The sequence below is a fragment of the Knoellia koreensis genome (genome assembly GCF_013041615.1).
GTDB classification, from domain to species: Bacteria; Actinomycetota; Actinomycetes; order Actinomycetales; family Dermatophilaceae; genus Pedococcus; species Pedococcus koreensis.
Genome location: NZ_JABEPQ010000001.1, coordinates 1,335,361 through 1,450,295, shown reverse-complemented (window position 1 = coordinate 1,450,295; position 114,935 = coordinate 1,335,361). Strand labels below are relative to the sequence as shown.

The window sequence follows — 114,935 nt, the reverse complement described above, 5'->3', positions numbered from 1 at the left end:
TGACGGCTTCGTCGCGCGCGCCATCACCCCGGAGATCGTCGCCCAGTCGGACCTCGTGCTCACCGCGACCCGCGCCCATCGCGGCCGGGTCGTGACGCTGACGCCGCGGGCGCTGCGCTCGACCTTCACCTTCCTCGAGTTCGCCGACCTCGTGAGCGGGCTGCAGGCCGACGGCCCGGAGGCCCTGACTCCCGATGCCGACCCGGCCGACCGGGTGCGGGCGGTCATCGCGGCCATCCCCGCGTTGCGCGCGCAACGGCACCCGCTGACCGACGAGGAGGCCGACATCGTCGACCCCTTCCGGCGCGACGACGCCGTGTTCGTCAGGATGCGCGAACAGATCGTGAGCGGGCTGCCGGCCGCACTGCGCGCCCTGGGGCCGTCGTGAGCGGCAACGGGTTCCCCGGCCGGCTGTCCGGGCGGGCGGCGACGGTGGGACTGGCCGCCTTCATCCTCGTCGACGTGCTGCTCGTCGCGGCCGCCGTCAACCACGTGCGTGGCGGGGCATCAGCGGGGGCAGCCACGGCCGGTTCCTCGACCATCAGCAGCTCGTCCTCGACGTCGTCGGGCGACCCGAGCACCGACGGCACCCCGACGACCAAGGCGCCCGAACCGGCGGTGGCCCTCGAGCAGTTCGTCATCGCCGAGGACGCGCGGACCGGCTGGCGGATCACCGTCGGGTCCTGCGCCGACGGCGGGGCGGCGGTGGCCGTGACGACCAGCGGCGGCGCCAGCTGGACGCCCCGCCAGTCACCGTTCGACACAGTCACCCGGCTGCGGGTGCGGGCCGACGGGACGGCCTTCGCCGTGGGCGGGGACAAGGGGCAGTGCGGTCCGGAGCTGAGCAACACCAGCGACCAGGGCCGGTCGTGGGGAGCGCAGAGTGCCACCGGCGACGCGTGGTTCCGCGACCCGCGGGACGTGCGCAGCATAGGCACCACCACGGGCACCGTGGCCAAGCCGTGCGGCAGCTCCAAGGGCGACCTCGTCGTCGACCTCGCCGTCGGCGACAGCAGCACGGCAGCCTTGTGCGGCAACGGGAAGGTCCTGCGCACCACCGACGGCGGGTCGTGGAAGGCCGCCGGCACGGTCGACGGTGCACGTGCGCTGTCCTTCGGCGGCGACCGGCTCCTCGTGGTGAGCACGATCGACGGGTGCGACGGCCTTGCGGTCGGCCCTGTCGGCGGCGACAAGCCGGCCTGTGTGCCTACGGGTGACGTCGACCCCGGTCAGGCGGCCCTGTCGTGGGCCGACGGCACCTGGTGGCTGCTCGTGGGCGACACGACGTGGCAGTCCACCGACGCGACGGCGTGGCGCAAGTCCTGATCATCCGCTGACCGGCTGGCGGGTGAGGCCGAGCCGCGCGCAGGGGCGGGGCCGTGCGCAGGCGCGAAGCCGGCGACGCGGCATACCTCGCCGTGGTGGTGGTGCGGACCGCTCAGCTGCGCCCGACGCCAGCGAGGCCACGCGACTCGCGGTCGGCCTTGGCCTTGGCCCCGCGGCGGGTGCGCGGCGGGGTCTCCGGTGCGTAACCGTCGCGGTAGTAGTAGGACTCGGCGTCCGCGCCCTTGGTCGGTGCGCGGTTGACCACGAGCCCGAGGACCGAGCCCTTGACCGCGGCGAGCGACTCCAGTGCCCGGGTGACGTGCTCGGTGCGCACGATGCCGCACCCGATCACCACGACGACGCCACCGGTCACGGTGCTGAGGACCGCCGCATCAGTCACCGGCAGGAGCGGCGGGGCGTCGATGATGACGTAGTCGAAGCGGGACTCCAGCTTCTTCAGCGTCGCGGCCATGGCGGTGGAGCCGAGCAGCTCGGACGGGTTCGGCGGCAGCTGACCAGCGCCAAGGACCGTGATGCCCGAGACGCCGAACGGCTGGAGCACGTCATCGAGGTCAGCGCGCCCGATGAGCACGTCGGTGAGGCCGACCGAGCCCTCCATGCCGAGGTAGCGCAGCAGGCGCGGGCGACGCAGGTCGCCCTCGACGATGCAGACGCTGGACCCCGCGTCGGCGAGGCTGATCGCGAGGTTGGCGGTCGTGGTGGTCTTGCCCTCACCCGGCAGGCTTGAGGTGAACGTGATCGAGCGCGGGTGGTTGGCGGCGTCGACGAACTGCAGGTTGGTGCGCAGCGCGCGGAACGTCTCGGCGCGCGGGCTGAGCGGGTCGGCCTTGACGATCAGGGGCGTGCGGGCGCTGTCGGAGTCGTAGCCGATGGTGCCGATCACCGTCTCGTCGGTGACGTCCTTGAGGTCACGCGGCGCCTTGATCGAGGTGTCGAGCTGGTCACGCAGCAGCGCCAGACCGAGCCCGACGAGCAGGCCCAGCACCAGGCCCAGGGCGACGTTGCGCATGGCGTTGGGGCTGACCGGCGACGTGGGGGTCGCAGCGGGTCGCACGATCGAGACCTTCACCGGGCTCTTGGTGTCGGAGGAGACGCGTTCGAGGTCCGTGACGGTGCTGCTGAACTGCTTGCCGAGCGCGTTGGCGATGCTGGCGGCCTGCGCCGGGTCCTGGTTGCGCACGAGCACGTCGATGAGCACCGTGTCGAGCGGCGCACTGGCCGTGATCTGGCCGGCGAGCGCGTCCGGTGTCGTCTTGAGCCCGAGGTCCTTGATGACCGGCTCGAGAACCGTCGGCGTGGTGACGAGGTCGGCGTAGGACTTCACCCGCTGCTGGGTGAAGGTGCCGCCCTGCAGCAGCTGGGTCGTGTCGGATCCACCGGAGGTGGAGACGAACAGCTGCGTGCGGGCCTGGTAGACCTTGGGGCTCCACAACGTGAAGAGTGCGGCCACGGCCACGAGCGCCAACGTGGAGACCAGGATCGTCCGCCACCGTTTGCGCGCGATCCTGAGATAGTCGTGAAGTTCCACCCGTACTCGTTCTCTCGAGCCATCCCGGCTGCGACCGCCGCACGGCGGCTCAATCGGGGTGCCGGTCCGGTCGCGCGACGCTGACGGGGCTCAGTGTGGCACATGTGACTGCTGAGCGCGGAGCCGTGCAGGCCAGCGCGGGTGTCCGGGGTGTGGCGGGTGCGCCGGCCCGGGTCGGCTGGCCGGGTTCAGCTGGCCGGGATCTGCAGCCAGTCGTACCAGCCGTTGTGCAGGACCAGCCACGCGATGAGGCCGTAGCCGGCCTGCCCGGGGTGGTGCGCGACCCGGCTCGCGGCGAGGTCGGCCTGCCACTGCTCGTGCCCGAGCAGCGGGCTGAAGCAGTCGACGAACGGCACCCCGCGGCGCGAGCACACGTCGGCCTGCGCCTCCACCAGGACGTCGAGCTTGCCGTTGAGCTCCTCATCGTCGGTGGGCGGCGGGCTGACGACGAACGTGCCGATGCCGCTGCTGGCCGCCTCGTCGAGGATGTTCGCGAGGTTGAGCCGGTGCCGGGCCAAGGTGATGCCCTTGGCCGCGTCGTTGGCGCCGATCGAGACGACGAGCCGCTTCTCGGAGCGGCCGCGCCAGCGCGGGCCGCACTCGGCCTGCCAGCGGGCGAGCAGGTCGGCGGTCGTGTCACCGCGCACCCCGAGGTTGTATGCCGTGAGCTCCAGGTCAGGGTGCTGGGTGCGCCCGACGACGCGGGAGACCCAGCCCTGCCCCTTGGGGTCGCCGACACCAGCCACCATGGACGCACCCAGGAAGACCAGCGCGACGTCGCGAGGACCCTCGGCGGCCACGTGGAACTCGGCGCTCGGGGTGAAGGTGGGTTCGGTCACGAGAGGTCTCGCTGTTCGGTCGTCATCGGCTCAGTCGTCGTCATCGTCGTCGAGGCGGGCCAGCCAGGTGGCCAGCCGCTCGACCGGGGTCTCGAACTCGGGGTTGAGGTCGACGAACGTGCGCAGCTGGTCGGCCAGCCACTCGAACGTCACCTCTTCCTCACCACGGCGTGCGGCCAGCTCCTCGATGCCGCGGTCGGTGAAGTACACGCCAGCCACCATACAAACTCAGCTGCCGGCACTCGGCGAGGCACGCGGCATACCTGCAGGTCGGGCAGGCCCCGACCCCACGATCAGGTGGCGTCGACGCCGATCCGGCCCTCGCGGAAGGCCTCGACGAACAACGCGTGGTCGTCGCGGACGGTGCGCGCATACTCCATGCCGAAGTCGACGATCCAGTCGGTGAACTCGCGCCGCCGGCCCTGCAGCGTCGCGGCGATCGCCTCCTCGACCTGGAAGTCGACGAGGTCCTGCTCGCTGTCCTCGTCGGAGGCGCAGTGGATCTTCGCGGTCGCCCGGCCGAGGAGGTCGACGACCAGGGCCATCTCGCCGGGCTCGGGTGAGGTTGTCCCAGTCGAGGTCGACCTCGTAGGGGGACACCTCGGCCACGACGTAGCCGACGCCGCCAAGGGTCGTGTGGCCGAGCAGGGGGTCGGTGTGCACCTGGAGCGCGCGCTGGCTGATGACGGTGCGGTGCGCCTCGTGGTCGAAGTAGGCGTCGATGGCCTCGGTGTCGACGAACCGGCTGAGGGCGGGGATGTTGGCCTGCTTCATCGACAGCACCACGTCGTTGTCGAGGGCCTGGCTCGTGCCCTCGACGAGGATGCTGTAGGCCGGCAGGCCCGCGCTGCCGATGCCGAACCCGGACGAGCCGACCACGTCGACGACCTCGTAGAACAGCTTGCGGTCGAACCGCTTGGACTCGGGGATCGAGTCGAGGTAGCCGTCGAACGCCTCGAGCACCTTGCGCCGCTCGGCCTTGCCCAGCTGCCGCGTGCCGGTGCCCTCGGCGAACCGCCGGACCGCGCCGTCGCGCACCGTGAGCTCACCCAGCAGGTCCGCGCGCCGGACACGGCGGGCGTGCTGGAGGGCGTCGTGCACCGGGCCGGTCGTGTTGTCGAGCCGCAGCGCGAAGTCGGAGTCGTCGGTGGCCTTGACGTAGCTGTTGAGCTGGGCGAGGTAGGCCTTGACGTAGCGGGCGATGAGGCGGCGCACCTCGGCCTCGGGGAGCGCCTTCTGCCAGCCGAGCAGGGCCAGGCTCGCCGCGAACCGCATGAGGTCCCACGTGTAGTGGCCGATGTAGGCCTCGTCGAAGTCGTTGATGTCGAAGACGAGACGGCCGTCGGAGTTGAGGTAGGTGCCGAAGTTTTCGGCGTGCAGGTCGCCGTGGATCCAGATCCGCTCGGTGCGCTCGTCGACCCACGGGTCCTCGAGGTGGGTGACGTCCGCATAGAACAGGACGGCGCTGCCCCGGTAGAACGCGAACGGGTCGGCCGCCATCTTGCGGTACTTGGTGCGGAAGGCGTGCGGTGCAGCCTTCATCAGCGGCGCGAACGCCTCGGTCAGCGTCTCGATGATGAGCGTGCTGCGGTCACCCTTGGCCATGCCGTGACCCTATGTCAGCCGGTATGCCGCGTGGCCGACTCGCGCGCGGACCCCCTGGCGGGCGGGCGGACGACCATGGTCAGGCCGGGCGGGTGGGGCTCGTGCGTGGTGACCGGTGCTGGGAGGTGACCGTGGTCGTCGGCCGGCACCTCAGGCTGCTGCCGCGCGCGATCCGAGCCGGATCGCGACCACCGCCTCGATGATCTCGCGCACCCAGGCCTGCTTCCACATCACCTGCGTCCAGGGGAACCGGATCACCAGCCAGCCGTCGGCCACCAGCTCGTCGTAGCGCACGCAGTCCTTCTCGAACATCTCCCGCTCGCCGTGGAACTCGTGGCTGTCGGCCTCGATCACGATCTTGAGCCGCTCGTCGGCGAGGTCGACCCGGCCGACCCACTTGTCGCCTCGGTGGATGACCACCTGCGGCTCGACGGACAGCCCCTCGACGTCGAGCGCGATGGCCCGCAGCACCGACTCGAACGGGTTTGCCGCCCGTCCATCCGCGGCCTCGATGACCCGGAGTACTCGCGCACGTCCGCCGCGAACCGGCAGTTTCAGGGCAGCCAAGCGCAGCCCGTTCTTGGTCACCCTGCGGGTGCGCAGCGCGGAGTCCGCGACAGCAAGCGCCTCGTCGAACGGCAGCCGAGCGGCACAGTCGAGCACGGTGCGAACGGGTGTGGTGACCCACCCGTCCACATCCGTCCGCGGCAGCTTGACCCACGTGATGCGCGCGACCTTGCGCTGTTCCGGCGTGAGCCGGCGCCCGCGGACTACCGCGATGTGCGGCCGGTCGGGGGAGTGCTTCATCGACCAGCCCCAGTGCGCGGCCGCGCTCAGCAGAACTGCGGTTCCCTTCAGCTCGTGGGCGGCGCGATGCGCCTCGTCGGCGGTCGGCAGTGCGTAACGGCCCCGGGCGACCTTCACGATGAGGTCTCGTCGAAGCGCGGACTCGAGCTGGCCGCGGCTGGAGGCGGCGACGATCTGGGCCCGGGTCCCCAACCCGCCCAACCGCTCCAGCGCCTCGACTGCGTCCATCCGCAAGAGTCTGGTCGATCAGCCACCGGCGTTGTGAGTTGTCCACAGGCGGGCGGGCGACCGTGGTCTGGCGGGATGGGTGGGGTTCGTGCGTAGCGGGTGGTGCTGGGAGGCGACCGTGGTCGTCGGCCGGCTCACCTGCCCCAGACATGGGTATGCCGCCCGCTCGAGGTGAGCGGGGCTCACCTGCCCCAGGCATGGGTGTGCCGCCCGCTCGAGGTGAGCGGGCGGCATACCGGGCGTGGTGTCAGCGCTGGAAGGCCTGCTGAACCAGCTCTGCCTGCTGCTCCGCGTGCCGCTTGCTCGACCCGGTCGCGGGCGAGGCCGAGGCCTTGCGGGAGACGACCTTGAGCGCACGGTTCTGGCCGTGCTGGGCCAGCGCCTCGGGCAGGTTGAGCGCCATGAACGGCCAGGCGCCCTGGTTGCGCGGCTCGTCCTGCACCCAGACGACGTCGGCGTTCGGGTACTTCGCGAGCTCGGCCGCGATCTCCGCGCCGGGGATCGGCGCCAGCTGCTCGACGCGCACGATCGCGGTTGCGGTGTCGCCGGCCTTCTCGCGGGCGGCCTCGAGGTCGTAGACGACCTTGCCGCTGGCGAGCAGGACGCGAGTGACGCCGTCACCGGCGAGGTTCGCCGGGTCGGGGATCACCGGCTGGTAGCGACCCTGGGTGAAGTCCTCCGGGCTGCTGGCCGCCGCCTTGAGCCGCAGCATCGACTTCGGGGTGAAGACGATGAGCGGGCGACGCGGGCGGGCGTAGGCCTGCCGGCGCAACAGGTGGAAGTAGTTAGCCGGGGTCGACGGGTAGGCGACCGTCATGTTGTCCTCGGCGAACATCGTGAGGAACCGCTCGATGCGCGCCGAGGAGTGGTCGGGGCCCTGGCCCTCGTAGCCGTGGGGGAGCAGCAGCACGACCGAGGAGCGCTGGCCCCACTTCTGCTCACCCGAGGACACGAACTCGTCGATGATCGTCTGGGCGCCGTTGAAGAAGTCGCCGAACTGCGCCTCCCACAGCACCAGCGCGTCGGGGCGCTCGACCGAGTAGCCGTACTCGAAGCCCATCGCCGCGAACTCCGACAGCAGCGAGTCGTAGACCCAGAACCGGGCCTGACCCTCACCGAGGTAGAGCAGCGGGGTCCACTCCTCGGCGGTGTTCTTGTCGATGAGCACCGCGTGCCGCTGGACGAACGTGCCACGGCGGCTGTCCTGGCCGGCGAGCCGGACCGGGGTGCCGTCCATGAGCAGCGACCCGAACGCCAGCAGCTCGCCCGTCGCCCAGTCGATCCCGCCATTGCGCACCGAGTCGGCCCGCTTCTCCATGGCCTGCTTCAGCTTCGGGTGGACGGTGAAGCCCGCGGGCGGGTTCACGAACGCGTCGCCGATGTGCTGCAGCGTCTGCGCGGAGATGGCGGTCTCGGTGGCCGACTTCGTGGTCTGGTCGGTGGTCTGCGCCTTGGGCGGCTCGAGACCGGTGTGGCCCTCGGCGTCGGTGCCGGCCTTGGTGTCGTCACCCTGCGCCTCGGCCGGAGCCTTGAGCGCCTCCTTGGTCTCGACGAACACGCGCTCCAGCTGCTGCTGGTAGTCGCGCAGGGCCGCCTCGGCCTCGTCCTGGCTGATGTCGCCGCGACCGATGAGCGACTCGGTGTAGAGCTTGCGCACCGACCGCTTCGCCTCGATGAGGTTGTACATCAGCGGCTGGGTCATCGACGGGTCGTCACCCTCGTTGTGACCGCGGCGGCGGTAGCACACCATGTCGATGACGACGTCCTTGTTGAACTCCTGCCGGAACTCGTACGCCAGCTCGGCCACCCGGACGCATGCCTCGGGGTCGTCGCCGTTGACGTGGAACACCGGCGCCTGGATCATCCGCGCCACGTCCGTCGAGTAGGTCGACGAGCGCGAGGCGCTCGGCGAGGTGGTGAACCCGACCTGGTTGTTGATGACGACGTGGATCGTGCCGCCGGTGCGGTAGCCGCGCAGCTGGGACAGGTTCAGCGTCTCGGCGACGATGCCCTGACCGGCGAACGCGGCGTCACCGTGCAGCAGGATCGGCAGCACCGTGAAGTCCTCACCGGCGAGGTTGAGCCGGTCCTGCTTGGCGCGGGCGATGCCCTCGAGCACGGGGTCGACCGCTTCGAGGTGCGAGGGGTTGGCAGCGAGGTAGACCTTGGTCTTGTTGCCGTCCTCGTCGACGAACTCGCCCTCGGTGCCGAGGTGGTACTTCACGTCGCCGGAGCCCTGGACCGACTTGGGGTCCTGCTTGCCCTCGAACTCGCGGAAGATCTGGCCGTAGGACTTGCCCGCGATGTTGGCGAGCACGTTCAGGCGGCCACGGTGCGGCATACCGATCGCGACCTCGTCCATCTGGTCGGCGGCGGCGCGCACGAGGATGCGGTCGAGCAACGCGATGACCGACTCGCCACCCTCGAGGCTGAACCGCTTCTGCCCGACGAACTTGGTCTGCAGGAACGTCTCGAACGCCTCGGCCGCGTTGAGCCGGCGCAGGATGCGCAGCTGCTCGTCGGCACTGGGCTTGGCGTACCCGACCTCGATCTTGGACTGGAGCCAGCGCCGCTGCTCGGGGTCCTGGATGTGCATGTACTCGGTGCCGATGGTGCGGCAGTACGAGTCGCGCAGGATGCCGAGGATCTTGCGCAGCTTGAGCATCGGCGCCCCGCCGAACCCGCCCGTCGCGAAGTCGCGCTCGAGGTCCCACAGGGTGAGGCCGTGCGACGTCACGTCGAGGTCGGGGTGGCGGCGCTGGCGGTACTCCAGCGGGTCGATGTCGGCCATGAGGTGGCCGCGCACGCGGTAGGCGTGGATGAGCTCCTGGACGCGCGCCGTCTTGTTGACGTCGTCGTCGTGGTGGGCCGAGATGTCCTGCACCCAGCGCACCGGCTCGTAGGGGAGGCGCAGCGACTCGAAGATCTCGTCGTAGAAGCCGTTCTCACCGAGCAGCAGCTGGTGCACGATCCGCAGGAAGTCACCGGACTGGGCGCCCTGGATGATGCGGTGGTCGTAGGTGCTGGTGAGGGTGAGGATCTTGCTGACCGCGTTGCGGTTGAGCGTCTCCTGGCTCGCGCCCTGCCACTCGGCGGGGTACTCCAGCGCGCCCACGCCGATGATCGCGCCCTGCCCCGACATCAGGCGCGGCACCGAGTGGTTGGTGCCGATGGTGCCCGGGTTGGTGAGCGTGAGGGTGGTGCCCTGGAAGTCCTCGACGGTCAGCTTGCCGTCGCGGGCCTTCTTGACCATGTCCTCATAGGCCGACCAGAAGTGGCTGAAGTCCATCGTCTCGGCGGCCTTGATGCTCGGCACGAGCAGCTGGCGGGTGCCGTCGGACTTGGCCAGGTCGATCGCGAGGCCGAGGTTGACGTGGCCGGGCACGACGAGGGACGGCTTGCCCTTCTCGTCGACCGCGAAGCCGTTGTTCATCTCGGGCATCTGGCCGAGCGCCTTGACGAGCGCGTAGCCGATGAGGTGGGTGAACGACACCTTGCCGCCGCGCGAGCGCGCGAGGTGGTTGTTGATGACGACGCGGTTGTCGATGAGCAGCTTGGCCGGGACCGCGCGCACGCTGGTCGCGGTCGGGACGGTCAACGACGTCTCCATGTTGCTGACGGTGCGCGCGCTCGCCCCGCGCAGCGGCTTGACCTCGTCCTCGTGGACCTGGCTGGCCTCCTTGGGCTTCTCCGGGTCGCGCGGCTTGGGGGCGGCGGCCTCCTTGGCCTGCGCTTCCTTGGTCGCCGGGGCCGACGACTTCGCCGCGGCCTCCTTGTCCTCGGGCTTGTCGGCGACGGCCTGGTCGGTCTTGGCGTCCGGCTTGTCGGTCGACTGCGCCGAGGTGGTCGACGGCGCCTGCTGCGCGGGCGCGGCCTGCTGGGCAGGCGCGACCTGCTGGGCCTGCTGCGCCGACTGGGTCGGGGCCGACTGGCTCACCGGTGCGGTGGACGCCGGCGCGCTGGCCGTGCCGTTCCCCCCGCCCCCCGTGGTGCCGTTCGCCGTCCCGTTCGCACCGGCACCCTGGCCGGGCTGGTAGTCCTCGAAGAAGGGCCACCACGCCTTGTCGACGGAGTTCTTGTCGTTCTTGTACTGCTCATACAGCTCGTCCACGAGCCACTCGTTCGGCCCGAAGGCCGCCAGGGGGTCGCTGGTCGATGACTGGTCCGGCACGGCGGATACGCCTCTTTCATAGGGTCGGCATTGGCCTCACATGGCTGTGACCAGCCTAGCCCCGCAGCGTGCTCAGCGCTGCGGGGGGAGGGCACCCAATCGTGCGGCGTGTGACACGTTCGTGACCAGAGGACGACAGGTATGCCGCGGGGCCGGCTTCCGCGCTGGAAGCCGGCCCCACGGTGGGTCGCCGAAGGTCGACCGTCAGCTGATGTCCGCGCGCATCGTTCGCCACGCGCCCAACCCGGCCAGCACCGCGGCATACGCGGCAAGGACCAACGCACCCGCCCACCAACTGAGCGGCTGCGCGGCGTCCGGGCCACCCTGCTGGACGCCGTTGACCATCGCCTGGGTGGCGGCGGACGGCAGGTAGGGGACGATGTGGTCGCGGCCGAAGTCCCACAGCGACAGCAGCACGCCGCCGATGGGCTCGACGATCCACGCCACGGCCACCGCGATGAGCAGGGCCGCCACCTGGTTCGGGATGAGGATGCCGACCCCGAGCCCGATCAGCGCCCACAGGCCGAGGACCAGCAGGCTCAGCGCGAGCGTGCGGAACACGCCCCCGGACGGGAACGGCGAGTAGCCCTGGGCGTTGAGCACCAGTGCACCGGCCGCCACCGAGCCCACCAGGAAGATGAGCCCGTAGATCGCGCCGATGACGAGCAGGGCGACCACCTTGGCGACCATCATCTGGCCGCGGCGCGGCACGGCGAGCAGGGTGCTCGTGATCGTCTTGTGCCGGTACTCCGACCCGATCTGCATGATGCCGATGACGAGGGTCAGCAGGTAGCCGAACGACAGGCCACCGGTGTAGACGCTGTTGGCGACCTGCTCGGCCGTGCCCGTGGGGACGCCCTCGGCTCCACTCTCGGCGCCAGCCGTGACGAAGTAGCCGAACGCCACGGCCAGGCCGGCGCCGATGACGAGCATCGCGATGGCCATGCCCCACCACAGCCGGGTGGTGAAGAACTTGCGGAGCTCCGCCTTGATCGCGGGGATCATCCGTTCGCTCCTTCCTGGCCGGTGATGGCATCTCGTTCGGGTGCCGCACTCTCGTCGCCGAGGTTGCGGTTGGTGCCCTCGGTCAGCTGGAAGAACAGGGCCTCCAGGTCGGTCGTGGCGGCGCGCAGCTCATAGACCGGCAGGCCGGCCCGCAGCGCCACGTCACCGATGAGCCGCAGGTCGTCGGTGGCCGCGACCAGCGCGTCGTCCTGGGTCTCGCTGGTGACGTCGGCGACCCGCAGGGCACCGGCCAGCGCGTCGAGGTCGGTGGTGCGCACGATGGTCTTGGCGTCGCCGTGCAGCTCGGACATCCGCCCCTGCTTGACGAGTCGGCCGTTGTTGATGATGACCACGTCGTCGACGGTCTGCTCGACCTCCTGGAGCATGTGGCTCGAGACGAGGATGGTCTTGCCCTGGCGCGACAGGTGGCGCAGGAAGCCGCGCAGCCAGCGGATGCCCTCGGGGTCGAGGCCGTTGGCGGGCTCGTCGAGGATGAGGACCTTGGGGTCGCCGAGCAGCGCGGCCGCGAGGCCGAGCCGCTGCCGCATGCCCATCGAGTAACCACCCGCCCGCTTGCGCGCCGCCGCGGGGATGCCGACCAGCTCGAGCATCTCGTCGACGCGCGCGTCGCCGATGCCGGTCGCCGCCGCGAGCACGCGCAGGTGGTCCCGGCCGGTGCGGCCGGGGTGGAAGTTGGTCGCCTCGAGCGCCGAACCCACCATGCGCATCGGCGAGGCGATGTCCTGGTAGCGCTGGCCCTCGATCGTGGCTGAGCCCCCCGTCGGGCGGATCAGCCCGAGCAGCATGCGCAGCGTGGTCGTCTTGCCCGCACCGTTCGGGCCGAGGAAGCCGGTGATGCGGCCCGGCTCGACGGAGAAGGAGAGCTGGTCGACGGCGGTGAAGCTGCCGAACCTCTTGGTCAGGTCACGGACCTCGATGCGCGCGCCGGCGCCGGTCCTGTCGGTCGTGGTCGTGGTGGCGGTCATGGAGCCCCCGGATTCATGTCCATGCCGGGCATCCTCCCAACTGACGTGGGGTGAGGGTCAACTGGGTATGCCGCCTGCTCGCCCGGGCGGGCGAGGCGCAGGCGACGTGCGTGACGGCGCCGCGACCCTAGGATGGTCCGCACTATGAGCGAGTGGTTGGGCGTCCTTGCCGGCATCGCGTTGACGGTCGGGACGGCTGTCTTCGTCGCGACCGAGTTCAGCCTCGTGGCGCTCGACCGGCCCACCGTGCAGAAGGCCGTCGACGCCGGTGACACCCGCGCCGGGGTCGTGCTCGGGTCGCTGCGGCGGCTCTCGACCCAGCTGTCCGCGGCGCAGGTCGGCATCACCCTGACGACACTCGTGCTGGGATTCATCGCGACGCCGTCGCTCGGCGCCCTGCTCGAGGGGCCGCTGGCCTCGGTCGGGCTGTCCGACACCGCGGCCGAGTCGGTGTCGGCGGTGCTGGCGCTGGTGATCGCCACGTTGTTCTCCATGGTGTTCGGTGAGCTGCTGCCGCAGTTCCTCGGGATCTCGGCACCGCTGCCGACAGCCAAGGTCGTCGCGATGCCCGTGCGGGTCTTCGCGCTCGTCGCCCGGCCCCTCATCGCGGTGCTCAACGGCTCGGCGAACGCGTTCCTGCGCGCGGTCGGCATCACGCCCCAGGAGGAGCTGTCCGGCGCGCGCACCCCGCAGGAGCTCGCGTCGCTCGTGCGCCACTCCGCCGAGGCCGGCACCCTCGACGAGGGCACCGCCCGGCTGGTGACGAAATCGCTGGACTTCGGGGTGCAGACCGCCGCAGACGTCATGAGCCCCCGCGCGCGGTCGACCGCGATCGACCGCACCGCCACCGCCGAGGACGTCGTGCAGCTGGCCCGGCGCACGGGGCACTCGCGTTTCCCGGTGCTCGGCGAGGACTGGGACGACATCGACGGTGTCGTCCACGTCAAGAAGGCCATCGCGGTGCCGCACGAGCGGCGCCCGGACGTGCCGGTGTCGGCGCTCATGGTGCCGCCGCTGCTCGTGCCCGAGACCATCCGGCTCGACCCGCTGCTGCTGATGCTGCGCGAGCACGGGCTCCAGCTGGCCATCGTCGTCGACGAGTACGGCGGCACCGCCGGCATCGTCACCCTCGAGGACGTGGTCGAGGAGATCGTCGGCGAGGTCTCCGACGAGCACGACGTCTTCCGGACCACGGGGCGGCAGTTCACCGACGGGTCGTGGACGGTGCCGGGCCTGTGGCGTCCGGACGAGGTGCGCGAACGGATCGGCGCCGACGTGCCCGACGGGCCGGCCTACGAGACCACTGGCGGCTTCGTCATGGCCGCGCTCGGTCGCATCCCGCGTGTCGGCGACGTCGTCGGCATCCCCGGCTGGGAGGTCAGCGTCCTGCTGATGGACGGCATGCGCGCCGACCGGCTGCGCTTCCGCCCGGTGCCACCCGACGAGGAGGGCGACCACGACCAGGTTGCCGGCGACCACGACGGCAGGGGAACCGGGCACGCGACCGGCGCACGCGGCATACCCGACTCGACGACGGGAGGAGCGGCATGAGCGGTTGGGCCATCACCGTCACCGTCGTCCTCCTCCTGCTCAACGCGTTCTTCGTCGGGGCGGAGTTCGCGGCCATGGCCGCACGCCGCTCCCAGCTGGAGCCCCTCGCGGCGGCCGGGTCGCGCCGGGCGCAGTCCAGCCTCGACGCCCTGGAGCAGATGGGGTCGCTGCTCGCCTGCGCCCAGCTCGGCATCACCGTCTGCTCCGTGTTGCTCGGTGCCATCAGCGAGGTCGCGCTGCACCACGCGCTCGAGCCCGTCGTCCACGCGCTCGGCCTGCCCGAAGGCGCCGTCAGCCCCATCGCACTGGCGCTCGCGCTGCTCGTCGTGGTCTACCTGCACGTCGTCGTCGGCGAGATGATCCCCAAGAACATCGCCATCGCCGGCCCCGAGCGCGCCGCCCTCATCCTCGTGCCGCCGCTCATGGCGCTGACCCGGGTGCTGCGGCCCGTCATCACCGTGATGGAGCGGATCGCCAAGGCGCTCGTGCGGCTGTTCCGCGTCGAGCCCAAGGACGAGATCGCCTCGACGTTCACCGTCGAGGAGGTCGAGAGCATCCTCGCCGAGTCGCACCACGAGGGACTCATCGAGGAGCGCCAGCAGTCGCTCGTCGGGGCGGCGCTGGAGTTCAGCGACAAGGACGCCGTCGACGTGGCGGTGCCGCTGGCCGAGCTCGTGACCCTGCCTCTGACCGCCACCCCGGACGACGTGGAGCGGCTCGTGGCCAAGCGCGGGTTCTCCCGTTATCCGTTGGTGGACAAGGCCGGTGGGCTCGCGGGGTACCTCCACCTCAAGGACGTGTTGTATGCCGACGACGCCGAACGCGACCTGCCCGTGCCGGTCAAGCGCGTGCGCAAGCTCGCGACCGTGCAGGCGGCCGACGAGGTGGAGGAGGTGCTGACCACGATGCAGCGCACCGGGTCGCACCTCGCGCGGGTGGTGGACGACGCGGGGGAGGACATCGGGGTGGTGTTCCTCGAGGACGTCATCGAGGAGCTGGTCGGCGAGGTGACCGACGCGTCACAGCGCTGAGGTCGCCGTGCGGCATCAACGGTTCGGTCCCGTAGAGCCGTGCCGCACACTCGGGGTCCGGGTTCGGCGGTGCGGCTGGCCCCCGGCAGGAGCCGTCGTCGCGACCCGCGCTCGTTCCTCGCGCGGTGCGCTCCTCCTCCCGTCATCATGCCGGGGCACCAAAAAGCCGACCGCTTCGCGGCCGGCGTTTGGTGCCCCCGGCAGGATTCGAACCTGCGCTCCCGCCTCCGGAGGGCGGTGCTCTATCCCCTGAGCTACGGGGGCGTGCCTCGGTAGGAGGCGCCCGCAGAGGTTAGCAGCCTAGGCTTCGCATCATGGAATCCGGGCCCGTGGTCTACGTCTGCGACGACACCGCCCAGATCCGCCAGCTGATCCGGCTCAACCTCGAGCTCGACGGGTTCGAGGTCCACGAGTACTCCGACGGCCAGGCGCTGCTCGAGGGACTGCACGCCACCGACCGGCTGCCCGACGCCATCACCCTCGACGCGCAGATGGAGCCGCGCGACGGCTGGTGGGCCATCGCCCGCATCCGCGAGGATGCCCGGCTGGCCGGCATACCCGTCGTCATGGTGACCGCGTCGGTGCACGAGCACGACCGCGCCCAGGCGCAGGGTTCGGGGCTGGACGCGTTCGTGGCCAAGCCGTTCGAGCCCGAGGAGCTCGTCGAGCTCGTCCAGGGGCTGACGGCCGACGGCAGGGGCACCGCGGGCGCGCCCTAGAATTCCCCGGTGACCCCCGAAGAGCTCTCCACCGCGATCCGCACTGCCCTCGAGCAGGCCGTCGCCGCCGGCGACCTGGCCGTCGACGTCCCGGCCCAGGTGCGGGTGGAGCGTCCGAAGAACCGTGACCACGGCGACTGGTCGACCAACATCGCGATGCAACTCGCCAAGGGCGCCGGTATGCCGCCGCGAGACCTCGCGACCGCGCTCGCCGAGCGCCTGGCCCAGGCACCTGGCGTGAAGGCGGTCGACATCGCCGGGCCCGGGTTCCTCAACATCACGCTGGACGCCGCCTCCGCCGGAGAGCTCGCCCGGACCATCGTCGAGGCGGGAAACTCCTACGGCCGCAACGAGTCCGAGGCCGGACACGTCATCAACCTCGAGTACATCTCGGCCAACCCGACCGGCCCGCTCCACCTCGGCCACACCCGGTGGGCCGCGCTCGGCGACGCCATGGGCAGGCTGCTGCGCGCATCCGGCGCCGAGCTCACGACCGAGTACTACCTCAACGACGCCGGCACGCAGATGGACAACTTCGCCCGCAGCGTCCTGGCCCGCGCCAAGGGCGAGCCGACGCCCGAGGGCGGCTACCCCGGCGAGTACGTCGACACCCTGGCTGCCTCCGTCCTCGAGCAGCACCCCGACCTCCTCGCCCTCCCGGAAGGTGAGGCCCTCGCGGTCGCCCGCGACGCGGCATACGTGTTGCAGCTGAAGGACATCCGCGACACGCTCGCCGACTTCGGGGTGACCTTCGACGTGTGGTTCTCCGAGAAGACGCTGCACGACTCCGGCGCCGTCGAGCAGGCCGTGGCCCGGCTGCGCGAGCAGGGTCACGTCTACGACGACGGTGGCGCGGTCTGGCTGCGCACCACCGACTTCAGCGACGACAAGGACCGCGTCCTCATCCGCAAGGACGGCGAGCCGACCTATTTCGCCGCCGACGCCGCGTACTACCTGTCGAAGAAGGACCGCGGGTTCGACGAGAAGATCTACCTGCTGGGTGCCGACCACCACGGCTACATCAACCGGCTCAAGGCGATTGCGGCCGCGGCCGGTGACGACCCCGAGCAGAACATCGAGGTCAAGATCGGCCAGCTGGTCAACCTCGGCGGCGCCAAGCTGTCCAAGCGAGCCGGCAACATCATCGAGCTGCGCGACCTCATCAACTGGATCGGCACCGACGCGATCCGCTACTCCCTGGCGCGCTACCCGGCCGACAGCCCGCTGTCGCTCGACGGCGAGGAGCTGCGCAAGCAGACCAACGACAACCCGGTCTTCTACGTGCAGTACGCGCACGCCCGCACCGCGAACGTCGCGCGGCTCGCGGGGGAGGACGGTGTGCGCCGCGAGGACGGCTTCGACCCGTCGCTGCTCGCCGACCCCACCGAGGCGGCACTGCTGGCGGTGCTCGGCGACTTCCCGCGCGTCGTCGCCCAGGCCGCGCACCTGCGCGAGCCGCACCGGGTCGCGCGCTACCTCGAGGACCTCGCCGGGCACTTCCACAAGTGGTACGACACCTGCCGGGTGCGGCCGATGAGCGCCGACGAGGAGATCACCGACGTCCACCGGACGCGGCTGTGGCTGAACGACGCGACCCGCCAGGTCTTGGTCAACGGACTCGACCTCCTCGGGGTGTCGGCCCCCGACAGGATGTAGCCCATGCGCGCGCACGAGGCCGGAGCCCTCCATGCCGACGGGTACGGCGGCCCTCCCCACTGGCTGCCGTGGCCGACCGACGTCATGGAGCTGCTCCCGCAGTTGTGGCCGCAGACGATCGGGCGCGACGACGAGGGCCGGCTCACGGTCGGCGGCGTCGACGTGGTGAGCATCGCGCGCGAGTTCGGCACGCCGGCATACGTCATCGACGAGGAGGACTTCCGCGCACGGGCGCGCGGCTTCCGCGACGACTTCGCCGCCCCCTTCGCCGACCTCGGCGGCGTCGACGTCTTCTACGCGGGCAAGGCGTTCCTGTGCACCGAGGTTGCGCGCTGGGTGGCCGACGAGGGGCTCAGCCTCGACGTCTGCTCGGGCGGCGAGCTGGCCGTCGCGCAGCGCGCCGGCTTCCCCGCCGAGCGAATCGGCTTGCACGGCAACAACAAGAGCGTCGCCGAGCTGCGGCAGGCGCTCGACTACGGCGTCGGTCGCATCGTCGTCGACTCGTTCGAGGAGATCGACCGGGTGGCCGACGTCGCGGCCGAGCTCGGTGTCCGCGCACCCGTCATGGTGCGCGTCACCGTCGGCGTCGAGGCACACACGCACGAGTTCATCGCCACCGCCCACGAGGACCAGAAGTTCGGTTTCTCCCTCGCCGGCGGGCAGGCGGCCGAGGCGGTGCGCCGCATCCTCGCGCGCAGCGACGTCCTCGACCTGCTCGGCCTGCACTCCCACATCGGGTCGCAGATCTTCGACACCTCCGGCTTCGAGGTGTCCGCGCGGCGACTGCTCGGCCTCCACGCCGAGATCGCGCGCGAGCACGGCATCCACCTGCCCGAGCTCGACCTCGGCGGCGGGTACGGCATCGCCTACACCTCCGAGCACACGCCGTTGTCGCCCGCGGCCCTCGGCGAGCAGATGGCCGACCTCGTGCGCCGCGAGCTCAAGGCGGTCGGCGACGGCAGCCCGGACACGCCCGCACCGCGCATCTCGATCGAGCCCGGTCGCGCCATCGTGGGTCCGTCCACCTTCACGCTCTACGAGGTCGGAACGGTCAAGGACGTCGACCTCGGCGGGGGAGCGAAGCGCACCTACGTCAGCGTCGACGGCGGCATGAGCGACAACATCCGCACGGCCCTCTACGACGCCGACTACTCGTGCACCCTGGCCGGCCGCAGCTCCGACGCCGACCCGCGCCTCGCGCGCGTCGTCGGCAAGCACTGCGAGTCCGGCGACATCGTCGTCATGGACGAGTACCTGCCCGCGGACATCACCGCGGGCGACCTCATCGCGGTTCCCGGCACCGGCGCCTACTGCCGCAGCATGGCCAGCCAGTACAACCACACGCCCCGCCCGCCGGTCCTCGCTGTCCGCGACGGCAAGGCGCGGGTCCTCGTGCGGCGCGAGACAGTCGACGACCTCCTCGCCCTCGACGTCGGCTGACGGTCGGCGGGGTGGGCCGGATAGGGTCCGGATCGCGGACCCCCGGGTTCCAACAGGTGGACACGCGGCACGATGGGGCGGTGAGTGAGTTGCAGCAGGAGCAGGCGTCGGGCGCGCCGTTGCGCGTCGCGTTGCTCGGGTGCGGTGTCGTCGGCTCGTCCGTCGCGCGGATGCTCGTCGAGCACCGAGATGACCTCGCCGCACGCGTCGGTCGGCCCCTCGAGCTCGTCGGCATCGCCGTGCGCCGCGCCGGTCGAGACCGGTCCGACCTGCCCGTCGACCCCTCGCTCTTCACGACCGACGCCGCCGAGCTCGTCACCCGCGCCGACGTCGTCGTCGAGGTGATCGGCGGCATCGAGCCCGCCCGGTCGCTCATCGAGAGCGCCATGAAGCACGGCGCCTCCGTCGTCTCCGCCAACAAGGCGCTGCTCGCCGAGGCGGGACCGGCCCTGTATGCCGCGGCCGCCGAGCACGGTGTCGACCTCTACTACGAGGCCGCCGTCGCCGGTGCCATCCCGATCCTGCGCCCCATCCGCGAGTCGCTCGCCGGCGACGAGGTCCGCAAGGTCATCGGCATCGTCAACGGCACCACCAACTACGTCCTCGACAAGATGGACACCACCGGTCAGGGCTTCGCCGAGGCCGTCGAGCAGGCACAGGCGCTCGGGTATGCCGAGGCCGACCCGACCGCCGACGTCGAGGGCTTCGACGCGGCCGCCAAGGCCGCGATCCTCGCCTCGCTGGCCTTCCACACCCGCGTCTCAGGCGACCAGGTCTACCGCGAGGGCATCACCGAGGTGTCCGCCGCCGACGTGCAGGCTGCGCGCGAAATGGACTGTGTCGTCAAGCTCTTGGCGATCTGCGAGCGCACCGACACCACCGGCCCGGACGGCCAGCCGACGGCCGGTGTCTCCGTGCGGGTGCACCCCGCGATGATCCCGAGGTCACACCCGCTCGGCGGCGTGCGCGACGCGTTCAACGCGGTCTTCGTCGAGGCCGACGCAGCGGGCCAGCTCATGTTCTACGGCAAGGGCGCCGGCGGCGACCCCACCGCCAGCGCCGTCCTCGGTGACGTCGTGGCGGTGGCTCGGCACCGCGTCGGCGGCGGTCACGGACCCGGCGAGTCGGCATACGCAGACCTGCCCGTCCTCGCCATGGGACAGGCGCTCACGCGCTACCACATCAGCCTCGACGTGGCCGACCGTCCGGGCGTACTCGCCCAGGTGGCAACGGCTTTCGCGCAGAACCACGTCTCGATCGAGACCGTGCGCCAGCAGATCGTCGACGGCGACGACGCGGGTGACGCGGGTGGCGCGACCCGGGCGCACCTGGTCGTCGTGACCCACAGCGCGCCCGACGCCGCGCTGGCCGCGACGGTGGAGGCGCTCGCCGAGCTCGACACGGTCCGCGAGGTCACCTCGGTCATGCGGGTGGAGGGCGACTGATGGCGCACCTGTGGCGCGGAGTGATCCGTGAGTATGCCGCGCGGCTGCCGATGCTCGAGGGTGCGCCGGTCGTGACCCTCCAGGAGGGCGGAACCCCGCTCATCCCGGCCGAGAAGCTGAGCGAGCGCGTCGGCGCCGAGGTCTTCGTGAAGTACGAGGGCCTCAACCCGACCGGCTCCTTCAAGGACCGCGGCATGACGACCGCGATGTCGATGGCGGCCAAGCACGGCGCCAAGGCCGTGATCTGCGCGTCCACCGGCAACACCAGCGCCAGCGCCGCGGCATACGCCACCAAGGCCGGCATGACCTGTGCGGTGCTCGTGCCGGAGGGCAAGATCGCCATGGGCAAGCTGAGCCAGGCAATCGCGCACGGCGCGACCCTGCTCCAGGTCGAGGGCAACTTCGACGACTGCCTCACGGTGTCGCGCAAGCTGGCCGAGGCCTACCCGGTCGACCTGGTCAACTCGGTCAACCCGGCCCGCATCGAGGGGCAGAAGACCGCGTCGTTCGAGGTCGTCGACGCGCTCGGCGACGCCCCCGACATCCACTGCCTGCCCGTCGGCAACGCCGGCAACATCACGGCCTACTGGAAGGGCTACCGCGAGTACCACCAGGGCTCGGAGTCGCCCGGCCCGGCGACCCGGCTGCCGCAGATGTGGGGCTTCCAGGCGGCCGGTGCGGCGCCGATCGTCCTCGGCCACCCGGTCGACGAACCCGACACCATCGCCACCGCGATCCGCATCGGCAACCCCGCCTCGTGGAAGCAGGCCGAGGCCGCGCGCGACGAGTCGGGTGGTCGCATCGAGTCGGTGACCGACGAGCAGATCCTCGAGGCGCACCGGTTCCTGTCGTCGCAGGAGGGCATCTTCGTCGAACCGGCCTCGGCCGCGTCGGTGGCGGGGCTCTTCCAGGTGCACGCAGCCGGTCAGGTGCCGCCCGGTGCCCGCATCGTCTGCACCGTCACCGGTCATGGCCTCAAGGACCCGCAGTGGGCGCTGCGCGAGGCCGACGGCACCGAGATCGTGCCGGTCAAGATCCCTGTCGACGCCTACTCCGCCGCCGTCGCGCTCGGCTTCGACAGCTGATGTCGCGCGTGCTCGACCCCGGCGCCTCGGTGACGGTGCGGGTGCCGGCGAGCAGCGCCAACCTCGGACCGGGCTTCGACTCCATCGGCCTTGCGCTGGGGCTGTGGGACACCTGCACCGCCACGGTCACCGACACCCCCGGCATCGTCGTGGACGTCGAGGGGGAGGGGGCGCAGGACGTGCCCCGCGACGGCAGCCACCTCGTGGTGCGGACCATGCTGCGCGCCTGGGAGGCGCTCGGAGTCGAGCCGCCTCCGGGGCTCCACCTCCAGTGCGCCAACACCGTGCCGCACGGTCGCGGGTTGGGTTCGTCGGCAACCGCAATTGTCACGGGAATTCTTGCGGCACAAGGGATTGACGATGTATGCCGCGGCGCCGGCGGCGATGGCGCGTCGCCTGACCTGGGCTTTGTCAACGACCTCGCCGCCGAGCTCGAGGGGCACCCGGACAACTCATCGGCGTCGGTCTTCGGCGGACTGACCCTGTCGTGGTCGGACGAGCCGGGCCGCACGTCGACGGTGCGGCTCGAACCGCACCCGGACGTGCGTGCCCTGGTCTTCGTGCCTGCCACCCAGCTGTCCACGGCCAAGGCGAGGTCTGTCCTGCCGACCCATGTCCGCCATGGCGACGCGGCGAGCAACTCGGCCCGGGCCGCCCTGCTCGTCCACGCCGTCACCAGCCAGCCGGCATACCTGCTCGCGGCCACGCGCGAGTGGCTGCACCAGGAGGCGCGCCGCGAGTCGTTCTCCTCCTCGATGGCGCTGGTCGACCGGTTGCGCGCGGCGGGGCACGCGGCCGTCATCTCCGGGGCGGGGCCTTCGGTCCTCGTGCTCACCACGGCGGACCGTGCGGGCGAGGTCACCGCGTTCGGCGACCCGGCGTGGTCGGTCCTGGCGCCCGGCATCCCCACCATCGGGGCCCACATCACCGATCGGACACGCGCGGGTCTCGATCCGCAGAGCCGGGACTTCGGGTGAGGGCGTCGGTGTTACATTGATGTCGCACTCCCCGAGATGCCCCGACGCGCATCCACCGGTGAGATGCACCCACCACACGAATCAGCCCCGTTGCTGTGCCGGCTGTCATGCCGCGTGTGGCTCCCATCGGCCAGCACCCTGGCCGCAAGCACCGGACCGAATCTGACCAGGTCCATTTGACGAGGGGGAAGGATCCTTCGTGACAGACACCACCACTGTCGACACTGCTTCCGGGCAGGACGACAAGCCCCGCCGTTCCGGCGCGCTCAGCACCATGAAGGTCGCCGAGCTGCAGGGCCTCGCGGCGAGCATGGGCATCACCGGCACCGCGAAGATGCGCAAGAGTGACCTCGTCACCGCCATCAAGGACCGGCAGTCCGGGGGCGGGTCCGCCCCGCGCAACGACGCGCCGGCGCGCGAGGAGGCTGCGCGTGAGGCGGCAGCCGCCCGTCGGGCCGAGCGCCAGGAGCGAGCCGACCGGCAGTCCGACCAGCCGCAGTCCGACCGGTCGCGGGGCGAGCGGGCGGACGCACAGGAACGGTCGGCCACGCAGCAGGAGAGCCGCGAGCAGGGCGGCCAGCGCCCCCAGCGTGCAGACCGCGAGGACCGCGACCGTCAGGACCGCGGCGACCGCCAGGCTCGCGGTGACCGGCAGGACCGCGACCGCCCGGATCGCGGTGACCAGCAGGACGACAACCGTCAGCGCAACCAGGGCCAGGGCGGCCAGGGTGGCCAGAGCCAGGGCCAGAGCCAGCGGCAGGCTGACCAGAACCAGGGCGACGACGACGGCGATGGCCGGGGTGGCCGGCGCCGCAACCGCAACCGGAACCGCAACCGCGACAAGCGCCGCGGCCGTGACTTCGGCAGCGACTACGACGGCGAGCCGCAGCTGACCGAGGACGACGTGCTCGTCCCCGTCGCGGGCATCCTCGACGTGCTCGACAACTACGCGTTCGTGCGCACCTCCGGCTACCTCGCCGGCCCCGGCGACGTCTACGTCCCGCTGGGCATGGTCAAGAAGAACGGCATGCGCAAGGGCGACGCCATCACCGGTGCCGTCAAGGCCCAGCGCGAGGACCAGCCGCAGAACCAGCGCCAGAAGTTCAACGCCCTCGTGCGGCTCGACACCGTCAACGGCATGTCGCCCGACGACGCCCGCAAGCGGGTCGAGTTCGGCAAGCTGACCCCGCTGTACCCGCAGGACCGGCTGCGCCTCGAGACCGACCCGGCCCAGCTCACCACGCGGGTCATCGACCTCGTCGCCCCGATCGGCAAGGGTCAGCGCGGCCTCATCGTCGCCCCGGCCAAGGCCGGCAAGACGATGGTGATGCAGTCGATCGCCAACGCCATCACCACCAACAACCCCGAGTGCCACCTCATGGTCGTCCTCGTCGACGAGCGGCCCGAAGAGGTCACCGACATGCAGCGTGCGGTCAAGGGCGAGGTCATCTCCTCGACCTTCGACCGGCCGGCCGAGGACCACACCACGGTGGCCGAGCTGGCCATCGAGCGGGCCAAGCGGCTCGTCGAGATGGGCCACGACGTCGTCGTGCTGCTCGACTCGATCACCAAGCTGGGTCGCGCCTACAACCTCGCCGCCCCGGCGAGTGGTCGCATCCTGTCCGGTGGTGTGGACAGCGCCGCGCTCTACCCGCCCAAGAAGTTCTTCGGCGCCGCCCGCAACATCGAGAACGGCGGCTCGCTGACCATCCTCGCGACCGCGCTCGTCGAGACCGGTTCGCGCATGGACGAGGTGATCTTCGAGGAGTTCAAGGGCACCGGGAACATGGAGCTCAAGCTCGACCGCGGCCTGGCCAACCGCCGCATCTTCCCCGCGGTCGACGTCAACAACTCGGGCACCCGCAAGGAGGAGATCCTCCTGTCGCCCGACGAGCTCAAGATCATGTGGAAGCTGCGCCGGGTGCTCGCCGCACTCGACCAGCAGCAGGGCATCGAGCTGCTCATCGACCGGCTGCGCAAGACCCGCAGCAACGCCGAGTTCCTCATGCAGGTGCAGCACACGTCCTCGATGCGGCTCGAGGACGAGGACGACGACTGATCCACGAGTGACCCGAGCCGGCTGACCGGCCCGAGCCGGATCGAACACGCTGCCCCCGGGATCCATTCCCGGGGGCAGCGCCGCGTGCGCAACCGTGCACGCAGGTGCGGTGCCGCCTCATCCGATCGGTCGACACTTGCGTCACTGCAACTCGTTTTGACCGCAATCGCCTACATTTGGTTGCGGCCCAGTCGCGCACCCGTGCGCACCGGGCCGCAACCGAGCAGCCGGGTTGGCAGGGAAGAGGACGGACCCATGGACGCATCGCAGTCGGTGCGGGTGCTGGTCGCTGACGACGACCCGGACATTCGTGACCTCGTCGACTTCAAGCTGAGCCAGGCGGGGTATGCCGTGGAGGCCGTTCCCGACGGCCTGTCGGCCTGGGAGTCGTTCCAGCAGGAGACGCCTGCCCTGGTGATCCTCGACGTGATGATGCCGGGTCTGTCGGGCATCGACGTGCTGCGCAAGATCCGAGACAGCGGCTCGCCCAAGACGCCCGTCCTGCTGCTCTCGGCCAAGTCGCGTGACAGCGACGTCGACACCGGCTTCGCGGTGGGTGCCGACGACTACGTGGTCAAGCCGTTCAGCCCGCGCGAGCTGCTGCACCGCGTCAACCGTATGGTTCCGCGCTCCTCGTGAGCCTGCTCCAGCTCCTCTGGCTCACCTTCGGAGCCGTGTTCCTCACCTGTCTCGGGCTCGTCGCGCTCGTGGTCGCCACGAAGGTCCTGCGCACCCGGCACGAGCGGCGCGCCGCCGAGCTGGTGCAGCCCCACCGACTGCACCTCGTGGCAGTCGCCGCGGGCGAGGACGATGACGGCAGCCACCTGCGCGCGCTCGAGGTCGTCGACGGTGAGGCGCGCGAGCCGCTCGACGACGTCGTCCTCGACCTGCTCACCAAGGTGCGGGGTGCGCCCGCCGAGGCCCTCGCCTCGCTGCTGCTGGCGCACGGTGTCGCGGACCGCGCCCCGCACGACCTGCGCCACCGCAACCCGGTGCGCCGCGCCAGGGCGGCGAGCGCCCTGGGCCTGTGCAACGTCGGCAGTGCCATGCCGCTGCTGGTCGAGGCGCTCAAGGACCACAGCCCGCAGGTGCGGGTGGCCGCGACGTCGGCGCTCGGGCGGATCGGTCAGCCGTCGGCGGCGCGGCCCATCCTGGCCGCGGTCGGTGCCGAGCACGCAGTCCCCGCTGGCCCCGCCGCCGACGCCCTCGAACGCATGGGGGTGGGCGTCTCGCCGGCCCTGGCCGAAGGCCTCGGTGCCGACAGCGCCACGACGCGCACCGTCGCGGCATACGTGAGTGGTGAAGGCGCGTTCTCACGGTCGGTTCCGGGGCTGCGCGAGGCGCTCGCCGCCGACCCCGACCTCACCGTCCGGGAGACCGCCGCGACCGCGCTCGGCAAGGTCGGTCGCTCCGACGACGTCCTTTTCCTGCTGCGGTATGCCGCGGCCGACCAGCCGCTGTCCCTGCGCCGCTCGGCCGTGGCGGCGCTGGCCGAGCTCGGCGACGCGAGCTCGATCGACGCCATGGCGGGGCTGGCCGCCGACGACGACCCGCGGGTGGCCGAGACGGCGGCCGAGGCGTTGCTGCGCCTCGGGGCGCCCGGCCGGGCCGCCCTGGACCAGGTGCCGGCCAGCCCGGCGGTCGAGACGGCGCGGCTCGTCGCCGCCATGCGACGCGGATCTCCGACATGAGCTGGGACGCGACGGTCGAGGGGCTGCGTACCGCGGTGCTGTGGGTCATGGCCGCGACGTCGGCGCCGATCCTCATCTACTTCCTGCTCATCAACGCGTCCTACCTCGTGCTGATCGTGTTGGCAGCCATCGACTTCCGCGCCCAGCACCGGCAGCGGGAGGCCGAGGTCGAGGACTTCGGTGGCGCGCTGACGCCGGGGGTCTCGCTGCTCGTGCCGGCCTACAACGAGGAGGCCGGCATCGTCACGTCGGTGCAGGCCCTGCTGTCGCTGCGTTACCCGCGGCACGAGGTCGTGGTCGTCGACGACGGCAGCAGCGACGGCACCTTCGAGAAGCTGCGCGAGGCGTTCGACCTCGTCGAGGTGCCGCGTCAGCTGCCGCAGGACGTGCCGATCCGGGTGGCGGTCCTCGGCGTCCACGTCCCGCGTGACGGCCGCACCCCGCTCGTGGTGGTGCGCAAGGAGAACTCGGGCCGGTCGGAGGCACTCAACGTCGCCCTCAACGCGGCATCCGAGCCGCTCGTCGCCATGATCGACGCCGACTCGATCCTCGAGCCGGACGCGCTCGTGCGGGTCACCCAGCCGTTCGTCGACGACCCGGCCCGCATGGTCGCGGCCGGGGGAGCGATCCGCCCCGTCAACGGCAGCCGCGTCGTCTCGGGACGCATCGTGCGGGTGCAGATGCCGAAGCAGTGGCTGGCCCGCATCCAGGTCGTGGAGTACCTGCGGGCCTTCCTCCTCGGCCGCACCGGGTGGTCGCGGTTCGGGGCGCTCATCCTCATCAGTGGCGCCTTCGGTGTCTTCCGCCGCGACGTCATCGTCGAGGTCGGCGGCCTCGACCCGGACAGCATCGGCGAGGACTTCGAGCTGGTCCTGCGGATCCACAAGAAGCTGCACGACGAGGAGCGTGACTACCGCGTCGGGTTCGTGCCGGAGCCGGTGCTGTGGACCGAGGTGCCGTCGACGACGGCGGTCCTGCGCAGGCAGCGCAAGCGGTGGCACCGCGGGCTGTGGGAGACGCTGTGGGCCTACCGTGGCATGGTGTTCCGCCCGAAGTACGGGAAGGTCGGCATGATTGCGCTGCCGTACTACTGGGTGTTCGAGCTGTTCGCCCCGCTGCTGGAGTTCTTCGGCATCATCATCGTGCCGCTCGCGTTGCTGCTGGGTGTCGTCAACCTCCCGTATGCCGCGTTGTTCCTCCTCGTGGCGTACGGCCTGGCGATCCTCGTGACGCTGTCGGCGATGGCGGCCGAGGAGTGGTCCTTCCACCGGCACGAGCGGTGGCGCGACCTCGGCACGACCCTGGTGGCGTCGCTGCTGGAGAACATCGGCTACCGCCAGATGACGGTGTGGTGGCGGCTCGAGGGGTGGTGGGCGTCGTTGCGGCGCAAGGAGCAGGTGTGGGGCGTGATGACCCGCACCGGGTTCGAGAGCGAGCCAGAGTGAGCCGGCTGTCCGAGCGGTCCATCAACTACCAGGTGCGGGCCCTGGTCGTGAGCGTCCTGCTGGTCTTCCCGCTGCTGACCGGCCTCGTGGTCGTCCAGCTCGCCAAGCAGAACCGTGCGGCCTCGTTGCTGACCCTGGCGCTCGGGCCGGCGTTCGACGCCAACAACGCGGCGATGATCGACATGACCGAGGCCAACGCCGGCTGGAGCCAGCTGATGGGCGGCGAGACGCCGGTGATCCGGTACCGCCTGAAGCAGGAGCTGGTGAAGGGCGACTTCGACACGGTCGGTCGGGCACTGTCGTCGACCACGATCGACGCCGACCAGCGACGCACCTACGAGGCCCTGCTCGACAAGGAGCGCGCCACGGCGACGGCGTGGTTCGCCGCCGCGAGCCGGGCCGAGGCGGAGCTGGGCACGAGCCTGGGCACGTCGAGCACGGCCGAGGCCGACGCCGTCCGGGCGTTCCGCGACTTCCGCGACGCCAACCGGTCCCTCTTCGCAGCGCTCAAGGTCGAGCGCGACCACGCCCGGTCCGACGCGCGGGCCCGGATCACGTTGACGATGGCGCTGGTCGGTGGCACCGCCCTGCTGACCCTGGCGCTCCTCGCCGCCTGGGGCCGCATCTTCCGGGGCTCGGTGGTGCGCCCGCTCGAGCGGCTCCGCGAGGTCGTCGACCGGCAGCGCGACGGAGACCGGCAGGCGACGGCCGATCCGTCGGGTGCCACCGAGGTGCGCGCGCTCGCAACGGACTTCAACGGCCTCACCCGGGCGAACACCATCCTCGAGGAGCAGCAGCGCGCCGTGCTCGCCTCGCACGAGCTCGTCATCGAGGTCGGCCGGCTGGTGCACGCCGCGCCCGACGTGGAGGAGGCCCTGGACTCGGTGTGCGCTCTGCTGGGTGAGGGGCTCGCCGCCGACCGGGTCCTGCTCTACACCCACGACGACGACGGCGAGATCAGCGAGCACACGCAGTGGCACAGCCCCGACCTGCCCGACCTGCCGCGCCTGCCGCCGTCGCTCGGGCCGGAGGTCCAGCGCGTCACCGACGAGCTGCGCAGCCGGGGGACGTTCTTCGGGGTCCCCGACTTCCTCGACCCGCAGGTCCAGGCGCAGGAGCGCGCCGCTGGCTTCTACCGGGCCACCGGGGCACGCAGCCTGCTGATGGTGCCGGTGGGTTCCGGCGAGCGCGGACTGGGCGTGCTTGCGCTGATGATGGTCGACGGGCCGCGGCGCTGGCGTCGGCACGAGATCCAGGCCGTGCAGCAGTGCGCCGGGTACGTCGCGCAGTCCGTCATCGCCCTCGAGCTGAGCGAGCTCCAGGCCGAGCAGGTGCGCCGACTGACCGAGCTCGACTCGCAGAAGACTGACTTCATGGCGACGGTGTCGCACGAGCTGCGCACCCCCCTCACGTCGATCGTGGGGTACCTCGAGATGCTCGAGGACGGCGACTACGGCGAGCTCAACCAGCGGCAGATCGAGGCGCTCGGCACGGTGGAGCGCAACGCGGTCCGTCTGCGCGGCATGATCGAGGACCTGCTGGTGCTCAACAAGATCGAGGCGTCCGGCGTGCAGCCCAGCCTCGCGACGGTCTCGGTGGCCAGCCTGGTGGCGGCCACGGTCGAGGTGCTCGGTCCCCAGGCGGCCGTCGCGGAGGTGAGCCTGCAGACGGCTCCGGTGGACCCGAACCTCATGGTGTCGGTCGAGCCACGCCACCTCGAGCGGGCCCTGCTCAACCTGGGCTCCAACGCGGTCAAGTTCACCCCCGCTGGCGGGCGCGTCGAGCTGACGGCGGTCAGGGACGGCAACGACGTCGTGGTCACGGTCGCCGACTCGGGCATCGGCATCCCCGCGGCCGACCTCGACCAGCTCTTCGGCCGGTTCTTCCGCGCCAGCAACGCCACCGCGGCCGCGATCCCGGGCACCGGTCTCGGGTTGGCCATCGTGCGCCAGATCGTCGAGGGGCACGACGGCCAGCTGACGCTGGAGTCGACCGAGGGCGAGGGGACCACCGTGCGCATCCGGCTACCGCTGGTCACGCCCGATGCCGCGGATCCGGCGGGGAATGACGAGCACGTCCCTGCCGTTTAGGAGGACGTGCCACCTTTCTGGCACACTTCCCTAGTTGGACCGGTTCACGGCTGGCATGCCTGACATGCGGGGTCTGCATCGAGACGCGATGGGCCCGCCGACCCGGACGAATCCCAAGGAGCACGCAGTGAAGAAGGACATCCACCCCGAGTACGTCGCCACCACGGTGACCTGTACCTGTGGCAACACGTTCGAGACCCGCAGCACCGCTGCCGACGGCGCCATCCGCGCCGAGGTCTGCTCGAACTGCCACCCGTTCTACACCGGCAAGCAGAAGATCCTCGACACCGGTGGTCGCGTGGCCCGCTTCCAGGCCCGCTACGGCAAGAAGGCCGACGCGAAGAACGCCTAGCTTTTCCGATGCGCCGGTCCTGACCCTTGTGGTCGGGGCCGGCGCATTCGTTTCCCCGTACGACCCATCCACCGGGAGCTTTCGATGCTGGAGTCCGCCGCCGCCCTCGTCGAGGAGCACGCCGCCCTCGAGCGGCAGCTGGCCGACCCTGCCGTCGCCTCCGACCCCGACGCCGTGCGCACCATCAACAAGAGGTATGCCGCGCTGGCACCGACCGTCGCGGCATACCACGCGTGGGTCGGGGCCAAGGACGACCTCGCCGCCGCGCGCGAGCTCGCCGCCGAGGACGAGGGGTTCGCGGCCGAGGTGCCCGGGCTGGAGGCGGACCTCGCCGCGGCCGAGGACAAGCTGCGCCGCCTGCTCGTGCCGCGCGACCCCGACGACGACCGCGACGTCATCCTCGAGGTCAAGGCGGGGGAGGGTGGCGAGGAGTCCGCGCTGTTCGCCGGCGACCTGCTGCGGATGTACCTGCGGCACGCGGAGCGGCGGGGCTGGAAGACCGAGGTCATCGACGCGACCGAGTCCGACCTCGGCGGGTACAAGGACGTCCAGGTCGCGATCAAGGCCAAGGGCACGCCCGAGCCGGGGGAGGCCCCGTGGGCCCGGCTCAAGTTCGAGGGTGGTGTGCACCGGGTGCAGCGCGTCCCTGTCACCGAGAGCCAGGGCCGCATCCACACCTCCGCCGCGGGGGTCTGGGTGATGCCGGAGGCCGAGGACGTGGAGGTCGAGATCGACCCGAACGACCTCAAGATCGACGTCTACCGCAGCTCCGGCCCAGGCGGGCAGAGCGTCAACACCACGGACTCGGCCGTGCGGATCACGCACCTGCCGACCGGTGTGGTCGTCAGCTGCCAGAACGAGAAGAGCCAGCTCCAGAACAAGGAGTCGGCGCTGCGGGTGCTCCGGGCCCGGCTGCACCAGATCGCGATGGACGAGGCGGCCGCAGCGTCGGCCGAGGCCCGCAAGAGCCAGGTGCGCACCGTCGACCGCAGCGAGCGGATCCGCACCTACAACTTCCCCGAGAACCGCATCAGCGACCACCGCACGGGCTACAAGGCCTACAACCTCGACGCGGTGCTCGACGGTGACCTCGAGCCGGTGATCCAGTCGGCGGTCGACGCCGACGAGGCCGCCCGGCTCGCGGCCGTGGCCGAGACCGCGTGACCTCCCTCAAGCAGGGGGTCGCGTCGGCGACCCTCACGCTCCGGGACGCCGGGGTGCCGTCGCCCGAGGCGGACGCCCTGGCCCTCGCCGCCCACGTGCTGGGGGTCGACGCATCCGAGGTGCGACGCCGGGTGGTGATGGGTGACGAGCTCGATGCCGTTGTCTCCCAGCGGTATGCCGCGTTGCTCAGCGAGCGCGCAGCGCGGGTTCCGTTGCAGCACCTCACCGGTCGCGCCCACTTCCGCCACCTGACCCTGGAGGTCGGACCGGGCGTCTTCGTGCCGCGTCCGGAGACCGAGCTCGCCGCGGGTCTGGCCATCACTGCCGGCGCGACGGCGGGGGAGTCGCCGATCGTCGTCGACCTGTGCACCGGCTCGGGCGCCATCGCCCTGTCTGTGGCGAAGGAGGCGCCGACCTCGACCGTGTATGCCGTGGAGCTGTCGCCCGAGGCGCACGCCTGGGCGCAGCGCAACGTCGAGGCGACCGGGCTGGCGGTGGAGCTGTCGCTGGGAGATGCCACGACGGCATACCCGGAGCTCGAAGGGCGGGTCGACGTCGTGGTGAGCAACCCGCCCTACATCCCCGTCGGGATGGTGCCGCTCGACCCCGAGGTGCGCGACCACGACCCGCAGGTCGCGCTCTACGGCGGCAGCGACGACGGCCTGGCGATTCCGCTCGCGGTCGCGGCCCGGGCGGCGGCGCTGCTGCGCCCGGGCGGCGTCCTCGTCATGGAGCACGCCGACACCCAGGGGGCGACACTGCCGGAGTCGCTGCGCCGCAACGGAAACTGGACCGACGTCGTCGACCACGTCGATCTCAACGGCCGCCCGCGCGCGACTGTCGCCACCCGCGCCTGACGCGGGTCCTAGCATTGGGCGCATGAGCCCGGTCTACGACTGCACCACCCCCGAGGGTCTCGCCGAAGGGGTCGCCAAGGCCTCGGCCGCCGTCCGTGACGGCGAGGTCGTCGTACTGCCGACCGACACCGTCTACGGCGTGGGCGCGGACGCGTTCTCCGCTGAGGCGGTCGCCTCCGTGCTGGCCGCCAAGGGGCGCGGGCGCGAGATGCCACCGCCGGTCCTGGTGCCGAGCGTGCGCACCGTCGACGGGCTCGCGACCTCGGTGCCGCCGTGGGCGCGCGCCCTCATCGCGAAGTTCTGGCCCGGGCCGCTGACGCTGATCTTCGAGGCGCAGCCCTCGCTCATGTGGGACCTCGGCGACACCAACGGCACCGTCGCGCTGCGCATGCCGCAGGACGACGTCGCCATCGCGCTGCTCAGCGAGGTGGGGCCGATGGCCGTCACCAGCGCCAACCTCACCGGTCAGCCCCCGGCCACCACCGTGACCGACGCGGCCGCGCAGCTGGGTGCGGCCGTGACCGTCTACCTCGACGGCGGGCCGACGACCAGCAACGAGGTGTCGACCATTGTCGACTGCACCGGCGACGAGCCGGTGGTGCTGCGCGCCGGTGCGATCTCGTGGGACGACATCGAGGACGTCGTCATTGCCGCGCGCCAGCCGCAGGAGGACGCCGCCCCCGTGAGCGACGCGGACGCGCCGGAAGCCGCCGACGACGACGCAATAGAGTTGCCGGCGGACCCCGCCGCCCGACCCGGCACCGCTGCCCGACCCGAGGGAGACACCCATGAGCGCTGACACCTTCTACGGCTCCGACTACGGCGCGCTGGAGTCCTTCGACCCCGACATCGCCGGCATCCTCGTCGACGAGCTCGAGCGGATCCGCGGTGGCCTGCAGCTCATCGCCTCCGAGAACATGTCCAGCCCCGAGGTCCTCACGGCGCTCGGCTCGACCCTGTCGAACAAGTACGCCGAGGGCTACCCGGGCCGCCGCTACTACGGTGGCTGCGAGGTCGTGGACCGGGCCGAGAACCTCGCGATCGAGCGGGCCAAGGCGTTGTTCGGCGCCGACCACGCCAACGTCCAGCCGCACTCCGGCGCCAGCGCCAACCAGGCGGTCTACGGCGCGTTCATGCAGCCCGGCGACACCATCCTGGCGATGGCGCTGCCGATGGGTGGCCACCTCACCCACGGCACCAAGGTGTCCTTCTCGGGCAAGTGGTTCAACGCCGTCCACTACGGCGTCGACAAGCAGACCGAGGACATCGACTACGCAGAGGTCGAGCGGCTCGCCAAGGAACACCGGCCCAAGGTGATCCTCGCCGGCGGCTCCGCCATCCCGCGCCTGATCGACTTCGAGTTCTTCCGCCGGGTCGCCGACGAGGTCGGCGCGATCTTCTGGGTCGACGCGGCCCACTTCATCGGTCTCGTTGCGGGACAGGCGATCCCGAGCCCCGTGCCGCACGCCGACGTCGTCACCTTCACGACGCACAAGGTGCTGCGCGGCCCGCGCTCTGGTGCCCTGGTGTGCAAGGAGGAGCACGCCGCCAAGCTCGACAAGGCCGTCTTCCCGATGATGCAGGGCGGCCCCCAGATGCACACCATCGCGGCCAAGGCCGTGAACTTCAAGGAGTGTGCGACGCCCGAGTACCAGACCTACGCCAAGCGGGTCATCGAGAACGCTGCGGTGCTCGCGGAAGCGTTGGGGGAGAAGGGGATCCGGCCCACGACCGGTGGCACCGACACCCACCTGTCGCTGCACGACCTCCAGGGCATCGAGGTCACCGGCGCCGACGCCGAGGCCCGCGCCGACGCCGCGGGCATCGTGCTCAACAAGAACGCCATCCCGTTCGACCCGCAGAAGCCCAACATCGCCAGCGGCATCCGCGTGGGCACCCCGTGCGTCACCACCCAGGGCATGGGCACCGAGGAGATGCGCGAGATCGCCGACCTCATCGCGACCGCGGTCACCAAGGGTGACGCCGACCCCGACCACGCGGTCTCCAAGGAGGTGCGCGCGGGCGTGACGGACCTCGTCACCCGCTTCCCGGCATACCCTCGAGGCTGACACCACCTCGGAAGGCGCCGCGTAAGTGCGCGAGTATCTGCTCGTCCTGTTGGTCGCCGCGGTCATCACGTATGCCGCGACGCCGCTGCTGCGCGCCGTCGCCGTGCGCACCAGGGCGTTCACACCGGTCCGGGACCGCGACGTGCACTCGGTGCCGATCCCGCGCCTCGGTGGGGTGGCGATCTTCCTGGGGTTCGCCGCGTCGATGCTGGTGGCCAGCCAGCTGCCGCGGCTCGGTCAGGTCTTCCAGCTCGGCCCGGAGCTCCAGGGCATCCTCTGGGGTGCGGCGATCGTGTGCCTGCTCGGCGCGATCGACGACATCCGCGAGCTCGACTGGCTGACCAAGATGGGCGGCCAGATGATCGCGGCCGGGATCATGGCCTTCAGCGGGGTGCAGCTGCTCCAGCTGCCCATCGGTGGTGGCGTGACGGTCCTGCCGACGCCGATCATCGTGGCGCTCACCGTCTTCGCGGTGGTCCTGTGCACCAACGCCGTCAACTTCATCGACGGGCTCGACGGTCTCGCGGCCGGGGTGGTCGCCATCGCCGCGCTGTCGTTCTTCGTCTACAGCTACTTCATCTCGCGCACCTTCGACCCACCCAACGTGTTCTCCTCGGCCACCTTCATCTCGGCCGCGCTCATCGGGTGCTGCCTGGGGTTCCTGCCGCACAACTTCTACCCGGCGCGGCTGTTCATGGGTGACTCCGGCGCACTCCTGCTGGGCCTGCTGCTCGCGGCCGCGATCATCTCGACCACCGGCAACGTCACGCCGACCCAGGTGAGCGCCAACCCGCTCGCGGCGACGCTGCTGCCGCTCGTCATCCCTGCGGCGATCATCCTGCTGCCGCTCGTCGACATCCTGCTGGCGGTGGTGCGTCGCACCCGGCGGGGGGAGCGGCCGTGGCAGCCGGACAAGCAGCACCTGCACCACCGGATGCTCCAGATCGGCCACGGCCACCGGCGGGCCGTCCTGCTGCTGTGGCTCTGGGCTGCGGTCGCCTCGCTCGGTTCGGTGAGCTTCATCTTCGTCGGCGACCCCCGCCTCGCCGTCGGGGGAGTGGTGCTCGCCATCGCGGTCGTCTGGGTCCTCACCCTCTGGCTGCCGCGCTTCTCCGCGCCCGGCCACCGCCCCCGCAAGGTCCGCTGACGGGGGTTGCCACGCGGCATACGCTGCTGTCGAAGTGCGCGATTGGCGGCCCCGGGAGAGCTTGTGATAGCTTTCACAAGCGCCGAGGACGGCGCCCAGACCACCTCTCGCCGAGCACTCCAGCCGCGACGACCAGGCAGGCCAGACCGATGACGCAGCAGACCGCGCCCCAGGGAGACAACCTCTTCCACGTGGTGCTGCGCGGGGCCCTTCTGCCGACCGCGGTGGCAGGCGTCCTGACCTCGATCGTCCTCGCCTTCTTCCGCGGCGTCGACGGCGGGGTGGCCGGCCTCATCGGCGTCGCGATCGGTCTCGCGTTCTTCGCCTCCGGCCTGTTCATCGTCGGCCGGTTCGTCAAGGACACCACCGAGCCGATGCTGTTCATGGCGGTCGGCATGGCGGTCTACTTCGCCCAGGTGCTGCTCCTGCTCGGCGTCCTGGTCATCGCCCGCCGCATCGAGGTGTTCGACTCGTATGCCGCGGGCATCGCGTTGCTCGTGTCTGTCCTCGTGTGGCAGGGCGCCCAGATGCGCGCCTGGCGGCGCGCCCGGGTTCCGGTCTACCGGGAGCGCGCGGACGGGGCCGACTCGACCTTGGACAGGAGCGCCTCGTGAGCTTCCGATCCCGCGTCGCGGCCCCGGCAAACCGTCCGGTAGCGTACGGGCTGTCGTCCCCCGCGACTCCGGCTCTCGTCCGTCCGCGCAACTTCTGCCGCACTGACATCCGCCCCGGATCGGCGGTGCGATCGCTCGACATGTCACTGGAGGAGAGGCTGTGAGCCTGAACGTGGTGCCCCTGCACATGCTGCCTGCCGTGGTCCCCGCGGCCGAGGGCGGTGGCGAGGGTTTCGAGACCCCCGGCGTCGCGAACTTCTGGTGGCCCCTGTTCGGTGGTGACGGCGCGTTCGCCTTCACCCGGCCGGCCCTCGTGCTGCTCATCTCGGTGGCCCTCATCGCCTGGTTCTTCGTCGGGGCGACAGGCAAGCTCAGCCTCGTCCCGAGCAAGCGCCAGTTCCTCGTCGAGGGCACCTACAACTTCGTGCGCAACACCCTGGGCCGCGACATCATCGGCAGCAAGGACTTCCTGCAGTTCCTGCCACTGCTGTTCACGCTGTTCACGCTGATCCTCGTCAACAACGTCTTCGGCATCGTCCCGTTCGTGCAGTACCCGACCTTCAGCCGCCTCGGCTTCCCACTGGTGCTCACGGTCATCGTCTACCTGACCTACCACGCGGTCGGGATCAAGCGGAAGCACGGCGTCCTCAACTACCTGAAGTCGCTCGTGCCCCCGGGCCTGCCGACCTGGCTCAAGCCGATCCTGTTCGTGCTCGAGTTCCTCACCTACTTCGTGATCCGGCCGCTCACCCTCGCCCTGCGACTCATGGGCAACATGCTCGCCGGTCACCTCATGCTGCTGGTGTTCATCCTCGGTGGTGAGTACCTGCTGCTGCACGGCGACAACATCGGCCTCAAGGGCGCCGGCATCCTGTCGATGGCCTTCTCGGTCGGCATGACCTTCTTCGAGCTGCTCATCGAGTTCCTGCAGGCCTTCATCTTCACCCTGCTCGCAGCGCTCTACATCGCCGACGCGGTGAGCGAGCACCACTGACCACCGGGCCCGCCCGGCTTGCACGACCCCAACTGAATACACCGCACACGACACCGGGAACCGCTCCCGGTGCCACCCGAAAGGAACGAACATGCAAGGCAACATCGCCTTCCTCGGCTACGGCCTCGCCGCGATCGGCCCCGGCATCGGTGTCGGTCTGATCTTCGCCGCCTACATCAACGGCGTTGCCCGCCAGCCCGAGGCTCGCGGCATGCTGCAGACCATCGCCTTCACCGGCATGGCCATCACCGAGGCGCTGGCCATCCTCGGTCTGGTGTTCGCGTTCGTCTTCCAGGGCTGACGCTCACCGCTTTCGAGCCCAGGCTCACCAAGCTGTTCCGTTTCAACAGATAAGGAAGCGACGTGCATCCCGCATCCGTAGTCGCCGCCGAGGGGTTCCCCTCGGGTTTCCCGCTGCTGCCGCAGCCGGCCGAGATGATCGTCGGGCTGATCGCCTTCGCCATCCTGTACTGGCTGGTGAAGAGCAAGGTCGTCCCCAACATGGAGAAGCTGTACGCCGAGCGCACGGCAGCCATCGAGGGCGGCATGCAGCAGGCGGAGGAGGCCCAGCAGCAGGCCCAGGCGGCGCTCGAGCAGTACAACGCCCAGCTCGCCGAGGCCCGGGCCGAGGCCGCGCGCATCCGTGAGGAGGCGCGCGAGCAGGGCGCGGCGATCATCGCCGAGCTCCGCGGGCAGGCCCAGACCGAGGCGAACCGCATCACCGAGGCGGCGCACAAGCAGATCGAGGCCGAGCGTCAGCAGGCCGTGGTCCAGCTGCGCTCCGAGGTGGGTCGCCTCTCGACCGACCTCGCCAGCCGCATCGTCGGTGAGTCGCTCGAGGACGAGACCCGTCAGCGCGGCATCGTCGACCGCTTCCTGGCCGACCTCGAGTCCGGCTCGATCAAGCCGGAGAAGGTCGGAGAGGGCGCCTGATGCGTGGGTCGTCGCGGGCCGCAGCCGTGGCCTCGGGCAAGGCGCTCGACGCCGCCCTCTCGGGCGATGCCGACCGGCGCGCGCTCGGGGACGAGCTGCTCGCCGTCGTCGGCGCGTTCGACGGCTCGGCCACCTTGCGCCGTGCGGTGGCCGACCCCTCGCGGGAACCGGCCGACCGCAAGGCGCTCGCCGAGCGGCTGCTCGGCGGCAAGGTGTCGGCACCGACCCTCGCGGTCGTGCAGGACGTCGTCGGGCAGCGGTGGGCCACCGAGCGCGACCTCACCGACACCCTCGAGGACCTCGGGGTCTCGGCCCTGCTGGCCGGCGCCGAGCAGGACGGCCAGATCGACCGGGTCGAGGACGAGCTCTTCCGGTTCGAGCGGACCGTCGCGGCCAGCCCCGAGCTGCGCGACGCCCTCACCAATCGGCAGGGCGACGCCCGGGCCAAGGGCCAGCTGGTCGACCGTCTCCTCGACGGCAAGGCCGCACCGGACACCCAGCGCCTGGTCCGCCAGGCGGTGCTGTCCGGTCGTGGCCGCAAGTTCGAGCGCACCATGGAGCACTACCTCGACCTGGCCGCGCAGCGTCGCGACCAGGTCACCGCCGTGGTGACGGTCGCGACCGACCTGACCGAGCAGCAGCGCGAGCGGCTCGCCAGCGCCCTGCAGGGCATCTACGGCAAGCCGGTCCTGCTCCAGCAGGTCCTCGACCCGCAGGTCGTCGGCGGCATCCGCGTCCAGGTCGGCGACGAGGTCGTCGACGGCACGGTCGTGCGGCGCCTCGATGAGGTCCGACGCCGGATCAGCGGCTGACAGCGTCCCCCTGACGCAACCACGCGGCATACCCACAACGCAGCGGCACTCACACACCAAGAGCCACACCAGACTTCGGCCCCACCCGGGGCCGGCAACCGAGGAGAAGAGATCAGATGACGGAGCTTTCGATCCGTCCGGAGGAGATCCGGGACGCTCTGGACAACTTCGTCCAGTCCTACGAGCCCGGCGCGGCGTCCCGCGAAGAGGTCGGCCGCGTCACCGACGCCGGTGACGGCATCGCCCACGTCGAGGGCCTGCCCTCGGCCATGACCAACGAGCTGCTCGAGTTCGAGGACGGCACCCTGGGCCTCGCGCTCAACCTCGACGTCCACGAGATCGGCGTCGTCATCCTCGGTGACTTCTCCAAGATCGAGGAGGGCCAGCAGGTCAAGCGCACCGGCGAGATCCTCTCGGTCCCCGTCGGTGACGCGTTCCTCGGCCGCGTGGTCAACCCGCTCGGCCAGCCGATCGACGGCCTCGGCGAGATCGAGTCGACCGAGAGCCGCGCGCTGGAGCTCCAGGCCCCCAACGTGGTCCAGCGCCAGTCGGTGCACCAGCCGCTGCAGACGGGCATCAAGGCCGTCGACGCCATGACCCCGATCGGTCGCGGCCAGCGCCAGCTCATCATCGGCGACCGCCAGACCGGCAAGACCACGGTCGCGATCGACACGATCCTCAACCAGAAGGCCAACTGGGAGAGCGGCGACCCGGAGAAGCAGGTCCGCTGCATCTACGTCGCCGTCGGCCAGAAGGGCTCGACCATCGCCTCGGTGCGCGGCACCCTGGAGGAGGCCGGCGCCCTCGAGTACACGACGATCGTCGCGGCCCCCGCCTCCGACGCCGCGGGCTTCAAGTACCTCGCGCCGTTCACCGGCTCGGCCATCGGCCAGCACTGGATGTACGACGCCAAGCACGTCCTCATCGTGTTCGACGACCTGTCGAAGCAGGCCGAGGCCTACCGCGCGATGTCGCTGCTGCTGCGTCGCCCGCCGGGCCGCGAGGCCTACCCCGGCGACGTGTTCTACCTGCACAGCCGGCTGCTCGAGCGCTGCGCCAAGCTCTCCGACGAGCTCGGTGCCGGATCGATGACGGGTCTGCCGATCATCGAGACCAAGGCCGGTGACGTCTCGGCGTACATCCCGACCAACGTCATCTCCATCACCGACGGCCAGATCTACCTGCAGGCCGACCTGTTCAACGCCAACGTCCGCCCGGCGATCGATGTGGGTGTCTCGGTCTCCCGCGTCGGTGGTGCCGCGCAGATCAAGGCCATGAAGGACGTGTCCGGCCGACTCAAGCTCGACCTGGCCCAGTTCCGTGCGCTCGAGGCGTTCGCCATGTTCGCCTCGGACCTCGACCCGGCCTCGCGTGCCCAGCTGGCCCGCGGTGGTCGCCTCGTCGAGGTGCTCAAGCAGCCGCAGTCCGACCCGTTCCCGGTCGAGGAGGAGGTCGTGTCCATCTGGGCCGGTACCTCCGGTGAGCTGGACTCGGTCGCCGTCGAGGACGTGCGCAAGTTCGAGGCCGAGTTCCTCGACTACCTGCGCCGCGAGAACAAGGGCCTGCTCGACGCGATCCGCGAGACCGGCAAGTTCGCCGACGAGACCCGCGCGGGCCTCGAGGAGGCGATCGGCAAGTTCAAGCAGCAGTTCCAGGGCTCGGGCACCGAGAACACCCCGGTCGGCCACGAGGCCGACCCGGAGGAGCTCGGGCACGACGTCGCCCAGGAGCAGATCGTCAAGCAGAAGCGCTGAGGTATGCCGGGTGCGCCCGCAAGGCGCACCCGGCACCTTGGCCGCCACGCGGCATACCGACGAAGCAGCAACACTCAAAACGTCAGTCACGCAAGAGATTTCAGGAGAGGCGGAAACGTATGGGAGCGCAGACGCGGGTCTACCGCCAGCGCATCCGCGCCGTCAATTCGACCAAGAAGATCACCCGCGCGATGGAGCTCATCGCCGCATCCCGGGTGGTCAAGGCGCAGCAGCGGGTGCGTGAGTCCTCGCCGTACGCCCGGGCGCTGACCCGCGCGGTGTCGGCGGTGGCGACGTTCTCCAACGTCGACCACCCCCTGACGACCGAGAAGGACGACGTCAAGCGCGCGGCCGTCCTGGTCATCTCCTCCGACCGTGGCCTCGCCGGTGCCTACAGCTCCAGCGTGATCCGCGAGAGCGAGAAGCTCATCGGGGAGCTGCGTGAGCAGGGCAAGGAGGTCGTGCCCTACCTCGTCGGTCGCAAGGCGGTGAGCTACTACAAGTTCCGCAAGCGCGAGTACGCGCAGGAGTGGACCGGCTTCACCGACCAGCCGACCTTCGAGATCGCCCGCGAGATCGGCGAGACGCTGGTGGCCCGGTTCGTCCAGCCCGAGGACGAGGGCGGCGTCGACGAGGTGCACGTGGTCTTCACGCGCTTCGTCAACATGGTGACCCAGGAGCCCGACGTCATCCGCATGCTGCCGCTGGAGGTCGTCGAGGGCGAGGAGGCCCCCGAGCCCGACGACGTGCTGCCGCTGTACGAGTTCGAGCCGAGCGCCGAGCAGGTCCTCGACGCGCTGCTGCCGAAGTACGTCAGCGCCCGCATCTTCAACTGCCTCCTGCAGGCCGCTGCCTCCGAGCTCGCCTCGCGCCAGCGCGCGATGAAGTCGGCGACGGACAACGCCGAGGAGCTCGTCAAGAAGTACACCCGGCTGGCCAACCAGGCCCGCCAGGCCGAGATCACCCAAGAGATCAGCGAGATCGTGGGCGGCGCCAGCGCCCTCGCCGACGCCAGCTAGTAGTAGAGAGAGACGGTAGGAAAAGACATGACTGCCACTGTCAGTGAGAACACGACCGAGACCACCCCGGGTGGCGTCGGCCGGATCTCCCGCGTCATCGGCCCCGTCGTCGACGTGGAGTTCCCCGTCGACGCGATGCCGGACCAGTACAACCTGCTGACCACCGAGGTCGAGCTGCCGGCGGGCGAGGGCGAGCCGGAGAAGCGCAACGTCAACCTCGAGGTCGCCCAGCACATCGGCGACAACATGGTCCGCGCGATCTCCCTGCAGCCGACCGACGGCCTCGTCCGCGGCACCCAGGTGCAGGACACCGGCGGCCCCATCACCGTCCCGGTCGGCGACGCCACCCTCGGTCACGTGTTCAACGCGACCGGCGCGTGCCTCGACCTCAAGCCGGGCGAGACCCTCGACGTCAAGGAGCGCTGGGGCATCCACCGTCCCGCGCCCGCGTTCGACCAGCTCGAGTCCAAGACCGAGATGTTCGAGACCGGCATCAAGGTCATCGACCTGCTCACCCCCTACGTGCAGGGTGGAAAGATCGGCCTGTTCGGTGGCGCCGGCGTCGGCAAGACGGTGCTCATCCAGGAGATGATCGCCCGTGTCGCCCGTGACCACGGTGGTGTGTCGGTGTTCGCCGGTGTCGGTGAGCGCACCCGTGAGGGCAACGACCTCATGGTCGAGATGGACGAGGCCGGCGTGCTCCCGCAGACCGCCCTCGTGTTCGGCCAGATGGACGAGCCGCCGGGCACGCGTCTGCGCGTGGCCCTGTCCGCCCTGACGATGGCGGAGTACTTCCGCGACGTGCAGAACCAGGACGTGCTGCTGTTCATCGACAACATCTTCCGGTTCACCCAGGCGGGTTCGGAGGTGTCGACCCTGCTCGGTCGTATGCCGTCCGCCGTGGGTTACCAGCCCACCCTCGCCGACGAGATGGGTGTGCTCCAGGAGCGCATCACCTCCACGCGTGGTCACTCGATCACCTCGATGCAGGCGATCTACGTGCCGGCTGACGACTACACCGACCCGGCGCCGGCGACGACGTTCGCCCACCTGGACGCGACCACCGAGCTCTCGCGTGAGATCGCCTCGCTCGGCATCTACCCGGCCGTGGACCCGCTGACCTCGACGTCGCGGATCCTCGACCCGCGGTACATCTCCCAGGAGCACTACGACGTCGCGGTGCGGGTCAAGCAGATCCTGCAGCGCAACAAGGAGCTCCAGGACATCATCGCGATCCTCGGCATCGACGAGCTCTCCGAAGAGGACAAGATCCTCGTCAACCGGGCCCGTCGCATCCAGCGCTTCCTGTCGCAGAACACCTACGTCGCCAAGCAGTTCACCGGCATCGAGGGTTCGACGGTTCCGCTGGCCGACACGATCGACGCGTTCAAGCGGATCGCCGACGGCGAGTACGACCACGTCGGTGAGCAGGCGTTCTTCATGTGCGGTGGCCTCGACGACGTCGAGCGCCAGTGGGCCGAGATCCAGAAGAACCTCTGACCTCGTCCCGAGCGAAGACCAAGCACCAACCGTGGGGCCGGCCGGTATCGGCTGGCCCCACGGCATACCGGCCGGGCGCAAGCACCACGCACGGCCCGATAGACTGAAATCTCAAGCACCACCCGGAGGACACCGTGAGCTCTCTGCAGGTTGAACTCGTCGCTGCCGACCGCAAGGTCTGGGAGGGCGAGGCCGACATGGTCCAGGCCCGCACCATCGAGGGCGAGCTGGGCATCCTGCCCGGCCACACGCCGCTGCTCGGCGTGCTGGTCGAGGGTGACGTGCGGATCAGCACCGGTGGCTCCACCAACGTCGCGACGATCGACAACGGCTTCCTGTCGGTCGACCGCGACAAGGTCATCATCGTCGCCGAGGCGGTCGACGCCTCCCAGATCGGCTAGCCAGGTCAGGAGGGCAGCGCGCCATGTCGATCGTCACGTCCGCGGAGATCGTCGCCGGCGTGCTCGTGCTGCTCCTGGTCCTGGCCCTGGTCTACATCTTCGTGCGGCGCCGGATCCTGTCCGCTGGCGCCCCACTCATGCTCTGCGCCCTGCAGCCCCGTGACCGGAACGTCTTCCGGCTGGGGCTGCTGCGTTTCTCAGGCAGCACGCTCGAGTGGTTCACCCTCGTCGGACCGTCACCACGCCCGGCACGCGTGTGGGAGCGGCCGCGACTCGAGCTCGGCCCGCCGACGCGTCCAGAGGTGGCCATCCCGGGTCTGCCCGACGCCGTGGCGGTGCAGTGCCAGCACGGCGACGACACCTTCGCCCTCGCCCTCGCGCCAGCGGCATACACCGCCATGCGCACCTGGCTGGAGAGCTCGCCCCCGGGCTTCAACGTCAACGTCGCCTGAGGGTTTCGCGCTGCGGGCTGCCAGAGGCGCAGTGTGCCGCGCCCTTGGCACCCCGCTGGCCGGTTCTGCTCAGTCGGTGGCCGGCTTCTGGCGGCGCTGCGGTGCCTCGGCGCGGCCGCCGCCGGGCTGCCACATCACGTCGCCGCCGATCGGCAGGTTCGCGACCCGGGCGAGGATGAACAGCAGGTCCGAGAGCCGGTTGAGGTACTTCGCGGTCAGCACGTTGACGCCGCCGACGCCCTTGGTGCCGTCGCCCGGCTGGTCGCCGCAGGCCTCGATCGCCGCCCAGGCCTGGCGCTCGGCGCGGCGCACGACCGTGGTCGCGACGTGCAGGTGGGCCGAGGTGAGGGTGCCGCCGGGGAGGATGAACGAGCGCAGCTTCTCGACCCGCTCGAGATAGGTGTCGCAGTCCGCCTCGAGCTCGTCGATCCACTCCTGCTGCACCCGCAGCGGCGGGAACTCGTAGGTCTGCTGTAGCGGCGTGCACAGGTCGGCGCCGACGTCGAACAGGTCGTTCTGCACCCGCGTCAAGGTGGTGCGGACGTCCTCGGGGAGGTCGCTGCTGGCGGCGAGCGCGACGCCGATCTGGGCGTTGGCCTCGTTGGTGTCGGCGTAGGCGAGCAGCCGCAGGTCGTTCTTGCTGGTGCGGCTCATGTCGCCGAGGTGGGTCTGCCCGTCGTCACCGGTGCGCGTGTAGATGCGGGTGAGGTTGACCATGACGCGACTCTATGCCGCGGCGAGGTGGCCTCGGGCGCCAGCCCCGCGGCATACCGGTCGGCGTTGGTATGCCGCGGGCTCACGTAGGGTGGGCCGGTGGCTGAGAGGTTTCGGGTCGTCGGTGGCAGTGCCCTGCGCGGCGAGGTGCAGGTCTGGGGTGCGAAGAACAGCGCGCTCAAGCTCATGGCGGCTGCCCTGCTGGCGGTCGGACGCACCCGGCTGACCAATGTCCCGGCCATTCTCGACGTGACGATCATGGCCGAGCTGCTGCGCCGGCTCGGTTGCACCGTCGACTACGACGCGGCCGCCGGTGTCGTCGAGATCGACGTCCCCGAGCAGATCGGCCACCGGGCCGACTACGACCTCGTGCGGGCGCTGCGCGCCTCGACCGCCGTGCTGGGGCCGCTCGTCGCGCGCACCGGCTCGGCCGACGTGGCGATCCCGGGCGGCGACGCCATCGGGTCGCGCGGCCTCGACCTGCACGCCGCCGGGCTGGAGGCGCTCGGCGCGCAGGTGCACGTCACCCACGGCTTCCTCGTGGCCGAGGCGCCGTCGGGGCTCGACGGGGCCGACATCCGCCTGGAGTTCCCCAGTGTCGGTGCCACCGAGAACGTCCTCACGGCGGCTGTCCTCGCGCGCGGCACCACCCGGCTGGAGAACGCCGCCCGCGAGCCCGAGATCGTCGACATCGCCGCGATGCTCTCCTCGATGGGCGCCAGGATCACCGGCGCGGGCACGTCGGTCATCGAGATCGAGGGTGTCGAGGCCCTCGCGCCCACGGAGCACGCCGTCGTGGCCGACCGCATCGCGGCCGGCACGTGGGCTTTCGCCGCCGTGGCTACCCGCGGCGACGTCGAGGTCGTCGGGGGAGTGCCCGAGCACCTCGCCGCGGCGCTCGAGCTCGTGCGGGCCAGCGGCGCCGAGGTCGTGACGACCGCTCGCGGTTTCCGCGTGGACAGCGGTGGCCGTCGCCCGCTCGCCTTCGACGTGGCAACGCTGCCGTACCCGGGCTTCCCGACCGACCTGCAGCCGTTCGCGCTCGCCGCCAACGCCGTGGCCGACGGCTCGGCGATGATCACCGAGAACCTCTTCGAGGCGCGCTTCCGCACGGTCCAGGAGCTCAACCGGCTCGGCGCCGAGACCCGCATCGACGGCCACCACGTCATGGTCCACGGCGTCGAGCGGCTCTCCGGCGCCCCCGTCGAGGCCAGCGACATCCGGGCCGGGGCGGCGCTGGTCATCGCGGGACTGGTGGCCGACGGGGTCACCACGGTGAGCGGGGCGCAGCACATCGACCGCGGGTATGCCGGGTTCGCCGAGGCCATGCAGGGGCTCGGCGCCGACGTCACGCGCGAGCCGGACGACGTCCCCTTCGTCTGAGCCGCCCCGGCGACCAGAGGCCGGTGCAGGCTCGGGTCCGCGACCTTTATCAGATCTTGACCTGATCGCCCACAACCGTAGACCCATTCTCGGCCGTCGGTATGAGTGAATGTCGGCACGCAAGGCGAGGGGGTTCGCAATGTCGGTCAGCACCGTCGGTGTCCTGCCGGTCGTGGTCCGCACCATGGGCACGGCGCAGGAAGTCGAGATCACCGGCCGGATCGACGTGCACACCGTGCCCGACGTGCGCCTGCTCCTGCACGAGATCATCGACACCGGCTGCGGTGACGTCCTCATGCGGCTGGCCGACGCCGAGATCGGCGACGCCACCGGGCTCGGCGTCCTCGTCGAGGCCTACAACCGGGCCCGCCGGGCGGGTCGTCGCCTCGCCGTCGTCGACATGTCGGACCGCACCGGACGCCTGTTGCGTGCGTCACGGCTGCACCGCTCGCTGGTGCTGCGCGAGGCCGTCGACGAGCCCACTGTGGTGGCTGTCACCGCCTGAGCACCTCCCTGCACGGCCCTACCCGCAGGTACCTTCGGCCCCATGGCCGAGCACACAGACGACGCGGCAGGCGACGCGGGCAGCGACGACGTGAGTGGCGCGCCCGCGCCGGCCCCGCGGCATACCGAGGGGTCTGCGACCGAGGCCGCGCAGCCGGCCCGACCCGAGCGCGACCGCCCCTGGGTGATGCGCACGTATGCCGGTCACTCCAGTGCCGCGGCGAGCAACGCCCTCTACCGGCGCAACCTCGCCAAGGGGCAGACCGGTCTGTCCGTCGCCTTCGACCTGCCCACGCAGACCGGTTACGACCCGGACCACCCGCTGGCCCGCGGTGAGGTCGGCAAGGTGGGCGTCCCGATCTCGCACATCGGCGACATGCGGGCGCTGTTCGACCAGATCCCGCTCGCGTCGATGAACACCTCGATGACCATCAACGCGACGGCGATGTGGCTGCTCGCGATGTACCAGGTCGCGGCGCAGGAGCAGGCCGAGGCCGCGGGCGAGGACCCGGCCGCCGCGGTGCGTGCCCTCGCGGGCACCACCCAGAACGACATCATCAAGGAGTACCTCTCGCGCGGGACCTACGTCTTCGCGCCCGAGCCGTCGCTGCGGCTGATCACCGACATGATCGCCTACACCGTGGCCGAGATCCCCAAGTGGAACCCGATCAACATCTGCAGCTACCACCTGCAAGAGGCCGGTGCGACGCCGGTGCAGGAGATCGCCTACTCGATGTCGACCGCGATCGCGGTGCTCGATGCGGTGCGCGACTCGGGGCAGGTGCCGCAGGAGCGCTTCGGCGAGGTGGTCGCGCGGATCTCGTTCTTCGTCAACGCCGGCGTGCGGTTCGTCGAGGAGATGTGCAAGATGCGCGCCTTCGTCCAGCTGTGGGACGAGGTGACGCGCGAGCGGTACGGCGTACAGGACGCCAAGCAGCGGCGGTTCCGGTACGGCGTGCAGGTCAACAGCCTCGGGCTCACCGAGGCACAGCCGGAGAACAACATCCAGCGCATCGTGCTCGAGATGCTCGCGGTGACGCTGTCGAAGGACGCCCGCGCCCGCGCGGTGCAGCTGCCGGCGTGGAACGAGGCGCTCGGGCTGCCGCGGCCGTGGGACCAGCAGTGGTCGCTGCGGATGCAGCAGGTGCTGGCGTTCGAGTCCGACCTGCTCGAGTACGACGACCTGTTCGCCGGCTCGACCGTCGTGGAGGCCAAGGTCGCCGAGCTCGTCGAGGGCGCGCGGGCCGAGATGGCGCGGGTGGCCGAGCTTGGTGGCGCGGTGCCGGCCGTCGAAAGCGGCTACATGAAGTCGGCCCTGGTTGCCTCGCACGCCCTGCGGCGGGCGCGCATCGAGGCCGGCGAGGACATCGTCGTGGGCGTCAACAGGTTCGAGACCACCGAGCCGAACCCGCTCACCGCTGACCTCGACACCGCGATCCAGACCGTCGACCACGACGTCGAGGTCAAGGCGGCCGAGGCGGTGCGGCGGTGGCGCGACGAGCGCGACGCCGATCCCGCCCGTCGCGACCGCGCGCAGGCCGCCATCGCGCGGCTGCAGGACGACGCCCGCTCGGGCACCAACCTCATGGCGGCCTCGATCGAGGCCGCCCGCGCCGAGGTGACCACCGGCGAGTGGGCGCAGGCGCTGCGTGACGTCTTCGGCGAGTTCCGGGCGCCCACCGGGGTCAGCGGCTCGGTGTCGGGTGGTGGACCGGGCAGCGCGGAGCTGCGCGAGGTGCGCGAGCAGGTCCGGCTCACCGGCGAGGAGCTGGGGGAGAAGCTGCGCGTGCTCGTGGCCAAGCCCGGTCTCGACGGCCACAGCAACGGCGCCGAGCAGGTGGCGGTGCGGGCGCGCGACGCCGGCTTCGAGGTCGTCTACCAGGGCATCCGCCTCACGCCCGAGCAGATCGTCGCGGCCGCCGTTGCCGAGGACGTGCACCTCGTCGGCATCTCGATCCTGTCGGGGTCGCACATGGCGCTCGTGCCGGAGATCCTCGAAGGGTTGCGGGCGGCTGGCGCGGGCGACGTGCCGGTCATCGTCGGCGGCATCATCCCCGACTCCGACGCCCGCGCCCTCAAGGCGCTCGGGGTCGCGGAAGTGTTCACCCCCAAGGACTTTGGCCTCACCGACATCATGGGGCGGTTCGTGCAGATCATCCGTGAGGCGCGAGACCTGCCGGTGGCGACACCCGCGCCCGTGTGAGACTGGCGCGCGTGAGCGCGCAACCGTGGCAGTGGCCTTCGTCGTCGTTGGGCGTCTCCAGCCTGGGTATGCCGCGTGCCTCGCTGGGTGAGTTCGTCGCCGTCGCGTCGGCTCACCGTTGCTCGGGGGTGGAGCTGCGCGTGGGGCCGGACGAGCCGGTGCGGCGCGACCTGTCGGCTGCGGATGCTGCTGCCGTCGGCGAGACGTTTCGCGCCGCCGGGCTGGAGGTGCTGGCGCTCGCGAGCTACGTGCAGGTGTGTGCTCCCGGCGAGGATGGGCCGGTGGTGGAGGCACTGCGTCGGCACCTCGAGCTGGCGCAGCAGGTCGGTGCCGGTGGCGTGCGGGTGTTTCCCGGTGGGGTCGGCGGCGAGCAGGTCGGCGACGACGACGCGCGGGCGGTGCGGCGCCTGGCCGCGGTGGCGGACGAGGCCGAGGCGCGGGGTGTCCGGCTGCTGCTGGAGACCCACGACAGCCATCCGCGGGGTGTCGACGTGGCGCGGGTCCTGGGCTCGTCCGAGCTGCACGGTGCGTCGGTCGGGGCCATCTGGGACGCCGCCCACCCGTGGACCGCGGGGGAGGAGCCGGTCCAGACGGTGGCAGCGCTCGAGCCCTGGCTGGCACACACCCAGGTCAAGGACGTGGTGGCGCGCCAACGAGGCGCCACACCCGCCCTGACCGGTCAGGGGGTGCTGCCGCTCGACGAGGTGCTGCAGGCCCTCGACGCACGCGGGATCCACGGACCGCTCATGCTCGAGTGGGAGAAGGCTTGGTTCGACGGCATACCCGACCTCGATGCCGCGCTCGCGGCCACTGCCACCTGGCTGGGGGAATGGCATGGCTGAGGGAAGCGCACGTCGGCCGCGAGTTGCCTTCGCGATGCGGGAAGGCTTGCGGGACACGGTGTTCAGCGCCACGGCGCTCGAACGGCTGGCTGCGGTGGCGGAGGTCGAGCCGGGCCCGGTGTTGACCGAGCTCGAGTCCGACGCAGCACGAAAGGTGTTGGCGCGCAGCGAGATCCTGCTGACGTCGTGGGGCGCGCCCCTGCTCGACGCCGGACAGCTGGAGCGGGCGCCACACTTGCGGGCGGTCGTCCATGCGGCCGGGTCGGTGAAGCACCACCTGACGCCCGACGTGTGGACGCGAGGGGTCGTGGTGACCTCGGCGGCCGACGTCAACGCGGTCCCGGTGGCCGAGTACACGTTGGCGACGATCCTGTTGGCGGGCAAGGGAATCCTCGCCGCCGCCGCGGCATACCGCGCGGATCCGGAAGGCATCCACGTCACCGACTGGCCGACCATCGGCAACTATGCCAAACGGGTCGGCGTCATCGGCGCATCTCGCATCGGCCGCCTGGTCTGTGACCTGTTGCGGCCGTTCGGCTTCGAGGTCGTGATCGCCGATCCCTACCTCGACGACGGCGGTGCGTGCGCACTGGGCGCCCGGCTGGTGACGCTCGAGGAGCTGTTCGCGACCAGTGACATCGTCACGCTGCACGCGCCCGACCTCCCCGAGACGCGGCACCTCGTGAATGCCGAACGGCTCGCGGCGATGAAGGACGGCGCGACGTTCATCAACACCGCGCGCGGCGCGCTGGTCGACCACGACGCGCTGACCCGCGAGCTGCGCAGCGGACGGGTCAATGCTGTCCTCGACGTGACCACGCCGGAGCCGCTGCCGGCCGACTCGGCGCTGCTGGCGCTGCCCAACGCGCTGGTCACTCCGCACGTCGCGGGATCGCTCGGCACGGAGCTGTTCCGTCTCGGCGACGCGGCGGTCGAGGAGGTCGAGCGGCTGGCGGCCGGTGCGCCGCCGCTACGCCCGGTCACCCTGGAGGACCTCGCCCGCCAGGCGTGAGGAAAACCGGTCAGGAACTGTCCGCAGGTGCTCCTACGGTGAGGGGTGGGCGATGAGTTCCGGTCCGCACACCGGTCAACCCTCACGACCGCACCACGCCGAAGGAGTTCGCGATGTCCATGGCACCGATGGAGGAGCCGAGCCAAGGGGCCAGTCCCGACGTCGAGCTGCCGCCCGGAGTGACGCACGAGGCGCACCTGCCCGACGGCGTGACGCAGGGACCACAGACCCTGCGTGCCTTCCGCAAGGTGCTGGCGAACACCCTCGTCGCCAACGTCACCAGCAGCTACCTGTGGTTCGCCCTGACCTTCTGGGCCTACCTCGAGACCAAGTCGGTGCTGGCGACGTCGATCATCGGCGGCTCGTTCATGCTGCTCATCGCCGTGTGCGGCACGCTGTTCGGCACGATCGTCGACCGGCACCGCAAGAAGCAGGTGATGGCCGCCTCGTCGACGGTCACCTTCGTCACATACCTGGTCGCGGGCGCGATGTTCCTCGCCTTCCCGGCCAGTACGCTGGTGGACTGGAACGGCCCGCTGTTCTGGGTGTTTGCGGGCGTGATCCTCATCGGCAGCGTCGTCGAGAGCATGCGCAACATCGCCCTGTCGACAACGGTCACACTGCTGGTGCCGGGTGACGAGCGGGCCAAGGCCAACGGCCTCGTCGGCACCGTGCAGGGCGTCGCCTTCATGGTCACCAGCGTCTTCAGCGGGCTGTCGGTCGGTTTGGTGGGCATGGGCTGGACCGTGGCGATCGCGATCGCCCTCACCGGGCTGGCGCTCGCGCACATCCTCACCATCGAGATCCCCGAGCGTGAGCCCGAGGTGGAGGAGGGCCCGCGCCGCGCGGTCGACTTCGCCAGCGCCTGGTCCGCCATCCGTGCGGTGCCGGGGCTGCTCGCGCTCATCATCTTCTCGACCTTCAACAACCTGGTCGGTGGCGTCTACATGGCGCTCATGGACCCCTACGGCCTCACCCTGTTCAGCGTCGAGGTGTGGGGCATCGTCCTCGGCGTCACGAGCGTGGGCTTCATCGTCGGTGGCGGTCTGGTGGCGAAGTTCGGCCTCGGCTCCTCGCCCCTGCGCACGCTCCTGCTCGTCAATGTCGGGGTCGCGATCCTCGGCATGACCTTCACGATCCGGGAGTGGTGGTGGCTGTACGCCGCGGGCATGCTCGTGTTCATGTCGCTGATCCCGATGGCGGAGGCGGCGGAGCAGACGATCTTCCAGCGGGTCGTGCCGTTCGCGAAGCAGGGGCGGGTCTTCGGCTTCGCGCAGAGCGTGGAGGTCGCGGCGAGCCCGATCTCGGCCTTCCTCATCGGGCCGATCGCGCAGTATGGCCTCATCCCGTACATGCGCAGCGAGGCCGGACAGGACCGGTTCGGCTGGCTGCTCGGCGCCGGTGAGGCGCGTGGCATCGCCCTCGTGTTCGTGATCGCAGGGCTCATCGCCCTCATCGCGGTGCTCATCGCTTTCGCCTCCCGGCCCTACCGCACGCTGTCCGCGGCGTACGCCCGGGAGCCGGCGTCAGGTGCCGTCGCCGGCGTCGCCTGACATCCGGAAGTCCAGCCGGTTGGGCACCGGCTCGTCGGGGCGCAGCCGTTCCCACACCTCGGCGAGCGCGCGGTCGCCCTCAGCGAGGTCGGGCACCTCGAGGTCGGCGAGGATCACGAGGGCCTCGTCGGCGCGGCCGAGGGCCGCCAGCGACTCGGCGAGCATCATGCGGGTACGGCCGTGCTCGCGGATCGCTCGGGGGAGCTCGGCCACCAGGTGGACGACGTCCTCATGGCGACCGGCCGCCTGCAGGTCGGCCAGGGCCTCCACCGCCAGCCGCCGGTCGTCGGGCGCGAGCTCGCGAGCCCGCGCATAGAGGTCGGCGCGCTGCGCCGCATCGTCGGTGAGGACGGCGAGCCCGCGCAGGGCGACCGCGCTCGGCTGCAGGTCGACACTGCGGGTGTATGCCGCGTGCGCGGCCGGGCGGTCGTCGCGGAGGTGGTGGTTGGTCGCCAGCGCGTACTCGACCCACCAGGCGCCGTCGCCGTTGGTGGTGGTGTCGGCCAGCCGGGCGAACCAGCGGTCGGAGACCACGGGCAGGACGGGGCGTTCGGGCGAGATCGCTTGCAGGCCAGTGGGATCCGTGGTCTCGGCGAGTGGCGCGAGGAGACGACTGTCGTCGTCCACCTCCGGGAAGACCAGGCCGTGGGGTGCGTCGATGCCGCGCAGGGCGAGCTCGACGCGGCCCCAGCCGGAGCCGGTGTGGGTTGGCGTGCCGGGGTCGGTGTGGGCGACCGAGGCGAGCCACCGGGCGTGCTGCTCCTCGAGCCAGTCAGGCGGCGTCGTCGCGTGGACGGCGTCGCGAGCGGCAGCCGACGCCGCGGCATACTCGTCCGTCACGACAGCCGGGTCGAGGTCGAGTGCGGCGAAAGCCTCTGTCCACGAACGGGTTTCGTGCCCCTTGATGACGTCGTGCTCGAGCTGGGTGGTGCAGACGCCGGCTTGGATCTCGAGGTAACGGGTGCCGGGAACGCCCAGCCAGTCCTGCCACCGCTGGCCGCCCGGGCCGTGGCCCCACAGGAAGAGCTTGCGTCCCCGCAGGGCGTCGGTCGAGGTCTGGGCAAAGCCGTGGCCGTCGGGCTCGACAGCGGTGACCACGCGCCCACGCTGGCCGCCGACCTCGAAGAAGTAGTCCGCGGCATACCGGCTCGCGCGAGGGATGCTCACGTCGACGTCACCGTCGGGGAAGGGGATGGCCACCCGCTCGAGCACGCCCTTGTAGTCCGTGCGCCACGCCGTGTCCGCCGGGACGAGGACCCGGGAGCCGGCGGTCTCGGGGACCGCGATGTTGGTCCAGTAGTAGAGCGGCTTGGGCTCCGGGTCGGGGTTGATGACCCGGGTGGAGGCCAGGAGGCGCGGGCCGCTCAGCCAGAGGTCGACCTGAAGGACGAGGTCACGGGTGCGCTCCCACTCCCAGAGCCGGACGACCGGCCCCAGCTCGGTGTCGAGGACGGCCGCGTGCATGGGCAGGTTCGAGGTGGTGGCGTGGCCGGTGGAGCCGAGGTTCCACTCGATGCCGCCGGCGAACCACGCATCGGTGAGCCCGAAGTTGGCCCAGCGCAGTCGCGGGTTGCGGTGGAGCAGCTCGCGACCGGTGGCCAGGTCGACCATCGACCAGACCCGGCCCCCGAGCGAGGGGAGGACCTGGACGCGCACGTGCCCGTTGTCGAGCTCGACCATGGGCAGCTCGAGCTCGTGATCCCCGCGGTCGTAGTCGCTCAACACGCCGTAGGGCAGTGGTGACGACAGGCGTCCGCGGGCTACGCGCTCTAGCATGTCCGGCGGCGCCCCGTCGCTCACCCGGGTGGTCCCGGCGGCACGCACCGGACGGAGCTGGGGCAGCGTGCTCGGGGTCCCGGGAGGGGACCCGATGACGGGGAGGGAGCCGAGACGGACCGACGTCGGGCGGGGTTCTCGCACGTCACGAACTGTGATCGATCGTGATTGCTTCGGTCAAGTTCCTTGACACAATCGATCACGCCGCAGCACGATGTGCTGATTGCGGCACCGTTTTGCGTGTCGTCCACGCACGGGCGGTAATGAGGCCGCCCGGGACCCGGGAAGAAGGACTTGATGGACCCTCGAGGCAAGCAGGTGGATCGGCGCACGATTCTGCAGCTGACGGTCGCGGGAGGTGTCGCCATCCCCGCTCTCTCGCTGGCCGGGTGCGCCACCGGTGGCGGCGGCTCGAGCTCGAGCTCGAGCAGCGCAGGCGGCACCAAGAGCGACAAGAACCCGTTCGGCATGGCCGACAAGAGCACGGCCGAGGCGGTCATCTTCAACGGCGGTTACGGCTACGACTACGTCACCTTCGCCGCGCAGCTCGTCGAGAAGAACCACGCCGGCAGCAAGGTCACGGTCAAGCCCTCGACCCAGATCGCCCAGGAGCTGCAGCCGCGGTTCGTCGGTGGCAACCCGCCGGACCTCATCGACAACTCCGGCGCCAACTCGATCGGCCTCAACACCATCGCCGACCAGCTGTCCGAGCTGACCGACGTCTTCGAGGCCAAGAACCTCGAGGGCACCACGATCAAGGACACCTTGTACCCCGGTGTCGAGGCGCCGGGCACGATCAACGGCAAGATGATCGCGATCAACTACGTCCAGACGATCTACGCGGTCTGGTACTCCGCGTCGCTGTTCGAGGCGAACGGCTGGACCCCGCCGAAGACGTGGGACGAGGCGATCGCCCTCGGCGCCGAGGCCAAGAAGAAGAACAAGTTCCTCTTCCTGTGGGGCAAGGAGGCGGCGACCTACTACCAGACGCTCGCCATCGGCTCGGCCATCAAGGAGGGCGGCGACGAGGTGCGCCTTGCGCTGGAGAACCTCAAGCCGGACTGCTGGTCGAACGCCTCGATCCAGGGCGTGTTCAAGGCGCTCGAGACGATCATCAAGAACGGCTACATGAAGCCCGGTGGTGGTGGCACCCAGTTCACCGCGGCGCAGGCCCAGTGGAGCAACGACCAGGCCGCACTGCTCTACCCCTCGGGTTCGTGGATCGAGAACGAGATGAAGAAGCAGACCAAGGCCGACTTCAAGATGACGGGCATCCCGGAGATGACCCTGACGTCCGGGTCGAAGATGCCGTACACGGCGCTGCACTCGGCTGCTGGTGAGCCGTTCATCGTGCCCGCCAAGGCCAAGAACGTGGCTGCGGGCAAGGAGATCCTGCGCACGATGCTCTCGAAGGAGGCGGCCACCAACTTCGCCAAGACGAAGCTGGCGCCGACCATCGTCAAGGACACCGTGCCCGAGGACGGCTTCGGCTCCACGGCGCTGCAGTCGCAGGGCAAGATGCTCAAGGACGCCGGCACCGACGTCTTCACCTGGAACTTCGTCGACAACTACGGCATGAACCAGGACATGCTCGTGCCGTGGAACGCGTTCCTGGCCGGGCAGATCGACGCCAAGGCGCTGACGACCCAGCTGCAGAAGATCACCGACAAGGTCGCCAACGACCCGTCGGTCAAGAAGGTCGAGGTCAAGTGACCCTCGTGCCCGGCCCGGCTCTCGCAGCCGGGCCGGGCACGTCCTTGTCCAACCCCCTGCGGAATCGGAGAATCCGTCCATGAGCGCTGTCGTTGCGACCGCCCCTCCCCAAGCCGCCGGCAAGGTGGCCCGTCGCAGGCGTCGTCGTATGCCGTGGAGTCGTCGGGTTTTCGTCCTCGTCACCCTCGGCCTGCCGTTCGCCTTCTACGCGGTGTTCGTGCTGTGGCCGTTCGTCCAGGCGTTCATCTACTCGCTCACCAACTGGAGCGGGTTCTCCGACACATTCGAGTTCGTCGGTCTGGCCAACTACAAGGCACTGCTCCAGGACGACATCTTCCTCAAGGCTGTCCGCAACAACCTGCTGCTCGCCCTGGTCGTCCCGTTCGTGACGATCGCGCTGTCGCTGGCCCTCGCCACGATGGTGACGGTTGGCGGCTCGAGCACCGGTGCCGTGCGCGGCCTTTCGAGGTCCTCGTTCTACCGGATCGTGTCCTTCTTTCCCTACACGATCCCCGCGATCGTGATCGGCCTCATCTGGTCGCAGATGTTCGACCCGTCCAGCGGCCTGGTCAACGCGCTGCTCACCGGGATCGGGCTCGACCAGTTCAAGTCCTTCGCCTGGCTGGGTGAGGTCACGACCGCCATGCCGGTGACGATGTTCGTCATCATCTGGGGCTTCGTCGGGTTCTACATGGTGCTGTTCATCGCGGCGATCAAGGGAATCCCCGCCGAGCTCTACGACGCCGCGCGCGTCGACGGCGCGGGCCGACTGCGGATGACGTTCATGGTCACGCTGCCGATGGTGCGCGAGACGATCCAGACCGCCTACGTCTACCTCGGCATCCTCGCCCTCGACGCGTTCGTCTACATGGCCGCCCTCAACGCCAGCGGCGGCCCGCAGAACTCCACCCTGACGATGACCCAGGACCTGTTCAACACAGCCTTCAAGAAGGGCCAGTTCGGCATGGCCAGCGCGATGGGCGTCTTCCTCGCCGTCGTGACGCTGCTCTTCGCTGCGGTCGTCTTCCTCGTCAACCGCCTCACCAAGGGGAAGGACCGCTGATGGCCGTCGCCAACCCGCCCCGCACCGCGGGCGACACCAAGGTCGTCGCGCCCAACGAGAGTCCCGCCTCCAAGGGGGACCGCACGGTCACGGTCGTGTCGCACATCGTGCTGACCCTCTGGTCGATCATCGTGATCCTGCCGCTTGTCTGGGTCTTCCTGTCCTCGTGGAAGACCACGGGCGAGATCTTCTCCTCGCCGCTGGCCCTGCCACAGCACTGGAGCTTCGACAACTACGTCAAGGCGTGGAACGACTCCAACATCGGCCGCTACCTGCTCAACTCGGTGATCGTCGTGACGTGCTCACTGGTCCTCGTGATGATCCTGGGCGCCGCGGCGGCATACTCCCTCGCGCGTTATCCCTTCCCGGGCAGCGGGATCGTCTACTACCTCATCCTCGCCGGCCTGACCTTCCCGATCTTCCTCGCGATCGTGCCGTTGTTCTTCGTCCTGAAGAACGCCGGCCTGCTCAACACACTGCCGGGCCTCATCGCGACCTACGTGGCGTTCGCGTTCCCGTTCACGGTGTTCTTCCTCTACCCGTTCTTCCGGGCGCTGCCGCAGGAGATCGCGGAGGCGGCCGAGCTCGACGGAGCGGGGGAGTGGCGGACGTTCGCGCAGGTCATGCTGCCGATGGCGCGGCCGGGCATCGTGGCGATCGCGATCTTCAACTTCCTGGGCCTGTGGAACCAGTTCCTCCTTCCCGTCGCCCTCAACACGAACGAGAGCAACTACGTTCTCTCCCAAGGGATGGCGCGCTTTGCCTCACAGGCCGGGTATGCCGTGGACTTCGGTCAGCTGTTCGCTGCGGTCGTCATCACAATCGTGCCGGTGCTCGTCGTCTACATCTTCTCCCAGCGCCAGCTCCAGGGTTCGCTCTCGCAGGGCACGCTCAAGTAGGTCTACTGCCGACTCGGCGTCACGTCAGAACGGCGGTGGCGGGTAGTCGTCTGGGCGGCGCTGGGCGCGCGTGCTGGTCCTGGTGTCGGGTGCGTGGCGCAGGGCGCCGTGCACTTGTGCCGTGAGCTGGATGCCGTTGGGGTGGAAGTCGCAGCGGTGTGCGCGTCGGGCGCGTGGGGTTGGCCCTTCGGCGAGGCGTTCGGCTGGGGTTCCGGTGTCGGCGTAGAACCGGTCGATCGTGTACTCGAGGGTTTCCTCGAGCAGTGAGGGCAGCTCGACCCGGCGGCTGGGTCCGTCGGAAGCGGTGCTGTCGGTGCTGTCGGTGCCGTCCGTGTGGTCGGTGGTGGCGTTGGTGTGGTTGAGGTGGGCGTCGGTGATGGGTCGGCCGGTGGGGTCGAGCCAGGGTTCGGGGTCGGGGTCCAGGTGGTTGACCGGGTGGGTGGTTCGGGTGCGGCCGGTGGGGTCGGTCCATTCGATGACGGCGCCGGGGAGCATGCGTACGGACCAGCGGCGGAGTTGTTTGGTGCGGTGGTGTCGTCGGCACAGGCAGATCAGGTTGCTCACCCGGGTCAGGGTGGCCCCTTCACGCCAGGGGCTGACGTGGTCGAGGTCGCAGAACGTGGCGGCGACGGTGCAGCCGGGGAACCGGCAGTGCCCGTCCCTGGCTTTGACGGTGCGGATCATGGCTTCAGTGGGTCGGTACCCGATCACGACCGGTTCCGGGACCGCGCACCGCCGCACGACCGCGTCGGCGAAGGCTGCCTCAATCGACGCCACGCCGGACGAGCCGGTCAGGCCCGCGTTTCCAGTCGAGCCCGAGTTGCCTCCCGAGCCATCACTTCCGCTCCGGCTGGTGGCTGCCATCGCGGTGACGTGGTCGCTGCCACGACCGGCCTGGTCCTGACGGGTGGGGGTGATGGTCCAGCTGCTGACCGGGGTGGAGGTGTAGGCGCCGGTCGAATCGTCGCAGGGCAGGATGTCGATGCGCACCCGCCGAGGAGCCAGCGCCGGCAAGGCCACCGGTCGACCATCTGCGGTCGCGGCGGCACGCAGCTTCTTCCTCTTGCGGCCCTTGCCCTTGCCTTCGCCGTCGACGCCCCAGTCCTCAGGGATGGTTCGGGTGGGGGGTCCTGTGAGTGCGGGTGGCCCGGTGGCGGTGCAATGTTTACCGATTCCGTTGTCGCGTAGCACTTGCCGCACCCACGCGTCGAGGTCGGCCGTCTCGACCAAGTCAGCAGCATTCTCGGCAGGGGCCGCCGCTGCCTCAACGAACCGTTCCGTGGCTGCACCTGTCATGCGGGCAGCGGTCGCGGGCTGGCCTGTGGCGTGCGGTGATGTTTGGGTTTCGGTGACGTTTGCCAGCGCACCATTGAGGCGGGACTCGGGCACGGCGACTTGGATGACGTACTCGGCGCGGGTGTTGCCGTCGATGAACGCCAGCATCGCGTCCGCCCGCGCCTGCTCAATGCACGTGTTGTGTCCGGCGCGCACGTATTCGCGGGCGAGGGTGTCGATCGCGGACCACGCCTTCTGCGACTGCTCCACCGGCAACGACGCGACCCAGGTGTCGACCCCGGGCCCGTCACCGGGCCAGCGCTGCAGCGACCGCTCCTTACGCGCTTGGGCGGCTTTCTGCCGCAGGAACTCGGCCGCGACCTGTCCCAGGACGCGGCGCACGCGTTGCCGCAACCGCCCACCGGTCTCCTTGCCGAGGTGGGGTTCGATCTTGGCCAGCACCGCCTCAACGGCGTCGTCGGGGGCATCGGCCAGTTCGTGTTCGATGATGCTGGCCCGGTACGGGTCGATCCGTCCCTGACCCATCGCTTCGAGCACGCACGGGTACCGCCCCGCCAGCTGGGCTGCGACCCCGACCCTGGTCTCCGCACCACGGGCGGTCACGCCCAGCTCGTCGCTGACGAGGGCGGCGGCGTCCATGCGGTGGTGGCCGTACCCGCGGAACTGCTCGACGACCTCACCGGTGCCCGGGTCGACGACGTCCTCGATCGCGGACACGTTCGCGATCGCCACCGTCTGCACGGCCTGCACCATGCTGACCAGGCGCTGGGTGTCACCGACGAGCTGGACGAAGTCGTCGATCGACTCACGTCGTGGGGCATCCGCCAGACGGGCAGCGTCAGCGCTCACCGTCCGCAACAGCCCCACGATATCGATCATGTGTTCGATTGTACTCGGATTCACCGACAGCGACAAGAACTTGTCCACACCGAATCCTGTGTGTTTCCAAGAGAATTCGTTCACAAGTGTCGATCTGACCCGAGACGGAACGGCCCAGCACAGGTGCTGCCCGTTCAGGGCGGCTGAGCCGAGTCAGGAGGCGACGGGTTCACGAGCGAGATGTCGATCAGTGCGACACCTGGTGAGGCAAGACGGACGCGCCCCCGGCACCCCCACCCGTCCAAAGCGGTTGTGCCCCAACCGTTCACAGGAGCGGGTCACCTCTCGCCCCAGCTGCGGTGGTGCCCTGCGAGAGAGCTCAGGCGATCCGGGCACCCCGGCGCAGCACACGCTGCAGCTCGAGCGAGTCGTCGACCACGACCACGTCGGCGAGTTTGCCGGCCGCCAGCGAACCGACGTCGTCGAGAGCCAAAGCCGTTGCGGGAGTAAGCGATGCAGCAGCCACGGCATCCTCGAGCGAGATCCCCAGGTCGCGCACCAACCAGCGCACCTGCTCCAGCAGGGTCGACACGCCGCCCGCCAACGAGCCGCCTGGCTCGAGCCGGGCCTCACGGCCGCTCACGCGAACGTTGAAGCGCCCCAGCGTGTAGTCGCCCTCCGGCAGGCCCGCAGCCGCCATGGCGTCGCTGACGAGTGCGATGTTGGCCGGCCCGACGGTGTCGAACACCATCCGCACCGTCCCATCGGCCAGGTGCACACCGTCGGCGATGACCTCGACGACCGCCTCACCGCGCGCCGCCGCCGAGAGGGCGGCCGCGACGGGGCCGGGGGCGCGGTGGTGCATGGGCGGCATACCGTTGAAGAGGTGGGTCACCAGCGGGCGGCCACCGCGCACGCCCTCGCTCGCACCGGCCAGCGCTGCGGCCGCGACCGCCCACTCGGCGTCCGTGTGGCCGACCGCACCGAGCGCCCCCCACCGAGCCAGCCTCGCCGGCACCGCGTCGGCGCCGGCCAGCTCGGGCGCGAACGTCATCTGCGCGAGCCATCCCCGCGCCGCCTCGCCGGCCGCATCGATGAAGGCCGGGTCCGGGTCACCGAGGGCTTCCGGGTCCTGGGCGCCGCATCGAGCGTGCGAGAGGAACGGCCCTTCGAGGTGTATGCCGGCGAGGTCGCCGGCCGTGGCGCGCGGCACCAAGGCGTCGATCCCGGCGAGCATCGCCTCGCGCGGGGCCGAGACGAGCGACGCGACGAGGCTCGTGGTGCCGCTGCGGTGGTGGTGGTCGATCGCCGGAGTCGCGGCCGACGCATCAGGCCCGAACTCGCCGCCACCGCCGCCGTGGCAGTGGATGTCGACCAGCCCGGGCAGGAGGGTGAGGTCGTCCCGCCAGCCCCGGGGTGTTGCCGCTGAACGGAATTCGGCCGGCAGCTCGCCCTTGGCACCGCTCCAGGCGATGCGGTCGCCCACGACGATGACGGCCCCGTCGGGCACGATGCCGCCGTCGGTGACGAGCCGCCCGGTCAGCAGAGTGGGGGCGGACTCGCTCGGCGTCGTCGTGTCAGTGGTCACGACAGAATGATGGACCGCGCGAGGTGGCGCGGCTGGTCGGGGTCGAGCCCGGCCTGCGCCGACTTGGCGAGGCAGAGGCGATGCACGCGCACGAGGTCGGCCATGGGGTCGATCGCGCGGTCCTCGAACCACGCACCGGTCGCGGCGACGTCGGCGGCCAGCCCTTCGGGCGCCGGACCGAAGGACCACACGGCTCGACCGGGTGCGGCGATGCTGATCGGGCCGTGGCGGTAGTCCATGGCGGGGTAGCTCTCGGTCCAGAACTGCGCCGACTCGCGCAGCTTGAGCGAGGCCTCCTGAGCTATGCCGATGCTCCAGCCACGACCGACGAAGGTGACCTGTTCGGCGTCGACGACGCCCTCGAGCACGGACTTCTCGTCCTCGGTGAGCACGGCGCGGGCCTGGCTCACGACCTCGGTGAGGTCCTCGCCCAGGGAGGCGCGCAGCAGCGCCAGCGTGGTGGTGGCGAACCGTGTCTGGACAACCGACTGCTCGTCGACCTCCGGCAGCAGGAACGACTGGTCGGCGATCTGCGGGATCGGTGTCCCGGCGGTCGCGACGAGGGCGGTGGTGCGCTGGTCGCGCTCCTTGAGGGCGGTGAGCAGGTCGATGACCTCGGTCGTGGTGCCGGAACGGGAGATGGCGACGACGCGGTCGTACTCGCGGGTGTGGGGGAACTCGCTGGCCACGTGCGCGTCGGTGCGTCCCGCACCCGAGGCCTCGCGCAGCGCGGCATACGCCTGCGCCATGAACGCGGAGGTGCCGCACCCGACGACGGCGACGGTCTCGCCGGGCTGGGGGAGGACGCCGCGCGCCTCGTCGAGCCGGCCCTGCACGGCCTCCCAGTCGTCGGGCTGGGTCGCGATCTCCGCGGCGAGGTGGCTCGAGTACTCGGTCATGACCACAGGGACCTCTCTGACGGGCACGTGGATGGCGGCAATCACTGACGGAATGTGATTAGATTCGACTGGTTCGAATCATGTTCGATCGGATTCGATCAGTCAAGCCATCGGTCCCGCGATCGGCTCAGCCGGCCCTGCATGATCACTCCCGCGCTCGGTCGCTGCCCGATCCATCCCGCATATTGATCGGATGGCGCCGAAAGCGATTAGATTCGATCACGACAGCCACGGCCAGGGAGCGGGCATGAGCGCCAGACAGATCAAGACCGCGGACCGCGGCGCCCGGTGGAGCACGCTGCTCGCGCTGCTGGCCGAGCGGGGCCGCCTCAGCGTCGGCGAGGTCGTCGACACCCTCGGCGTCTCCGAGGCCACCGTGCGCCGCGACTTCTCCGACCTCGCGGCCCAACAGCTCGTGACGCGCACCCACGGCGGGATCGTGGCGACCGCGGTGGCCTACGACCTGCCCGCCCGCTACAAGCAGGCCGGCAACGACACCGCCAAGGAGCGCATCGCCGCCCACGCCGCCGACCTGCCGCAGGAGGGCACGGTCGTGGGCTTCAACGGCGGCACCACGACCAGCGCCGTCGCCCGTCGGCTGGCAGCCCGCTCCGACCTCGCCATGGCGACCACGCGCCCGGCCATCACCGTGGTCACCAACGCCCTCAACATCGCGACCGAGATGGTGCTGCGCCCGTTCGTGCGGTGCGTCTCCCTGGGTGGTGTCGCGCGCCCGGAGTCCTACGAGCTCTCGGGTCCGCTGGCCACGATGGTGCTCGGTGAGCTCTGGCTCGACACGCTGGTCCTGGGCGTCGACGCCGTCTCCGGCAGTGAGGGCGCCATGTGCTTCCACGAGGGGGAGGCGGGGATCAACTCGATCATGGTCCAGCGCGCCGACCGCGTCGTGGTCGTCGCGACCGGCGCCAAGGTCGGCGCCCGGGCGTTCGCGCGGATCTGCCCGGTCACCGAGATCGACCTGCTGGTCACCGACGACTCTGCGGACCCGGGTGCCGTCGCCGACCTGCGCGCGGCAGGCGTCACGGTCGAGGTGGTCTGAGGGTGCCCGCACCCGTCGTCGCGGGCATCGACCTCGGTGGCACGCGCATCAAGGCGGCCCTGGTCGACCGCGACGGCACCCAGGTCGCGACCACGCTGACCCCGACCCCGGGCGACCTCGACCGACCCGGCGCGCTCGTCGACGCCCTCGCGGCGACGTTCGACCGGCTGCGGGCCGAGGCGCCGGAGGCCGAGGTGGTCGCCTGCGGGGCCGTCGTCCCCGGCATCGTCGACGACGCCCGCGGGGTGGCCGTCTACGCGAGCAACCTGCGGTGGCGCGACGTCCCGGTCGCAAAGCCGCTGGCTGAGCGGCTCGGCGTGCCGGTGGCACTGGGTCACGACGTCCGCGCCGGTTTGCGTGCCGAGGTGGAGTGGGGCGCCGCCCGCGGGAGCCGGAACGTCCTCTTCCTGCCGCTCGGCACCGGTATCGCGGGCGCACTCATGCTCGACGGCCACCTCGTCGTGGCCGACGGGTGGAGCGGCGAGGTCGGGCACGTCATCGTCGAGCCGGGTGGACCCCAGTGCCCGTGCGGGGCCCGTGGGTGCCTCGAGACGCTCGCCTCCGCGGCCGCCGTGGCGCGTGGGTATGCCGCGCATGTGCCCGCGGGCGCCCCGCCCGTCGACGCCAAGGGCGTCGCCGCGCTGGTCGCCGAGGGCGAGCCCGCCGCGGTGGCCGTGTGGGACCGTGCCGTGGACGCCCTGTCACGCGCCGTCGCCATGCTGGTCAGCGCCACCGGTGTCGACCACGTGCTCGTCGGCGGCGGGCTGTCCCAGAGCGGCGAGCTGTTGCTCGAGCCGCTGCGCGCGCAGGTGAAGGCCACCTTGACCTTCCAGCGCATGCCGCGCATCGAACGCGCGACCCTCGGCGATCGTGCCGGCAGCCTCGGATCCGCTTGTCTGGCATGGGATCTCGTGTGATCGTCACAGTCACCCCCAACCCGGCGCTCGACCTCACCTACGACCTCGAGCGGCTCGTGCCGCACGCGAGCCACCGCGTCCTGCGCGTCCGCGAGCTGGCCGGTGGCAAGGGGCTCAACGTCGCCTCAGTGCTCACCGGCCTCGGCCACGACGTCGTGGCCGTCGGACTGGTGGGCGGCGGTCCAGGGGCGCGCATCCGCGCCGACCTGGACGCACGCGGCATACGCCACGACCTGCGCGAGTGCGACGTGCCCAGCCGGCGCACGGTCACCATCGTCTCCGAGGCCGACGGGGAGGCCACGGCGTTCAACGAACCGGGACGCCCATGGTCTGACGCCGAGTGCGAGGCGCTCGTGCAGCACGTCACCGAGGTGGTGACCAGCATGCGCCCCGCCGTCGTGGTCGCGTCGGGCAGCGTCCCGCCTGGATTTCGGCCCGACGGGTATGCCGCGCTCGTCGCCGCCGCCCGCGAAGCCGGTGCACTCGTCGTCCTCGACGCATCGTTGGAGGCGTTCGTCGGCGGCCTCGCCGCGCAACCCGACGTCGTCAAGCCCAACCAGCACGAGCTGCGCGAGGTGACCGGTCTCGACGACCCGACCGCTGGCGCAAAGGCGTTGCAGGACAAAGGCGCTCGCCATGTCGTCGCATCCATGGGGTCGGAGGGGATGGTGCACGTCGCCCCGGACGGCACGGTGCACCGGGCTCGCCTCGGACGCATCCTGCGCGGCAACGCCACCGGTGCGGGGGACGCCGGTGTGGCCGCGATCGCGCACGGCCTCGCCACCGGCCGTGCCTGGCCGGAGGTGCTGGCCGATGCAGTGGCCTGGTCGGCCGCCGCCGTGTTGCAGCCCGTGGCGGGCGAAGTGTCCGCGAGCGACATCGCAGAGCTGCGCGAGTCCGTGACCGTTGACGTCGAAGAGGTGAGCTGAGTGCTGGTGCCCCTTGTTCCCGTGCTGGAGGAGGCGCGCTCGGCCGGGCGCGGGGTGGGTGCGTTCAACGTGATCCACCTCGAGCACGCCGAGGCGCTGGTGGGCGCCGCCGAGGACGCCGACCTGCCCGTCGTGCTGCAGATCAGCGAGAACACCGTGAAGTGGCACGGGCAGCTCGCGCCCCTCGCGGCAGCGACCAGGGTGTTGGCGGAGCAGGCGGAGGTGCCCGTCGTCCTGCACCTCGACCACGCCGTCTCACGAGACCTCGTCAGCGAAGCCGTCGACCTCGGCTTCACCTCGGTGATGTTCGACGGCTCGACGCTGCCCGACGCGCACAACCGCGAGGAGACGCGCGCCGTCGTGGCCGAGTGCCACGCGATGGGGGTGAGCGTGGAGGCGGAGCTGGGTGAGATCGGTGGCAAGGACGGCGTCCACGCGCCCGGCGCGCGTACCGACCCAGGTGACGCCGCGGCATTCGTCCGCGACACCGGTGTCGACGCGCTCGCCGTCGCGGTGGGCTCGTCGCACGCCATGACGACCCGCGACGCCGCCCTCGACCTCGACCTCATCGCGGCGATCCGCGGCGCGGTGCCCGTGCCCCTCGTGCTGCACGGTTCGTCCGGTGTGCCCGACGAGGGGCTTGCGGCGGCCGTGCGGTCGGGCATGACCAAGGTCAACATCGCCACCCACCTCCAGTCGGTGTTCACCGGGGTCGCCCGCGAGCGGCTCGACGCCGACCCCGGGCTGGTCGACACCCGCAAGTACCTCGGCCCCGGTCGCGAGGCGATGCGCGAGGAGGCCGGCCGCCTCCTGCGTCTGCTTGCGTCTGCGTGAACGGTGGCTCGGACAACCGGTGACCGGGACGCAAGCAGCTAGGGTCACGAGGGTGAGCGACCTGCACTGCCCCGCGACGCTGCTCGTCACGCGCCACGGCGACGCGGAGTACGGCAACCCGTCGGTGCTCTCCGACGACGGCGGCTGGCTGACGCCGCTCGGCGAGCAGCAGGTGCGCGACCTCGCCGAGTCGCTGCGCGGTCGCAACGTCGTACGAGTGTTCAACAGCACGATGCACCGGGCGCAGCAGTCGGGCGAGCTGGCGGCCCAGCTCCTCGGCACCGACGCGGTGACGGTCGAGGGCCTGCAGGAGTATGCCGTCGGCACACTCGCCGGCCGCCCCCACGACGACCCCGAGCTGGCGTCGATCTTCAAGTCGTGGGTGCATGGCGACCTCGAACGCCGCATCCCCGGCGCTGAGTCCGGCGCCGAGGTCATCACCCGCTACCGCGACGCGCTCCAGTCGATCGCCGACCTGCACCGCGGTGAGACCGTCCTGGTGTTCACGCACGGCGGGGTCATGTCGTTCGTCCTGCCGCGCATCAACGGCATGGTTCGCGCCGACCTGGCCGCCGCGAAGTACCTGCCCAACTGCGTGCCGGCCGAGGTTTCGGTCGACGCCGACGGGTTCGACGTGCGCACCTGGCCGGGAAAGACCGACCGAGCGGTCGTCTGACCCCCCGCGGTTCGAGGTAAAAACGCCGGTGATCCCCGGCGTTTTTACCTCGAACCGGCGTTAGAAGAGGCGGTGCTCGCTGTTGTCGATGCCGCGCAGCTCGTCGTAGTCGAGGGTGACGCAGCGGATGCCGCGGTCGGTGGCCAGCGTGCGCGCCTGCGGCTTGATCTCCTGCGCGGCGAAGACCCCCGACACCGGCGCGAGGTGCGGGTCGCGGTTCATCAGCTCGAGGTAGCGGGTCAGCTGCTCGACGCCGTCGATGTCGCCGCGCCGCTTGATCTCGATGGCCACGCTCGCCCCTCCGGGGTCCTTGGCCAGGATGTCGACCGGCCCGATCGCCGTCATGTACTCGCGGCGCACCAGCGTGAACCCGTCACCGAGGGTGTGGATGTGCTCGGCGAGCAGCTTCTGCAGGTGGGCCTCGACGCCGTCCTTGACCAGGCCCGGGTCGACACCGAGCTCGTGGCTCGAGTCGTGGAGCACCTCGTGGATGAGCACCCGCAGCCGGTCGTCGGACTTGGCGTGCTGGACCTGCCAGACGGCGGTCACCCCGTCGGCGGCCTCGTGCTCCTCGGGTGACACCTCCGCCATCGCGCACGGCGGCGACATCCAGTTCAGCGGCTTGTAGGAGCCGCCGTCGCTGTGGACCAGCACCGACCCGTCGGCCTTGACCAGCAGCAGCCGCGTCGCCAGGGGCAGGTGGGCGGAGAGCCGCCCGTCGTAGTCCACCGAGCACTTCGCAATCACCAGCCGCACGAGGCGCAACTCTACGCAGGGCGTTGCGTGGCGGTGTGCGTGGGCGCACACTCGATCTCACAGAGGTGAGTCGGTATGCCGTACATGCTCGTCAACCTGACGGCGCTCGCCCTGGTCTTCGGCTCACTGGCGAGTGCGGTGCGCTGGCTGACCGGCGGCAGGCCGCCGCTGGTCCTGCGCCCGCTGGTCCGCCGGGCGCAGGCGTGGCGTGCTGCGCGCAGACCGGTGCCCGAGCCGATCCCGCCGGTGCTGCTCGCGCTCGAGCTGAGTCGGCTCGCCTCCCACGTGCGCTACGTCGAGCAGTCCAACCACCCGAACAAGGCCGAGCGACTCATGGCCGCGCGGCTGGCCTACGACCACGCGCTGCGCGACTACTGCCGCGCCGTCGACATCCCGGTGCCCACGGCGATCCGGGGCCTGTCCCGCGAGCAGCGGTTCCACATGGAGTCCGCCCTCATCGGCGCCGGCCACGACTGGTGAACCACCCCTGACCCCCGAGTCTTCGGAAGAATCCCGACGCTGGAACGTACGAATTCTTCCGAAGACTCGCAAGCGCGCCGGGGGGCTGCGCGTGGTGAGGCTCACGCCGCCCGCCTGACCACACGGCATACGAGGTCTGGGAGGATCGCCGGCATGGCTCGGGAGTTCAACACGGTCGGAGTGGTCGGTCTCGGCACCATGGGTGCCGGCATCGTCGAGGTGTTCGCGCGCAACGGCATCGACGTCGTCGCCGTGGAGGTCGACGAGGGTGCGGTCGAGAAGGGGCGCGGCGTGCTGCAGCACTCCACCGACCGGGCCGTCAGCCGCGGCAAGCTGAGCGAGGAAGACCAGGCGGCGCTGCACGGCCGCGTGCGGTTCTCGGCCGCCATGGACGACCTGGCCGACTGCCAGCTGGTCGTCGAGGCGGTGCCGGAGCACCTCGACCTCAAGAAGGAGATCTTCGGCAAGCTCGACACCATCGTCGGGCCCGACGCCATCCTCGCGACGAACACCTCGAGCCTGTCGGTCACCGAGATCGCCGTCGCCACGAGCAACCCCAAGCGGGTCGTCGGCATGCACTTCTTCAACCCGGCGCCGGTGCTGCAGTTCGTCGAGGTCATCAGCACCGTCGTGACCGAGGACGAGGTGTTCGAGGACGTCAAGGCGCTCGCCCAGCGGCTCGGCAAGCAGCCCGTCGTCGTGGGCGACAAGGCCGGGTTCATCGCCAACGCCTTGCTCTTCGGCTACCTCAACCACGCGGTGTCGATGTACGAAAGCCGTTACGCGACAAGGGAAGACATCGACGCAGCCATGAAGCTGGGCTGCGGCTACCCGATGGGTCCGCTTGCGCTCATGGACCTCATCGGCCTGGACACGGCCTACGAGATCCTCGACACGATGTACAAGCAGGGGCGCGACCGCCTGCACGCGCCGAGCCCGATCATCAAGCAGATGGTCAGCGCCGGCCTCAAGGGTCGCAAGAGCGGCCGCGGGTTCTACACCTACGCCGAGCCCGGCTCCTCGACCGTCGTCGACGACGCCCTGACGCCCGGTGCGCGCGAGGGCGCGGCCGCGGAGGTGCGCCCCATCCGCACGGTCGGCGTGGTCGGCTCGGGCACGATGGCCACGGGCATCGTCGAGGTCTTCGCCAAGGCCGGTTACGACGTCACCTACGTCACGCGCAGCCAGGCCAAGGTCGATGCCGTCACGGCCGCGATCACCAAGTCGCTCGAGAAGGCCGTCCAGCGCGGCAAGCTCGAGGAGTCGGCCCGCGACGAGGCCCTTGGCCACCTCACCGGCACCACCTCGCTCGAGGCGCTCGCTGGCGTGGACATCGTGGTCGAGGCCGTCGTCGAGGACCTCGCGGTCAAGCAGGCGCTGTTCGAGAACCTCGACGAGATCGCGAGGCCCGGCGCGATCCTGGCGACCACCACCTCGAGCCTGCCCGTCGTCGAGCTCGCCGCGGTCACCTCCCGGCCGCAGGACGTCATCGGCATGCACTTCTTCAACCCGGCGCAGATCATGAAGCTGGTCGAGGTCGTGCACACCGTCTCGACCGCGCCCGACGTGGTCGCCACCGTCCAGGACCTGTGCGCCAAGGTCGGCAAGCACGCCGTCACCTGTGGGGACCGCAGCGGCTTCATCGTCAACGCGCTGCTGTTCCCCTACCTCAACGACGCGGTCAAGATGCTCGAGGCCAACTACGCCACCGCCGACGACATCGACACCGCGATGAAGACCGGCTGTGGCCTCCCGATGGGCCCGTTCGAGCTGCTCGACGTGGTCGGGCTCGACGTGTCCCTCGCGATCCAGCGCGAGCTCTACCTCGAGTTCCGTGAGCGCGGGTTCGCCCCGGCACCGCTGCTCGAGCACCTCGTGACCGCCGGCTACCTCGGTCGCAAGACCGGACGCGGGTTCCGCACCTACGCGTGAGGTGACGTTACCCCGGTATGCCGCGTGGGCGGCATACCGGGGTAACGTCACGGGCAGGTCGGGCCGTCTGGAGGGTGAGGGGACGCGAACCGTGTCCCACCGACCGAGGGGGCACCCATGCTGCGAGGCGACGAGGGCGTCGAGGACCTGCTGCGCGACACGTTCGCCGCGGCCCGGCCGGGACCGGCCGACGACCTGACCGGCCTGCGCGACGCGAGCTGGGCGCGCGCCGACCGGTTGCGGCGGCGCCGAGCTCTCGTCGGCGGGGCCACGGTCAGCGGTGCTGTGGCCGCCACTGCCGTCGCCGTGCTCCTCGGGAGCAGCATGTGGGGTGGTGCGCCGCGGACCGCGCCGGCTCCGGCGGCCTCCACCGCAACCCGCTCTGCGACCGTGACGGCCGCGACGGCGACCTCCGCGACGGGGACCGACCCGGACTGGAGCAGGTACGCGCTGCAGTCCGGGACCGCGGCCTACCGCTTTCCGGACCTGACGCCCGACCCGTTGCCGAGCGGGGTGCGCGAGATGTCGGGGCCGATCTCCCAGGCGGACCTGGCTGGAGTCGCGGGTGGCTGCGACTGGGCCGAGCTGAAGGACCGGCGCCAGGCCGTCGCCGGGTGGTCCAACCAGTTCGAGGTGCCCGACGCCGGTCCGGGATGGCTGGCCAACCTTGGGGTCGCCGGCTTCACAACCGGCACCGGGGCGGAGGCGATGGCGGACCTGCGCAACGGCGCGTTGCCGTGCACCACGCCCGCGATGAAGACGGCCGCGTGGGAAGGGCCGGGCGACGACTCGGTCCTGTGGACCGACACGGCCACGACCAACGACATCACGCAGACGACCGCTCTGGCAGTGGTGCGGGTGGGTGACGTGCTGGTCGCGGGCTCGGCCCGGTCGGACGCCTCCGCGGCTGAGGCCCGACGGATCGCGACCGAGCTGGCCGGCGGGGCCGCCACGACGCTGCTGGACGAGAAGTTCCCGCCGGCGTTGGGGCAGCCACTGGGCAGGAGTGCCACCGCACCCAACGCCGCGTCGAAACCCGGTGCGGCACAAGGGAAACCGGTGCGTCCCCAGGCACAGTACGACTTCGGCGACGTTTTCCCGGCTGCGAGCCAGCTGCGGTTCGACATGAAGTACCACGGCACTCCCGTCCCCAGCCCGCTCACGCCGGCCGCCCCCGGTGCGCAGATGTGCGACAACACGGGGCAGCCGGACCAGGCGGCTCGTGATGCGAAGCCCGACCCGGTGTCGGGTGTGCAGCAGATGGCCTGGGCCGCCAAGGGCACGCTGGGCGACGCAAGCGTCACCATCGGGGTGACGGGTTGGGCCACGGGCACCGGGCCGGACCGGTTCGCCGACCTGCGGCGCAACGAGGGCAGCTGCCGCTGGAGCCCGCCGCAGCAGCAGGAGGCGTGGCCGGGTGAGGACCCTGCGACCACGTGGTTGTCGTCCGGGGAGCAGCTGGGCGTCAACGGGTACCTCGCGGCACGTCGCGTCGGTGACGTCATCGTCTCGGTGGTCGTGAACGACCTGCCGCCCGCCGAGGCGCGCGCCGAGGCGATCCGCATCAACAAGATCGTCACGGCCAAGGTGACGGCCAGCGGCATACCGGCTGCGACGGGGCGCTGAGGCATGGGGCTGTTCGGGGGCGGGCGCGGGCGGCCGGACGCCGCGACGCGGTACGTCGAAGCTGCCCTGCCGCGCCTCATGGGTGCTGCGATGTCGCTCACCGGGAACCGGCACGACGCCGAGGACCTCGTCCAGGACACGTTGGCCAAGGTGCTGCTCCACTGGCGGCGGGTGGAGCAGGCCGACAGCGTCGACGCCTACGTGCGCAAGGTCATGGTCAACACGTTCGTGTCGGGGAAGCGGCGCCGCTCGAGCCGCGAGGTGGTCTCCCACGACCTCGTCACGAGTGACGCGGCCGGGTCGGTCGCCTCGCCGGCCGGTGCCACCGAGGACCGTGACCAGGTGTGGCAGCTGCTGGCCACGTTGCCGCCGCGACAGCGCGCGGTGCTGGTCCTGCGCTACTACGACGACCTGCCGGACGCAGCGATCGCCGAGGTGCTCGGCTGCTCGGCGGTGTCGGTCCGGGTCGCCGCCCACAAGGCCATGGGCAGGCTGCGGGAGCGGCTGCCGGCTCTGGGAGAATCGCAGCCGTGCCCCGTGCCAACCGACGCCGCCGCGACGAGGTCCCGCTGAACCTCGACCGTGCGGTCGGGGGCGCACCCAGGCGTGAGCGGTATGCCGGTGGGGAGTGGTTCGTGCGCCGCGTCACCGGGGCGTCGTCGCAGCGTTCCTACCTGTGCCCCGGGTGCCAGCAGCAGATCCCGCCGGGGGTCCCGCACGTCGTCGCGTGGCCCGCGGACGGACTCGGCGGCATCGACGACCGCCGCCACTGGCACGGCACGTGCTGGTCGGCCCGCGAGCGGCGACAGCCCGGCGGCTCCTACCGCTGACTCGCGCCGGGGCAGTCCCGGCCGGCTAGTGCCTGGCCTGCCGGGGGAGTAGGACCTCTTCGTAGAGGAGCAGCAGGCCGGCCGCGACGGGGATGGCCAGGAGCGCGCCCAGGACGCCCAGCAGGGTGCCGCCGGCCAGGGCCGCCACGACCGTCACCGCACCCGGCACCGAGACCGTCCGCTGCATGACCCGCGGCGCGACGATGTAGTTCTCGACCTGCTGGTAGATGACGAAGTAGACGGCGGCGATGATCGCCTTGCGCGGCTCGTCGAAGACGGCGACGACGCAGACGACGACGGCGCCGATGGTGGCACCCACCATCGGGATCAGGCCCAGGAAGCCGACCGCGACGGCGAGCACCGCGGCATACGGGATGTGGACGATCGTCATCATGACGTAGGAGCACACGGCGTTGATCGAGGCGACCGCGACCTGCCCGATCGCGTAGGAGCCGGTGCGGCGCATGATCTCCTCGGACAGCGAGGTGACGCGCGGGCGGCGCGAGGCCGGGACCATCGCGTATGCCGCCTGCTTGACCCGCGGGAACGACGCGAGCAGGAAGAGGGTCAGCACCAGGACGGTGAAGGCCTGGAAGATGCCACCGATCACGGCCGCGCCGACGCCGAGCACCCCGCCGAAGACCTGGCTGAGGAAGTTGCCGTCGGTGATGCGCTTGTTGAACTCCTCCTGCACCTTGTCGACCACGTGGTAGCTGGCGTCGAGGTCCTGCACCCACTTGCTGGCGAGCACCTCGTTGAGCCAGCCGGGGGCGGCCTGCACGAGCTCGCTGCCCTGGGAGACCACCGGGGGGACGACGACGTAGCCGAGCAGTGCGAACACCCCGACGAGGCCGGCGAAGACGATCGTGACCGCCAGCCCGCGGTTGACGCGGCGCTTGGTGAGGGCCTCGACGAGCGGGTTGAGCGCGAGGGTGAGGAAGAACGCCACGACGAGCAGGGTGATCGTCGTCGTCAGGCGTCCGATGGTGTGCCAGAGCAGGAGCGCCGCGAGGACGCCGATGCCGCCGAAGAACCCCATGTAGAACGGCGACTGCCGGTTGAGGGGACGCCCCAGGCGGCCGTAGCGCTCCGGGTGCGGGGTGAAGAAGCCCTCCTTGGCGTCGCCGTCCGTGGCACCGTCGTCCGAGCCCTTCTCGCCGTCGCCGGTGGTGACGGGTGCGCCTGTCGACTGTGCCGAGGTCGGCAGCACATCGGCGAGGATGTCGTCGGGTACGGGCGTGGGGTCGCCCTGCTCCCGCTCGTGCGGGTGGTTGCTCGCACGCAGCGACTCGCGCTGCGTGCGGCCGAACTCGCGCCAGCGTCGAAGGAGTGACATGGGCGGAAGACTATGACACCCGCGCGACCCTCACCGCCCGGGGGCAGGTCGGGTCGCGCGGGTGTTTGCGCAGGTCAGGGGCTTGGGCGTGGTTCAGGCGTTGCGGAAGCGGTTGATCTGCGGCAGCAGCGCCTCGCGCTTGTCGGGGTCGGTGACACCGAGCCCCTCCTGCGGCGCGAGGGTGAGGACGCCGACCTTGCCCTGGTGGGCGTTGCGGTGCACGTCGAGCGCGGCCTGCCCGACCTCCTCCATCGAGTAGGTCTTGGACAGGGTCGGGTTGATGAGGCCCCGGTTGATGAGCTCGTTGGCCTCCCATGCCTCGCGGTAGTTGGCGAAGTGGCTCGACACGATCCGCTTGAGGTTCATCCACAGGTAGCGGTTGTCGTACTCGTGCAGGTAGCCGCTCGTCGAGGCGCAGGTGACGATGGTGCCGCCCTTGCGCGCCACGTAGACACTGGCGCCGAAGGTCTCGCGGCCGGGGTGCTCGAAGACGACGTCGACGTCGTAGCCACCGGTGAGCTCGCGGATCTTCTTGCCGAGCCGCTGCCACTCGCGGGGGTTCTGCTCGGTGCCGTCCTCGTTCCAGAACTGGTAGCCCTCGGCGCTGCGGTCGATGATCAGCTCGGCTCCCATGTCGCGGCAGATCTGCGCCTTCTCCGGCGACGAGACGACACAGATCGGGGTCGCACCGCCGGCGAGCGCCATCTGGGTGGCGTACGACCCGAGGCCACCGGAGGCGCCCCAGATGAGGACGCGGTCGCCGAGCTTCATGGCGGCGCCGTTCTTGGAGATGAGCTGGCGGTATGCCGTGGAGTTCACCAGACCGGGCGAGGCCGCCTCCTCCCACGACAGGTGGGCGGGCTTGGGCATGAGCTGGTTGGACTTGACGATGGCCAGCTCGGCGAGGCCGCCGAAGTTGGTCTCGAAGCCCCAGATCCGCTGCTGCGGGTCGAGCATCGTGTCGTTGTGGCCGTCGGCGTCCTCGAGCTCGACCGACAGGCAGTGGGCGACGACCTCCTGGCCGGGCTTCCACTTGGTGACGCCGGGGGCGGTGCGCAGGACGACGCCGGCGAGGTCGGAGCCGACCACGTGGTAGGGCAGGTCGTGCCGCTTGGCGTACTCGGAGGTGCGGCCGTAGCGCTCCAGGAAGCCGAAGGTCGACACCGGCTCGAAGATCGAGGTCCACACGGTGTTGTAGTTGATCGCGCTCGCCATGACCGCGACCAGGGCCTCACCGGGCGCGAGCTCGGGCAGCGGCACGTCATCGAGGTGGAGGGACTTGCGCGGGTCCTTCTCCTTGGTGGCCATGCCCTCGAACATGTCGACCTCGTCCTTGTGCACCGTCACGGCGCGATAGGACTCGGGAATGGTGAGGCCGGCATACGTCTGCTCGGTCCGGTCACCGGAAAGGATGGCGTCGCGGATCTCCTGCACTGGAACTGCTCCTCGGCGTCGTCGTGGGCCCAGCGGGCTCGGGGCACGGTGCGTGCCTGCGAACCTACTGGCGCGTATGCCGCGTGGCCGGGGCGTGAGACGCCGGTCACCCGTGACGTGGCTCACGGGTGACCGGGCGGTTCAGATGCGGATGTCGGCGAGGACGAGGTTGTGGTCCGTCGGGCGCGCACAGTCGGTGCGCACCAGGGCGTTCTCCCAGCGACGGCGCTGCCCAGGCCCTTGACCATGACGACGTCGATGCGCGAGCCCCAGCCCGGGAACTTGCCGACCATCGGCACGGCCACGGTGCAGGCGAACTTGTTCACCGTGGAGTACCGCAGGTTGACCTGGGTGAGCGCGGCGGACGTGTCGTAGTAGCCGCCGCGGACCAGGGCGTCGTGCGCGAGGTAGCCGCCGACGTTGCTCTGGTAGGTGTTGATGTCGCCGGTGAAGACCACCGGCAGGCCGGCGGTGTTGAGCTGGTTCACGCGGTTCATGACGGTGGCGACCTGGTCGGCACGCAGCTGCTCGTAGATGCGGTCGGTGCTGGCGGTGGTCGAGTGGCGCTGGTCGAGGTGGGCGGAGACGACCATGAACTGCCGGCCGGTGCGCAGGTCCTGCAGGGTCGCGTATGCCGCGTGGCGCCGCACCCACTCGCTGTCACCGGGCCGCATCGGCATGGGGATGATGCACGCGGACGACCAGGGGGACCCGTCGGTGGTCTCGGGGCAGGATGTCACCAGGCGGTAGCGCGAGGAGTCGTAGAGGATGCGCGCGCCCTGGATGGCGGAGGCCGTGCCGGGCTTCACATAGCGCGTGGTGCGCACGAGCCGGTACTTGCCAACGCCCCTGGACGCGAGCGTGTTGACCAGGCTCTGGGCCTGGGTGGTGGCCGTGAGGCTGCCCTGGGACGACCCGTTGGCGGGCGTGATGCCGAGCTCCTGGAGACCGACCACGCCGGGGTTGGTGCGCTTGATCTCGTCGACGATGCCACCGACCCGCGTCGACCACGCGCGCACGCCCGGCTGCGTGTTGGCCGTGTGCACGTTGTAGGTGCCGACGCGCACCAGGGTGCTACCGGCCGTGGCGGTGGTGGGCCGCACGCCGACGCTCTGGAGGTACGGCCACCACCGGGTGGTCGACCCGGACCGCGTCACGTTGACAGCCTTGACCCGGTAGAAGAGGTGGTTGCCCGAACCCAGGGCGGCGCCGGCGGACGCGACCTGGCTGGCGGTGAGGGTCACCGACCTGCTGGTCCGGCCCACCGCGAAGGTCTTGGAGCCGCGGCCGTGCAGCGGCTGGGAGCTGTCGACCGGGCTGAACGTGGTCAGGCCGGTCTCGATCACGAAGCCGGTGGTGTTCCGGCCGTCCTGCTTCCACGTGAAGGTGATCTCACCGGCGCGTGGACCCGGAGTGGCGGTGACGGCGGTGAAGGCGCTCGGGGTGGGCACGGCCGCGTCGGCGGCCGGTGCGCCCAGGGCCGCGGTGGTGGCGAGTCCGAGCACGGCGGCAAGGAGCACACGAAGTCTCATGCGAGGTCCTACGGGGAGGGGGGCGAAAGCGGTGGCCTGCTGCATTCTGCTGTGGGCAGGCGGCATATGCCCGAGTTTGCATCACATCTCGGCCGTTCGGCCGACCCGTGGTCAGTTCTCGCGAGGTCTGCGCAGGACCTCGCGCCAGATGCTGACGCCGGGGGCGCTGGCCGAGGGAAGGCGCTCGCGGGTGACCGTGGTCAGCCCACCGGCACCGAAGCCGTCGAGCTGGCCCGCGGTGAACGGCCACGGTGGTCCGTCGACGACCACGCCCTCGTCGCGGGCAACCATGATGACCACGAGCGTCCCGCCCGGTGCCACCAGCGAGGCGACACCCTGGGTGGCTTGGGGGCGAACCGACTCAGGGAGGGCCTGGACGTTCATGTCCTCGACGACCAGGTCGAAGGCGCCGCGCCACTGCTCGGGCAGGTCGAACAGGTCGGCCACGACGTAGTCGACCCGGCTGTCGGGAAAGCGCGCCTTCGTGTCCCTGACGGCGGTCGGGGCGATGTCGGAGGCCGTGGTGCGAAAGCCCAGGCTGGCGACGTACTCCGAGTCGCGGCCGTAGCCGGCACCCACGACCATCGCCGTCCTGGTCTGGCCATCCGCGGTCACGCCGCTCAGGCCCTCGCGTTCGGCCCACTCCACCAGTGGCACGGCCGGGGTGCCCCGATCCCAGGGCACCTGCATCTCACCGGCCGCGGCCGCGGCATACAGCTGCTCGAACCAGGCGGTCGAGTCGTTGGTCTCGGTCATTCGCCCAGTCTCGCCGACGCACAGGTCGCCTCGGGAGGGGCCCCGCGCGTCAGTGGGTCTCGTGCGCGGGCTGGACCAGCTCGACGAGTATGCCGCCGGCGTCCTTGGGGTGGATGAAGTTGACCCGCGAGTTGGAGGTGCCGCGGCGGGGCTCGTCGTAGAGCATCCGCAGGCCGCGCTCGCGCAGGGTCTGGCTGACCGCCTCGACGTCCTCGACGCGGTAGGCGACCTGCTGCACGCCGGGGCCGGACCGGTCGAGGAACTTGGCGATGGTCGACTCGGGGGACAGCGGTGCCAGCAGCTGGATGTGCGAGCCGCTGCCGCCGACGGCCATCATCGCCTCGCGGACCCCCTGCTCCTCGTTGACCTCCTGGTGGGCCAGCTCCATGCCGAAGGTGTCGCGGTAGAACGCGATCGCTTCGTCGAGGTCGGTCACGGCGACGCCCACGTGGTCGATCGCGGTGAACAGGTTGATGGGCAGGCTGCTGCTCATGCGTTCACTGTAGGGCGGGTCCGGCGGGCCCGACACCGCGTCGGGATGAGGGCTTGCTCACCCCTAGACTGACGGGCATGTCCGCACTGTCCAGGGATGACGTCGCGCACCTCGCCGGCCTCGCCCGCATCGACCTCTCCGACGCCGAGCTCGACCGCATGGTCGGCGAGCTCGGGGTCATCCTCGAGTCCGTGGCCAAGGTGCAGGAGGTCGCGGCGGACGACATCGAGCCGATGTCGCACCCGCTGCCCATCACCAACGTGACCCGCCCCGACGAGGTGCGCCCGTCGCTCGGCGCCGAGGTCGCGCTCGCGATGGCGCCGGCGCAGGAGCAGGAGCGTTTCTCCGTGCCGCGCATCCTCGCCGAAGACTGAGCCGGACCCGATCCAAGGACCACCGTGAACACTGACATCACCCGCGCCAGCGCTGCCTCGCTGGCCGACCTCCTCGCCCGCGGCGAGGTCAGCTCGACCGAGGTCGTGCAGGCCCACCTCGACCGCATCGGTGCCGTCGACGGCGACGTGCACGCCTTCCTCCACGTCGACGGCGAGGGTGCCCTCGCCGCTGCCGCGGACGTCGACCGCCGTCGTGCGGCCGGTGAGGACCTGCACGTCCTGGCCGGTGTGCCGATCGCGGTCAAGGACGTCATGGCCACCAAGGGGATGCCGACGACCTGTGGGTCGCGCATCCTCCAGGGCTGGGTGCCGCCGTACGACGCGACCCTCGTGACCAAGCTGCGCGAGGCCGGCCTGCCCATCCTCGGCAAGACCAACATGGACGAGTTCGCCATGGGGTCCTCCACCGAGCACTCCGCCTACGGCCCCACGCACAACCCGTGGGACCTCGACCGCATCCCCGGCGGGTCGGGAGGCGGCAGCTCGGCCGCCGTCGCGGCATACGAGGCGCCCTTGGCGATCGGCACCGACACCGGCGGCTCCATTCGCCAGCCCGGCGCGGTCACGGGCACGGTGGGCGTCAAGCCCACCTACGGCGGCGTCTCGCGCTACGGCCTGGTGGCGCTCGCGTCCAGCCTCGACCAGGCCGGGCCGGTCACGCGCACCGTCCTCGACGCCGCGCTGCTGCACTCGGTCATCGGCGGGCACGACCCGATGGACTCCACCTCGATCGACGCACCGGTGCCACCGGTCGTCGAGGCCGCGCGCCGCGCGGACGTCAAGGGTCTCAAGGTCGGCGTCATCAAGGAGCTCGGCGGCGAGGGCTACCAGGCCGGCGTGCGGGCGCGCTTCGACGAGGCCGTCGCGCTGCTCGAGGGTGCCGGTGCCGAGGTCGTCGAGGTGTCGGCACCGAGCTTCGACTACGCGCTCGCGGCCTACTACCTGATCCTGCCCAGCGAGGCGTCGTCGAACCTCGCGAAGTTCGACGCCATGCGCTACGGCCTGCGGGTGCTGCCCGAGGGCGTCAGCGACCCGAGCGCCGAGCAGGTCATGGCCGCGACCCGCGACGCCGGGTTCGGCGACGAGGTCAAGCGCCGCATCATCCTCGGCACCTACGCGCTGTCCAGCGGCTACTACGACGCCTACTACGGGCAGGCGCAGAAGGTGCGTCGCCTCATCGCGAACGACTTCGCCAAGGCCTTCGAGCAGGTCGACGTGCTCGTGAGCCCGACCTCGCCGACGACGGCGTTCAAGCTGGGCGACAAGCTCCAGGACCCGATGTCGATGTACCTCCAGGACGTCGCGACCATCCCGGCCAACCTCGCCGGCGTGCCGGGCATGTCGCTGCCGAGCGGCCTCGCCGACGAGGACGGGCTGCCGACCGGCATCCAGGTCCTCGCACCGGCGACCAAGGACGAGCGGCTCTACGGCGTCGGTGCGGCGCTGGAGGCCATGCTGCTGGAGAAGTGGGGCGGGCCGCTGCTCGCAAAGGCGCCGGAGCTCGGCGTGAAGGGAGCCTGACCAGATGACCACCACCGTCACCGACGAGGTCGTGGACTACGACGAGGCGATCAAGCGCTACGACCCCGTGATGGGGCTCGAGGTGCACGTCGAGCTCGGCACGGCCTCGAAGATGTTCTGCGGCTGCGCGACCGGGTTCGGGGCCGAGCCCAACAGCCAGGTCTGCCCGGTGTGCCTCGGGCTGCCGGGCGCGCTGCCCGTCGTCAACGAGAAGGCCGTCGAGTCGGCCATCCGGATCGGGCTCGCCCTGAACTGCTCGATCGCGCCGTGGAGCCGGTTCGCGCGGAAGAACTACTTCTACCCGGACATGCCGAAGAACTTCCAGACGAGCCAGTACGACGAGCCGATCGCGGCGGGCGGGTACCTCGACGTGCAGGTGCCGGCCGAGTCGGGCCCGGGGACCGAGACGTTCCGGGTCGAGATCGAGCGCGCCCACATGGAGGAGGACACCGGCAAGTCGCTGCACGTCGGTGGCGCGACGGGCCGCATCCACGGCGCCGACCACTCCCTCGTCGACTACAACCGCGCCGGCATCCCACTCATCGAGATCGTCACCAAGCCGATCACCGGTGCGGGGAAGCGCGCCCCCGAGGTCGCGCGAGCCTACGTCGCCGCGCTGCGCGACCTGCTGCGCGCGCTCGACGTCTCGGACGTGAAGATGGAGCAGGGGTCGCTGCGCTGCGACGCCAACGTGTCGCTGCGTCCGCGCGTCGGCGACCCGACCAGTGCCGAGCAGGCAGAGGTGCCGCTCGGCACCCGCACCGAGACCAAGAACGTCAACTCGTTGCGCTCGGTCGAGCGTGCTGTGCGTTACGAGATCTCGCGGCACGCCGCGGTGCTCGACGCGGGCCACAAGATCACCCAGGAGACGCGCCACTGGCACGAGGACACCGGGGTCACCACCGCCGGTCGCGAGAAGTCCGACGCCGAGGACTACCGCTACTTCCCCGAGCCCGACCTCGTGCCGGTCGCGCCGAGCGCCGAGACGGTCGAGGCGCTGCGGGCGACCCTGCCCGAGCCCCCGGCCGAACGACGGGCACGGCTCCAGTCCGACTGGGGCTACAGCGATCTCGAGATGCGCGACGTCGTCAACGCGGGCGCGCTCGAGCTCATCGAGGAGACCGTGACGGCCGGGGCCACTCCGGCGGCCGCCCGCAAGTGGTGGCTCGGTGAGCTGGCCCGTCGCGCCAACGCCCAGGGCAAGGGCGTCGAGGACTTCGGCGTCACCCCGGCCCACGTGGCCGAGCTCGACGGGCTGGTCAAGGCCGGCCGGCTCAACGACAACCTCGCCCGCCAGGTGCTCGACGGTGTCATCGCCGGCGAGGGCACGCCGACGCAAGTGGCTGACGCGCGTGGGCTCGAGCTGGTGCAGGACGACGGCGCACTCGAGGCGGCCGTCGACAAGGTCATCGACGCGAATCCCGATGTGGCACAGAAGATCCGCGACGGCAAGGTGCAGGCCGCGGGGGCGCTCATCGGCCAGGTCATGAAGGAGATGAAGGGTCAGGCCGACGCCGGCAAGGCGCGCGAGCTGATCCTCGCCAAGCTCACCTGACCACGCGACATACCGACGTCATGCCGGTATGCCGCGTGGCCGGCGGGCGCTGCTAGCGGCGCCCACCGCCGAGGAGGCCGCCCAGGACGTCGCTGATGATGTTGCCCGCGCCGCCGCCACTGCCCTGCTGGGCACCCTGCGTGGCGCCACCGAGCACCTGGCCGAGGATGTCGCCGAGCCCGCCCGAGCCGGCCTGACCGCCCTGGGCAGACGGCGTCGCGCCGCCGGTCTTGCCCGTGACCTGCTTGACCAGCCAGGAGAGCACGATCGGCGCGAGGATCGGGATCAGCTTGCTGATGAGGCCCTTCGATGCGCCGCCCCCGACGCCGCCGAGCTGGTTGACGACCTGCTCCTCGTTGGAGCCGAAGATGTTCGACGCGATCTTGGCGCCGTCGGCCGTGTCGACCTGCGACAGGTCGACACCGCCGTCGATGAGCGAGGAGCTGTGCTGGCCCAGTGCCTGCTGGAGGGAGGCGTTGCCGGCCGGGTCGGCAGCGTTCGCCTCGAGCCCGCCGAGCAGCGCGGGCAGCGCGGTGCGGGCGGCCTGCTCCACCTCCTGCGGCTGTGCGTCCACCTGCTGTGCGAGCTGGTTGATGTCGACCTGCGACAGGATCTCGTCCACTGCTGACATGGGTCGTCCCTTTCTGGGCGCGTGAGGTTTCCCCGGTGCGGTCAACCTAGCGAGGGTTTGGGGCAGGTCGGCATGGCCAGCGCCTGGTCGGTTCCGTAGCGGTGGCCGTGTCCCTCGGGCACGGCCAGCGAACCGACGAAGTCGAAGGCCGCCTGCGCGTAGCTGACACCGGGCAGCCACGGAGCGTCCGCCTCGGCCGGGCGAACGGCCAGCCATGGCGTCGCGAGCACCACCGGGTCGTCGGCGTTGCTGACCAGCACCTCGCGGTCGACACCGGCCCGGCCGCCGCCGGGGGAGCCCACCCAGAGGGCCGAGCAGAGCCGGTCGGTCCGTCCGGGGGCGCTGACCGCCGCCTGCCCGGCGAGGGCGCCGAGGCTCTCGCCGTAGAGGTGGACCTGCGGGCGTTCGGCCTCGGGGAGTGTGTCGACGCGGGCCAGGACCGCGTCGAGCAGGGCGCGCGCACCGGTGTTCGCCGAGTCGCGCTGGAAGAGGAACGCAACCCAGCTGGGTGTGGTGGCGTACTGGAGCGACACGGTGGCCACGTCGCCCCGGAACCTCTTCTCGAAGCCCGTGACCGCCGCCGGGTCGACCCACCCCGAGCCCGTCGGCACGGCGACGACGACGTGCTCCTTGGCGAGGCCGCCACGCGACACGAGCAGGTCGGCGGCGCGCTCCGCCCGCTGGCCCAGCGACTCGTCGGCCCGCTCCGCGGCATACGCCCGCACGGCACCCACGGGTGAGCCCTGCTGGAGGACCTGGCCGGACGAGCCGGCGGCCTGGACGGGGACGGCTGGGGCGAGGAAGGCGACCGCGACGGCCGCACCGAGGACCGGTCGCCAGGTCCGGCGCCAGTGGCGTGCGAGCCACCCGATGCCGCGCAGGAGCGTGGCGGTCGCGACCGCCACGCAGGCAGCCGCCGCCCAGTGGACGGGGCCCGCCGGCGGCATGCCCGCGGCCGCCCGCTGCGCTGCCTCCACGCCGATGGCCCACCACGCGAATGCGGGCAGCACGACCGCCGTGGCGGCGAGGGTGAGCCGTCGTGTGGGCGGCCTGAGTCGCGGGGCGGCGGGTCGGAGACGACGGGTGAGGGCGGTGGTCGCCAAGACGAACAAGCCGACCGAGACGCCGCGCAGGATCGGTCCATGGGGGATGAGCGACGGGAACAGCCCGGCGACGACACCCAAGAGGACGGCGATGCTGGCGGACACCCGCGGCGGCGCGGGAAGCTCGACTGCCCTGGGGTGCAACGCAGTTCGCGTCGCGACGGCGACGCTCATGCCGACACCGCCGAGGTGGTCGCGATGGCGGCGACCGGGCGGCGGAGCCTGCGGGGGCGCAGCCGGCCCAGGCCCACGCCGGCCAGGCCGAGCGCGGAGAGCAGGACCGTGATCCCGCTGGCGGCCTGGACGATGCTCGCGGGTGTCTCGTGCCAAGGGGCCGCCCAGTGCTGGCGCCAGGAGTTGACCCGCACGGCCGCTGAGGCCGTGTCGGCGAGGGCCACGCAACTCCAGTCACCGCTGGTACAGGCCGCGTGCAGGCCCGCGTCGAACTGGTCGTCGATGGCGCGCCTGGCCGACGTGGGCAGCGGCTGACCGGACTCGTCGGCGTAGCGCAGGAGGTCGTAGCCGAGGTCGTGCCGGCGGCAGACGGCGTCGAAGCTGGCCGGCAGCGGAAGCGGCCCGGAGCACTCGCCGGTCGGGTCGACGAGCAGCCCCTGCTGGAGCCGTGGCGCATAGCCCATGGCCCGGCCGAAGCCACGGGGGATGGTCACCTCGGCGCGCTCGCCCGGTTCGTGCACGAGGGCGTCGACGGCCACCGCGCTGGCGGTCTCGGTGCCGTCGCGACCGCCCAGGGCCTGGGGCGACTCGAGCATGGCCCACAGGCACGTGCCGATGACGAGGCAGATGGTGAGGTACTTGGTTGCGGTCTTCATGACCGCGAAGCTAGGAACGCCTGACGCAACGGATCGTCATGCGCGAGAGGGGAGTTCGCCTACTGTTCTGGTCTCTCGCGGGCCCCGACCGTCTACTCGTGGGGTAGGCGGATGTCACTCCTGGGAGTGACGCGCCCCGGCCCCGGCGGCCCGTAGGCTCGCCGCGTGTTCATGAAGTCGACCAAGCAGCCCCGTCCGCGCCGGCAGCGCCTGCGCGGTCTCGCCCGCGGTGCCGGTCGGGCTCTGGCGCTGCCCGGCCGGCTGGCAGGCCGCAACGTCGACATCACCCTCGCGCTGGTCGCCGCCCTGCTGTTCTCCATCGCCTGGCCGACCCTGCCGCTGACCAATGCCGTGACCCCCAGCCTGCTGCCGGTGGTGGCCCTCTGGGAGGTGGGGCCGTTGTTGCTGGCGCGCGCCCGGCCCCTGCTCGCCTGGGGGCTGGCGCTCGCCGTCGGGGTCGGTTTCTGGGCCTCGCGGTCGGCGCTGCCCGACTGGCCGATGCCGTGGCCGGTCGTGTACTTCCTCGTGTTGCTCGCGCTGCTCGTGGGGGTCTGCCTGCGCGCACCGTGGCCCGAGGTGCTCATCGCCATCGGTGGCACCGGCGCGGTCTTCGGGGTGGTGCTGGACGGCGACCTCAAGAACTGGGCGTGGGGGCAGGCGGTGCTCGCCATCGTCGCGCTGCTGGTGCGCTGGCTGATCCTGTCGCGCCGCCAGCTCGCCCGTGAGGCCGAGCTCGGCGAGGTGGAACGCGCCCGCCGTGCGGTGCTGGAGGAGCGCAGCATGATCGCCCGCGAGCTGCACGACGTCGTCGCGCACCACATGTCGCTCATCGTGGTGCAGGCGCAGTCGGCGCCCTACCGGCTCGCGGACGTCGACGCGGCAACGCGAGAGGAGTTCACCTCGATCGAGCGGTCGGCCCGCGCCGCGCTCACCGAGGTGCGTGGCGTGCTCGGCGTGCTGCGGTCCGACGAGGGCGAACGGCTCGTCGCGCCGGTGCCCGGCGGCGGCGACGTGGCGTCACTGCTCGCTTCCGCACAGGCGGCGGGTATGCCGCTCACGTGGGATGCGCTGCCGCCCACCCTCGGTGACGTGCCCGCGGCCGTCGGCCTCGCGGCATACCGGATCGTCCAGGAGTCGCTGTCCAACGCCTCGCGCCACGCCCCAGGCGAGGCCTGCCATGTGCGCATTGACGCGGACGAGGAGGCCCTGCACCTGTTCGTGGCCAACGCAATCGGGGCAGACTCGTTGCCTGCTGAGGGCGGGGGTGGCAGTGGGCTGCTCGGGATGCGCACGCGCGCCGAAGCCGTCGGCGGCGACCTGACCGCGGGTCGTGAGGCGGACCGCTGGCAGGTGTCCGCGCGCCTACCCCTGGCCGGCGGGCGCCCGGCCGGGGCATAAGGTCGCGCCATGTCGATCTCCGTGGTCATCGTCGATGACCAGGCGATGGTGCGACAGGGGTTCGGGGCCCTGCTCGGGGCGCAGCCGGACATCAGCGTGATCGGTGAGGCGGCCGACGGGGCGCAGGGGGTGCGCGAGGTCGCGCGGCTGCAACCGGACGTGGTCCTCATGGACGTGCGCATGCCCGAGATGGACGGGCTCGAGGCGGCCCGCGCGATCCTCGGCACACCCAGCCCGAGCCGCTCGCACGTCCTGATGCTCACGACGTTCGACATCGACGACTACGTCTACGAGGCGCTGCGGATCGGGGCGAGCGGGTTCCTGCTCAAGGACGCTCCGGCCGACGAGCTCGCGCACGCGGTGCGCGTGGTGGCTCGCGGTGATGCCCTGCTGGCACCCGCGATCACGCGCCGGTTCATCGCCCAGGTGACGTCGCGTCGCGGGGTCGTGCCACGACAGTCGCCGCGGCTGGCCGAGCTGACGCCCCGCGAGCTCGAGGTGCTCGAGCTCGTCGCCGGCGGCCTGTCCAACCTTGAGATCGCCAGCCGGCTCGTCGTCTCGGAGCAGACGGTCAAGACCCACGTGAGCCGGATGCTCACCAAGCTGGGCGTGCGTGACCGGGCGCAGGCCGTGGTGTTCGCCTACGAGAACGGTGTCGTGACGCCGGGTGCCTGACCGGTTCAGGCGAGGGCCCCCGGCGGGATCGCCAGCACCTTGTCGTCGCCCTCGCGCGGGTCGCCGCGGAAGGTGTTGCTCGTGAGCACCCAGAGCCGTCCGTCGGGTCCGAGCACGGCGTCACGCAGCCGGCCGTACTCACCCTCGAGCAGTCGCTGCGGTGTGCCGACACCGTTGCTGGTCAACGGGATCCGCCACAACGACTCGCCGCGCAGCGCCGTCATCCACACGGCGCCGTCGGCCACGGCGATACCGCTGGGTGACGCCTCCGAGGTGGGCCACTGGACGAGCGGGTCGGTGAGCCCCGAGCGGCCCGCCCGTCCCTCGACGGTCGGCCACCCGTAGTTCCTGCCGGGCTCGATGAGGTTGAGCTCGTCCCACGTGTTCTGGCCGAACTCGCTGGCGTACATGCGCCCGTCCGGTGCCCACGCGATGCCCTGCACGTTGCGATGGCCCCAGGTCCAGACGCGGTTGCCGAACGGGTTGCCGGGCGCCGCCGCACCGTCCTGGGTGATGCGCAGGATCTTGCCGCCGAGGTTGTCGCGGTCCTGGGCGCGGGCCGAATCGCTCGCGTCGCCGGTGGTGACGTAGAGGTAGCCGTCGGGACCGAACGCGAGCCGCCCTCCGTTGTGGTTGCCGGCCTTGGGTATGCCGGTGAGGATCGCCTCGGGTCGGCTCGCCCGGGTGCCGTCGAAGGCGAGCCGCACGACTCGGTTGTCCTCGGCGGCGGTGTAGGAGAGGAAGACCCGGCGGTCGCGGGCGTAGTCCGGGGAGACCGCGACGCCGAGGAGGCCGCCCTCGCCGTCCGGCTGCACGCCGGGGATGGTGCCGAGGGTGACCGGTTCGGCGCCGTCGCGGACGTGCACGAGGCGGGCCTGGTCGCGCAGTGTGACGAGCGCCGACCCGTCGGGCAGGAAGGCGATGCCCCATGGCACGTCCAGGCCGCTCGCCACCGTGGACCTGCGGGTGTTCGTTGTCGCTCTCGAGCCGTTGGAGCTCGTCGGCGACGAGCTGGTGGGGTCCGACGACGTCGACATCGACGGCGAGGTCACGCCGTTCCCGGCCCGCGACGTCTCGCCACTGCAGGCGGCGAGGGCGAGGGCGCCAGCGGTGGCGACCACGGTGGTGACGGACCTGCGGCGTCGGCTCGGCGGCATACCCCATTGTGCGTGATGGCGGCCGCGACGTGGACTCGGGCGACGCCGGGCGGAGGCCCCGGACTAGCGTGAAACCCATGCCACTCGTGACGCTGCCGGGACAGGACTGGGTCGAGGCGGTGGGCCCGGTGCCGGGACTCGAGATCGAGGTCTGGGACCTCGACGGCCCACCGAGCCGGCCCGAGGAAGTGCGGGTCGTGGTGCCGCCCTACATCGGGGCCGGACCACGGCTCCGGGCGCTGGAGCAGCTGCCCAACCTCGAGCTCGTGCAGCTGCTCACGGCCGGTTACGACGGTGTGCCGGAGCACCTGCCGGCCGGCGCCCGACTCGCCAATGCCGCAGGGGTGCACGACGCGTCGACGGCCGAGCTTGCCTTGACGCTGACGCTGTCGGCGTTGCGTGGCATCCCGGAGTTCGTTGCTGCACAACAGGATCGGCGCTGGCTGCCCTATCAGGGCTTTTGGCCGGCACTCGCCGACAAGCGGGTGCTGGTCGTGGGTTATGGCTCGATCGGTCGGGCGATCGCCGCACGGCTCCTGCCGTTCGAGGTGACCGTCACCGCGGTGGCCTCCCGGGCACGCGGGGGTGACGAGCTGGTGCCGTCGGTGCACGGTGTCGACGAGCTGCCCGAGCTGCTGCCCCGCCACGACGTCGTCATCCTCATCCTGCCGCTGGGGCCGCAGACGGCCGGCCTCGTCGACGACGCGTTCCTCACCGCCATGCCCGATGGTGCGCTGCTCGTGAACGTGGCCCGGGGCGGCATCGTCGACACGGACGCGCTCGTCCGCCACCTGCAGACGGGCCGGATCCGTGCCGCGGTGGACGTCACCGACCCCGAGCCGCTCCCGGCCGACCACCCGCTCTGGTCCGCACCCGGCATACTCATCAGCCCGCACGTGGGCGGCGCATCCACGGCGTTCACGCCGCGCGCGACCCGGCTCCTCCAGGAGCAGCTGGGGGCGTATGCCGCGGGGCGGCCGCTGCGCAACCTCGTGGACCTGTAGGCGCGCTCGCCGTCGGTGCGCCGATGAGTTTCACGACGTGCCCAAGTCGACCCCTCTGACCGGTGTCCACCGACCACGAGGAGTGCCAGCATGAGCCCCATGAGCGAGACCATCGTCGGGATCGGCACACGCAAGGGGCTGTGGCTGGCACGCAGCAAGGACCGGCAGGAGTGGTCGCTCGACGGCCCGCACTTCCTCATGAGCGAGGTGCTGTCGCTGCTGTTCGACACGCGCACCGACCCGACCCGGTTGCTCGTGGGATTCCGGTCCTCGCACTGGGGACCGTCGTTGCAGCACACCGACGACCTCGGAGCGACGTGGGTCGAGCACCCGGAGGGCTCGATCCAGTTCCCGGCCGACACCGACACCGCGCTCAAGGCGACGTGGCAGCTCGTCGCCGACCCGCACGACCCGAACGTGGTGTGGGCGGGCACCGAGCCCCAGGGCTTGTGGCGCAGCGCCGACCGTGGTGAGACGTTCGAGCTCAACCGTGGCCTCTGGGACCACCCGCACCGGCCCGAGTGGGGCGAGGGGTTCGGGGGCGGCGCGATCCACACGGTGCTGCCCAGCCCGGCCGACCCCGACTCGATGCTGGTCGCGATGAGCACCGGCGGTGTCTACAACACGACCGACGGCGGGCAGTCGTGGTCGCCGGGGAACACCGGCATCCACGCCTACTTCATGCCGCACGACGAGTGGCCGGAGTTCGGGCAGTGCGTGCACAAGGTCGCGCGCGACAGCGCCACCCCGACGCGGCTCTACGCGCAGAACCACAAGGGCGTCTACCGCTCCGACGACAACGGCGTGACCTGGACCTCGATCGAGGCCGGGCTGCCGACGAACTTCGGCATGACGGCGGTCGCCCACCCGCGGCGCGGCGACTCCGTGTGGCTCGTGCCCATCGCCTCGGACGGAGAGCGCATCCCGCCGGACGCCCAGCTCCAGCTGGCCCGGTCCGACGACGCCGGTGCCACCTGGCGGGCGCTCACCACGGGCTTGCCCCACAGCTGGACCAACGTGCTGCGTGACGCCGCAGGCACCGACACCCACGACCAGCCGGGGCTCTACGTCGGCACGCGCAACGGCGAGGTCTACGCCTCCACAGACGACGGCGAGTCGTTCTCGCTCGTCGCGAGCCAGCTGCCCGACGTGCTCGTCGTGCGGGCGGGCACGCTGCCATGACGGTGCGCGTGGTGCTGCCGGGACTGTTGCGCGACCTCGCCGACGGTGCGGCCGAGCTGCCGGTGGAGCTGGACGGCGGTGCGGCGCCGCTGTCCACGGTGCTCGACCGGGCGTTCGAGCCGTGGCCGGTCCTCGCTCGTCGGGTCCGGGACGAGCGCGGCGAGATCCGCCGGCACGTCAACGTCTTCGTCGATGGCGAGGACGCCAAGCGGGCCGAGGGCGTCGACACCGAGGTGGGTGCGACCTCGACCGTGCACGTCATCAACGCGGTCTCCGGCGGCTGAAGGCGGGGCGCGCCGTCAGGCGTCCGCCCAGATGCCCTCGTCCCAGGCGTGCGCGAGGGTCGCGGTGTGTCCCGTGAGGTCCCAACCGCACTCGGTGACCCAGGCATCGGAACGGTACGTCCCGGCATACCTGTCGGCGCCGTCGCACAGCAGCGAGACGATGCTCCCGCTCTCGCCACGCGCCTTCATCTCACACGCAAGGCGAAGTGCCCCAACGAGATTCGTGCCGGTCGAGGCGCCGGCGCGCAGCCCGGTGCGGTCTGCGAGGAAGCGCATCGCGGCCACGGACGCGGGGTCGGGGACGAGCATCATGCGGTCGACCACGGCGGGGATGAAGCTCGGCTCCACGCGCGGACGCCCGATGCCCTCGATGCGCGACCCGCAGGCGTTGGCGACACCCTCGGGGTCCTCGGCGAACGCCGGCAGGAACGCGGAGTGCTCCGGGTCGACCACGCACACCTGGCTTGCGAGCCCCCGGTAGCGCACGAACCGGCCGATGGTCGCGCTCGTGCCGCCGGTGCCGGCGCCCACGACGACCCACCGGGGGACGGGGTGCCGCTCGCGCCCCATCTGCTCGAAGATCGACTCGGCGATGTTGTTGTTGCCGCGCCAGTCGGTCGCGCGCTCGGCGTAGGTGAACTGGTCGAGGTAGTGGCCGCCGAGCTCGTCCTCCAGCTGTCGCGCCACCTCGTAGACCTCGCCGGCGTCGTCGACGAGGTGGCAGCGGCCGCCCTCGCGTTCGATGAGGGCGATCTTCTCGACACTGGTGCTGCGCGCCATCACCGCGATGAAGGGCAGGCCCAGCATCCGGGCGAAGTAGGCCTCGGACACCGCGGTCGAGCCGCTCGACGCCTCGATGACGGTGGTGCCCTCGCGCAGCTCACCGTTGCACAGGGCGTAGAGGAACAGGGACCGCGCGAGCCGGTGCTTGAGGCTGCCGGTCGGGTGGGTCGACTCGTCCTTGAGGTAGAGGTCGATGTCGGGGAGGCCGGGGACGGGCACCTGCACGAGGTGGGTGTCGGCGCTGCGGTTGGCATCGGCGTGGATGCGCCGCACCGCCTCGTCGAGCCAGGCGCGGTCGGCGGGTCGGCTGGGGGTCACGTCGACGAGTGCGGGCGCCTTCGGCATGGGCTCGAGACTATCGGTGGCGTATGCCGCGTGGTCGCGGCCGGGGGCGGCTGTCGGTCAGCGCGTGGTGGCCTCGACGAGCAGCGGCAGGAACTCCCGCTCCAGTGCCCCGGCGCGCACGGCTCGTGGCTCGAGCAGGTGCTGGCCGAGGCCGCCCTGCAGGACGATCGTGAGCAGCCGGACGAGGTCGCTCGTCGGGACGGCGAGCTCGAGGTCGTGCCGCGCGGCGATCGACTCGATGAGCGCGCCGAGCTCCTTGCGGATCTGCGACTGGAGCCGCTGCCAGGCGCGTCGGGCGTCGTCGTCCCGGACGGCGTGGAGGGCGAACTCGGTGGTGAGGAGGTACCAGCGACGTCGTTCGTCCGGGTCGCGGGTCCAGATGTCGACGACGCGTTCGAGCAGGTCGGGGAGGGTGAGGCCGGGTTGGGCGGCTACCTCGGCGATGGCCTGGCGGAGCGAGGCCGCGTGCTCGGCGTAGAGCTCGATGACCAGCTCGTCCTTGCTGGCGAAGTTGGAGTAGAAGGCCCCCCGTGTGAAGCCGGCCGGTTCACAGATGTCCTCGACGCTGGCACCGTGGAAGCCACGCTCGGCGAACACCTCGGCGGCGGCTGTGAGCAGACGCGCCCGGGTGGCTTGGCGGCGGGGAGTGAGCTGGCTGGCGGTGGTCACGGCCTAAGGATACACTCCTGTATCGAATACAGATATGTATCGAAAGTTCTGAGGACGGAAACCATGGAGCTCATCGCCGATCGGGTCGAGGTCGCAGGGGTGAGGGGGCTGCTGCTCCTGCCGACGAGCCTGCGGGCCGAGCCGCGTCACCCGGTGCTCGTGGCGGCCGACCCCGGCTACCCCTCGGTGGCGCTGGCCCTCGCGATCGGCGGCCGTGTGCCACTGGCCGGGGGATCAGTGACCCTCGACGGAGACCCCGACCCGATGCGGCGCCGTCGTCACGTGTCCCTGGTCGATGTGCCCGACGTGACCTCCCCGGAGGACGCCGTGAGCGTGCACTCCGCGGTCGCCGAACAGCTCGCGCTTGCGGGGCGTCCATCGGACCGTGCCGCGACGCGGGCCGTCCTTGCCGCTCACGGGCTCGAGGACTACGCCCACGAGCGGTTCGAGGCGCTGGACGCCACCGACCGCACCCTGCTGCTCATGGACATCGCCGCCAGCCGCGCCACCACGCGGGTCCTCGTCGTGGCGGCCCCGGACCGCCACGGCGGCAGCCCGGAGGCGTGGTGGCGCGCGGCCCACCGGCTCGCGTCGACCGGCCTCACCGTCGTCGTCGGGTGCAGCCACGCAACCGTACGCGCACTCGGCGACCCGCCGCACTTCGCCGTCGGCGAGACCACCGAGCTCGAGGTGTCCGCATGAGTACCCCACGAAGTTCTTCCCCTGCTGCGCTCCTCCAGATACTTCGAGGGGACCTCTCATGACCGCAATTCGCTTGGCGCTCACCGAGCTGCGTCGCGTCACCGCCGGGCGCCTCCCGCGGCTCGCGGTGATCGCGATGGTCCTCGTCCCGACGCTCTACGGCGGCCTCTACCTCTACGCCAACAAGGACCCGTATGCCGGGCTGTCGCGCGTGCCGGCCGCCCTCGTCGTCGAGGACAAGGGGACGACGCTCGCCAACGGCGACCGTCTCGACGTCGGGGACCAGGTGGCCGACGAGCTCGTGAAGTCCCGCAGCTTCGGGTGGAAACAGGTGTCCCGCGAGGAGGCGAACCGCGGCGTCCGGGAGGGCGACTACGACTTCGCCCTGGTCGTCCCCGCGGACTTCTCCGCCGCGCTCGCCTCCAGCGCGGAGGACAAGCCGCGCCAGGCCAAGCTCCAGCTCGAGACCAACGACGCGAACGGCTACCTGGCCCGCACCATCGCCAACCAGGTCGTGGCCGAGGTCTCCAAGTCCGTTGCGTCCCAGGTGAGCTCGACAGCGGCGAGCCAGCTGCTGGCCGGGTTCACGACGATCCACGACAAGGTCTCGCAGGCGGCGGACGGAGCCAAGAAGCTGAGCGACGGCATCGCCAAGGCGGACACGGGCGCGCACCAGCTGGCCAAGGGTTCGACCGACCTCGTCGCGGGGGAGCGGCAGCTCGTGGCGGGCACCAAGGAGCTCTCCACCGGAGCGAACGCCGCCGCGTCGGGTGCCGACCAGCTCGCCTCGGGAGCCGGGAGCCTGAGGTCGGGCCTGGCCACGCTGGACCAGCGCACGGCCAGCCTGCCCACCGACACCCGACGGCTGGCCGACGGCGCCAGCCAGGTGGCTGCGGGCAACGCGAAGGTGGCGGCGGCCGGCCAACGGGTGGCCAAGGCCAGCAGCACCATCACCGGTGACCTCACCTCGGCGCGCGGCCGGCTCGCGGAGCAGCTGCGCAGCGCCGGGTTCACCGACGACGAGGTGCAGCGGGTGCTGGCGGCCGCGGACCGGGTGGCGACCCCGTTGCGCGATGCCAACACCCAGGTGCAGGCCGCGTCGGACGACCTCACCAAGCTCTCCGCGGGCGCCCAGCAGGTGGCCAGCGGCGCCGACCGGCTGGCCGACGCCGCGGGACCACTCCACGACGGCATCAGCCAGGCCCATGCGGGATCCGCGAAGCTCGCTTCCGGCGCCACGGACCTCGCGGCAGGCAACCGCAAGCTCGCCACGGGCGCCGACGCGCTGTCGGCAGGTCAGGAGACTGCGCTGGACGGCGCCACCCAGCTGAGCAAGGGTGCCGGCGATCTCGCGTCCGGCCTCGACCAGCTCAAGACCGGTTCGGCCCAGCTGAGCAAGGGCCTGCAGGACGGCCTCACGTCGATCCCGAACCCGAGCGCCGAGTCGCGCAAGGCCATCGCGCAGACGCTCGGCAATCCCGTTGGGGTGCAGTCGAACTCGCTCGCCTCGGCTGCGAGCTATGGTGCCGGGTTGGCTCCGTTCTTCCTCAGCCTGGCCCTGTGGATCGGTGCCTACGTCCTCTTCCTGCTCGTGAAGCCGCTGTCGTCGCGGGCCCTCGCCGCGGGCCAGCCGAGCTGGCGCACGGCCCTCGGCGGGTGGCTGGCGCCTGCGGTCCTCGGGTTGGTCCAGGCGGTGCTCGTGTATGCCGTGGTGCTGCGCTTCGTGGGCATCGACGCCGCCCACCCGTGGCTCCTCATCGCCTTCATGGCCGCGGTGTCGATGACCTTCGTGATGATCCTGCACGCGCTGGCGGCCGGGCTCGGGGCGCCGGGCAAGTTCCTCGGCCTCGTCTTCATGGTGCTCCAGCTGGTGAGTGCTGGCGGGACCTTCCCGTGGCAGACGCTGCCGGAACCGTTGCACCCACTGCACCATGTGCTGCCCATGTCGTACGCGGTCGACGGCATCCGTCGCCTCATGTATGGCGGCTCGCTGGAAGGCATCTGGCTCGACCTCGCCGTCCTCGCGGCATACCTCGTCGGCGCCTTTGTCCTGTCCTCGCTCGCGGCTCGTCGAGCAGGCACGTGGAACGCCTTGCGCATCAAGCCCGAACTGGCCATCTGACGCGGGGTGGCGGTGAGCCGTTCACCGGGCCATGCTCAGGGTATGACCCTCGCCGGCGACGACAAGGTGCTCATCCTGTTCCGCCACGCCAAGGCCGAGCAGGTGCCGGGCAAGGACGACCACGCGCGCGAGCTCACGGGCCGCGGCCGCAAGGACGCGCGCGCCGCGGGGCAGTGGCTGCACGAGCACGGGATCGGCCCCGAGCTGGTGCTGTGCTCGAGCTCGGTCCGCACCCGCCAGACCTGGGACGCGGCGGTCGAGGGTGGGGCGTGCGGCGAGACCGTGGAGTTCGACCGCGCCATCTACAACGGGAGCCCTGACGCCGTCCTGCAGGAGCTGCGCGAGCGCGCGGGTGAGGCGCAGGTCGTCCTCGTCGTCGGCCACAACCCCACGATGGCTGCGCTGGCGAGCGGGCTCACCGAGGGAGACGGCTCGTCGCAGGCGCACGAGTGCCTGGCCGAGGGCTTCCCGACGTCGACCGTCGCGATGCTGCGGTATGCCGGTCCGTGGTCCGACCTGGGCATTGGAACCGCGGTGCTCGACCGGTGCCACACGGCGCGCGGCTGACGGTGGCCGGGCACCGCCTCTTGCAGGCTGAGACCGGCGTCCCACGTGCTGGACGGCGGTCCTAGACTCCGACCATGACGACCACCGAGCCCAGCACTGACGGCGTCGACATCAAGCCACGCAGCCGCGACGTGACCGACGGCCTCGAGAAGACGGCCGCTCGCGGCATGCTCCGCGCGGTGGGTCTGGGCGACGAGGACTTCGCCAAGCCGCAGATCGGCGTCGCGTCGTCGTGGAACGAGATCACGCCCTGCAACCTGTCGCTCGACCGGCTCGCCAAGGCCGTCAAGGACGGTGTGCACGCGGCCGGCGGGTACCCGCTGGAGTTCGGCACCATCTCGGTGTCGGACGGCATCTCGATGGGTCACGAGGGCATGCACTTCTCGCTGGTGTCGCGTGAGATCATCGCGGATTCCGTTGAGACAGTGATGAATGCGGAGCGGCTCGACGGGTCGGTGCTGCTCGCCGGGTGTGACAAGTCACTGCCCGGGATGCTCATGGCCGCTGCGCGCCTCGATCTCTCGTCGGTCTTCCTGTATGCCGGGTCGATCCTTCCCGGGATCGCGAAGCTCTCGGACGGCACCGAGAAGACGGTGACGATCATCGACGCCTTCGAGGCGGTTGGTGCGTGTGCGCGCGGGCTCATGTCGCGCGAGGACGTCGACGCCATCGAGCGCGCGATCTGTCCCGGCGAGGGTGCCTGTGGCGGCATGTACACGGCCAACACCATGGCGTCGGTGGCCGAGGCGATCGGCATGTCCCTGCCGGGCTCGGCTGCACCACCGGCCACCGACCGTCGTCGGGACGGCTTTGCCCGCCGGTCGGGCGAGGCTGTCGTCGGCCTGTTGCGTCGCGGCATCACGGCGCGGGACATCATGACCAAGGAGGCGTTCGAGAACGCCATCGCCGTCGTCATGGCCTTCGGGGGGTCCACCAACGCTGTGCTGCACCTGCTGGCGATCGCCCACGAGGCCGACGTCGACCTGACCCTCGACGACTTCGTCCGGATCGGGGCGAAGGTGCCGCACCTGGCCGACGTGAAGCCGTTCGGGCAGTACGTCATGACCGACATCGACCGGGTCGGGGGAGTGCCGGTCGTCATGCGCGCCCTGCTCGATGCCGGGCTGCTCAACGGCGACTGTCTCACCGTGACCGGCAAGACCATGGCCGAGAACCTCGCCGACATCGCCCCGCCCGACGTCGACGGCAAGGTGGTCCGCGCCATGCAGGAGCCGATCCACCGCACCGGCGGGCTCACCATCCTCAAGGGGACCTTGGCGCCGGAGGGCGCGGTCGTGAAGTCGGCCGGGTTCGACTCCGACGTCTTCGAGGGCACCGCACGGGTCTTCGACGGCGAGCGCGCGGCGATGGACGCGGTCGAGGACGGCTCGCTGAAGGCCGGCGACGTCGTGGTCATCCGCTACGAGGGACCCAAGGGCGGCCCCGGGATGCGCGAGATGCTCGCGGTGACGGGGGCCATCAAGGGCGCGGGTCTCGGCAAGGACGTCCTGCTCCTCACCGACGGCCGCTTCTCCGGTGGCACGACCGGCCTCTGCGTCGGCCACGTCGCTCCCGAGGCGGTCGACGAGGGGCCGATCGCCTACGTCAAGGACGGTGACGGCATACGCCTCGACGTCGCTCAGGGGACGCTCGACCTCCTCGTCGACGACGCGGAGCTCGCCTCGCGGCGGGCGCACGGGGTCGAACACCCCGCGCCCAAGTACGAGCGCGGTGTCCTGGCGAAGTATCGCAAGCTCGTGCAGAGCGCCAGCAAGGGCGCCGTCTGCGGCTGAACTTTGGCTCAAAGTTCGCTGGTGCTTGGAACCTTCCGGTCACTGGCGAACTTTGGCCCAAAGTTCATGGGGAGAGTGCCGGGCGGGGCGGGCTGTGACTGAGACGACAGGTCCGCATGTCGGGACCGGCCGTCTCGCCCGTTGACACACTGCTCGTGGCGCGGGAGAGTGCACGTGTGGCACGAATTCTCGTACTTCCTTAGCGCGCAGGCCCTTCCGAGAGCCGGCGCGCTGCCCTCCGTCGTTCCCACCCGGGAGCTGGAGGGTTTTTTTGTGGGCAGATCCAGCAGCAGCAACGAGATCCGAAAGCAGTGAGAGACGTGAGCGACGCGAAACCGGCACCACCGCCGGCGCCCAGTCCCAGCCAGATCGCCGAGCAGGCCCGCGCCAAGGGACCCGTGCAGGTCACCGGAGCACAGAGCCTCGTCCTCTCGCTCGAGGCCGTCGGCGTGGACACCGTCTTCGGCATCCCGGGCGGTGCCATCCTCCCGGCCTACGACCCGCTGCTCGACTCCACCAAGGTGCGACACATCCTCGTCCGGCACGAGCAGGGCGCCGGTCACGCCGCCGAGGGATATGCCGCAGCCACCGGCAAGGTGGGCGTCTGCATGGCGACGTCCGGGCCGGGTGCGACGAACCTCGTCACCGCCATCGCCGATGCCTACATGGACTCGGTGCCGATCGTCGCCATCACGGGCCAGGTCAGCTCGACCGCGATCGGCACGGATGCCTTCCAGGAGGCCGACATCCGCGGCATCACGATGCCGATCACCAAGCACAACTACCTCGTCACCAACCCACTCGACATCCCGCGCGTCGTGGCCGAGGCGTTCCACATCGCCTCGACCGGGCGGCCCGGCCCGGTGCTGGTCGACATCTCCAAGGACGCGCTCCAGGCCAAGACCGAGTTCTCGTGGCCGCCGAAGTTCGACCTGCCCGGCTACCGGCCGGTGGCCAAGCCGCACACCAAGCAGATCCGCGAGGCGGCCCGGCTCATCGCCGAGGCGCGCAAGCCGGTCCTCTACGTCGGTGGTGGCGTGGTGCGGGGCAACGCCTCGCAGGCGCTGCGCGAGTTCGTCGAGCTGACCCAGATCCCTGTCGTGACAACGCTGATGGCGCGCGGGGCGGTCCCCGACAGCCACCCGCTGCACCTGGGTATGCCGGGCATGCACGGCTCGGTCGCGGCCGTCACCGCGCTGCAGAAGTCCGACCTGCTCATCACCCTCGGCGCGCGCTTCGACGACCGGGTCACCGGCCAGCTGTCGACCTTCGCACCTGAGGCCAAGGTCATCCACGCCGACATCGACCCGGCCGAGATCTCCAAGAACCGCGTCGCCGACGTCCCGATCGTCGGTGACGTGCTCGAGGTCCTCGAGGAGCTCACCAAGGCCGTGGCGGCCGACCACGCCGAGGGGCGCACGGGGGACTACGACGCGTGGCGTGAGCGTGCGGCCGGCTGGAAGGCCACCTTCCCGCTCGGCTACACCACGCCCGATGGCGAGGAAACCGTTGCGCCGCAACAGGTCATCGAGCGCATCGGGGCCATCGCCGGCCCGGAGTCGACGTACGTCGCCGGGGTCGGGCAGCACCAGATGTGGGCCGCCCAGTTCGTGCAGTACGAGCGCCCCAACGCCTGGCTCAACAGTGGCGGCCTCGGCACGATGGGGTATGCCGTCCCGGCCGCCATGGGCGCCAAGGTCGCCGAACCGGAGCGCACCGTCTGGGCGATCGACGGCGACGGGTGCTTCCAGATGACCAACCAGGAGCTCGCGACCTGTGTCATCAACAACATCCCGATCAAGGTCGCGGTCATCAACAACAGCAGCCTCGGCATGGTCCGCCAGTGGCAGTCGTTGTTCTACAACCAGCGCTACTCCAACACCGACCTGCACACCTCGGTCGGCCGCCGTGTCCCCGACTTCGTCAAGCTCGCCGAGGCCTACGGCTGCGTCGGCCTGCGCTGCGAACGGCCCGAGGACATCGACGCGACGATCCAGAAGGCCATGGAGATCAACGACGTCCCCGTCGTCGTCGACTTCGTCGTCCACCGCGACGCGATGGTGTGGCCGATGGTGCCGGCCGGCGTGAGCAACGACGCGATCCAGGTCGCGAAGGACACTGCGCCGCAATGGGATCGCGAGGAGGAGCAGGAGGAGCAGGCTGTGATCGACCAGCTCGAGGAGGAAGGTGCGCAGCGATGAGCAAACACACCCTGTCGGTGCTGGTCGAGAACAAGCCTGGCGTCCTGGCCCGCATCGCGGCACTGTTCTCCCGGCGCGGCTTCAACATCGACAGCCTCGCAGTCGGCCCGACCGAGCACCCCGAGATCTCGCGGATGACCGTGGTGGTCGACGTGGAGGCGCTTCCGTTGGAGCAGGTCACCAAGCAGCTCAACAAGCTCGTCGAGGTGCTCAAGGTCGTCGAGCTCGAGCCGAACGCCTCGGTGCAGCGCGAGATCCTGCTCGTCAAGGTGCGCGCCGACGTCAACAGCCGCAGCCACGTGCTCGAGACGGTGCAGCTCTTCCGCGCCAAGGTGGTCGACGTCGCCAGTGACACGCTGACCATCGAGGTGACGGGAAACCGCGACAAGCTCAGTGCGTTCCTCGAGGTGCTCGAACCCTTCGGGGTCAAGGAGCTCGTGCAGTCGGGCATGGTGGCGATCGGGCGTGGCTCGCGCTCGATCACCGACCGCGCACTGCGAAGCGCCTGAGGCGCGAGGCCGGCGGGAGCCGGCCACGCGGCATACCGAGACAGTCTGAAAACCCAAGAACCGCAACACAACCCGCAACCTAAGGAGTTGGCCACCGTGGCCGAGATGTTCTACGACGACGACGCTGACCTGAGCGTGATCCAGGGCAAGAAGGTGGCCGTCATCGGCTATGGCAGCCAGGGCCACGCCCACGCGCTGAGCCTGCGTGACTCGGGCGTCGACGTCACCGTCGGGCTCGCCGAGGGCAGCAAGAGCAAGGCCAAGGCCGAGAACGAGGGGCTGACCGTGAAGTCGGTCGGCGACGCGGTCAAGGACGCCGACCTCGTCGTCATCCTCACGCCCGACCAGGTGCAGCGGAACGTCTACGCCAATGACATCCAGCCGAACCTCAAGGAGGGTGCGGCGCTGCTGTTCGGCCACGGCTTCAACATCCGGTTCGGCTACATCAAGCCCGAGGCGGGTTCGGACGTCGTCATGGTCGCCCCCAAGGGCCCTGGCCACCTCGTGCGGCGCGAGTTCGTCGACGGCCGTGGCGTGCCGGTGCTGCTGGCCGTCGAGCAGGACGCGTCCGGCAAGGCGTGGGACCTCGCCAAGTCCTACGCGAAGGCGATCGGTGGCCTGCGCGCCGGCGGCATCAAGACGACGTTCACCGAGGAGACCGAGACGGACCTGTTCGGTGAGCAGTCGGTGCTGTGCGGCGGTGCGAGCCAGCTGATCATGTACGGCTTCGAGACGCTCGTCGAGGCGGGTTACCAGCCCGAGGTCGCCTACTTCGAGTGCCTGCACGAGCTCAAGCTCATCGTGGACCTGATGGTCGAGGGCGGCATCGCCAAGCAGCGCTGGTCGGTGTCCGACACGGCCGAGTACGGCGACTACGTGTCGGGTCCGCGCGTCATCGACCCGCACGTCAAGGAGAACATGAAGGCCGTCCTGGAGGACATCAAGAACGGCACGTTCGCCCAGCGGTTCATCGACGACCAGGACGCGGGTGCGCCGGAGTTCAAGGCGTTGCGCGAGAAGGGCGCCCAGCACCCCATCGAGGCGACCGGCCGCGACCTGCGCAAGCTGATGGCCTGGGTGAAGGACACGGACAGCGACTACACCGAGGGGTCCGCCGCCCGCTGACGGACACGGGACGCTTCCACGAAACGGCGGTTGCGCGGTATACCCACGAGCAGTTGCTCGCCGGGAAACCGCGCAACCGCCGTTTGGTGTGCCCGGGGCGTTTGCGATGCTTGCGGCGTGGACGATCTCGTCGAGGGCTGGCCGTTCTGGGCGGTCTACGCGTTCTTCCTCGTCGTCGTCCTCGCGCGCTCCAACGCGACGTACTGGGCCGGCCGCGGTCTGCGGGCCGGGAGTGCCCGCAGCAGCCGACTCGCCGGACACCTCGACCGCCCGGCCGTGGTGCGCACCGAGGCGGTCGTCCGCCGTTGGGGAGCGGTGGCGGTGACATTGTCCTTCCTCACCATCGGTGCACAGACGCTCGTCAACGCGGCCGCGGGTGCGCTTCGTATGCCGCTGCGCCGCTACCTGCCAGCCAACGTCCTGGGGTCGCTGGCGTGGGCCGGTATCTACACGACCGTGGGCTTCGCGGTGGTCGAGGCGTGGCTGGGCGGGTCGTGGCTGTGGCTCGCGCTGGCGGTGGTGCTCGTCCTGGTCGTGGTCGTGGTGAGCCGGGTCGTCCGCGCACGGGTCGCGAGGGACTGACCCGCCCCTCAGTGTCGGCCGCGGGGGAGCGGCACCGGCTGCGCGGCGAGCCACTCCCGGAACGACCGTCCGCCGGTCTCGACGTCACCGGTCGGCACGAGGTCACCTTCCGCGAACGACCGCATGGCACCGCCGATGGCGGGTACCCGCACGACCTTCGGTGGGGTGCGGCCGTCGTGCTCGGCGATGAGTCGTGACAGCTGGTCGGTCGTGAAGACCTCCGGGCCGGCCAGGTCGGCGTGGTGTTGGTATGCCGCGGGCCTGGGACCCGTGGCGACCTGCGCCAAGCGCGTGGCGACCCAGTCGATGTCGACGGGCTGGATGGTCATGTCGCCGATGCTGAGGGCGATCGGGCCGGCGCCCATGCGCGCGAAGTAGGCGGCCAGCACGTGGAACTGGGTGGCCCGCACGATGGTGGCCGGGGTGTTGCCGAGTCCGATGACCCGTTCGGCCATCTCCTTGGCGCGGTAGTAGGGGTAGGGGTTGCGGTCGACCCCGACGATCGACACGTAGACCACGTGCGGGGGCGCCGGCTGACGGCGCACGGCGTCCATGAGGTGCACCGTGCCGCCGACATCGACGGCCTGCGCCTTGGTCGGGTTGCTGGCGGCGTGGATGACGGCGTCGGCGCCTGCGATGGCCTCTGCCACCCCTTCGCCGCTGGCGAGGTCCATGCCGGTGCGACGGCTCGCGACCACCGCCTCGTGCCCCATGCCCTGGAGCTCGCGGACCACCCGGGCGCCCAGGTCGCCCGCTCCTCCCGTCACGACAACACGCATGGCACTCATCGTGCACCCGCGGCATACCCGGCCCCACGGCGCCCCACGCCACGGCGCCCCGCGGTGTGACCTTCGTGTCACATGGCGAGCGGGCGAGTCCACATGGTGAGCCGCGCTCTATGCTGGCCGCGGCACAGCGTGGTGCCCATCCCTACCATCCGAGCCATCAAAGGACTGCCACGTGACCAAGCCGATCGTGCTCATCGCCGAAGAGCTCTCGCCCGCCACCATCGACGCCCTCGGGCCCGACTTCGAGATCCGCCACGTCGATGGTGCTTCCCGCGAGGCGCTGCTGCCGGCACTGGCCGACGTCGACGCCGTGCTGATCCGGTCGGCCACCAAGATGGACGCCGAGGCGATCGCGGCAGCCAAGAACCTCAAGGTCATCGCGCGGGCCGGCGTCGGCCTCGACAACGTCGACGTGCCCGCCGCCACCCAGGCCGGCGTCATGGTCGTCAACGCCCCGACCTCGAACATCACCTCCGCCGCCGAGCTCGCCGTCGGCCTCCTCCTGGCCACCGCGCGCAACATCGCGCCAGCCAACGAGGCGCTCAAGGGCGGCGCGTGGAAGCGCAGCAAGTACTCCGGCGTGGAGCTGCTGGACAAGAAGGTCGGCGTCGTCGGGTTCGGGCGCATCGGCCAGCTCGTCGCGGAGCGCCTCAAGGGCTTCGGCGTCGAGATCCTCGCCTACGACCCCTACGTCTCGGCGCAGCGCGCGGGCCAGCTCGGTGCCCAGCTCGTCACGCTGGACGAGCTGCTCGAGCAGTCCGACTTCATCACGATCCACCTGCCCAAGAGCCCCGAGACCCTCGGCCTCATCGGCAAGGAGGCGCTGACCAAGGTCAAGCCGACCGTGCGCATCATCAACGCCGCCCGCGGTGGCATCGTCGACGAGGAGGCCCTCGCCGAGGCGCTGCGCGAGGGACGCGTCGCCGGCGCCGGCATCGACGTCTTCGCCAGCGAGCCCACGACCGAGAGCCCGCTGTTCGAGCACGAGTCCGTCGTCGTCACGCCCCACCTCGGTGCCTCCACCGACGAGGCCCAGGAGAAGGCCGGCGTCGCCGTCGCCAAGTCGGTGCGGCTCGCCCTCGGTGGCGACCTCGTCCCCGACGCGGTCAACGTCGACGGTGGCAACGTGCCCGAGGAGGTCCGCCCGGGAATTGCCTTGGTGGAGAAGCTCGGTCGCATCTTCACCGCCCTCGCCGGCTCGGTGCCGGTGCAGCTCGACGTCGACGTCCAGGGCGAGATCACCGAGCACGACGTGTCGGTGTGGAAGCTGTCGGCGCTCAAGGGCCTGTTCACCGATGTGACCGAGGACCCGGTGACCTACGTCAACGCCCCGCTGCTCGCCGAGCAGCGCGGCTGCGAGGTGCGGCTGCTCACCGACCCCGCCACCCAGGACTTCCGCAACGTCACGACCCTGCGCGGCACCCTCGCCGACGGCTCGGTCGTGTCTGTGGCGGGCACGCTGACCGGCCCGCGGATGGTCGAGAAGATCGTGGGTGTCAACGGTTTCGACCTCGAGGTGCCGCTGGCCGACCACCTCGCGTTCTTCACCTACGCCGACCGTCCCGGTGTCGTCGGCACCGTCGGCCGCCTGCTCGGTGACGCCCAGATCAACATCGCCGGCATGCAGGTCGCCCGTAAGGAGCAGGGCGGTGAGGCACTCGTGGCGCTCACCGTCGACACGCGCATCCCGGCCGACGTCCTCACGGCCGTCGTGGCCGAGGTCGGCGCCGAGGTCAGCGTGGTCGACCTCGCCGACTGAGGCGCGGCGCAACCGACCTGGACCACCACGTATGCCGCGTGGCCCCCTTCGTGGGCCGCGCGGCATACGTGCGTCTGGGCGTTGGAGGGGAGTGCTCCCCATTGTCGGAAGGGCGAGGCGCGGGGAGTGTGGTGGCATCCGCACACCCACTGGAGGGGAAATCTCATGCGTACCAAGCTCATTGCCACCGCGGTGGCAGGAACCGCACTGGCCGCCTCGGTCGCCACGGGGGTCGGGCTCTCGGGGGCCAACGCCGGGACCGGCACCCAGGCCGCGCAGGCCACCACGACGTCGTGCAAGCGCACGGTCGACCCGATGCGGGTCGTCAGCCTCAACGTCAAGTCCAACCCGAAGATGAGCGCCGCCAAGGTGCGCGCCGACGTCGACAAGGCCGCCAAGCTCGGCGCCGACGTGATCATGTGGCAGGAGATCCAGCCGGACTACTACAAGAACATCGTCCGGGCCGAGAACAGCACGGGTGGCAACGGCCAGTGGAAGCACTACCAGACCGGCTACGCCATCCCGATCTCGATCCGCGTGGGCGGTGACTCGCCGTGGGTCGTGCGCGACACCGGCGTCAAGAAGATGCACAGCGGGATGGCCACGGTCTCGCCGCACCGCTACGTCACGTGGGTCAAGGCCTACAACAAGCAGTCCCGCCAGACCACGATCTTCATGAACACCCACATGGTCTCCGGCGCCTGGAACGGCCGCTACAACAAGGCCGACGAGTGGCGCAAGAAGATGTGGAACATCCACTTCGCGAAGCAGTCCGAGCTCATCAAGGACTTCAGCAACCGCGGCTACACCGTCGTCTACGGCGGCGACTTCAACCGCCAGGAGATGGCGAAGTTCACGGCGCGCGACAGCCGGATCACCCTGCACGGCATCGACAAGATCGGCGTCGTGCGGACCGCGAACGACCGCATCGAGAAGGTGACCGTGCGCAAGACCGTCGGCGGCTTCAACTCCGACCACGACGCCAAGCGGGTCTCGGTGCGCGTGTCCGGGTGCGCCGCCTCCTGAGGTTTCTCTCGTCTCGCGACTGGACGTGACGGCCACCCGTGTGGTGGCCGTCACGTCCAGAGGCGTCTCACACCGTGGGAACCGGGTATCGAATAGTTGGACGTCCTTCTAATCTCGAAGGCATGCAGCGGCAGGTCGTAATTCTTATCAGCCGCGGCGAGTTCCGGTAGTCAGCCACCTCGCCGCGGAGATCCCGCGTTGCGTGGCTGACAGTGGCCCCCAGATCCACAGCATGGTCTCTGGGTGTGGCCCTGAGGAACCCAATCGAACTCGAACCCTGTTGTGACACAGGGAGATCCACGAAGGACTGAGAAGACATGAGCGAAGAGGCCAAGAAGGCACGTCAGGCACTGCAGGAGTCGATGGACCTGCGCGAGCAGGGTCACTCCGACGACTGAGTGCACCGACCCGGCGACCGCCACCATGGTCGCCACGACGAACGGCCCCAGGCGAGTCATCGCCGGGGCCGTTCGTCATTCGAGACATCGGTCCCAGATCGCAAGACTGTCCCTAGGCTGAAACCATGACCGCAGACCCCGCCACGACCGCACCCGAGACCACCGCGGCGCAGACCGCGGACACCGTCAACCTCGCCGTCATCGGCGGCGACGGCATCGGTCCGGAGGTCGTCGCTGAGGGTCTGAAGGTGCTCGAGGCGGCGACGGCCGGCAGCGGCCCGAAGGTCAACACCACCGAGTACGACCTCGGCGCCAAGCGCTGGCACGCCACCGGCGAGACCCTGCCCGACTCGGTCCTGTCGGAGCTGCGCGACCAGGACGTCATCCTGCTCGGCGCCATCGGCGACCCGACGGTGCCGAGCGGCGTCCTCGAGCGCGGGGTCCTGCTGCCGCTGCGGTTCGCGCTCGACCACTACGTCAACCTGCGCCCGGCCAAGCTCTTTCCGGGTGTCGCCAGCCCGCTGGCCGTCGACCGCGTGGCCCCCGACGGCATCGACTTCGTCGTCGTCCGTGAGGGCACCGAGGGTCCCTATGTCGGCAACGGCGGCTCGCTGCGCACCGGCACCCCGAACGAGATCGCCACCGAGGTCAGCGTCAACACCCGGTTCGGTGTCGAGCGCGTCGTGCGCGACGCCTTCGAGCGCGCACAGGCGCGGCCAAGCAAGCACCTCACCCTCGTGCACAAGCACAACGTCCTCACGCACGCCGGCCACCTCTGGCGGCGTACCGTCGAGGAGGTGGGCCAGGAGTTCCCGGACGTCGAGACGGCGTACCAGCACGTCGACGCGGCCACGATCTTCCTCGCCACCGACCCGGGACGCTTCGACGTCATCGTCACCGACAACCTCTTCGGCGACATCATCACCGACATCGCCGCCGCCATCGCCGGCGGTATCGGGCTCGCGGCCAGCGGCAACATCAACCCCGCCCGCACGACCCCGAGCATGTTCGAGCCCGTGCACGGTTCCGCGCCCGACATCGCCGGCCAGGGCAAGGCCGACCCCACCGCCACCGTCCTGTCAGTCGCCATGCTGCTCGCCCACCTGGGGCGCGACGAGGATGCCGCGCGGGTCGAGGCGGCCGTCGCCGCCGACCTCGCAGAGCGCGGCGACGCGGTACGCACCACGGCCGCGATCGGTGACGCGATCGCGAGCCGGCTCTAATCCCCGGCGGCGCTCGCCACTCCTGCCCGACGCGCCTGGTCGGGCAGGTAACCTCGGCAGGAGAACTCGCACCGTCGCGTGCTCCACTGCCAGGAGGATCCATGAGCCAGACCACCGCCCCGCTGACCTTCGAGGTCGACCGCCGCGCCGACGTGCGGCCGGACGCGGAGCGCGAGGCGGTACTGGCCAACCCGGGCTTCGGCACCCACTTCACCGACCACATGGTCACGGCGACGTGGCGCAAAGGTGAGGGGTGGACCGAGGGCAAGGTCACGGCATACGGGCCCATCACGCTGATGCCGTCGGCGGCGGTGCTGCACTATGCCCAGGAGATCTTCGAGGGCATGAAGGCGTATCGGCACGAGGACGGGTCGATCTGGACGTTCCGCCCCGAGGCGAACGCCGCGCGGATGGCGCGCTCGGCCCGTCGGATGACGCTGCCCGAGCTGCCCGAGGAGGACTTCCTCGGGTCGCTGCGCGCGCTGCTCGAGGTCGACCACGCCTGGGTGCCGCCCTACGACGGCAGCGAGAAGAGCCTCTACCTGCGACCGTTCATGTACGCGTCCGAGGCCTTCCTCGGGGTGCGGCCCGCGGCGGAGGTGACCTACTCGGTCATCGCGTCGCCCGCGGGGGCGTACTTCACCGGTGGGCTCAAGCCGATCCGGCTGTGGCTCAGCAAGGACGTGTCGCGCGCGGGTCGCCACGGGACCGGTGCGGCCAAGTGCGGCGGCAACTACGCGTCGTCGCTCGCCGGGCAGCTCGAGGGCATCGAGCAGGGCTGCGACCAGGCCGTCTTCCTCGACGCCGAGACCGAGACCAACATCGAGGAGCTCGGCGGCATGAACCTGTTCTTCGTCACGCGCGACGACAAGCTGGTGACGCCCGCACTGACCGGCTCGATCCTCGAGGGCGTCACGCGCGACTCGGTGCTCGAGCTGGCCAAGGACTTCGGGCTGACGCCGGAGGAGCGCGCGATCCCGGTGGCCGAGTGGATCGACGGGGTGTCGTCGGGTGAGGTGCGCGAGGTCTTCGCGTGCGGGACGGCCGCGGTGATCACGCCGGTCGGCGAGCTCGTGTGGGCCGGTGGGTCCGCGCCGTCGACCGCCGGTGAGGGCGGCGGCGAGGTGACGCGGGCGATCCGCCAGCGGCTGCTCGACCTCCAGTACGGCCGCGCCGACGACACCCGCGGCTGGCTCACCCGCCTCGTCTGACGCGCTCGTCCGGCCTGAGCGCTGATGTTGGCCGGTGGCTGGCGAACTTTGGGCCAAAATTCGCCAGTGCTCGGAACGTTCCGAGCCTGAGGTGACTTTGGGCCAAAGTTCGCGGGTGGCGTCGTCCACAGGCGAGTTCGCCCGAGTGAGTTGTCCACAGCCGGTATGCCGCGTGCTTCCGCGGGAGCCCGCGCTCCGGTCACGCTCGGGCCATGGTGGTTCTCGACGTGGCTTTGATTCTGCTCGCCAGCGCGCAGTGCGGTGTGTTCAGCTCGACACAGGCGCACCAGTTCGGGCTGAGCAACCAGGACCTTCATCGGCTGGCCAGGAAAGGCCATCTGGTGCGTCTGTGCCATGGGGGCTATGCGCTGCCACAGGCGCTTGAGTGCGCCACCGCGGATCTGCGCTATCTCCTGACTGTTCGAGCGGCAGTCCTGGCTCGTCCGGTCCGGAGCTGGGCCTCGCACCACGCCGGGCTCGCTGTCCATGGCCTGCCCCTTCACGGGGTCGACACCACCTCGGTCGACGTCTGCGGCAGGGTCACGCGTCGAGCCCGGAGCACCGGGCTCGAAGTGCACCCGCTCCCAGAGGATGAACCGTGCCAGGTGGTGGGTGGGATCAGGGTCGTGTCGGCGGCACTGGCGGTCGTCCAGGTGGCAGCCAGGTCGGTGGCCGGCGGGCTCGTCGCAGTGGATGCCGCTCTGCATGGGGGCTTGGTCAGCGATGCTGAGCTGACGGCGGCCGCTGACCGGGCGGGCCTGGGCCCACGCCAGCGGGCCCGGGTGGCGGCAGTTTTCGGGATGGCCGACCGGTCCTGCGAGTCTCCCGGAGAGAGCCTGACCAGAATGCTGTTGTCGGGGCTGGGCCTCGCCTTCCGAACCCAGGTGAACCTTGCAGACAGCATGGGCCTCATCGGGCGGGTGGACTTCCTGGTTGGCGAGCGTGTCGTGGTCGAGTTCGACGGACTGGTGAAGTACAGCGGCGCGGACGGGCGGGAAGCCTTGGCCGCCGAGAAGCAGCGTGAGGACCGACTCCGCGCTGCGGGGTATGAGGTGGTGCGGCTGACCTGGGCCGACCTCAAGGACCCGGAACGCGTGGCGAGGATGATCCGGCAAGCCGCGGCCCGGTCAGCAGCCCACTGAACTTTGGCCCAAAGTTGGCCAGTGCCTGGAACCTTCCCGTCAGCCGCGAACTTTGACCCAAAGTTCGGGGGAGAACCGGCGGCAGGACCGCGCGGCGGGGTGGGTCAGCGGGGGTGCAGGAGGCTGTGGCGGCGCGAGTAGGCGAAGTAGACGGCCAGGCCAATCAGGAACCACAGGCCGAACCGCACCCAGGTCAGCCAGTCCAGGAAGGTGACCAGCCACAGGCTGAAGATGACGCCGATGGCCGGCACGAACGGCATACCCGGCGTCCTGAACGTGCGGGGCAGGTCGGGCCGCGTGTAGCGCAACCGGATCACCGCGACGCACACCACCACGAAGGCCAGGAGGATCCCGATGTTGGTGAGCTCCGCCGCCTCGGCGATGGGCATGAACCCCGCGATGAGAGCCGAGAGTATGCCGGCGAGCCAGGTGACGCGGGTCGGCACGTGTCGCGTCGGGTGGGTCTTGGCGAACCACTGCGGCAGCAGCCCGTCGCGGCTCATCGCGAACCACACGCGGGTCACGCCGAGCATGAAGGTGAACATCACGGTCAGGATTCCGACGATCGCGCCGACGGCGATGATGGTGCCGATGCTGTCGAGGCCGACGCTGGCGAATGCGCTGGAGAAGCCCGACTCCGGGTCGATCTTCGTGTAGTTCTGGATGCCGACGAGGGTGAGGCAGGCCAGCACGTAGAGCACCATCGAGATCGCGAGCGAGTAGAGGATCGCCTTGGGCATGTGGCGCTGTGCGTCCTTGCTCTCCTCGGCCGCGGTGGACATCGCGTCGTAGCCGAAGACCGCGAAGAAGACCGTCGCCGCACCCGTCATGACACCGCCGAAGCCGGCCGGGGAGAACGGCGTGAAGTTGTCGGTCTTGATGTGGAAGAAGCCCACGACGATCACGAGCAGCACCACGGCCACCTTGATCGCCACGACGAACGTCTCGACGCGGGCGGCGTTCTTGATGCCGAGGGTGAGCAGGTAGGCGATGAGCAGGCACAGCAGCGCGGCGAAGAGGTCGATCCGGTGGCCTTCGCCGCTGCCGGGCGCCCCCAGCATCCACGTGGGCAGGTTGATGCCGAACTGCTCGAGCAGGAACCCGAAGTAGCCCGAGATGCCGATGGCTACGACGGCGACGATGGCGATGTACTCCAGCAGCAGGTCCCACCCGATGAACCACCCGACGAGCTCGCCGAGCACGGCATACCCGTAGGTGTAGGCCGACCCCGCCTTGGGGATCATGCCCGCGAACTCGGCATAGCTGAAAGCCGCTGCGGCAGAGGCGATTCCGGCCACGAGGAAGGAGAAGACGACGGCTGGCCCGACCCCCTTGCCGCCCTCGCCGCCGCTCGCGACGCTACCCGCGAGGGAGAAGATGCCCGCACCGATGATGCCGCCCACGCCGATCGCGGTGAGCTGCCACAGGCCGAGGTGACGGCTCAGTCCGCCGCCCTGCTCACCCACCCCCTCGACGATCTGCTCGACCGGCTTGCGCCGAAAGACGCTGGTCTGGCTCTGCGGGGTGGGCTCGGTGCTCATGCTCGGCACGGTAGGCCCGTGGGTGGATGCACGCATCCGGAAGCCTGACCACGATGCGGACCCGGGGTTCAGCAGGTGGACCGCTCGTGTCACGCTGTGCCCATGACGTCCTGGCACGTGGCCACCGCCATGGTGATTATCGACTAGCGCGACGAAGACCCTTCGTCGCGCAGACCTCCCACACCCGGGGGGTCTTTTCGTTTGTCGACGAAGCCGCGGTCGGACACACCCCGCGCCGGCCCGGACGCGACAGGGGACAATCACACCAGGACGTAGCCGAAACCGATCGACTCGAGGACCCACGATGAGCGACCTGCACGTCTACGACACGACCCTGCGCGATGGTGCGCAGCAGGAGGGGCTGAACCTCTCGGTCGCGGACAAGCTCGCCATCGCGGCGCACCTCGACGAGCTCGGGGTCGGCTTCATCGAGGGCGGTTGGCCGGGCGCGAACCCGAAGGACACCGAGTTCTTCGCCCGGGCACGCACCGAGCTGCGGCTGCGCAACGCGACGCTCGCGGCATTCGGCGCGACCAGGCGGGCCGGCGGTCGCGCGGCCGACGACCCCCTGGTCCGCGCCCTCGTCGACAGCCAGGCACCCGTGGTCACCCTCGTCGCGAAATCCCATGTGCGGCATGTGGAGTCCGCGCTGCGGACTACTCTCGAGGAGAACCTGGAGATGGTGCGCGACACGGTCTCGTTCCTGACGGCGGAGGGGCGGCGCGTCTTCCTCGACGCCGAGCACTTCTTCGACGGGTATGCCGCGGACCGCGCCTATGCGCTCGAAGTCGTCTCTGCCGCAATGGAGTCCGGCGCCGAGGTGGTGGCCCTCTGTGACACCAACGGCGGCATGCTGCCGGGTCAGGTGGCCGACGTGGTGGCCGATGCCGTGGCCGCGACGTCAGCGCGCGTGGGTATCCACTGCCACAACGACACAGGGTGTGCGGTTGCCAACTCGATGGCGGCCGTGGATGCCGGGGCGACGCACGTGCAGGGCACGATCAACGGGTACGGCGAGCGCACCGGCAACGCCGACCTGCTCACGGTCGTCAGCAACCTGCAGATCAAGCGTGGGCTGCCGCTGCTGGAGACCGAGCGCCTGCGTGAGGCGACCCGCATCGCCCACTCGATCTCCGAGGTCACCAATGTCCCGCCCTACTCGCGCCAGCCGTACGTCGGCGCCAGCGCGTTCGCGCACAAGGCCGGCCTGCACGCGTCGGCGATCAAGGTCGACCCCGATCTCTACCAGCACGCCGACCCCGGGCTCGTCGGCAACGACATGCGGATGTTGGTGTCGGACATGGCCGGTCGTGCTTCGATCGAGCTCAAGGGTCGCGAGCTGGGCTACGACCTGTCCGGTGACCCCGAGCTGCTCGCGCGGGTGCTGGCCAAGGTGAAGGACCTCGAGCTGCGCGGCTACACCTTCGACGCGGCGGATGCGTCGTTCGACCTGCTGCTGCGTCGCGAGGTGGAGGGGACGACGCAGGCGTTCTTCGACGTTGAGTCGTGGCGCGTCATCACCGACGCTCGCGGCGCCGAAGACGCGTTGTCGGAGGCGACGGTCAAGGTGCGGGCGGGTGGGCAGCGCGTCGTCGCTACCGGCGAGGGCAACGGCCCCGTCAACGCACTTGACCACGCGCTGCGCCAAGCTCTCGCGCCGGCATACCCGGAGCTCGACAAGCTGGAGCTCATCGACTTCCGCGTGCGCATCCTCGACGCCGCGCACGGCACCGACGCCGTCACCCGGGTGCTCATCGAGACCTCGGACGGCTCGACGTCGTGGGAAACGATCGGGGTCGCCGGCAACATCATCGAGGCCTCCTGGGAGGCGCTCGTGGACGGCGTCACCTACGGCCTCGTGCGGGCGGGAGTCCCCGTCCGCTGACCCTCCGGGCGGGTCAGTCGGTGCCGAACTCCATGGCGGCGCGGTCGAGGGCGTCGTCCTCGTCGTCGACATTCGCGGCCAGCGGGTTGGCCGAAATCGCTTTGGCACCACCGGGTTCGAGGTCACCCACGAGCTCGGTGTGACGCACGCCGAGCAGGCCCGACGCGGCATACTGCTCGAGCTTGGCCCGGCTGTCCGCGATGTCGAGGTTGCGCATCGTGAGCTGGCCGATCCGGTCGACGGGGCCGAAGGCCGCGTCCTCGGTGCGCTCCATCGAGAGCTTCTCGGGGTGGTAGCTGAACGCCGGCCCCTCGGTCCTGATGATCGAGTAGTCGTCGCCGCGCCGCAGCCGCAGCGTGACCTCGCCGGTGACCGCGGAGGCGACCCAGCGCTGGAGCGACTCGCGCAGCATGAGCGACTGCGGGTCGAGCCAACGGCCTTCGTAGAGAAGGCGACCCAGCCGCCGGCCCTCCGCGTGGTAGTTGGCGATGGTGTCCTCGTTGTGGATCGCGTTGAGCAGCCGCTCGTAGGTGATGTGGAGCAGCGCGAGGCCGGGCGCCTCGTAGATGCCGCGGGACTTGGCCTCGATGATGCGGTTCTCGATCTGGTCGCTCATGCCGAGCCCGTGGCGCCCACCGACCTTGTTGGCCTCGTCGACCAGCGCGACCGCGTCACCGCCGAAGTCGTTGCCGTTGATGGCAACTGGTCGCCCCTGGACGAACCGCACGGTGACGTCCTCGGGCGCGATCTGCACCGACTCGTCCCAGAACCGCACGCCCATGATCGGCTCGACGATCTCCATCGACTCGTCGAGGTACTCGAGCGTCTTCGCCTCGTGCGTCGCGCCCCAGATGTTGGCGTCGGTCGAGTAGGCCTTCTCGGCGCTGGCGCGGTAGGGGAGGTCGCGGGCTGTGAGCCACTCGCTCATCTCGTGCCGGCCGCCGAGCTCGCTGACGAACTCGGCGTCGAGCCAGGGCTTGTAGATGCGCAGCGCCGGGTTGGCGAGCAGGCCGTAGCGGTAGAAGCGCTCGATGTCGTTGCCCTTGAAGGTGGATCCGTCGCCCCAGATGTCGACGCCGTCATCCTTCATCGCGCGCACGAGCAGCGTGCCGGTGACCGCGCGGCCCAGGGGAGTGGTGTTGAAGTAGGTCTTGCCGCCGCTGCGGATGTGGAACGCGCCGCACGCGACCGCCGACAGCCCCTCCTCGACGAGCGCGGCGCGGCAGTCGACGAGGCGCGCGAGCTCGGCGCCGTACTGGCCGGCGCGGTCGGGCACGGTGTCGATCTCGGGCTCGTCGTACTGCCCGAGGTTGGCGGTGTACGTGCACGGCACCGCCCCCTTCTCGCGCATCCACGCGACCGCGACCGAGGTGTCCAGACCGCCGGAGAAGGCGATCCCGACACGTTCACCAACAGGCAGGGACGTCAGAACCTTCGACACGGCGGTCAGCCTACGGTGCGCCGGTCGCCGGCCGCGTGGGGTGCCCAATCAGTGGCGCCCGTATGCCGCCCGCGTGCGTCCGCGGCATACCTCGCCGTTGAGGGGGTGCGCCTCTGGGCGGCTGCTGCCTCCGTCGCGAATTTTGGCCCAAAGTCCGCCTGTGCGCGGAACGTTCCCAGCACTCGCGAACTTTGGCCCAAAGTCCGCCTGTGCGCGGAACGTTCCCAGCACTCGCGAACTTTGGCCCAAAGTTCGGTGGGGCGGGCGCGGAGGGGAGTGGGCGGCATACCTGGGCTTGACATCGATATATCGATAGGTGCACGATAGCGATATATCGACGGAAGATCGTCGATAGTGCGAGCGAGAGCCGCCAGGCCGGACCAACCGCCCAGGGCGACGCCCCCGCACCCCACGAACGAGACCCTCAAGGAGTCACCCATGAACCGCATGGACATCAATCACAGGAACAGCAAGCACCCTCGTCGCGGCGGCCCCCACGGCCGCGGACGTGGCCCTCGTGGCGACCGCGGCTTCGGCCCCGGCGGACCGGGATTCGGACCGGGCTTCGGCGGACCCCGCGGTGGCGGCTTCGGCGGCCCCCGGCGTGGCCGGCGCGGCGACGTCCGGCGCGCGATCCTCGCCCTGCTGACCGAGGAGCCGATGAACGGCTACGGCATCATCACCGCCATCGCCGAGCGCTCGGACGCCACCTGGCAGCCCGGCCCGGGTTCGATCTACCCGGCGCTGCGCGCGCTGGAGGAGGAGGGGCTCATCGCCCCCGACGAGTCCGACGACGACGCGCGCCGCAAGGTGTTCGCCCTGACCGACGACGGACGGGCGTATGCCGCGGAGCACGCCGACGAGCTCTCCGAGGCCTTCGCGGCGGCAACCACGCCGCAGCGCGGGTTCCGCGAGCTGCGCCAGGAGGTACACGCCCTGCACGGCGCGATCCAGCAGGTCGGCATGACCGGGCGCACCGAGTCGATCGAGGCAGCCCGCGAGGCGTTGGCCGAGGCGCGCCGCGCGATCTACCGCATCCTCGCCGAGGACGACGGTGGCACCGGTAATGACAAGGCGGCCGGCGACAAGAGCTGACCGCAACCGCTCATCCGGAGCCCGGGCCTGCGCGCAGGCCCGGGCTCCTGCGCACGGAGGCCGTCACGGTGAAGGTGCCCGAAGGTCTGTGCACAGAGCTTCGGGCACGCGGACCGGGCGTCGCTCACGTGCCTTGTGCGGGGATTGGCGACGGGGAGAGGGCGTCGATGGCGGTCAGGAGGCGTGCCCTCAGCGCTTGGCCGCGGACCGCGAACTGGCGTTGCGCGGCGGCATACTCGGCCCGGCCGGCGGGGGTCTCGATCGGCACCGGTTCGTAGCCGAGCTCGCTCAGGTCGTAGGGCGCGGCGCGCATGTCGAGCTCGCGGATCGCCCGCGCGTGCTCGAAGCAGTCGAGCACCAGCTCGCTCGGGAGCGCCGGTGACAGCTTGGCCGCCCACTTGTAAAGGTCCATCCCGGCGTGCAAACACCCTGGCTGCTCGAGCTCGACCTGCCGCTCGCGCGTCGGCTGCACGACGTTGAGCGGTCTCGCTTCCGGCGTGTAGAACCGGAACGCGTCGAAGTGCGTGCACCGGATCCGCTGCCCCTCGACGACCGCGTCGGTCCCCTCTGAACCCAGCCGCAGCGGCCACCCCGCGTGCCGCACCTCCTCGGCTGGTTGTCGATAGACCATCGCCCACTCGTGCAGCCCGAAGCACCCCAGCTGGGCT

103 protein-coding genes, 1 tRNA gene and 1 pseudogene (2 of these 105 only partly in view) are annotated in these 114,935 nt (G+C 70.7%); 74 read left to right on the top strand and 31 right to left on the bottom strand.

Features of this window, described 5'->3' with window-relative positions; genetic code table 11:
* A protein-coding gene (locus HJG52_RS07070; RefSeq protein ID WP_206069955.1) for an arsenate reductase/protein-tyrosine-phosphatase family protein crosses the window boundary here: on the top strand, positions 1-388 show its 3' portion. Its footprint begins 239 nt before the window's first position; only the last 388 of its 627 coding nucleotides appear in the window; the start codon falls outside the window, past its left edge; it ends in the stop codon at positions 386-388.
* A complete protein-coding gene (locus HJG52_RS07065; protein ID WP_171242752.1) occupies positions 385-1,326 on the top strand; it encodes a beta propeller repeat protein in 942 nt (313 codons plus the stop codon). Before HJG52_RS07070 ends, HJG52_RS07065 begins: the two co-directional genes overlap by 4 nt.
* Before the next feature lie 112 nt (positions 1,327-1,438).
* On the opposite strand, the gene HJG52_RS21555 is transcribed toward HJG52_RS07065, so the two are convergent.
* The 9 genes and pseudogenes from HJG52_RS21555 to HJG52_RS07025 form a co-directional block, all read right to left on the bottom strand.
* Positions 1,439-2,875 (bottom strand): polysaccharide biosynthesis tyrosine autokinase, encoded by a 1,437-nt coding sequence (locus tag HJG52_RS21555; protein ID WP_171242751.1) that lies wholly within the window; start codon positions 2,873-2,875, stop codon positions 1,439-1,441.
* Between the two features lie 188 nt (positions 2,876-3,063).
* Positions 3,064-3,714, bottom strand: a complete 651-nt coding sequence (locus tag HJG52_RS07055; protein WP_346767604.1) for a GDSL-type esterase/lipase family protein — start codon at positions 3,712-3,714, stop codon at positions 3,064-3,066.
* Positions 3,715-3,744: 30 nt separating this feature from the next.
* Positions 3,745-3,924, bottom strand: a complete 180-nt coding sequence (locus HJG52_RS07050) for a DUF6104 family protein (RefSeq protein WP_171242750.1) — start codon at positions 3,922-3,924, stop codon at positions 3,745-3,747.
* Between the two features lie 83 nt (positions 3,925-4,007).
* The gene (locus tag HJG52_RS21835; protein ID WP_430413336.1) at positions 4,008-4,259 is read right to left on the bottom strand and encodes a DUF2252 family protein; all 252 of its coding nucleotides are present in this window, start codon (positions 4,257-4,259) and stop codon (positions 4,008-4,010) included.
* A gap of 28 nt (positions 4,260-4,287) precedes the next feature.
* Positions 4,288-5,256: pseudogene (locus tag HJG52_RS07045) on the bottom strand (DUF2252 domain-containing protein); the annotation flags it as partial.
* A 213-nt stretch (positions 5,257-5,469) separates the two neighbouring features.
* Entirely contained in the window at positions 5,470-6,354 is an 885-nt protein-coding gene (locus tag HJG52_RS07040) for a DUF559 domain-containing protein (protein WP_171242749.1), read from the bottom strand.
* Positions 6,355-6,601: 247 nt separating this feature from the next.
* The gene (locus HJG52_RS07035; RefSeq protein ID WP_171242748.1) at positions 6,602-10,525 is read right to left on the bottom strand and encodes a multifunctional oxoglutarate decarboxylase/oxoglutarate dehydrogenase thiamine pyrophosphate-binding subunit/dihydrolipoyllysine-residue succinyltransferase subunit; all 3,924 of its coding nucleotides are present in this window, start codon (positions 10,523-10,525) and stop codon (positions 6,602-6,604) included.
* 204 nt (positions 10,526-10,729) lie between these two features.
* Positions 10,730-11,530 carry an ABC transporter permease subunit gene (locus tag HJG52_RS07030; protein ID WP_171242747.1) on the bottom strand — a complete coding sequence of 267 codons (801 nt, stop codon included), beginning with the start codon at positions 11,528-11,530 and terminating at the stop codon, positions 10,730-10,732.
* Complete coding sequence (locus HJG52_RS07025; RefSeq protein WP_171242746.1) at positions 11,527-12,516, bottom strand: ABC transporter ATP-binding protein; 990 nt, start codon at positions 12,514-12,516, stop codon at positions 11,527-11,529. The genes HJG52_RS07030 and HJG52_RS07025 overlap by 4 nt, the downstream gene beginning before the upstream one ends.
* Positions 12,517-12,660: 144 nt before the next feature.
* Between HJG52_RS07025 and HJG52_RS07020 the strand changes: the two genes are divergently transcribed.
* Complete coding sequence (locus tag HJG52_RS07020) at positions 12,661-14,067, top strand: hemolysin family protein (RefSeq protein ID WP_171242745.1); 1,407 nt, start codon at positions 12,661-12,663, stop codon at positions 14,065-14,067.
* Positions 14,064-15,098, top strand: coding sequence for a hemolysin family protein (locus HJG52_RS07015; RefSeq protein WP_171242744.1), 1,035 nt, complete (start codon positions 14,064-14,066; stop codon positions 15,096-15,098). The genes HJG52_RS07020 and HJG52_RS07015 overlap by 4 nt, the downstream gene beginning before the upstream one ends.
* A gap of 189 nt (positions 15,099-15,287) precedes the next feature.
* On the opposite strand, the gene HJG52_RS07010 is transcribed toward HJG52_RS07015, so the two are convergent.
* Positions 15,288-15,362: transfer RNA gene (locus tag HJG52_RS07010), tRNA-Arg, on the bottom strand.
* A 50-nt stretch (positions 15,363-15,412) separates the two neighbouring features.
* Between HJG52_RS07010 and HJG52_RS07005 the strand changes: the two genes are divergently transcribed.
* The 27 genes from HJG52_RS07005 to HJG52_RS06875 all read left to right on the top strand — a co-directional run bounded on the left by HJG52_RS07005 (position 15,413) and on the right by HJG52_RS06875 (position 43,773).
* On the top strand, positions 15,413-15,817 hold the full coding sequence (locus tag HJG52_RS07005) for a response regulator (RefSeq protein WP_171242743.1): 405 nt from the start codon (positions 15,413-15,415) through the stop codon (positions 15,815-15,817).
* A gap of 9 nt (positions 15,818-15,826) precedes the next feature.
* Positions 15,827-17,473 carry an arginine--tRNA ligase gene (argS, locus tag HJG52_RS07000; RefSeq protein ID WP_171242742.1) on the top strand — a complete coding sequence of 549 codons (1,647 nt, stop codon included), beginning with the start codon at positions 15,827-15,829 and terminating at the stop codon, positions 17,471-17,473.
* Between the two features lie 3 nt (positions 17,474-17,476).
* A complete protein-coding gene (lysA, locus tag HJG52_RS06995; protein ID WP_171242741.1) occupies positions 17,477-18,913 on the top strand; it encodes a diaminopimelate decarboxylase in 1,437 nt (478 codons plus the stop codon).
* Between the two features lie 80 nt (positions 18,914-18,993).
* Entirely contained in the window at positions 18,994-20,358 is a 1,365-nt protein-coding gene (locus tag HJG52_RS06990; RefSeq protein WP_346767603.1) for a homoserine dehydrogenase, read from the top strand.
* Positions 20,358-21,443 carry a threonine synthase gene (gene thrC / locus HJG52_RS06985; protein ID WP_171242740.1) on the top strand — a complete coding sequence of 362 codons (1,086 nt, stop codon included), beginning with the start codon at positions 20,358-20,360 and terminating at the stop codon, positions 21,441-21,443. The genes HJG52_RS06990 and thrC overlap by 1 nt, the downstream gene beginning before the upstream one ends.
* Complete coding sequence (gene thrB, locus HJG52_RS06980; RefSeq protein WP_171242739.1) at positions 21,443-22,420, top strand: homoserine kinase; 978 nt, start codon at positions 21,443-21,445, stop codon at positions 22,418-22,420. Before thrC ends, thrB begins: the two co-directional genes overlap by 1 nt.
* A gap of 199 nt (positions 22,421-22,619) precedes the next feature.
* Entirely contained in the window at positions 22,620-24,479 is a 1,860-nt protein-coding gene (gene rho / locus HJG52_RS06975; RefSeq protein ID WP_346767602.1) for a transcription termination factor Rho, read from the top strand.
* A gap of 255 nt (positions 24,480-24,734) precedes the next feature.
* Entirely contained in the window at positions 24,735-25,118 is a 384-nt protein-coding gene (locus HJG52_RS06970) for a response regulator transcription factor (RefSeq protein ID WP_171242738.1), read from the top strand.
* Positions 25,115-26,170, top strand: coding sequence for a HEAT repeat domain-containing protein (locus tag HJG52_RS06965; protein WP_171242737.1), 1,056 nt, complete (start codon positions 25,115-25,117; stop codon positions 26,168-26,170). Before HJG52_RS06970 ends, HJG52_RS06965 begins: the two co-directional genes overlap by 4 nt.
* On the top strand, positions 26,167-27,615 hold the full coding sequence (locus HJG52_RS06960) for a glycosyltransferase family 2 protein (protein ID WP_171242736.1): 1,449 nt from the start codon (positions 26,167-26,169) through the stop codon (positions 27,613-27,615). The genes HJG52_RS06965 and HJG52_RS06960 overlap by 4 nt, the downstream gene beginning before the upstream one ends.
* Complete coding sequence (locus HJG52_RS06955; protein ID WP_171242735.1) at positions 27,612-29,705, top strand: ATP-binding protein; 2,094 nt, start codon at positions 27,612-27,614, stop codon at positions 29,703-29,705. Before HJG52_RS06960 ends, HJG52_RS06955 begins: the two co-directional genes overlap by 4 nt.
* 127 nt (positions 29,706-29,832) lie before the next feature.
* Positions 29,833-30,057, top strand: a complete 225-nt coding sequence (gene rpmE, locus HJG52_RS06950) for a 50S ribosomal protein L31 (protein ID WP_171242734.1) — start codon at positions 29,833-29,835, stop codon at positions 30,055-30,057.
* An 84-nt stretch (positions 30,058-30,141) separates the two neighbouring features.
* The gene (gene prfA, locus HJG52_RS06945) at positions 30,142-31,221 is read left to right on the top strand and encodes a peptide chain release factor 1 (RefSeq protein WP_171242733.1); all 1,080 of its coding nucleotides are present in this window, start codon (positions 30,142-30,144) and stop codon (positions 31,219-31,221) included.
* Positions 31,218-32,078: a peptide chain release factor N(5)-glutamine methyltransferase gene (prmC, locus tag HJG52_RS06940; RefSeq protein ID WP_171242732.1), complete on the top strand. Its 861-nt coding sequence runs from the start codon at positions 31,218-31,220 to the stop codon at positions 32,076-32,078. The genes prfA and prmC overlap by 4 nt, the downstream gene beginning before the upstream one ends.
* A gap of 22 nt (positions 32,079-32,100) precedes the next feature.
* Positions 32,101-32,877 carry an L-threonylcarbamoyladenylate synthase gene (locus HJG52_RS06935; protein WP_171242731.1) on the top strand — a complete coding sequence of 259 codons (777 nt, stop codon included), beginning with the start codon at positions 32,101-32,103 and terminating at the stop codon, positions 32,875-32,877.
* Complete coding sequence (locus HJG52_RS06930; protein WP_171242730.1) at positions 32,867-34,147, top strand: serine hydroxymethyltransferase; 1,281 nt, start codon at positions 32,867-32,869, stop codon at positions 34,145-34,147. The genes HJG52_RS06935 and HJG52_RS06930 overlap by 11 nt, the downstream gene beginning before the upstream one ends.
* A gap of 25 nt (positions 34,148-34,172) precedes the next feature.
* Positions 34,173-35,294 (top strand): MraY family glycosyltransferase, encoded by a 1,122-nt coding sequence (locus tag HJG52_RS06925; RefSeq protein ID WP_171242729.1) that lies wholly within the window; start codon positions 34,173-34,175, stop codon positions 35,292-35,294.
* Between the two features lie 149 nt (positions 35,295-35,443).
* A complete protein-coding gene (locus HJG52_RS06920; protein ID WP_171242728.1) occupies positions 35,444-35,908 on the top strand; it encodes a Cg1360 family ATP-synthase-associated protein in 465 nt (154 codons plus the stop codon).
* Between the two features lie 187 nt (positions 35,909-36,095).
* Positions 36,096-36,902 (top strand): F0F1 ATP synthase subunit A, encoded by an 807-nt coding sequence (atpB, locus tag HJG52_RS06915; protein WP_171243130.1) that lies wholly within the window; start codon positions 36,096-36,098, stop codon positions 36,900-36,902.
* 91 nt (positions 36,903-36,993) lie between these two features.
* Positions 36,994-37,203, top strand: a complete 210-nt coding sequence (gene atpE / locus HJG52_RS06910) for an ATP synthase F0 subunit C (protein ID WP_171242727.1) — start codon at positions 36,994-36,996, stop codon at positions 37,201-37,203.
* A 62-nt stretch (positions 37,204-37,265) separates the two neighbouring features.
* Complete coding sequence (locus HJG52_RS06905) at positions 37,266-37,835, top strand: F0F1 ATP synthase subunit B (RefSeq protein WP_171242726.1); 570 nt, start codon at positions 37,266-37,268, stop codon at positions 37,833-37,835.
* Positions 37,835-38,647, top strand: a complete 813-nt coding sequence (locus HJG52_RS06900) for a F0F1 ATP synthase subunit delta (RefSeq protein ID WP_171242725.1) — start codon at positions 37,835-37,837, stop codon at positions 38,645-38,647. The genes HJG52_RS06905 and HJG52_RS06900 overlap by 1 nt, the downstream gene beginning before the upstream one ends.
* A gap of 116 nt (positions 38,648-38,763) precedes the next feature.
* The gene (gene atpA, locus HJG52_RS06895) at positions 38,764-40,401 is read left to right on the top strand and encodes a F0F1 ATP synthase subunit alpha (protein WP_171242724.1); all 1,638 of its coding nucleotides are present in this window, start codon (positions 38,764-38,766) and stop codon (positions 40,399-40,401) included.
* Positions 40,402-40,520: 119 nt separating this feature from the next.
* The gene (locus HJG52_RS06890; RefSeq protein WP_171242723.1) at positions 40,521-41,420 is read left to right on the top strand and encodes a F0F1 ATP synthase subunit gamma; all 900 of its coding nucleotides are present in this window, start codon (positions 40,521-40,523) and stop codon (positions 41,418-41,420) included.
* Between the two features lie 27 nt (positions 41,421-41,447).
* Positions 41,448-42,920, top strand: a complete 1,473-nt coding sequence (atpD, locus tag HJG52_RS06885) for a F0F1 ATP synthase subunit beta (protein ID WP_171242722.1) — start codon at positions 41,448-41,450, stop codon at positions 42,918-42,920.
* Positions 42,921-43,054: 134 nt separating this feature from the next.
* Complete coding sequence (locus HJG52_RS06880) at positions 43,055-43,321, top strand: F0F1 ATP synthase subunit epsilon (RefSeq protein ID WP_171242721.1); 267 nt, start codon at positions 43,055-43,057, stop codon at positions 43,319-43,321.
* 23 nt (positions 43,322-43,344) lie between these two features.
* Entirely contained in the window at positions 43,345-43,773 is a 429-nt protein-coding gene (locus HJG52_RS06875) for a DUF2550 family protein (protein ID WP_171242720.1), read from the top strand.
* Positions 43,774-43,842: 69 nt separating this feature from the next.
* Here the strand turns inward: HJG52_RS06875 and HJG52_RS06870 are convergent, their stop codons facing one another.
* On the bottom strand, positions 43,843-44,490 hold the full coding sequence (locus tag HJG52_RS06870) for a cob(I)yrinic acid a,c-diamide adenosyltransferase (protein WP_171242719.1): 648 nt from the start codon (positions 44,488-44,490) through the stop codon (positions 43,843-43,845).
* Positions 44,491-44,586: 96 nt separating this feature from the next.
* On the opposite strand from HJG52_RS06870, the gene murA reads away from it, so the two are divergent.
* The 6 genes from murA to HJG52_RS06840 all read left to right on the top strand — a co-directional run bounded on the left by murA (position 44,587) and on the right by HJG52_RS06840 (position 51,984).
* Complete coding sequence (gene murA, locus HJG52_RS06865; RefSeq protein ID WP_171242718.1) at positions 44,587-45,870, top strand: UDP-N-acetylglucosamine 1-carboxyvinyltransferase; 1,284 nt, start codon at positions 44,587-44,589, stop codon at positions 45,868-45,870.
* A 139-nt stretch (positions 45,871-46,009) separates the two neighbouring features.
* Positions 46,010-46,375 carry an anti-sigma factor antagonist gene (locus HJG52_RS06860; RefSeq protein ID WP_240977185.1) on the top strand — a complete coding sequence of 122 codons (366 nt, stop codon included), beginning with the start codon at positions 46,010-46,012 and terminating at the stop codon, positions 46,373-46,375.
* Positions 46,376-46,561: 186 nt separating this feature from the next.
* A complete protein-coding gene (locus HJG52_RS06855) occupies positions 46,562-48,577 on the top strand; it encodes a protein meaA (protein ID WP_240977693.1) in 2,016 nt (671 codons plus the stop codon).
* Positions 48,578-48,588: 11 nt separating this feature from the next.
* A complete protein-coding gene (locus tag HJG52_RS06850) occupies positions 48,589-49,419 on the top strand; it encodes a TIM barrel protein (RefSeq protein WP_171242716.1) in 831 nt (276 codons plus the stop codon).
* Positions 49,412-50,431 carry a hydroxyacid dehydrogenase gene (locus HJG52_RS06845; protein WP_171242715.1) on the top strand — a complete coding sequence of 340 codons (1,020 nt, stop codon included), beginning with the start codon at positions 49,412-49,414 and terminating at the stop codon, positions 50,429-50,431. The genes HJG52_RS06850 and HJG52_RS06845 overlap by 8 nt, the downstream gene beginning before the upstream one ends.
* A gap of 113 nt (positions 50,432-50,544) precedes the next feature.
* Entirely contained in the window at positions 50,545-51,984 is a 1,440-nt protein-coding gene (locus HJG52_RS06840) for an MFS transporter (RefSeq protein ID WP_277352076.1), read from the top strand.
* Here HJG52_RS06840 and HJG52_RS06835 read toward each other — a convergent pair.
* On the bottom strand, positions 51,958-53,904 hold the full coding sequence (locus tag HJG52_RS06835; protein ID WP_171242714.1) for a DUF5107 domain-containing protein: 1,947 nt from the start codon (positions 53,902-53,904) through the stop codon (positions 51,958-51,960). The genes HJG52_RS06840 and HJG52_RS06835 overlap by 27 nt on opposite strands.
* Before the next feature lie 153 nt (positions 53,905-54,057).
* Here HJG52_RS06835 and ngcE point away from each other — a divergent pair, with 153 nt between their 5' ends.
* From ngcE to HJG52_RS06820, 3 genes are all read left to right on the top strand, one after another.
* Positions 54,058-55,473, top strand: coding sequence for an N-acetylglucosamine/diacetylchitobiose ABC transporter substrate-binding protein (ngcE, locus tag HJG52_RS06830; protein WP_171242713.1), 1,416 nt, complete (start codon positions 54,058-54,060; stop codon positions 55,471-55,473).
* Between the two features lie 79 nt (positions 55,474-55,552).
* Positions 55,553-56,536 carry a carbohydrate ABC transporter permease gene (locus tag HJG52_RS06825; protein ID WP_171242712.1) on the top strand — a complete coding sequence of 328 codons (984 nt, stop codon included), beginning with the start codon at positions 55,553-55,555 and terminating at the stop codon, positions 56,534-56,536.
* Positions 56,536-57,435: a carbohydrate ABC transporter permease gene (locus HJG52_RS06820; protein WP_171242711.1), complete on the top strand. Its 900-nt coding sequence runs from the start codon at positions 56,536-56,538 to the stop codon at positions 57,433-57,435. Before HJG52_RS06825 ends, HJG52_RS06820 begins: the two co-directional genes overlap by 1 nt.
* Before the next feature lie 24 nt (positions 57,436-57,459).
* Here HJG52_RS06820 and HJG52_RS06815 read toward each other — a convergent pair whose 3' ends face one another.
* From HJG52_RS06815 to HJG52_RS06805, 3 genes are all read right to left on the bottom strand, one after another.
* Positions 57,460-59,610, bottom strand: a complete 2,151-nt coding sequence (locus HJG52_RS06815) for an HNH endonuclease signature motif containing protein (RefSeq protein ID WP_171242710.1) — start codon at positions 59,608-59,610, stop codon at positions 57,460-57,462.
* A 319-nt stretch (positions 59,611-59,929) separates the two neighbouring features.
* Entirely contained in the window at positions 59,930-61,138 is a 1,209-nt protein-coding gene (locus HJG52_RS06810; RefSeq protein WP_171242709.1) for an amidohydrolase family protein, read from the bottom strand.
* Positions 61,135-62,037 (bottom strand): SIS domain-containing protein, encoded by a 903-nt coding sequence (locus HJG52_RS06805; RefSeq protein WP_171242708.1) that lies wholly within the window; start codon positions 62,035-62,037, stop codon positions 61,135-61,137. The genes HJG52_RS06810 and HJG52_RS06805 overlap by 4 nt, the downstream gene beginning before the upstream one ends.
* Positions 62,038-62,284: 247 nt before the next feature.
* Here HJG52_RS06805 and HJG52_RS06800 point away from each other — a divergent pair, with 247 nt between their 5' ends.
* Genes HJG52_RS06800 through HJG52_RS06780 form a run of 5 tightly spaced genes read left to right on the top strand, consistent with a single transcriptional unit; the run spans position 62,285 to position 66,450 of the window.
* Complete coding sequence (locus HJG52_RS06800) at positions 62,285-63,094, top strand: DeoR/GlpR family DNA-binding transcription regulator (protein WP_171242707.1); 810 nt, start codon at positions 62,285-62,287, stop codon at positions 63,092-63,094.
* Positions 63,095-63,096: 2 nt separating this feature from the next.
* Positions 63,097-64,011 (top strand): ROK family protein, encoded by a 915-nt coding sequence (locus tag HJG52_RS06795; protein ID WP_171242706.1) that lies wholly within the window; start codon positions 63,097-63,099, stop codon positions 64,009-64,011.
* On the top strand, positions 64,008-64,940 hold the full coding sequence (locus HJG52_RS06790; RefSeq protein ID WP_171242705.1) for a hexose kinase: 933 nt from the start codon (positions 64,008-64,010) through the stop codon (positions 64,938-64,940). Before HJG52_RS06795 ends, HJG52_RS06790 begins: the two co-directional genes overlap by 4 nt.
* 6 nt (positions 64,941-64,946) lie before the next feature.
* The gene (locus HJG52_RS06785) at positions 64,947-65,774 is read left to right on the top strand and encodes a ketose-bisphosphate aldolase (RefSeq protein ID WP_171242704.1); all 828 of its coding nucleotides are present in this window, start codon (positions 64,947-64,949) and stop codon (positions 65,772-65,774) included.
* Positions 65,775-65,826: 52 nt separating this feature from the next.
* The gene (locus tag HJG52_RS06780; RefSeq protein WP_171242703.1) at positions 65,827-66,450 is read left to right on the top strand and encodes a histidine phosphatase family protein; all 624 of its coding nucleotides are present in this window, start codon (positions 65,827-65,829) and stop codon (positions 66,448-66,450) included.
* A 60-nt stretch (positions 66,451-66,510) separates the two neighbouring features.
* On the opposite strand, the gene nucS is transcribed toward HJG52_RS06780, so the two are convergent.
* Positions 66,511-67,206, bottom strand: coding sequence for an endonuclease NucS (nucS, locus tag HJG52_RS06775; RefSeq protein WP_171242702.1), 696 nt, complete (start codon positions 67,204-67,206; stop codon positions 66,511-66,513).
* Between the two features lie 75 nt (positions 67,207-67,281).
* Between nucS and HJG52_RS06770 the strand changes: the two genes are divergently transcribed.
* The 5 genes from HJG52_RS06770 to HJG52_RS06750 all read left to right on the top strand — a co-directional run bounded on the left by HJG52_RS06770 (position 67,282) and on the right by HJG52_RS06750 (position 72,074).
* Positions 67,282-67,686, top strand: coding sequence for a hypothetical protein (locus tag HJG52_RS06770; RefSeq protein WP_171242701.1), 405 nt, complete (start codon positions 67,282-67,284; stop codon positions 67,684-67,686).
* 153 nt (positions 67,687-67,839) lie between these two features.
* Positions 67,840-69,618, top strand: coding sequence for a 3-hydroxyacyl-CoA dehydrogenase family protein (locus HJG52_RS06765; RefSeq protein ID WP_171242700.1), 1,779 nt, complete (start codon positions 67,840-67,842; stop codon positions 69,616-69,618).
* Between the two features lie 117 nt (positions 69,619-69,735).
* On the top strand, positions 69,736-71,244 hold the full coding sequence (locus tag HJG52_RS06760; protein WP_171242699.1) for a hypothetical protein: 1,509 nt from the start codon (positions 69,736-69,738) through the stop codon (positions 71,242-71,244).
* Between the two features lie 3 nt (positions 71,245-71,247).
* Positions 71,248-71,817, top strand: a complete 570-nt coding sequence (locus HJG52_RS06755) for a SigE family RNA polymerase sigma factor (protein ID WP_171242698.1) — start codon at positions 71,248-71,250, stop codon at positions 71,815-71,817.
* Positions 71,775-72,074: a hypothetical protein gene (locus HJG52_RS06750; RefSeq protein ID WP_171242697.1), complete on the top strand. Its 300-nt coding sequence runs from the start codon at positions 71,775-71,777 to the stop codon at positions 72,072-72,074. The genes HJG52_RS06755 and HJG52_RS06750 overlap by 43 nt, the downstream gene beginning before the upstream one ends.
* A gap of 25 nt (positions 72,075-72,099) precedes the next feature.
* Here HJG52_RS06750 and HJG52_RS06745 read toward each other — a convergent pair whose 3' ends face one another.
* The 5 genes from HJG52_RS06745 to mce form a co-directional block, all read right to left on the bottom strand.
* Positions 72,100-73,410, bottom strand: coding sequence for an AI-2E family transporter (locus tag HJG52_RS06745; protein ID WP_171242696.1), 1,311 nt, complete (start codon positions 73,408-73,410; stop codon positions 72,100-72,102).
* 93 nt (positions 73,411-73,503) lie between these two features.
* The gene (ccrA, locus tag HJG52_RS06740) at positions 73,504-74,844 is read right to left on the bottom strand and encodes a crotonyl-CoA carboxylase/reductase (RefSeq protein WP_171242695.1); all 1,341 of its coding nucleotides are present in this window, start codon (positions 74,842-74,844) and stop codon (positions 73,504-73,506) included.
* Between the two features lie 122 nt (positions 74,845-74,966).
* Positions 74,967-76,376 carry an endonuclease/exonuclease/phosphatase family protein gene (locus tag HJG52_RS06735; protein ID WP_171242694.1) on the bottom strand — a complete coding sequence of 470 codons (1,410 nt, stop codon included), beginning with the start codon at positions 76,374-76,376 and terminating at the stop codon, positions 74,967-74,969.
* A gap of 111 nt (positions 76,377-76,487) precedes the next feature.
* Positions 76,488-77,132 (bottom strand): class I SAM-dependent methyltransferase, encoded by a 645-nt coding sequence (locus tag HJG52_RS06730; RefSeq protein ID WP_171242693.1) that lies wholly within the window; start codon positions 77,130-77,132, stop codon positions 76,488-76,490.
* A 49-nt stretch (positions 77,133-77,181) separates the two neighbouring features.
* On the bottom strand, positions 77,182-77,625 hold the full coding sequence (mce, locus tag HJG52_RS06725) for a methylmalonyl-CoA epimerase (protein ID WP_171242692.1): 444 nt from the start codon (positions 77,623-77,625) through the stop codon (positions 77,182-77,184).
* Between the two features lie 77 nt (positions 77,626-77,702).
* On the opposite strand from mce, the gene gatC reads away from it, so the two are divergent.
* From gatC to gatB, 3 genes are read left to right on the top strand one after another with little or no spacing between them, the layout of a single operon-like run.
* Positions 77,703-77,999 carry an Asp-tRNA(Asn)/Glu-tRNA(Gln) amidotransferase subunit GatC gene (gene gatC, locus HJG52_RS06720; protein WP_171242691.1) on the top strand — a complete coding sequence of 99 codons (297 nt, stop codon included), beginning with the start codon at positions 77,703-77,705 and terminating at the stop codon, positions 77,997-77,999.
* A gap of 24 nt (positions 78,000-78,023) precedes the next feature.
* On the top strand, positions 78,024-79,541 hold the full coding sequence (gatA, locus tag HJG52_RS06715) for an Asp-tRNA(Asn)/Glu-tRNA(Gln) amidotransferase subunit GatA (protein ID WP_171242690.1): 1,518 nt from the start codon (positions 78,024-78,026) through the stop codon (positions 79,539-79,541).
* A 4-nt stretch (positions 79,542-79,545) separates the two neighbouring features.
* A complete protein-coding gene (gatB, locus tag HJG52_RS06710; protein ID WP_171242689.1) occupies positions 79,546-81,096 on the top strand; it encodes an Asp-tRNA(Asn)/Glu-tRNA(Gln) amidotransferase subunit GatB in 1,551 nt (516 codons plus the stop codon).
* A gap of 52 nt (positions 81,097-81,148) precedes the next feature.
* Here gatB and HJG52_RS06705 read toward each other — a convergent pair whose 3' ends face one another.
* From HJG52_RS06705 to HJG52_RS06695, 3 genes are read right to left on the bottom strand one after another with little or no spacing between them, the layout of a single operon-like run.
* Positions 81,149-81,727, bottom strand: coding sequence for a DUF937 domain-containing protein (locus HJG52_RS06705; protein WP_171242688.1), 579 nt, complete (start codon positions 81,725-81,727; stop codon positions 81,149-81,151).
* Between the two features lie 41 nt (positions 81,728-81,768).
* Positions 81,769-83,004, bottom strand: coding sequence for an alpha/beta-hydrolase family protein (locus HJG52_RS06700; RefSeq protein WP_171242687.1), 1,236 nt, complete (start codon positions 83,002-83,004; stop codon positions 81,769-81,771).
* Positions 83,001-83,660, bottom strand: a complete 660-nt coding sequence (locus HJG52_RS06695) for a phospholipase A2 family protein (RefSeq protein WP_171242686.1) — start codon at positions 83,658-83,660, stop codon at positions 83,001-83,003. The genes HJG52_RS06700 and HJG52_RS06695 overlap by 4 nt, the downstream gene beginning before the upstream one ends.
* A 171-nt stretch (positions 83,661-83,831) precedes the next feature.
* Here HJG52_RS06695 and HJG52_RS06690 point away from each other — a divergent pair, with 171 nt between their 5' ends.
* Both HJG52_RS06690 and HJG52_RS06685 read left to right on the top strand, forming a co-directional pair.
* Complete coding sequence (locus tag HJG52_RS06690; RefSeq protein WP_240977684.1) at positions 83,832-85,058, top strand: sensor histidine kinase; 1,227 nt, start codon at positions 83,832-83,834, stop codon at positions 85,056-85,058.
* A 9-nt stretch (positions 85,059-85,067) separates the two neighbouring features.
* Positions 85,068-85,733, top strand: a complete 666-nt coding sequence (locus HJG52_RS06685; RefSeq protein ID WP_171242684.1) for a response regulator — start codon at positions 85,068-85,070, stop codon at positions 85,731-85,733.
* Positions 85,734-85,738: 5 nt separating this feature from the next.
* Here the strand turns inward: HJG52_RS06685 and HJG52_RS06680 are convergent, their stop codons facing one another.
* The gene (locus tag HJG52_RS06680; protein WP_346767600.1) at positions 85,739-86,668 is read right to left on the bottom strand and encodes a PQQ-dependent sugar dehydrogenase; all 930 of its coding nucleotides are present in this window, start codon (positions 86,666-86,668) and stop codon (positions 85,739-85,741) included.
* Here HJG52_RS06680 and HJG52_RS20665 point away from each other — a divergent pair.
* The 4 genes from HJG52_RS20665 to HJG52_RS06665 all read left to right on the top strand — a co-directional run bounded on the left by HJG52_RS20665 (position 86,655) and on the right by HJG52_RS06665 (position 89,360).
* Positions 86,655-86,906, top strand: coding sequence for a hypothetical protein (locus HJG52_RS20665; protein ID WP_240977757.1), 252 nt, complete (start codon positions 86,655-86,657; stop codon positions 86,904-86,906). The genes HJG52_RS06680 and HJG52_RS20665 overlap by 14 nt on opposite strands.
* 61 nt (positions 86,907-86,967) lie before the next feature.
* Positions 86,968-87,894, top strand: coding sequence for a 2-hydroxyacid dehydrogenase (locus tag HJG52_RS06675; protein ID WP_171242682.1), 927 nt, complete (start codon positions 86,968-86,970; stop codon positions 87,892-87,894).
* 99 nt (positions 87,895-87,993) lie between these two features.
* The gene (locus HJG52_RS06670; protein WP_171242681.1) at positions 87,994-89,076 is read left to right on the top strand and encodes a WD40/YVTN/BNR-like repeat-containing protein; all 1,083 of its coding nucleotides are present in this window, start codon (positions 87,994-87,996) and stop codon (positions 89,074-89,076) included.
* Positions 89,073-89,360 (top strand): MoaD/ThiS family protein, encoded by a 288-nt coding sequence (locus HJG52_RS06665; protein ID WP_171242680.1) that lies wholly within the window; start codon positions 89,073-89,075, stop codon positions 89,358-89,360. The genes HJG52_RS06670 and HJG52_RS06665 overlap by 4 nt, the downstream gene beginning before the upstream one ends.
* A gap of 15 nt (positions 89,361-89,375) precedes the next feature.
* On the opposite strand, the gene HJG52_RS06660 is transcribed toward HJG52_RS06665, so the two are convergent.
* On the bottom strand, positions 89,376-90,488 hold the full coding sequence (locus HJG52_RS06660) for a PLP-dependent cysteine synthase family protein (protein WP_171242679.1): 1,113 nt from the start codon (positions 90,486-90,488) through the stop codon (positions 89,376-89,378).
* A 57-nt stretch (positions 90,489-90,545) separates the two neighbouring features.
* On the bottom strand, positions 90,546-91,157 hold the full coding sequence (locus HJG52_RS06655) for a TetR family transcriptional regulator (protein WP_171242678.1): 612 nt from the start codon (positions 91,155-91,157) through the stop codon (positions 90,546-90,548).
* Positions 91,158-91,220: 63 nt separating this feature from the next.
* Here HJG52_RS06655 and HJG52_RS06650 point away from each other — a divergent pair, with 63 nt between their 5' ends.
* The 8 genes from HJG52_RS06650 to HJG52_RS06615 all read left to right on the top strand — a co-directional run bounded on the left by HJG52_RS06650 (position 91,221) and on the right by HJG52_RS06615 (position 100,758).
* The gene (locus tag HJG52_RS06650) at positions 91,221-91,859 is read left to right on the top strand and encodes a hypothetical protein (protein ID WP_171242677.1); all 639 of its coding nucleotides are present in this window, start codon (positions 91,221-91,223) and stop codon (positions 91,857-91,859) included.
* Between the two features lie 58 nt (positions 91,860-91,917).
* Entirely contained in the window at positions 91,918-93,981 is a 2,064-nt protein-coding gene (locus HJG52_RS06645; RefSeq protein WP_171242676.1) for a YhgE/Pip domain-containing protein, read from the top strand.
* A gap of 42 nt (positions 93,982-94,023) precedes the next feature.
* On the top strand, positions 94,024-94,548 hold the full coding sequence (locus tag HJG52_RS06640; RefSeq protein ID WP_171242675.1) for a SixA phosphatase family protein: 525 nt from the start codon (positions 94,024-94,026) through the stop codon (positions 94,546-94,548).
* 74 nt (positions 94,549-94,622) lie between these two features.
* Positions 94,623-96,341, top strand: coding sequence for a dihydroxy-acid dehydratase (gene ilvD, locus HJG52_RS06635; RefSeq protein WP_171242674.1), 1,719 nt, complete (start codon positions 94,623-94,625; stop codon positions 96,339-96,341).
* A gap of 368 nt (positions 96,342-96,709) precedes the next feature.
* Positions 96,710-98,542: an acetolactate synthase large subunit gene (locus tag HJG52_RS06630; RefSeq protein WP_430413335.1), complete on the top strand. Its 1,833-nt coding sequence runs from the start codon at positions 96,710-96,712 to the stop codon at positions 98,540-98,542.
* Positions 98,539-99,051, top strand: a complete 513-nt coding sequence (gene ilvN, locus HJG52_RS06625; RefSeq protein WP_171242673.1) for an acetolactate synthase small subunit — start codon at positions 98,539-98,541, stop codon at positions 99,049-99,051. Before HJG52_RS06630 ends, ilvN begins: the two co-directional genes overlap by 4 nt.
* 96 nt (positions 99,052-99,147) lie before the next feature.
* Positions 99,148-100,176: a ketol-acid reductoisomerase gene (gene ilvC, locus HJG52_RS06620; RefSeq protein ID WP_171242672.1), complete on the top strand. Its 1,029-nt coding sequence runs from the start codon at positions 99,148-99,150 to the stop codon at positions 100,174-100,176.
* Positions 100,177-100,293: 117 nt separating this feature from the next.
* Positions 100,294-100,758 carry a VTT domain-containing protein gene (locus tag HJG52_RS06615; protein WP_171242671.1) on the top strand — a complete coding sequence of 155 codons (465 nt, stop codon included), beginning with the start codon at positions 100,294-100,296 and terminating at the stop codon, positions 100,756-100,758.
* 8 nt (positions 100,759-100,766) lie between these two features.
* On the opposite strand, the gene HJG52_RS06610 is transcribed toward HJG52_RS06615, so the two are convergent.
* On the bottom strand, positions 100,767-101,537 hold the full coding sequence (locus tag HJG52_RS06610; RefSeq protein WP_171242670.1) for an SDR family oxidoreductase: 771 nt from the start codon (positions 101,535-101,537) through the stop codon (positions 100,767-100,769).
* A 181-nt stretch (positions 101,538-101,718) separates the two neighbouring features.
* Here HJG52_RS06610 and serA point away from each other — a divergent pair, with 181 nt between their 5' ends.
* From serA to HJG52_RS06585, 5 genes are all read left to right on the top strand, one after another.
* A complete protein-coding gene (gene serA / locus HJG52_RS06605) occupies positions 101,719-103,305 on the top strand; it encodes a phosphoglycerate dehydrogenase (protein ID WP_171242669.1) in 1,587 nt (528 codons plus the stop codon).
* A gap of 165 nt (positions 103,306-103,470) precedes the next feature.
* Positions 103,471-104,331, top strand: coding sequence for an exonuclease/endonuclease/phosphatase family protein (locus HJG52_RS06600; RefSeq protein ID WP_171242668.1), 861 nt, complete (start codon positions 103,471-103,473; stop codon positions 104,329-104,331).
* Positions 104,332-104,854: 523 nt separating this feature from the next.
* Complete coding sequence (locus HJG52_RS06595; RefSeq protein ID WP_171242667.1) at positions 104,855-105,952, top strand: 3-isopropylmalate dehydrogenase; 1,098 nt, start codon at positions 104,855-104,857, stop codon at positions 105,950-105,952.
* 101 nt (positions 105,953-106,053) lie between these two features.
* Entirely contained in the window at positions 106,054-107,163 is a 1,110-nt protein-coding gene (locus HJG52_RS06590) for a branched-chain amino acid aminotransferase (protein ID WP_171242666.1), read from the top strand.
* A gap of 212 nt (positions 107,164-107,375) precedes the next feature.
* The gene (locus HJG52_RS06585; protein WP_171242665.1) at positions 107,376-108,305 is read left to right on the top strand and encodes a type IV toxin-antitoxin system AbiEi family antitoxin domain-containing protein; all 930 of its coding nucleotides are present in this window, start codon (positions 107,376-107,378) and stop codon (positions 108,303-108,305) included.
* 104 nt (positions 108,306-108,409) lie between these two features.
* Here HJG52_RS06585 and HJG52_RS06580 read toward each other — a convergent pair whose 3' ends face one another.
* Positions 108,410-109,846: an amino acid permease gene (locus HJG52_RS06580; protein ID WP_171242664.1), complete on the bottom strand. Its 1,437-nt coding sequence runs from the start codon at positions 109,844-109,846 to the stop codon at positions 108,410-108,412.
* 304 nt (positions 109,847-110,150) lie between these two features.
* On the opposite strand from HJG52_RS06580, the gene cimA reads away from it, so the two are divergent.
* Positions 110,151-111,731, top strand: coding sequence for a citramalate synthase (gene cimA / locus HJG52_RS06575; RefSeq protein ID WP_171242663.1), 1,581 nt, complete (start codon positions 110,151-110,153; stop codon positions 111,729-111,731).
* Between the two features lie 13 nt (positions 111,732-111,744).
* Here cimA and argG read toward each other — a convergent pair whose 3' ends face one another.
* Positions 111,745-113,172 (bottom strand): argininosuccinate synthase, encoded by a 1,428-nt coding sequence (gene argG, locus HJG52_RS06570; RefSeq protein ID WP_171242662.1) that lies wholly within the window; start codon positions 113,170-113,172, stop codon positions 111,745-111,747.
* Positions 113,173-113,610: 438 nt separating this feature from the next.
* Here argG and HJG52_RS06565 point away from each other — a divergent pair, with 438 nt between their 5' ends.
* Positions 113,611-114,267 carry a PadR family transcriptional regulator gene (locus HJG52_RS06565; protein WP_171242661.1) on the top strand — a complete coding sequence of 219 codons (657 nt, stop codon included), beginning with the start codon at positions 113,611-113,613 and terminating at the stop codon, positions 114,265-114,267.
* Positions 114,268-114,391: 124 nt separating this feature from the next.
* On the opposite strand, the gene HJG52_RS06560 is transcribed toward HJG52_RS06565, so the two are convergent.
* On the bottom strand, positions 114,392-114,935 hold the 3' portion of the coding sequence (locus HJG52_RS06560; RefSeq protein WP_171242660.1) for a 3-methyladenine DNA glycosylase. The gene runs 344 nt beyond the window's last position; 544 of the gene's 888 nt are visible here — the last part of the coding sequence; its start codon lies beyond the right edge, outside the window — the gene reads right to left on this strand; its stop codon occupies positions 114,392-114,394.

Excerpts from the sequence above, each read along its gene's own strand:
- HJG52_RS21835 (WP_430413336.1), bottom strand. The coding sequence starts at position 4,259 with ATGGCCCTGGTCGTCGACCTCCTCGGCCGGGCGACCGCGAAGATCCAC.
- HJG52_RS07040 (WP_171242749.1), bottom strand. The coding sequence starts at position 6,354 with ATGGACGCAGTCGAGGCGCTGGAGCGGTTGGGCGGGTTGGGGACCCGG.
- HJG52_RS07030 (WP_171242747.1), bottom strand. The coding sequence starts at position 11,530 with ATGATCCCCGCGATCAAGGCGGAGCTCCGCAAGTTCTTCACCACCCGG.
- HJG52_RS07025 (WP_171242746.1), bottom strand. The coding sequence starts at position 12,516 with ATGACCGCCACCACGACCACGACCGACAGGACCGGCGCCGGCGCGCGC.
- HJG52_RS07020 (WP_171242745.1), top strand. The coding sequence starts at position 12,661 with ATGAGCGAGTGGTTGGGCGTCCTTGCCGGCATCGCGTTGACGGTCGGG.
- HJG52_RS07015 (WP_171242744.1), top strand. The coding sequence starts at position 14,064 with ATGAGCGGTTGGGCCATCACCGTCACCGTCGTCCTCCTCCTGCTCAAC.
- HJG52_RS07005 (WP_171242743.1), top strand. The coding sequence starts at position 15,413 with ATGGAATCCGGGCCCGTGGTCTACGTCTGCGACGACACCGCCCAGATC.
- lysA (WP_171242741.1), top strand. The coding sequence starts at position 17,477 with ATGCGCGCGCACGAGGCCGGAGCCCTCCATGCCGACGGGTACGGCGGC.
- thrC (WP_171242740.1), top strand. The coding sequence starts at position 20,358 with ATGGCGCACCTGTGGCGCGGAGTGATCCGTGAGTATGCCGCGCGGCTG.
- thrB (WP_171242739.1), top strand. The coding sequence starts at position 21,443 with ATGTCGCGCGTGCTCGACCCCGGCGCCTCGGTGACGGTGCGGGTGCCG.
- HJG52_RS06970 (WP_171242738.1), top strand. The coding sequence starts at position 24,735 with ATGGACGCATCGCAGTCGGTGCGGGTGCTGGTCGCTGACGACGACCCG.
- HJG52_RS06960 (WP_171242736.1), top strand. The coding sequence starts at position 26,167 with ATGAGCTGGGACGCGACGGTCGAGGGGCTGCGTACCGCGGTGCTGTGG.
- prfA (WP_171242733.1), top strand. The coding sequence starts at position 30,142 with ATGCTGGAGTCCGCCGCCGCCCTCGTCGAGGAGCACGCCGCCCTCGAG.
- HJG52_RS06935 (WP_171242731.1), top strand. The coding sequence starts at position 32,101 with ATGAGCCCGGTCTACGACTGCACCACCCCCGAGGGTCTCGCCGAAGGG.
- HJG52_RS06930 (WP_171242730.1), top strand. The coding sequence starts at position 32,867 with ATGAGCGCTGACACCTTCTACGGCTCCGACTACGGCGCGCTGGAGTCC.
- HJG52_RS06920 (WP_171242728.1), top strand. The coding sequence starts at position 35,444 with ATGACGCAGCAGACCGCGCCCCAGGGAGACAACCTCTTCCACGTGGTG.
- atpB (WP_171243130.1), top strand. The coding sequence starts at position 36,096 with ATGCTGCCTGCCGTGGTCCCCGCGGCCGAGGGCGGTGGCGAGGGTTTC.
- atpE (WP_171242727.1), top strand. The coding sequence starts at position 36,994 with ATGCAAGGCAACATCGCCTTCCTCGGCTACGGCCTCGCCGCGATCGGC.
- HJG52_RS06900 (WP_171242725.1), top strand. The coding sequence starts at position 37,835 with ATGCGTGGGTCGTCGCGGGCCGCAGCCGTGGCCTCGGGCAAGGCGCTC.
- atpA (WP_171242724.1), top strand. The coding sequence starts at position 38,764 with ATGACGGAGCTTTCGATCCGTCCGGAGGAGATCCGGGACGCTCTGGAC.
- HJG52_RS06890 (WP_171242723.1), top strand. The coding sequence starts at position 40,521 with ATGGGAGCGCAGACGCGGGTCTACCGCCAGCGCATCCGCGCCGTCAAT.
- atpD (WP_171242722.1), top strand. The coding sequence starts at position 41,448 with ATGACTGCCACTGTCAGTGAGAACACGACCGAGACCACCCCGGGTGGC.
- HJG52_RS06875 (WP_171242720.1), top strand. The coding sequence starts at position 43,345 with ATGTCGATCGTCACGTCCGCGGAGATCGTCGCCGGCGTGCTCGTGCTG.
- HJG52_RS06870 (WP_171242719.1), bottom strand. The coding sequence starts at position 44,490 with ATGGTCAACCTCACCCGCATCTACACGCGCACCGGTGACGACGGGCAG.
- HJG52_RS06860 (WP_240977185.1), top strand. The coding sequence starts at position 46,010 with ATGTCGGTCAGCACCGTCGGTGTCCTGCCGGTCGTGGTCCGCACCATG.
- HJG52_RS06855 (WP_240977693.1), top strand. The coding sequence starts at position 46,562 with ATGCGCACGTATGCCGGTCACTCCAGTGCCGCGGCGAGCAACGCCCTC.
- HJG52_RS06845 (WP_171242715.1), top strand. The coding sequence starts at position 49,412 with ATGGCTGAGGGAAGCGCACGTCGGCCGCGAGTTGCCTTCGCGATGCGG.
- HJG52_RS06840 (WP_277352076.1), top strand. The coding sequence starts at position 50,545 with ATGTCCATGGCACCGATGGAGGAGCCGAGCCAAGGGGCCAGTCCCGAC.
- ngcE (WP_171242713.1), top strand. The coding sequence starts at position 54,058 with ATGGACCCTCGAGGCAAGCAGGTGGATCGGCGCACGATTCTGCAGCTG.
- HJG52_RS06825 (WP_171242712.1), top strand. The coding sequence starts at position 55,553 with ATGAGCGCTGTCGTTGCGACCGCCCCTCCCCAAGCCGCCGGCAAGGTG.
- HJG52_RS06820 (WP_171242711.1), top strand. The coding sequence starts at position 56,536 with ATGGCCGTCGCCAACCCGCCCCGCACCGCGGGCGACACCAAGGTCGTC.
- HJG52_RS06815 (WP_171242710.1), bottom strand. The coding sequence starts at position 59,610 with ATGATCGATATCGTGGGGCTGTTGCGGACGGTGAGCGCTGACGCTGCC.
- HJG52_RS06805 (WP_171242708.1), bottom strand. The coding sequence starts at position 62,037 with ATGACCGAGTACTCGAGCCACCTCGCCGCGGAGATCGCGACCCAGCCC.
- HJG52_RS06800 (WP_171242707.1), top strand. The coding sequence starts at position 62,285 with ATGAGCGCCAGACAGATCAAGACCGCGGACCGCGGCGCCCGGTGGAGC.
- HJG52_RS06770 (WP_171242701.1), top strand. The coding sequence starts at position 67,282 with ATGCCGTACATGCTCGTCAACCTGACGGCGCTCGCCCTGGTCTTCGGC.
- HJG52_RS06765 (WP_171242700.1), top strand. The coding sequence starts at position 67,840 with ATGGCTCGGGAGTTCAACACGGTCGGAGTGGTCGGTCTCGGCACCATG.
- HJG52_RS06760 (WP_171242699.1), top strand. The coding sequence starts at position 69,736 with ATGCTGCGAGGCGACGAGGGCGTCGAGGACCTGCTGCGCGACACGTTC.
- HJG52_RS06755 (WP_171242698.1), top strand. The coding sequence starts at position 71,248 with ATGGGGCTGTTCGGGGGCGGGCGCGGGCGGCCGGACGCCGCGACGCGG.
- HJG52_RS06745 (WP_171242696.1), bottom strand. The coding sequence starts at position 73,410 with ATGTCACTCCTTCGACGCTGGCGCGAGTTCGGCCGCACGCAGCGCGAG.
- HJG52_RS06735 (WP_171242694.1), bottom strand. The coding sequence starts at position 76,376 with ATGAGACTTCGTGTGCTCCTTGCCGCCGTGCTCGGACTCGCCACCACC.
- HJG52_RS06730 (WP_171242693.1), bottom strand. The coding sequence starts at position 77,132 with ATGACCGAGACCAACGACTCGACCGCCTGGTTCGAGCAGCTGTATGCC.
- mce (WP_171242692.1), bottom strand. The coding sequence starts at position 77,625 with ATGAGCAGCAGCCTGCCCATCAACCTGTTCACCGCGATCGACCACGTG.
- gatC (WP_171242691.1), top strand. The coding sequence starts at position 77,703 with ATGTCCGCACTGTCCAGGGATGACGTCGCGCACCTCGCCGGCCTCGCC.
- gatB (WP_171242689.1), top strand. The coding sequence starts at position 79,546 with ATGACCACCACCGTCACCGACGAGGTCGTGGACTACGACGAGGCGATC.
- HJG52_RS06705 (WP_171242688.1), bottom strand. The coding sequence starts at position 81,727 with ATGTCAGCAGTGGACGAGATCCTGTCGCAGGTCGACATCAACCAGCTC.
- HJG52_RS06700 (WP_171242687.1), bottom strand. The coding sequence starts at position 83,004 with ATGAGCGTCGCCGTCGCGACGCGAACTGCGTTGCACCCCAGGGCAGTC.
- HJG52_RS06695 (WP_171242686.1), bottom strand. The coding sequence starts at position 83,660 with ATGAAGACCGCAACCAAGTACCTCACCATCTGCCTCGTCATCGGCACG.
- HJG52_RS06690 (WP_240977684.1), top strand. The coding sequence starts at position 83,832 with ATGAAGTCGACCAAGCAGCCCCGTCCGCGCCGGCAGCGCCTGCGCGGT.
- HJG52_RS06685 (WP_171242684.1), top strand. The coding sequence starts at position 85,068 with ATGTCGATCTCCGTGGTCATCGTCGATGACCAGGCGATGGTGCGACAG.
- HJG52_RS20665 (WP_240977757.1), top strand. The coding sequence starts at position 86,655 with ATGCCCCATGGCACGTCCAGGCCGCTCGCCACCGTGGACCTGCGGGTG.
- HJG52_RS06675 (WP_171242682.1), top strand. The coding sequence starts at position 86,968 with ATGCCACTCGTGACGCTGCCGGGACAGGACTGGGTCGAGGCGGTGGGC.
- HJG52_RS06670 (WP_171242681.1), top strand. The coding sequence starts at position 87,994 with ATGAGCGAGACCATCGTCGGGATCGGCACACGCAAGGGGCTGTGGCTG.
- HJG52_RS06665 (WP_171242680.1), top strand. The coding sequence starts at position 89,073 with ATGACGGTGCGCGTGGTGCTGCCGGGACTGTTGCGCGACCTCGCCGAC.
- HJG52_RS06660 (WP_171242679.1), bottom strand. The coding sequence starts at position 90,488 with ATGCCGAAGGCGCCCGCACTCGTCGACGTGACCCCCAGCCGACCCGCC.
- HJG52_RS06650 (WP_171242677.1), top strand. The coding sequence starts at position 91,221 with ATGGAGCTCATCGCCGATCGGGTCGAGGTCGCAGGGGTGAGGGGGCTG.
- HJG52_RS06645 (WP_171242676.1), top strand. The coding sequence starts at position 91,918 with ATGACCGCAATTCGCTTGGCGCTCACCGAGCTGCGTCGCGTCACCGCC.
- HJG52_RS06640 (WP_171242675.1), top strand. The coding sequence starts at position 94,024 with ATGACCCTCGCCGGCGACGACAAGGTGCTCATCCTGTTCCGCCACGCC.
- ilvD (WP_171242674.1), top strand. The coding sequence starts at position 94,623 with ATGACGACCACCGAGCCCAGCACTGACGGCGTCGACATCAAGCCACGC.
- ilvN (WP_171242673.1), top strand. The coding sequence starts at position 98,539 with ATGAGCAAACACACCCTGTCGGTGCTGGTCGAGAACAAGCCTGGCGTC.
- HJG52_RS06610 (WP_171242670.1), bottom strand. The coding sequence starts at position 101,537 with ATGCGTGTTGTCGTGACGGGAGGAGCGGGCGACCTGGGCGCCCGGGTG.
- HJG52_RS06600 (WP_171242668.1), top strand. The coding sequence starts at position 103,471 with ATGCGTACCAAGCTCATTGCCACCGCGGTGGCAGGAACCGCACTGGCC.
- HJG52_RS06595 (WP_171242667.1), top strand. The coding sequence starts at position 104,855 with ATGACCGCAGACCCCGCCACGACCGCACCCGAGACCACCGCGGCGCAG.
- HJG52_RS06590 (WP_171242666.1), top strand. The coding sequence starts at position 106,054 with ATGAGCCAGACCACCGCCCCGCTGACCTTCGAGGTCGACCGCCGCGCC.
- HJG52_RS06585 (WP_171242665.1), top strand. The coding sequence starts at position 107,376 with ATGGTGGTTCTCGACGTGGCTTTGATTCTGCTCGCCAGCGCGCAGTGC.
- HJG52_RS06580 (WP_171242664.1), bottom strand. The coding sequence starts at position 109,846 with ATGAGCACCGAGCCCACCCCGCAGAGCCAGACCAGCGTCTTTCGGCGC.
- cimA (WP_171242663.1), top strand. The coding sequence starts at position 110,151 with ATGAGCGACCTGCACGTCTACGACACGACCCTGCGCGATGGTGCGCAG.
- HJG52_RS06565 (WP_171242661.1), top strand. The coding sequence starts at position 113,611 with ATGAACCGCATGGACATCAATCACAGGAACAGCAAGCACCCTCGTCGC.